The following is a 114,468-nucleotide window of genomic DNA, read 5'->3' as shown; positions in this document are numbered from 1 at the left end:
AAACACGTCCTTGACCTGCATTTGGGCTTCCAGATCTTGCGGTGAATATTGATGGGTCATCAAGTCGCGTTTCTCGATGCCGACTCCGTGCTCACCGGTCAGGCACCCTCCTGCATCAACACATAGCTTCAGTATTTCCGCACCGAATGCCTCGCATTTCTCTAGATCACCGGGTTTGTTGGCATCAAAAAGGATCAACGGGTGCATATTGCCGTCGCCAGCATGAAACACGTTGCCGACGTCCAATCCATATTCCTCGCTCAGTTCCCCAATGCGGCGCAGCACATAAGGAAGGGAAGACACCGGAATTGTCCCATCCAGGCACATGTAATCATTGATCTGCCCCATAGCCCCAAAGGCAGACTTGCGACCGAGCCAAATCCGAGCACTTTCGTCCTCGGATTGGCTTTGGCGCAGCTCCACCGGGTCATGGCGCTTTGCGATTTCCATGATCTTGGAAAGCTGGCTGTCTATCTCGGCCTCTGACCCTTCGACTTCGACAATCAACAGTGACTCGCATTCAGGATAACCAGCCTTTGCGAAGTTCTCACAAGCCTCAATGCAAAGGCGATCCATGAATTCGATCGCGACGGGCAGGATTCCGGACTTAATAATATCCGAAACGCACTGCCCAGCGACCTCGTTGTCGCTAAAGCCCATCAACACAGGTCGGGCGCCTTCGGGTTTGCGCAGTATCCTTAGTGTCGCCTCGGTTACCACACCCAACTGCCCTTCCGAACCGCAAATCAAACCCAACAGGTCCAATCCGCCTGCATCCAGAAATGCGCCCCCGAATTCGACAACACTACCGTCCATCATAACCATGGTTACGCCCAACAGATTATTGGTCGTGACACCGTATTTCAGGCAATGCGCCCCGCCGGAGTTCATCGCAATATTTCCTGCTATAGCGCACGCCAATTGCGATGAGGGATCGGGCGCGTAGAAAAAGTCTTCTGCTTCAACTGCACCCGTTACGCTCAGATTTGTTCGCCCAGTCTGAACCCGGATAAATCGGTTGTCATAGTCGGTTTCAAGAACCTCGTTCATCCGAGCGACCCCAAGGATAACGCAATCAGCCGTCGGCAATGCCCCACCAGCCAAAGAGGTCCCTGCTCCGCGAGGTACAACTGGTACTCCTTCTTGATGGCAAATGCGCAATACATCCGAAACTTCCTGAGTGTTCGACGGCAGTACTGCCAGCATTGGTGGGCACTTGTAGGCCGTTAAGGCATCGCATTCATAAGCGCGGGTTTCAGCCTCGTCGTGAATAATGGCGTCGGACGGTAAAACCTGTCGCAATCGCGCAAGAACCGTGTTCTTTCGCATCAGGATTTCAGGGTTTGGTTGAGGCATTTCCATGGCGATCCCTCCATTTGGTAAAATAATATTACCAATTTGAGTGACTGGCAAGTTACGATTTCCGGACGTACTGTCGCGGGTATGACTTGGATAGACAGGGCAATTTTGTTTTCCCCTTTGGACTATGCCGCCATTCTGTTTTTGCTGGGCGCTTGGTTGTGGATAGGCTGGAGGATCGAGCATCCTGCAGCGCATAAGCCATCCGTTTCGATGATGATGGATGATTTCCGTCGGAAGTGGATGCGGGAAATGGTAACGCGGCAACCCAGAATGTTTGACGCGCAAGTCGTCGGAACGATGCGGCAGGGCAGCACATTTTTCGCATCGACCACCATGATCGCCATCGGCGGCGGAGTTGCTTTGATGGGTAATACCGAACGCCTGGCAGGCGTCGCCAAAGATTTGGCAATCGGTAGTGCGCCGGCAGTGGTATGGGAAGTCAAGATATTGATCGTAATCCTTTTTTTGGCGAACGCATTTCTGAAATATGTGTGGGCACATCGTTTGTTTGGATACTGCGCCGTTCTGATGGCAGCCGTGCCGAACGATCCTGACGATCCCGAGGCCTACCCACGCGCGGCGCAGGCGGCCGAGATCTGCGTCACCGCCGCAAGAAGTTTCAATCGAGGTCTTCGTGTGACTTATTTTGCCCTAGGTGCATTAGCGTGGATACTTGGGCCGGTTGCGTTGATCGTCAGTTCTCTCATTACACTGGGCGTGTTGTATCGGCGTGAGTTCGTGTCGCATTCCCGGACTGTGTTAATGACCCGGCCCCCAAACACAGAGACGTGATTTCAACAGGCCCCGACAGGCCCTAAGGTTCGATCATGCGATATCTGATTCTCAGCCTTCTAATGACCGGTTCAGCTTTGGCCGATCCACCAACAATCGAGAACGTCTCGGCCGATCGCGACGGCGACACCTGGAGTTTCGACGTCGCGATCAGGCATCCTGACACAGGCTGGGACCATTATGCCGATGGCTGGCGAATACTTGACATGCAAGGAAATGAGCTTGGTATTCGCGTGTTGCATCACCCGCATGAGAATGAACAGCCGTTCACCCGTTCGCTCGGCGGTGTCGTCATTCCGGATGGCGTTTCGCAGGTGCAAGTACAGGCACGATGCAATGTTGATGGTTGGGGCGATGAAACCGTATTGGTGGCACTGAATTAAACTCAGAATACCCCCATGCTTAAGCCGGCTGCTAACGCTGCCCCGATTTCGCGGCATTGCTCCAATTCATGCTCTGGAATTACCTTTTCGGCCTGTATGTCCTCGGGCGTTTGGGCATGGGTGCACAGGATCAAGGTTGGTTGGACTTGTTTCAGCCTCCAGCCTGTCGCAATCCTAGCCATTTGGCGGGCCGCGTTTTCACCATCCGAACCCGCGCAAATCATCTGGGCATAAGGCCGCCCCTCGATTCGACCCAAAACAGGGTAATAACAGCGGTCAAAGAATTCTTTCATCAAACCTGAAATCGCCGCCAGATTCTCAGGCGCACAAAAGATATAACCATCGGATTGCAACAGATCGTCTGGCCCTGCTTGATCCGCTGATTTCAAAATGGTCTCGGTCTCTGCACGCGCGGCTTCTGCGGCAGCTTCAGCCATTTGACGGCTGCCACCCGTGCGAGAATGGAAAACGATCAGCAGCTTCGCCATTTCAGATCCGGTGGTAAGGACCACCCGACAATATGTTGGCGGCCCTGTATAGTTGTTCGGATAACATCACACGGACCAACATATGTGGCCAGACCATCGACCCGAAAGATATCGAAAAATCCGCTTCATCCCGCAGATTAGAGTCTATTCCGTCAGCTCCGCCTATGATCAGCGCCAAATCCTGTCGACCAGCATCGCGCCAAGCACCTAGCTTCTTTGCAAATTCGGGTGATGATATCGTTTTGCCCCGTTCATCCAGCGTGCATAAAACCGCGTCCCTGGGAAGCGCCTTACGCAACAGTGCGGCTTCTGCGCCCACACCGGCATTCTTTTTGTCCTCAACTTCGACCACTCGCACCGGGCCCAAACCCAATGCGCGACCGGTTCGTTCAAAACGGGTCAGGTAGTCGTCAAGCAGTGCCTTTTCCGGTCCGGCACGCAAACGACCGACCGCAATAATGCTAATGCGCATCTTTCTCTCGCCGCCAGCCTCTTAATACAGGCCGGGATGGCGCCTCAGTTAGCCGAGGCGCTGCCGCTCTGGGGCAGCCACATCTTTTCCAGCTGATAGAATTCTCGTACCTCCGGGCGAAAGATATGGACAATCACATCGCCAGTATCGATCAGTACCCAATCGCCGGTATCTTTGCCTTCAACTTTGGATGTAAAACCGAATTCCTGCTTGATGCGATCCGTCAACTTTCCCGCAATAGCCGAAACCTGTCGGGTCGACCGCCCTGACGCGACCACCATGTGATCGGCCACAGATGACTTGCCTTGCAGGTTTATCTGCACGACGTCTTCGGCTTTGTCATCGGAAAGTGAGGATAGAATACGTTCAAGCAGCTTGTCGCTGATTGACTGAGAGTGGGCCATTACGCTGGCCCCTTCATCGGCGGGCAAACCCGCCTGAGTATGTAGAGACAGGACATTGTCCTCCTTTGCTACGCGCCTGCAAGCCCCGGCGCTGGGGTAGGTATAAGGTAACAAGCACCTTGTGACATTTCAATGAAGGCCCCTGAAAACTCGCAGAATTGTGCCTCAATAGCATCTTCAAGTGTGTGCTAAGACCTTGATAGACTCAGACAGTATCTATATCTGACCGATTATGAGACCTCATAAGGCCCCCAATATCGACCTGCAAGACCGTGCGCGTCTGCGTGAACGGTTCTTTGGGGCTGCCCGCACAGTTCTGGCCCGCCTATAGTCGCGCAGCCACTCGCCAGCTATTTCTCATTCAATACGGGAGAGGACCAATGTCCCCCAAAACACTCTATGATAAGATCTGGGACGCTCACGTCGCGCACGAGGCCGATGATGGCACCAGCCTTCTTTATATCGACCGCCACCTGGTGCACGAAGTCACCAGCCCACAAGCATTCGAGGGCCTGCGCATGGCCGGGCGAAAGGTACGCGCACCGGAAAAGACCATCGCCGTGCCGGACCACAATGTGCCAACCACGCCGGATCGAGCGAACGGGATCGAAAACCCAGAGTCCCGCATACAAGTCGAAGCGCTTGACAAAAACGCCAAGGATTTCGGCATTCATTACTATCCGGTACATGACGTCCGTCAGGGCATTGTCCACATAGTCGGCCCCGAGCAAGGATGGACTCTGCCGGGCATGACCGTTGTTTGCGGTGATAGCCATACCGCAACCCACGGTGCGTTCGGCGCACTGGCCCACGGCATCGGAACGTCTGAGGTAGAACATGTTCTGGCCACGCAGACTCTGATCCAGAAGAAGTCCAAGAACATGAAGGTAGAAATCACCGGCAAATTGCAGCCGGGCGTGACCGCCAAAGACATAACTCTGGCCGTGATTGGCGAGACTGGCACCGCTGGCGGCACAGGCTATGTCATCGAATACTGCGGCGAAGCAATCCGCGATCTGTCTATGGAAGGCCGAATGACTGTCTGCAACATGGCGATCGAAGGCGGTGCACGGGCCGGTCTGATTGCCCCGGATGAAACAACCTTTGAATACGTAAAAGGCCGCCCACATGCTCCTAAGGGCGCGCAGTGGGAAGCTGCGATGGACTGGTGGAAGACGCTTTATACAGACGAAGGCGCGCATTTCGACAAGGTTGTTATGCTTCGCGGCGAAGACATCGCGCCCGTCGTCACATGGGGAACCAGCCCAGAGGATGTATTGCCGATCACCGCAACTGTACCGCACCCGGAGGACTTTGAAGGCGGTAAGGTTGATGCCGCCCGTCGTTCAATTGAATACATGGGTCTGGAAGCCGGTCAGAAACTGTGCGACGTGGAAATCGACACCGTCTTCATCGGGTCTTGTACCAATGGCAGGATCGAAGACCTTCGCGCCGCTGCTGAGATCCTTAAGGGCAAGAAGATCAAAGACGGGATGCGTGCAATGGTCGTACCGGGTTCGGGTCTTGTTCGCGCTCAGGCCGAAGAAGAAGGTCTGGCAGAAATTTTCAAAGAGGCCGGTTTCGAATGGCGTCTCGCCGGATGTTCAATGTGTCTGGCCATGAACCCGGACCAGTTGCAACCGGGCGAACGTTGCGCGGCAACCTCGAACCGCAACTTTGAGGGACGTCAAGGTCGTGGCGGACGCACACACTTGCTGAGCCCTGCGATGGCTGCCGCCGCAGCAATCACAGGACGGCTGACAGACGTTCGCGAATTGATGTAAGCTACCCTCATATCTAGATTTTTGAGGGAGAGACTGAAATGAGTGATTGGGTCAAATGGCTCTTGCTAGGGCTGCTATCCATAGTGTTCGGCATCTTTGTGCTGGGTGCCCCGTATGTCGCATCCATAACCGTAACTTTGGTTACCGGTATTCTTTTGCTGGTATCCGGCGCACTTCAGGTTGTCGGAGGGTTCACGGTAGAAGGGGCAGGTAATAAAATCCTGTCTTTTGTCATGGGTGCCGTCATGCTGTTTCTCGGGTGGTCGTTTCTGGACAACCCACTAGAAGGTACGCTGACATTAGCCACCGTAGTTCTGATACTTTTCATGGCGGGTGGCATAGCGCGGATCATTCTCTCATTTCAGATGCGAGGAACCCAGTTCTTCTGGCCAACACTGATCTCAGGCATCTTGTCGATCATACTTGCAGGTATCATCTGGTCTTATGCAGCAGCGGAACCGACTGTTCTATTGCGCCTGCTGGGCATTCTGCTGGGCATCGAGATGCTGTTTAACGGTTTCGGCTTGGTCTTCATGGCGCTCTTCGTTAAGGGCGCACCCAACGAAACAACAGAAGCGAAAGAAGCTTAAACGCGGGGCACGGGGTCGGCCCTTTCCCGCAGGAGTGTGAAAATGGAAAAGTTTGACAAAGTCCACGGCGTGGCCGCCCCAATGCCACTGATCAATATCGACACAGATATGATCATTCCGAAAGTGCATCTAAAAACTATCAAACGGTCCGGCTTGGGAGTCGTCCTGTTTGACGAAATGCGGTACCACGACAACGGGCAGGAGAACGAAGATTTCGTTCTAAACAAACCCGCTTACCGTGAATCCGAAATCCTGGTTGCAGGCGATAACTTCGGCTGCGGGTCATCTCGCGAACATGCGCCTTGGGCAATCAAAGACTTTGGCATCAAGGTTGTGATTTCGACCAGCTTTGCCGACATCTTCTTTAACAACTGCTTCAAGAACGGCATTCTTCCAATTGTTGTCGGGGAAGAGCATCATGCGATCCTGATGGAAGACGCGCATAAGGGTGAAAACGCTCGCATGACCGTTCACCTGGAAGATCAACAGATCACCACATCGGACGGTGTGGTCATCGAGTTTGAAGTCGACCCACATCGCAAGCATTGCCTGCTGAACGGACTGGACGATATCGGCCTGACGATGGAAAAAGACCACCACATCGATAAGTTCGAAGATCATGCAAGTCAGGCGCGTCCCTGGGTCTGACGCTGAAGACGATTCTGTGGATACTCAACCTATCGGGGTCGCTTTCGCGACCCCGTTCGCATTCTTGGGGTCGGCTGGCAAGCAACCACAACATGTAGAGAACGAATGTTAATACACGTCGGATTTGCGTCAGAAATGATGCAAAGCCGCACCAGTTTTGCCATCTTTTTGCCCGAATGACAGTGTTTCCTGCCCCTTGGCTTGAGCAGATTGTTCATTGTCGCCACTGTTGACGGAAATGAGGCATCCGTCGGAAAAAAGAGCGGCGGTCACAAGTTGGAATTAAGTCGGCGTAGAATCGACTGATCCGGTTTGGAAGGGGTTCGGATAGTGATTGCACGCACAACGGGGGCGGCGATACGTGGGCTATTGGTGGCACTGCTGGTGCTCACTCCCGCGTTGTACCTCCCTGCATCTACACAAAACGGGACCGAGATCATCGTTTTTCTAGCGATTCTCGCGTTTATCCTGACTTTCTCGGAATATAATTCGGCGTTTCCAAGTCTAATCGAATTCCGCGATGCTCCGCCTATTAACAGGCTACGTTTTGTTGGCTTAATGACGATGGTGTTGTTCCTGACGCTGATCTGCAAGAATGCCTACACTCCGACCACGGTAACCAGTATTTTCTATTCGGTTGGGCTAATGGTCGCCGATGTCGCTGACTTCCCCTACTCGCCGGTACGTCTTGTTGTACTGATGCTTCCATCTGACGCGACCGCACCATTGGTAGAGCTTGTGCGTATTTCGGCAGGTGTCGCCTATGTCGCAGCATTGGTAACAATCGCCAGCTTCGCATATGCTGTGAAACTGCGCGGTTGGCCAACTGGCAATGGCGCATTCAATGTCTGGACAAATCTGCCACTATTCGACCCCACCAAGGGAGGCGACGTTGTTACACGATTGCAGCGGGACGGACGCCTGAACATTTCAATAGGAATTTTGCTTCCTTTCCTGATCCCCGCATTGATCAAATTGATGGCAGAATTCATCAACCCAATTGCCCTTAACAACCCTCAAACATTGATCTGGACGCTCAGCGCCTGGGCATTTTTACCTGCCAGCATGATCATGCGCGGCATGGCAACCCTGCGTATTGCCGGGTTGATCGTTGAAAAGCGCCGCGCCTACACCACCGCCGAGACAACTCAGACTGCATGATCCGTACACTTATTCTGTTGCTGCTTCCAGTTGCTGCACAGGCAGAAACTATACGGGTTGCTACCTATAACACTGAACTAAGTCGGGATGGACCCGGATTATTGTTGCGAGACATTCAGCGGGACAATCCGCAGGTCACGGCCGTTGTAGAGGTATTGTCGCAAACACGACCCGACATCATTGCCCTTCAAGGAATTGATTGGGATCTGGATGAACTCGCCCTTTCGAATCTGGCCGGTGCGCTGGCCAAAGTCGGAATGGACTATCCTTATCAATTCTCTGAACAACCCAATTCCGGGCTTGAAACAGCTTTTGATCTGGATGGTGACGGCTTGACCCACGGGCCCCGCGACGCACAGGGGTGGGGTCGGTTCACCGGTCAGGGTGGGTTAGCCGTGTTGTCAAGGTATCCGATCGATTTAGCCGCAACCAAAACTTATTCAGACCTTTTGTGGCGGGAATTACCGGACGCGATCCTGCCCAATGTCGATGGATCCCCATTTCCCTCACTCCAGGCGCAAACGGTTCAGAGGCTGTCTTCAACTGGGCATTGGGTGGTGCCGATCCTGACGCCTGGTGGTCCTTTGTCCCTAATGACCTTCCATGCAACGCCTCCGGTTTTCGATGGTCCAGAGGATCGCAACGGTTTGCGAAACCGGGATGAAATTCGGTTCTGGTCCCTTTTGTTGGACGGTGAATTTGGATCGGGACCCACAAACCGCTTTGTAATCGCGGGGGATGCCAATTTGGATCCAAACCTCGGCGACGGACACAAAACAGCAATTCAAGAATTGCTGTCTAACCCGCGAATTCAGGACCCTCAACCGGTCGATCAGCAAGGGTCATCGACTACGGTTTTCTGGGAAGGAATTGGTGAAAGACGCGTCGATTACGTCCTGCCATCGGCGGATTGGACTGTAGCGGACTCTGGTGTTTACTGGCCCGGGGCGGGACAAGGCAAGGCAGCGAGAACCGCGAGCCGACATCGGCTCGTCTGGGTTGATCTAAGTATTGACTAAGCTTCTGGTCAGTAGGTTTGGCCAGTTTACCCATGTTACCTTAGATTTTCCTTGGCATTGGCCTGAAGGTCTCATTGACCCATTGCCGTTCAAGCGCTAGGGCCATTGCGACGAAACGCAAGGAGACCCTCGATGTCCAACCCCTCGCTCCTCATCCTGCCCGGAGACGGAATTGGCCCCGAAGTTATGGCTGAAGTGCGCAAGATCATTGATTGGTTCGGCGCCAATCGCGGCCTGCAATTTGACGTCAACGAGGACTTAGTCGGCGGCGCAGCCTACGATGTCCATGGTAAGCCGTTGTCGGATGAAACAATGGCCAAGGCACAAGAAGTAGACGCGGTCTTACTTGGTGCCGTAGGCGGCCCTAAATATGACGACCTGGATTTTTCGGTCAAACCCGAGCGCGGCCTTCTTCGCCTGCGCAAAGAGATGGACTTATATTCCAACCTCCGCCCTGCACAGTGCTTTGACGCGTTGGCGGACTTTTCGTCGCTGAAAAAAGACGTGGTCGCGGGCTTGGATATCATGATCGTGCGCGAGTTGACTTCGGGTGTCTATTTTGGCGAGCCACGCGGTATATTCGAAGAAGGTAACGAGCGCGTAGGCATCAACACTCAGCGTTACACTGAGTCCGAGATCGAGCGGGCCGCGCGATCTGCGTTTGAACTGGCAATGCGCCGGAACAAAAAACTTTGCTCGATGGAAAAAGCCAACGTTATGGAGTCAGGTATTTTGTGGCGCGAGGTCGTGAACCGCGTGGCCAACGACTATCCCGAGGTCGAGCTGACTCATATGTATGCCGATAACGGCGCCATGCAGCTGGTGCGCGCGCCAAAACAGTTCGACGTCATCCTGACGGATAACCTGTTCGGTGACATCCTTTCTGACTGTGCCGCGATGCTGACGGGGTCATTAGGGATGCTACCGTCAGCCAGCCTTGGCGCTCCGATGGCGAACGGTCGGCCCAAAGCGCTTTATGAACCGGTTCACGGGTCAGCGCCGGATATCGCCGGTGAAGGCAAAGCTAACCCCATAGCATGTATCCTGAGCTTTGCCATGGCGCTTCGATACAGCTTTGATCAGGGCGCAGAGGCTGACCGACTGGAAGCTGCGGTTGAAAAAGTCCTTGCTGACGGCGTTCGCACGGGCGATCTGTTGGCCGACGAGGGGGTTCAGCCTGTTTCGACCACCGAAATGGGCGATGCCATCGTCAACTCACTGGACGAAAGCCTCTGAGACGGGCTTCAGGCGACACCTCGCATGTCGCCTGACCCTTTGGCGAAGGTCAGTTCCCACCGAAAATACTGTTCAGCAGGTTGTTGATGTCCTGCGCAAAGCCGCCCTGCTTTTTGCGTCGCGGTTGCTGAGGCTGCGCCGTGCGCACTGGTGCGTCAGGTTCCATCATGGGCAAGGGAGTGGGTGTCATCCCCTCGGTGACTCGCAACATGGTTTCTTTCCAAATCTCTGCAGGAAGACCTCCACCAGTGACGCCCGACAGAGGCGTGTTGTCGTCGTAGCCCATCCAAACACCCGCAACGTAATCTGCTGTGAACCCGATAAACCAGGCATCCCGTGCAGCCTGTGTCGTTCCCGTTTTTCCTGCGACCTGCCAACCCGGTAGTTTGGCGCGTTGCCCGGTACCCTCAGACACAACGCGCTCCATCATCCACGTCAGTTGCTTTGCTGCCTTGTCGTTGATGACCCGCTCGCCAATTCCCGTTGTTGTAACCATGACGGGGGATTCGTCGCCAAGTAGTTTCAATTCGGTCAATCCATAGGGTTCAACCGCCGAACCTCCGTTCAGAATCCCCGCATAGGCTCCAGTCATCTCGATCAGCGTACTTTCTGATGCGCCCAGCGCCAACGCTGGCCCTTGCGCCAGATCGCTGGCAATGCCGAATTCACTGGCGACTGTGCGGACGTTTTCGAGACCCGATATCTCCGCGACTTTCACCGCTGGAATATTCAACGAGTTCTTCAGCGCATCCGCCAAAGTAACCCTGCCGTAAAACTTATTGGTGTAGTTTTTTGGGCACCACTGACCTGATCCGGGAATGTTCACGCAATAAGGTTCGTCCACCACTGTATCCAACGGGGAATACCCCAACTCAAGGGCAGTGGCATATACAAACGGTTTGAACGATGACCCTGTTTGACGCAGCGCCTGAGTAGCACGGTTGAACGCTCCGGAAATCCTTGTCTTTCGGCCACCAACCATTGCACGTACGGCGCCATCCGCGGACATGACGACAATTGCGGCTTGGGCTTCTGACCCGTCGCGCACCTTCTCCTGAAAAATGAACTGCAAAGCTTCTTCGGCTGACTGTTGCAGGCGCTGATCCAACGTAGTTCGGATTACAACATCTTCGGTAGTGTTTCGCGTAAAGAATTCGGGCCCACTAGCCATGACCCAATCAGCAAAATATCCGCCCGCGCGCGCCGCCGCTGCCTCGGACAGTTCCGCAGGTCTGCTGCGGGCCTCGCTGGCCTGAGCGGACGTCAAATAGCCCTGAGCTTCCATCAGGCCGACGACAAGTCGCGCCCGATCCTGCGAACGTTTCAAACTGTTTGTTGGTGCATACCGCGTGGGGGCAACCAAAAGGCCCGCCAACATCGCCGCTTCGGCAGGACTCACTTCGGCGGCCGATTTTCCAAAGTATCGCTGGCCGGCAGCTTCGAAACCGCGGGCGCCAGCGCCCAGAAACGCGCGGTTCAGATAAATGGTCAGAATTTCGTCTTTGGAATATTTTACCTCCATGGCCATAGCGTAAATTGCCTCTTTGGCCTTTCGCCACAGAGATCCCCTCCGGCAATCAGCCTCATACGCAGCTTCGGATTCCCAATCTTCGGGCGTATATGGTACGCCAAGGCACAACAATTTGGCGGTCTGTTGCGTGATGGTTGAACCGCCATGTCCTGACAGTGGCCCTCGACCTTCGCTCAGGTTGATACGTACCGCACTGGCTATACCACGCGGGCTTACGCCCAAATGGCGGTAGAAGCGCTTATCCTCGGTCGCGATCACAGCATTTTTTAGATGCGGAGAGACGGTGTCCGCTGTAATCACCCCACCAAATTGGTCCCCGCGCCATGCAAAGACATTACCGTCGCGATCCAGCAGCGTGACCGACCCTCTGGCACGCCCGTCGAACAATTCATCGACGTCTGGAAGTGTTGAGTAGACCACACCTACTGCGAGAGCCAGCAACAAGGCAGCGATAGCGCCGACTCGCCAAGTCAAACCCCAGATTAGACGTAGCATCCAGCGGAACAGTCGGCGAAAAATACCACCGCCTTTCCCACCCGAACCTTTCCGCTTTGTCTTACGAGCGGTCTTGCGCGTCGCGGTTTTGCGCGCAGTCGATTTTTTCCCCGCCGGCTTTGCAGACCGCTTCGCCGACGCGGGTTTGCGCCCTTTCGATGGGTACCTTCTGTCCGCAACCAATGGTTTCTTTCGGCGCTTGGACTCAGTCATGCTCAAACTCTGCCCGATATTGCTTTTGCGCCACCTTACCTTGGTGACGCAGCTATGTAGAGGTCAGAATTTCGGGATTTTTCTCTTCCTATTTCGCCTAATTTTTAATCAAATATTACAATTTGTGCAAAAATTGTGCGTCTTCTGATGGAATCCCTCAGTCTTAACTCCCCGAAATCGTTCCTATAGGCGCGTTGTCACGCTCTTTTTCTGCAGGTGCAAACAAACCGGTCCTACCGGAAGCAGAGGGGAAAGACGTGAAACTCATCATTGCGACAATCAAGCCGTTCAAGCTCGAGGAGGTGCGAGAAGCACTGACCGAGGCGGGGGTGCGCGGCATGATGGTGACCGAAATTAAGGGCTTCGGCTCGCAATCGGGTCACACCGAAATTTACCGCGGGGCCGAATATGCCGTGAACTTCGTTCCGAAGATCAAACTGGAGCTCGTGGTTCCCGCAACCATGGCTGACCAGATTGTCGAGACAATCACCAACACCGCAAAAACCGGAAAGATCGGAGACGGCAAGATTTTCGTCCTCGATGTCGAGCAGGCACTGCGCGTGCGGACCGGGGAAACCAACGAGGACGCGCTGTAAGCCGCGCCAATCCGTAAAAGGACAGAGAACAGATGAAACTGAACCGAATTCTACCTACAGCTGCCGTGCTGATAGCTTTTCCCGCGGCCGCATTTGCCAATGATCCGCCATCTTCTATGGAGGATGTTGGCTATATCTTTACCACTCTGCTGTTCCTGATGGCCGGCTTTTTGGTATTCTTTATGGCTGCAGGCTTTGCCATGCTCGAAGGCGGGCTGGTACGCTCTAAGAATGTTGCCATGCAGATGATCAAAAACGTGGCGCTGTTTTCTTTCGCAGCGATCATGTACTGGCTCATCGGCTTTAATCTGATGTATCCCGGCGACGGCTGGACAATTTCCGGGTGGCTCGGCCCATTCTTTTCGACGACGACACTTGATCCCGTTGGCGTCGGTCCGGATGCAGCAGCGCTGGATTATGCATCAATCGGATCAGATTTCTTCTTCCAGCTGGTCTTTGTAGCTGCAACCGCATCGATCGTATCTGGTGCCGTCGCTGAAAGAATTAAGCTTTGGCCTTTCCTGGTCTTTGTCATCATTCTAACTGGCGTTCTGTATCCGATTTCGGGATCCTGGCAGTGGGGTGGCGGCTGGTTGTCCGAAGCCGGTTTCTCAGACTTTGCAGGGTCTACAGTCGTGCACTCGGTAGGCGGCTGGGCAGCTTTGGCAGGCGTCATCGTTCTCGGCCCACGGATTGGCAAGTACAAGGACGGCAAGGTTCACCCGATTCCTGGCTCAAACCTCGCGCTGGCCACTTTGGGCACGTTCATTTTGTGGCTGGGTTGGTTCGGCTTTAACGGCGGTTCTCAGCTGGCAATGGGTACTGTAGGCGATGTCTCAGACGTCTCGCGTATTTTTGCCAACACCAATATGGCCGCAGCAGCTGGTGCAGTTGCAGCCCTTATCCTGTCGCAAGTAATGTACAAAAAGCCTGACCTTACCATGGTGCTGAACGGCGCACTGGCCGGTCTGGTTTCAATCACCGCAGAACCATTGGCCCCAACCCTGTTCGGAGCACTTTGGATCGGCGCAGTTGGCGGAATCATCGTTGTACTCACCATTCCAATGCTGGATAAGTTTCAGTTGGACGACGTTGTGGGTGCGATCCCGGTTCACCTGTTTGCCGGTATCTGGGGCACCATCGCCGTAATCTTCTACGGTGACGCAAGCCTCGGAACGCAGCTTATGGGCATCATTGCCTACGGTGTCTTCACCTTCGTCGGAGCGCTGATCCTGTGGAGCATTCTAAAAGCCACAATGGGCATCCGAATCAGTGAAGAAGATGAGATCAACGGTCTCGATATGGCTGAACTTGGTATGGAAGCCTATCCGGAATTCTCCAAAGGCTAAGCCGCAATTCAATAGCCTAACGAAGCCGGGCGTTCGCGCCCGGTTTTCTTTTGGGTCCTGCCTTGCGCCTGATCGGTTGACTCGGAGATAACACTTTTATCAGTCTTCAAAGAAGACTGTGCAGGTTTCAGCGAGTGCACCATGAAGACAATTGGAATTCTCGGAGGTATGTCCGCCGCTTCGACTCAAATCTACTACCAAACCCTCTGCGACCTAACGCGACAACGCCTTGGCGGGTTACACTCGCCTGAGTTGCTGATCCGGTCTCTTGATTTCGCCGTTATCGAAGCTTTGCAAGCAGGTGGCGATTGGGAGGTCGCCGGGCGAGTCCTCAATCGCGAAGCTATAGCACTGGAACAAGGTGGCGCTGACTTTCTTATTCTTGCAACCAATACGATGCATAAGTTGGCCGAGCAAATGATGACAGGTGTCTCAATTCCCCTGTTGCATATCGCCGACGCGACAGCTCGAGCCATACAATCTGAGGGTCTGAAATTTCCTGGTTTGATGGCTACTTCGTTCACCATGCAGCAACACTTCTACACCGATCGCCTGATCGCAGGTGGTTTAGCGCCCATTCTGCCTAATCCCCAGGACCAGGAAACAACCCACCGCATCATCTACGATGAGCTTTGCAAAGGCATCGTGACAGACGATAGCCGAGAGATCTTCATAAGTATTGCTCAACGGCTGCATAATGCGGGAGCTGATTGTCTAATCCTCGGTTGCACCGAAGTGGGCATGTTGTTGGACACCAGCAACGTGCCTTGCCCCTTGTTCGACACGACGCAAATCCATTGCGAATTAGCATTGGAATTGGCGCTGAACTGAGGCTCAGACTCCAACTTCGACGATTGCCTTGGCCAAAATTGGAACTGTCGCAGCGTTAAGGCCAGCAATGTTCAGACGGCTGTCACCAACCATATATATGCCGTGATCTTTCCTGAGCTTCTCAACCAGTTCCGGCGCAGCCCCCAGACGTGAGAACATGCCCCGATGCTGGGCGATGAACCCAAAGCGATCAGACCCGCTAAAGCGCTGCAGTTCGTCAGCAAGTTGCCGACGCAAACCAAGCATGGAAAGGCGAACGTCTTCTAGCTCGGCGAACCAGTCTGCTCGCAAGGTTTCATCATTCAGTATCGTTGTTACCACACGCGCACCGTGATCCGGTGGGAACGAATAATTCTGCCGATTCAAAAACGCCAATGTCGCCTGATTCAAAGCTGTCTGAGCTGGGTCGTCACTGACCGCCATTAACAGACCGGTACGTTCGCGGTAGATACCGAAGTTTTTCGAGCAGGACGCAGCAATCAAGCAACGCTTGACCGAAGAGGCCACCAGGCGTGTCGCTTGCGCGTCCTCTTCCAGACCATCGCCAAACCCTTGATACGCAATATCTATCATCGCAACCAGGCCGAGGTCATTGATGACGTTTACAACCTCCTGCCATTGCACCAAGTTCAGGTTTGCTCCAGTCGGATTGTGACAACAACCGTGTAGCAGAACCACGTCGCCTGCTTTTGCAGTCTTGAGGTCTGTGATCATACCATCAAAGTCGACGCCACGTGTTGCGTCGTCGAAATAGCGGTAAGGTACAACTTCAATTCCCAGATAGCTCAGAATCGAAAGGTGGTTTGGCCAGGTCGGGTCAGATACGAAAACGCGGGCAGAAGGGTTGGCCATACGGATCATTTCGAACGCCTGGCGGCAAGCGCCGGTCCCACCAGGCGTAGCGACCGCAGCGATGTTTCCACGGGGAACGGAGGACCCCAAAATCAAATCGATCATCACATCTGCATAGGCCGGATCACCCGCGAGACCGGTATAGGCCTTTGTCTCTTGTTCTTCCAAAATTCGCCGTTCGGCTGCCTTTACAGCCCTCATGACTGGTGTGATGCCCTCAGCGTTCTTGTACACGCCTACACCCAGGTCGATCTTATGATCGCGTGGGTCCTCGCGGTACATTTGCATCAACGCCAGAATCTTATCGGCAGGCTGTGGTTTGAGGTTCTCGAACATCACTTCTCTCCGGTTGCGACGGGCAGGGTCGGGAATGCGCCCCATTCGGCCCACGAGCCGTCATATAAAGAGTGGTCTTTCTTACCCATGCGCTCCAGCGCAAGGCTAAGGATCGCGGCGGTTACACCCGACCCGCAGGATGTGATTGCCGGTTTAGAAAGATCTACGCCAGCAGCCTCGAATACCGCTCGGCATTCGTCCGGGGATTTCATTGTGCCGTCCTTGTTCAGCAGGTTGCCAAAGGGCACGTTGCGCGAACCGGGTATGTGACCAGAACGCAAGCCTTCGCGCGGCTCTGTCCCTGTTCCGGCAAACCTGTCAGCGGAACGCGCGTCTATGATTTCGTGATCGTCCAACTTCGCCGCAGCAGATACCTGCGTCACGTCGCGCACAAGATGGTTTTGAACCCTCACTGTCATGTGCCGGTCACGAATGACCGGCGGCAAGTCTTCAACCTCACGTCCCTCGGCCAGCCATTTGGGCAGACCTCCATCCAACACTGCGATATTTTCTTGGCCCATCAGACGGAACAACCACCAAACCCGCGCAGCAGACATCAGCCCGAACCCGTCGTAGACCACTACTTGATGTCCATCGCCCACGCCCATTGCACGCAAGCGAGACATGAATTTTTCCACCGGCGGCGCCATGTGAGGCAGATCGGAACGGTGGTCAGAAATTTCGTCAATGTCAAAAAAACGCGCACCGGGAATATGCCCTGCGTCATATTCAGCTTTCGCGTCCCTCTGCTGTTTAGGCAGATACCACGAACCGTCCAGGATTCTAAGATCCGGGTCTTTCATGTGGGTGGCAAGCCATTCCGTAGAAACGAGGGTTTTCGGATCGTCCTGCATCAAAGCCTCCCTTAACGCGCAGAGTTTCCCTATACGCGGCAGGTTAAGGGTTCAAGGCTGGAAGCGTCTATTCTGCCCTTTGACGCAACCTGAAATGCTGGATTATCCCAATCAAACTGATGATGATCCAGAACCCTTCGATAAGCATCGACGCAAGGTTGAAGTTGTACAGCAGCGAATAAACAATCAACCCGGACCCCAAAAGGTTGACTACGGGGAAAATAAGGTCCTCGGAATTCAATAGCCGAACTTGGGTTGCAAAATACGCAGCAACAACGACCAACGCACCGATTGAGCCGATCGCGTCTGCCAGAGTAAGCGCTTCAAGGAGTGCTTCCATTACAATTACCGCCAGTTTTTTTGCTTGAGTTAACTAACCGAAGCCAACACAGCTGGCTGGGCATAGTGGTGCATATTCAGAAATGTGGTGCCGTCTTCGCCCGCTCGATATCCGTGAGGCAGGTCTGCAGGAAACCGCAGGCCCTCACCTGCATGCAGTGGCACCCATTCACCGTCGCGCAAAACTTCAAGCATTCCTTCCAGCACAAACACTTCTTCTGTCACTCCTAGGGCATGAGCCGGTGACTCGTGACACTGGTTGGGCGAAAGCGCGACATGAAAGGTTTCGGCGCCAAGTTCAGGATCAAAAGGAAAAACGATCTTAACTTTGATGCTGCCTGGAAATGTCACTGTGCGAAACACACTGTCATCTGTCGGATCACGAGAAGCTGTTGTTCCGATCAGCGCGCTCAGTGGCAGTTGAAATCCCTTTGCGATCTTCCACAAGGTGGCAATGGTCGGGCTGGATTCACCTCGTTCGATCTGACCAAGCATCGCCTTGCTGACCCCGGTCAGGTCGGCTGCTTTCGAAAGGCTTAGACCTGACGCCGCTCGCACATCCCTAAGTTTAAGGGTGATTTCATCCGATTCCATTTCAGCGCCTTGCGATTTCACTTGTGCGTTATAACGCACATGTGGTACGTGCGCTATAACATACAATCTCAGATACCGCATGCAGGGCAAAAGGGAAACAGTATCATGCCATTGTACCGATCCAGAACTTCTACCCATGGCCGCAATATGGCCGGCGCGCGCGGTCTATGGCGTGCGACTGGTATGGGAGACGACGATTTCGGCAAACCGATCATCGCCATCGTGAATTCGTTCACCCAGTTCGTGCCGGGTCACGTCCATCTGAAGGATCTGGGCCAGATGGTTGCGCGCGAAGTCGAAGCCGCTGGCGGGGTCGCGAAAGAGTTCAACACTATCGCTGTCGATGACGGTATCGCGATGGGTCACGATGGAATGCTGTATTCGCTGCCTTCTCGAGAAGTTATCGCGGACAGCGTCGAATACATGGTCAATGCCCATTGCGCGGACGCGATGGTCTGTATCTCGAACTGTGACAAGATCACTCCGGGCATGCTTATGGCAGCAATGCGACTTAACATTCCAGCGATCTTCGTTTCGGGTGGTCCGATGGAAGCCGGTAAGATCGACATCGCCGATCTGGACGTCAAGAAGATTGACCTCGTCGATGCAATGGTTGCCGCTGCGGATGATAAGTACACCGATGAAGAGGTGAAACATATCGAGGAAAACGCATGCCCTACTTGCGGCTCATGCTCCGGAATGTTTACCGCCAACTCGATGAACTGTCTGGCCGAAGCATTGGGTCTGGCCCTACCGGGCAACGGTTCGACACTTGCCACACATGCTGACCGAAAGAACCTCTTCCTTGAGGCCGGACGTCGGATCGTTGAAATCACCAAGCGGCATTATGAGCTTGACGAGAAAGGGTTTCTGCCCCGCGAGATCGCCACTTTCAAAGCATTCGAAAATGCGATGAGTCTTGATATCGCCATGGGTGGTTCAACGAATACCGTTCTGCACCTATTGGCAATTGCGCACGAGGGCGAAGTCCACTTCACCATGAGCGACATGGACCATCTCAGCCGCAAAGTGCCTTGTCTGTGTAAGGTCGCACCGAACACTGAAAACGTTCACATGGAAGACGTTCACCGTGCGGGCGGAATATTCTCAATCCTAGGAGAACTCAGCCGAGCAGGATTGATTCACGAAGAATGCAGCACGGTCCACTCTGCGACGATGGGCGAAGCGATTGCCAACTGGGACATCAAGATTGCCAACAACCCTAAGGCGCAAGAGTTGTTCAAAGCCGCGCCCGGAGGCGTACGCACGACACAGGCTTTCAGCCAATCAAACCGCTATAAGGAGTTGGATGTTGACCGCGAGAACGGAGTAATCCGATCCAAAGAACACGCGTTCAGCCAAGACGGCGGTCTGGCAGTCCTTTTCGGCAATATCGCCCGCGAAGGGTGTATCGTTAAAACAGCAGGCGTCGACAAACACATTTTGAAATTCACAGGCACGGCCTACGTTTGCGAAAGTCAGGATCAGGCGGTCAATGACATCTTAACAGGCAAGGTCAAGGAGGGTGACGTGGTCGTCATCCGTTACGAAGGACCGCGTGGCGGGCCTGGAATGCAGGAGATGCTCTACCCGACCTCATACCTGAAATCCAAGGGCTTGGGCAAAGCCTGCGCATTGCTCACCGACGGGCGTTTCTCGGGAGGTACCTCGGGGCTTTCCATCGGGCATGTATCGCCCGAAGCTGCAGAAGGCGGTGAAATCGGACTCGTCAACAACGGTGACACGATCGAAATTGATATCCCCAATCGAACTATTCATCTGGCAGTTTCTGACGAAGAGCTAGCAGAACGCCGGGAAGCTCAGGAAGAACTGGGATGGCGGCCTGCGGAGCCACGCAAGCGTAAGGTTTCGACTGCATTGAAAGCGTACGCAAAGCTAACGACCAGCGCAGCGAAAGGTGCTGTGCGCCAGGTTTGATCGCGGCTGAAAGCAAAACCCGTCATCAGCTGTTGGTCACGACAATGGCACACCTGATTAAAGGAATGGTTCGGCGCGATTCAGAGTGCCGGACCAAAAAGTAGCTTGTAGTAAAAGGAATGCGCAGGACGAGCGTAGTGCGTCTTTCAATCGCCCAATTTGGCGTGGACCTCGTCCAAATCAATCTCAGATACCGGCATCTTATTGCTCGGGTTCTCAAAATCATATTTGAATAATTCAAAATCCTGTTTGTAGATTTCATAGACAAGGTGCATCGATAAATCGTCAAAGTAGTCTTCGACCGGATGTGCCCGTTTGGGGCCGTGACCCTCGGATTCGTTAAAACGCGGAATCTCGGACAGCGTCACTTGATGCTTCGTTTCCAGGTGGTTGAGAACATCCTGCATGCCGTCGTTGAATTTCTCGGTCCAAAATATGCGATCATATCGGCCTCCATTTGCTATTAGGGTCGAGACGTGCCCTGACATGGCAGACCAATGAATATCAGGATCCATCGGTCGGCGCCAAAGGATCGTATCTCGAGCAAAGAGTAGAAACCTGCGAAAGCTGGCAATTTGATCGAAATCTCCTTTGCCGTCCTCACCACCAACTTCGATCCCGTAGTTGTAGATCAACGTTGGAACCAGATTACCGCGGTAACGTTTCCCGTTTCGCTGAATGCCGCAAATCTTGTCAAAAAATGAACTCAGGATGCGGGTATATGGGTTTCGAACGCAAGTGAACGTATACGAACCGTGAGACCGTACGTTTCGGGTGATCAAACCCTTGCTTTCGTCAAAGGCCCATTTGTGTAATCCGCTCGTCGCATCGTGTATATCGCCTTCAAAGAATTTGCCGTGATCCGAATAAAACATGATCTGGCCAATCGTCGAGCAGGCGCATTTAGGCACAACTCGGTAGACCATACTTTGGCTCTCGGTCATCCATGTTCCGGGAAAACCCATCGACTGCGCCTCCTCTGCCGGTCGCGTCTTAGAACGACACCCCCGCATTTGAAATCAAAGAACCAAAAATATTCTGTTTATTCAATCGTTCATCATAAGTATCACGGTTGCAAACAGGCAGAAACGGAATTTGCGGAAGTCCAATGGCAAAGATTGCCTTCATCCTTTTGTGCCATAAAAACCCCGATGCGATCATCGCGCAGGCCAATCAACTGACTGCCGCCGGCGATTGCATGGCAATCCACTTCGACGCGCGCTCGGGGCAAGCGGAGTATGAACGCCTGTTTGCTGCCTTGGCCGACAACCCAAACGTCACCTTCGCCGCAAAACGGGTTAAATGCGGTTGGGGGGCGTGGTCGCTGGTTCAGGCGACATTGAATGCTTTGCAGGCGGCGACCGAAGCATTCCCACGTGCCACGCATTTTTACATGCTGTCTGGTGACTGCATGGCGATCAAAACCGCCGAATACGCGCATCGCTTTTTGGATGATAATGATGCGGACTTCATTGAAAGCCACGATTTCTTTGAGAGCAATTGGATCAAGACCGGTATGAAAAAGGACCGGTTGATCTATCGGCATTACTTTAATGAGCGAACTCAGGCGGGACGGTTTTATGCAAGTTACGAGTTCCAGAAAAAGCTGGGCCTAACTCGCGATATCCCCCGAGATATTCAAGTTATGATCGGCAGTCAGTGGTGGTGCCTGCGTCGCCGGACGGTGGAGATGATCCAAAAGTTTCTGAACGACCGTCGCGACGTAGTCCGGTTCTTCTCCACAACGTGGATACCGGATGAAACCTTTTTTCAAACTTTGGTTCGCCACCTTATCCCAAAGGAAGAAATCGAAAACCGTACGCTGACATTTCTGATGTTTTCGGATTATGGGATGCCTGTCACATTTTATAACGACCATTATGACTTGCTGCTTCGTCAGGACTATTTGTTCGCCCGCAAGGTCAGCCCTCATGCCCAAGAACTAAAAGACCGATTGGGACAGCTGTACGCCGGCAAGGACGTAACATTTCAAATTTCGGATGAAGGTCGAAGTTTGCACCGCTTTCTGACCAATCGCGGACGCGTAGGTCGCCGATTTACCCAACGCTTTTGGGAAACGTCAAATACACTTGGGCCGGATCGGGATCTATATTTAGTTACTTGCAAAAAATGGCACGTGGCCAAGCGACTTGTGGATCAGATCAAGACAGAAACCGACCTTCCCTGCCTTCACTACGTATTCAACGAAGAGAACACTCCATTACCGGATCTGGGCGGGATTGAAACCACATTGGCGAAACGGTCCCGACACCGCCGTGCAGTTGTAAACATGCTTTACGACCATTTTCGGCGCGACAGGCTGGTATTGTGCGTCGACCCCGGCAGTATTGAGATCATCCGAGATTTCTGCGCCGACCAAGTCAAGCTGCACGTACTAAACATCGCCTGCGAGTTTTCCAACGACTACCTTGCGGGGCATGCCCTTCGGGTCGGCCTGATTGGCGAAAGCAGCCCAGTTGAGTCCGTGCAGCGGATTTTGCCGACTCTTCGCAACGAACTGTCTCACGAAGTCGAACAGATCCGATCAGCATCTAAGGAAGAGTATTTTCGTATCTCAGAATCACAGAACCGGGCCAACAGCGTCGCTGAGTTGGCCCGATTCTTGACAGTTTCTAATAAGAAAGCCGAAGCTATTTTGAGTTTGGACTACCTGTTCAGCGACTGAATGAAGAAATCAAATGTCGAATTTGACCCCTTGTGCCAAGGGTAACTCAGCAGAGTAGTTAACAGTGTTTGTCTGACGGCGCATATAGGCTTTCCATGCGTCGGAACCACTTTCTCGACCTCCTCCGGTTTCCTTTTCTCCGCCAAACGCTCCACCAATTTCAGCCCCTGACGGGCCGATGTTTACGTTTGCGATACCACAGTCAGATCCTGCCGCAGTCAGAAACTGCTCGGCCTCGCGCATGTTCAGGGTAAACACACAGGAGGACAGCCCCTGCGGGACATCATTTTGGAGATCGATGGCCTCAGAGAACTCATGGTAGCCCATAACGTAAAGGATCGGGGCAAAGGTTTCAGTTTTGACCGTCCGAGTTTGGCCTGGCATCTCGACAATTGCGGGTTCCATATAAACGCCAGCGGGTACACCCTCTGTCACGCGTTTACCCCCGAACACGATGCCGCCTTCGGCCTCGGCGGCGCTTAGAGCGGCTGTCATCGCAGCACCGGAGGCTTCGTCCACCAATGGCCCGACCAGTGTTCCTTCGCTCAGCGGATCGCCGATCGGCAGGCCGGAATATGCTTTCTTCAACCGAGCGACCAACTCATCTTTTATCGAGTTGTGAGCAATTAAACGGCGGAGCGAGGTACAACGTTGCCCAGCTGTGCCAACAGCAGAAAACACGACCGCCCGAACCGCCATTTCAAGATCGGCGGAAGGTCCGACGATCATAGCGTTATTTCCGCCCAACTCCAAAATGCATTTGCCGAACCGTTGAGCCACAACCGGCGCAACAGCGCGACCCATACGGGTGGATCCAGTGGCGGAAATAATCGGAACATCTTCGCTTGCGACCAGAGTTTCCCCTAAATCTGTTCCACCAATTACCGTTTGCAGCAGGCCGTCAGGCGCGTCGCCAAACCGAGCCAGCGCACGCTCGAAAACCCTCTGGCAGGCCATGGCGGTAAGTGGGGTTTTTTCAGACGGCTTCCAAATCACCGGGTTCCCGCAGACAAGGGCAATTGCGGCATTCCATGACCAAACGGCCACCGGAAAATTGAAGGCAGAGATGACACCAACCGGGCCAACCGGATGCCAAGTTTCCATCATTCGATGTCCGGGGCGTTCCGAAGCAATGGTCAGGCCGTACAATTGGCGCGACAAACCAACGGCAAAGTCGCAGATGTCGATCATCTCCTGCACCTCACCCTGCCCTTCAGAAGTAATCTTACCGACCTCCCAACTGACCAAGGCACCCAGATCGTTTTTAGCTGCACGCAGTTCCTCACCCAGCAGCCGTATCAACTCACCCCTTCGTGGAGCAGGTACAACGCGCCAATCACGAAAAGCTGCCTTTGAACGAGCAATGATAGCGCCCATCTCAGCCTTGGAGGTCTCGTTCACCGTGGCCAGCTGCCTTCCATCGATTGGGGAAGTCACACGCAAGGTTCCACCGCTTAAGTCAGCGGCCGTCAGATCCAGATTCGCCAAAACAGTGTCTACAGTCATCATGACATCTTTCATTTCTCAGGCAGCCTTGTCTTGTTGAGTTACGTTGCCAGCGCGGTACAGCCGGCCAAATTCTGTATTCAGAAACTCGGGTAACTTGACTTGTTCCTGTCGAATAAATCCTTGCGACGGCAGCACACCCGTCCGCATCAAATCCACAACGCCCAGCACTCCCGCAGCGGTTGTTACTTGAATTGCACTCCAAACCCGCCGGTCTATGGTGCGCGCGAAGGATTTGTTGATCAGAGATTTCTCGCGCAGCGATCCATCGATCGTGCCACGTGCAGTGCAAAAAACCAAAACCACATCTTGATCCGTGCGTGGCAACGCATTCTCGAAAATGTTTTTAAGAAGGTCCTTGCGCTGTCCCAGCCCTAGGTCATTTAACAGCAAACGCAAAATATCCCGGTGTCCTGGATAGCGAATTGATCGATATGACACAGCCTGCGCTTTGCCTTCCAGGGTTTCGGGCAATGTTCCAAGCCCTCCCGAGGTGTTAAAGCATTCGTATTCGACCCCGTCATGGCCAAAGATTTCATAATCCTCCAACGGGGCAGTTTTGACGCATTGGCCATTTACGATTGCATCGCAGGGATTGCAGTATTCGTTGATCAAACCGTCAGTCGACCACGTCAGATTATATTTCAGAGCATTGGTTGGATACAAAGGCAGGGCGCCCACTCTCATATGCAGGCTGTCGATCTCGTCGAACTCTGCCGCCAGGGCCGCGCCGGCGATTCCGACAAAACCAGGTGCAAGGCCGCATTGCGGCATCATTGCGGTTTGGCTCTTACTTGCCAGCTCGCGCACTGCCTGCGTTGCCGAAACATCCTCGGTAAGATCAAAGTAATGAGCACCGACCGTGCATGCGGCTTTGGCGATTGCCGGAGTCAGAAAAAACGGGGCTGCGGAAATTACTGCATCAAATCCCTGCAACCCATGTATTAGATTGTCATCATCAGACGCATCAATCTGCCGTGTCGAAACACCCATCTTATTTAGTGCTGACAACGCAGCAAGATCATGATCAGCTATTGTTACTGAATAGTTCGCCGATGTTTTCAGCAAGGTGGCGATCATCTGCCCGATCTTACCCGCGCCGACAATGCAAATGCTCCAAGTCACGAAATGCCTCCATTTTTTGTTTCTTTTGATTATGAAAGGCAATTTGTTCGTTTCGCAGGGGTAATCATGACGAAATTCACGCCAGTGTCGGCGTTTTGACGAAAACTTCGGCAATATGCTGGCTGGCGAGACTGGAATCGATGGGTGCCATGACTTTCTCTACCTAAGGTAGCCGGGCTGAGATCAAGCCCCTCAAGCCAAACGTTTGACCCATTAGTACTGAAAAACTGGATACGATGTTGATCGCGAAAACCACCAGATTTGGCCGGATATTATGTGTCCAAGGGGTATTTGAATGCCCGTATTTGGAGACAAAAATTACTTCTTTCTCTTTTCAGGCGGTTTTGTGCTATGGTCTCAAGATAGTTTATACATTTAAAATTCTGGAGAATGTGAGTCCTTTGTCGGAAGCCCAAATTAGGAACTACAGGCTGCGCCCTCTGGAGAAGGTGGACCTGGAAACGGTAGTGCGTTGGTTTCAAGACGTTGAGGATTTGTCGCTTTTTGACCGGACCTCGCGCGTCCCGTTGAACCATTGGCAGACCGAAGACGCATGGAAGGACGTGATCGACGGATCTCATGCCGGATGCAAGTGTTGGTTTGTTGTCGAGACCGCCGAAGGACTGCCCTTGGGTTTGACAGGTTTAGAAGCAATTTCAAACATTAACCGCGATGCCGTTATTCCGCTGTTCGTAGATAAGTCAGCCCGTCGTATGGGTATTGGAATTCGCGCGGCAGCATTGACTCTGGACTTTGCATTTCGACAACTAGGGCTTCATCGGATCACGTCCTATTACCGCGCAGACAACCACAGCACACGGGACCTTGTTAGTCGGTTGGGTTGTCAGGTCGAGGGGAATATGCGGCAAGCGTGGTTCGCAGACGGGCGGTATCATGACATGGTCGTGGTGGGAATACTTCAACAGGAGTGGAGCAAACGGCGAGAGGAGTTGGCCAAAGAGCTGTCCAACAACATAACTATTAGCTTTGGTGACGGCGCATCAGATAGCTGGTGCTGGCCGCCGAGAGGTGCCAAGCTTGACTAGGACATTAAGATTCGCAACGCTCTTTCAAAACAAAATTCTGCTATATCTTATTCGTCAGTATCGCCGAAAAATTTTAGCTGAGTGCCCACTGTGAACAGTACACATTCTCAAACAACGATCAGGCAAAAGCTGGGCGCCGTCGTTTTCGCGGATGTTGTTAGCTATTCGCGGCTAATGAGCGAGAATGAGATGGCTACGTATAACGCGTTGAAGTCTCTGCTATCGCAGTTGGAACAAGTCTGCGAGCAACATCAAGGCCGGGTAATCGAGGTCCGTGGCGACGGAATTCTGGCGCTTTTTGAAACTGCCACCAGCGCAGTCGAATTCAGCGTGGAATTACACCGGATAGCAAGCCAGCACAACCAGGCGCGAGATGACGATCAACAGATCAAGTTTCGAGCAGGGGTTCATTTGGGCGAGGTCCTGATGGACGAGCGGGGCATTCACGGCGACAACGTCAACATAGCCGCACGATTGCAGGAAATTGCCGAACCCGAAAGAGTTTACGTCAGTTCGGCAGTCTACGATCAGATCCGAAACCGGCTGCGATATGGATATGAGTTCCTTGGACCCAAGCAACTTAAGAACATCCTGTCGCCGGTCGCAACCTATTGCGTACGCAGCGAGATTGAAGGCGCAACCATGGCTGCAACTCTGCGACCCGAAATGCAGCTCGAGGTGTTAGAACGTCCAGACATCCCATCTGTGGCAGTGTTGCCTTTTGCAAGCCAGGGCAGCGATGAGGACGATCATTGGGTCGCTGAGGGGCTGACCGACGACATTATCATGAACTTGTCCAAGTTCCGGAACCTATTCATAATCGCGCGGAATTCGTCGTTCTTCTTCAAGACACAGTCGATGCCTCCACAAGAAGCAGCGCGACGGCTGAATGTCCGCTACGTGGCTCGCGGTAGTGTACGCAGGTCGTCCAGCCGAATCCGCATCACAGCCGAGCTAATTGACGCCAATTCTGAACGAACGATTTGGGGAGAACGTTTCGACCGCAAAATCGACGACATATTCGACATTCTGGACGAAGTTACAGAATGTATCGTAGCGGCCACTGCAGTTATGATCGAAAGCCACGAAAAGCAGCGAATGGTCCAGTCTGTACCGTCCGACCTGCAGGCCTATGGATCGGTACTACAGGGGCAGCACCATATCCTGAAGTACACGCGGAACGATAACCGCAGGGCCCAGCACTGTTATGAGTCTGCACTCCAGCGCGACGGCGGTTATGCGCGGGCAGCGGCGGCGTTGTCGCGGACGCTAAATATCGATTGGCGGTATTCATGGACAGAAGACCCAAACAGCGCCTTGGACAAAGCCTTAAAGCTCGCACAACGGGCAGTCGAATTAGACCCGACTGACGCTCGCGGATTTGGCGAACTCGGTTATGTTCAGCTTTATCGTAAAGAACATGACTCAGCTATCGAGTCTTATAAACGTGCATTGCAACTTAATCCCAATGACGCAGATATGCATTCTGATTATGCTGACGCTCTGGCACATTGGGGTGACAACGAAGCTGCAATAAAACATATCCAACAGGCGATGCGACTGAATCCGTATTTTCCTGACCAATACCTCTGGCACTTGGGCGGCGCCTATTACAATCTGAAACGCTATGACGACGTAATTTCAGCGGTCAACAAGATGAATAACCCGACAGAAGGTCAGCGGGTTTTGGCCGCCAGCTACGCTCAATTGGGCAAAATGGATATGGCGAGGCAGATCGCCGACAAGCACCGCGCGGCTCATCCCAACTTTTCCCTTTCTCGCTGGGCGGAAGTTCAACCCGATCGTCTGGCGGACGATACCCAACATTTTGTTGAAGGTTTGGAAAAGGCAGGGTTCTGAACGTGAAAAAGGGCGCACGTCAAATGCGCCCCTTGCCTTATTTTAAGAGTGATTATTCGCCGCGAGCCTTTGCACCGCTGACTTTTGCACCACTCACTTTCGCTCCGCTAACCTTTGCACCGCTGACTTTCGCGCCGCTGACTTTCGCACCGCTCACCTTGGCTCCGCTGACTTTGGCGCCGCTCATCATAGGCGCATCATATTCGAAATAGACGTCCAGAAGGACTTCTTCGATCTGACCAGCGGCAATGTCCATACGGATCGTGTAATCAGCTTGATCATAGTTCCAGACACGGATGTCATTGGCCATCTGGTAATCCGCTGCCGCAACACCAGAAACCGAAGGATCCAGAGGCGCACGTGCCGTTTGCCGGGTTGTATCGGGGCCACCAGTGTTTTCCAGATTGAAGCCGCGCGGAAGGTTGCCCCCAGTGGCGCTTTCTCCATGTCCATGCACCAAGAATATCGTTGGCTCCGGCAGTTCGTAATAAGTTCCATCATATGCAAAGCCATAAATCCGGGCCAGGCGAGCATCGCCTCCGAACTGATCTCCGATGAAATTATTCACTCCACGACCGCGCCTGCGATCATCCTGTTCGATGAACAATTGTCTATTGTGAGTGTTGGAATCCTGTAACCAGAACGTATGTTTAAATTGGCGACCGCGCCGCACATAAACGTAAGATTGATATTGGGCTTTCTTCCGCTTGTCCAGGTTGAACGCACCAGCACCATCATCCACAACTTTGTAGATCCCAGATTCGGTATTGGCAGTGTCACCCTTTTGAACCAGAACCCTGTCGTCCAACCGGACTGTCACCCCATCAATAGTTGTGAACCCTGTGGGCAGAGAACCCGCCGCCGGAATTTCAACCGCTAGGCGAACGGATTTCTGTTTTAGTTTTAGATCGCTTAACTCTCTTCCAAACAATAATACTTCTGAAAAACTGAGTAAGGACTCAGACATATCAATTTCTCCCTATGGTAAGAAAGATGACGTCGTAGACCCCATCCACCCCTCTAACGCATCAATGCGCGCTCAGTCTCAAATATCATCCCTTGCGCACAAGTTGCCACAAAACGCGGCCAAAAACAAAGACTTTCAGGTCGTTCTACTCTGGTTTCAATGTTCGAACTGAAGATGCGTGACTGGTCCCATCCGGTTTGCTCAGACGCGGGCCAGGTCTCGTAAGCCCAATTTCGCGCATTCTAAAGTTGCCTTCAATGATCCTGCGAAAAGCACCTCCGGTGATCTCCTGATCAACGACCAACAGCGCACGCTCAACTCCAAAATAACTGAGCATGTCCGCATCCAGCATCTCCCACGCGTCGGCGAGATATGAACCCAAAAGATCCCTGGCCTCGACCAATGCAATTCTGAAACCCTCTGGATTTTCCGCGTAATGCTCGTCGAACAAATCCTGCATTATCTCGTTATATTCCGGGGTACCCTCAAGTTCATCCGACAAGTCCTCCATCTCGGGATCAATCACGTCGTGCGCCACCAACCTTTCGTGATAGATATCCACCAAGATGTCGAACATCGCGCCGGTCAAAGGTTCCGATAGCGCATGTTCACTGGACCACCCGTGTGAAAACTCGGACAGAACCCGGTCGTTGGCAGCGATCCTAATCTGCGCATTTTGAGAAAGTTCGGCAAACCGACTGAGGCGGTTATAGGTGTATAGGTTTCCCCTCGTGTTTCTAAGCAAGTCTTCGACAACCGACCCGAAATGCAGCGATGCAAGCAAGGCCACCATGTCCGCTGCGGATTCATGGAATCCGTAGTACTCGCCCGTTGCGTCTCCGTCGGACGGCAAACCGATGACGCTGTATATTATTGCATGTCCAATTTCATGCGCCACCACATCAAAATTCAAGCTATATGGCCGGTATTCTTCCCCATGCTCAGTTGTGCCACCGGTTTCCAGAAAGCCCCATCCGATATGCGCGTTGTCGAGGCTTGGCAGTAAAGACAATTCCAGCCGATCAAAGTCCTGTTCGAAATGCCACGGTATAGGCCGCCCGAAATACCCCTCCCAAACATCCATTGTGAAATGCGCGGACCCAAACAAATGCGCGGCTTCAAAAGCCGGATCAGACGGATCTATGTGAATGAAATTGCCGAACTCATCCGGTTCAGGCGGCGGAAGAATGTATCCGTCCCAAGCTGGAAGGTACATCTGCGGCCCGTCAGGTCCCGGGATCATCGCCCCATATGGCGTCGTCTTGCCAATCGGGTTCATTGCGTACATCCGAGGCCCAGAAGGGCCTGGGCCGATAGAGCCTTGCGGCGCAGAGATTTCAACCATCTCGGGTTTCATGCCCGGTTCCAGAAATGGCGATTGCGGATACAAAAGGAACCGGGTGCCCGGCATCTCTTCTTCAGCAGTCACGGACCAGTCCATCTATCTCCCCCTAGGATTTCCCAAGCGGTGCGGCACCGATTAAATCACAATGACCGCCTTAAGCCTGGGACCTGTCAAAATGACAAAACAAGTATTCGGCTTCAATCAATTCAATCAACTCTTCACGCCCTTCCAGACCAAGCGCAGTTGCATAGGATTCAAGATCATCAGGTACGTCGCGGTCAAGACATGTTTCAAAATACCACATCAGGATCCGGGTCCGATTGGTCGGGTCTCTTGTCTTGACTGCATCAGTCTGATCTTGCACTACCAACGATTTTCGGTGTGCTCGGTCCTTCAAATCCGAATAAACTCCATCGCGCCGCAGCTCATCTATTATGGCAACATTCAACGTGTGATTACGCTCGGCGATTGCCGCATCGGTGTGGCACTGATCAGCAAGCAGTGTCTCGTATTGCTGCAAAGTCAGATCATTGTCTTCCAGCCACGACATCAGATCCGAGCGTCGTGGCAGACCCGCTTCAAAGCGGTGGCGCGACATTTGCTGAACCAAATCGTTGCGCTCCAATTGGCGTTCAGCTCGGCGTGCTTCTTCTCTCGACAACAGGGCAAGAGCCGCTCTGTCCCGTAGGCGCGCGTAATGCGTCGGGGTAAGCCTTAATTCGTCTACCAAAGCAGCGTCACCTTCGATTCCCAAGGGGCGTTCGGCGTCAACGCGATCGCAAAGCTCGCGCCAAGCCAGCGTCCGTTCGACCCGAGCAGGTTCACCAGCAAGCTGCGCAGTTCCGCCAAGGTGTTGGGCCATCATTGACAGCATCTCGCGAGCGTCGTCGGCCTTTACGTCAACGCCACCCTGCGGCAGCCAATCAAGGAAAGCTTCTATTCCAGCAAGTCCGGCGGCGGAGCCTGTGATCCTGTCCCAACCTCGGTCGCGATAATTCAGTTCCTTCGTCAATCGCACCAGTTCAACAGCTGTATCAGGAGGCAAAACGCCTTCTTCCCGCGCCTTTGTTACAGTTGCACGGACCGAGACCATAGGCTCGCTCAAAGGTTTGAACCCAAGTTCCGCAGGGCCGTGAATAACAGCAACTTCATCGTCGTCGAGGATTGTGCCACTCAAGTAATCCTGGAACACGCGGCCCACACCGATCATACCAAAGTCTGCCAATTCGGCGGCACGTAATGCACCCATGCTTGCGCTGCCGTAGACCGGAATACCCTGTTCCATCGCCCACAGAATTTCCTTATGCCAAACGGATGGAACCCCATCAAAATACCCATCGATAATTCCGATGGCTTTGGGATTGCTTTTGACTGCACGATAAACGTCACCCTGTTGCACCGGAGGCAGAATAGTCGCATCAAGAATTTCCGAAACACTGTTGGCCGAAAGTGTTGGCCCTACAAACACAATTACATTCATGCGTGCACTTTCGCGGCCTGTCTCGCACGTGGCCCTGCCACGAAATCCGGGTCGTCATGCGGTGCCTCAAGACCCGGGATTACAGCCCGAACAACCGAGATGTCAATTTCAGGTCGCGAAAGGTCTACGATCACAATCTGCGGTATTCCAACAACGGAAAGCTGGGTCTTAATAAGAGCCAAATCTTCATCAAATGAGTCAGTCATATGTGTCGGGCACATCCTGAAATCCTCGCTCGCCGCGGAGTTTTGGATCAGATCCTGAATGTACTGTCCACGCCAGGATCGAGATGAACTTGAGAATTCGTCTGGATCCAGATCGTCTCTTGCACCAGATATGTAAGTCAGTCGGGTTTGCGCAGCTTCGGTTAACGCCCGCAACAGCGCGATGGATCGGTCCGGGTGACATCCATCCCCAATACCGATATGGCCGGATACGGCACCCAATTCGCAGATAACGCAACGGAAACTCGCAATCCCAATATCCGAGGTTGTGTTCCAAATACCAAGGTCCAAGCCCGCTGCAGCGATCCTTTCCATCGCTTGCCGGCACCTTTGATCCTCAATTGTCCCGGGATCGATGCGCGCCTGAGGACCTCGGAAATGCCAAAGCGTTGTTGCGTCCCGCTCGATCAGTTCACAAATTGCATGGCAAGTTGCCTCTGTCAGATCATTCCCTGAAGCCAATCCATTGGTTGTTCTAGGAAAGGCCCGGCGGCCACTGACTGGCGATGAGGTGTAATCTGTGTCGACCATCTCATAGGGAACCCAGCAAGGGCGTCCCTTCGTCAAATCCTGCCCCTTGACCCATAGGATACTGGCATGCGGGACGAAACGACCGCCGGTGACCTCAGGCAGTTTGTCAACCTCAACGACATACTCAGTCTCAACAAGGTCGGAATAGCTGGCGAGGCGTAGACCCAACTCGATCCGTTCGGCATGCCAGGATTCAATCGCTTCCATTACCCCCGAGGCTTGGGCCGCACTCAAAGAGAGCCCCTTGCCCAGTGAGACCGCAACCGAACGCGAATTGGGTCTTGTGACCATGACGGTGGGCAAGCCGATGCGGTCCAATCCGGTAATGTTAGCGATGCGGGTTATGCCCATATCCTTGAGAAATGGCTGTACAACGGCCAGAGTTTGTTCCGGATCCCGCAGTCTGTGGGTGTCGTGCATATACGTCTTCTGAGAATTTCCAGGCATACGCTAACCTTGCCATTCCATTGAAAAAGAACCCGAAACCCCGACAAAACAATACCCGAGGTCCGTAACGGTTCGGGTTAGGATGCTGAATCAGACAGCGTGGGTCAACAGCGCCGGTTTTTCAGGTATGTTTTTATTGAATGATTGATCCCCCTTGCACGGACTGGTCTCTACAGTTAAATCGGCCTTCGCATAGCCTCAATAGCTCAACCGTTAGAGCAGATCCTTCATAACCAGCGGGTTCATTCGCAATTGACGCTCGAGGCCAGTAGGTTAGAGAAGGCGCGCAGTAACGAGTAGGGCCAAAGTAGGGCCGCGGAAAAAGAAGGAGGCCGCTGTAGCTCAGCTGGTAGAGCACGTCATTCGTAATGATGGGGTCGGGGGTTCGAGTCCCTTCAGCGGCACCATTCTTCTTCGGAAACACTCCAAATTTAACACTGGAATCAACACCTTCGACAAGTTCGCAAAGTGACGTTTGCGCTTTCGGTTTTCAGACATCCGGGCTAGGCTGCGCTCAGGAATGGCAGATAGAGCCAGTCTCGGGGCGTATTAACCCCTCCGGTAACGGTCAGTGTCGATCGTAATGACACCTCCTCGAACCCTAAGCGTATCTATTTTCAACAGCGCGTTGCTGTGAAAGGGAACGCTTCGGTTTCGCGGATAGCCGCGCAGCCCTTCGCAACAGTTGGCAAGCAGGCGGCCGCTGCGATGTAATATTGGGCCACGAGATCAAATGCTCTTTGAACATACGGTTCAAACTCATCTCTTGGCGTTTTATAGCTCATCGCACTATTTTTTTTGATAATTTTTCCAAAAACACCGGCGCGCAATGATACCGCCCAATTTCTTCTATAATTGCAAATACTCACTTTAGCACTTCAGACTGTCGCACCTTTCAGACGAATGGCTGTGCCAATACTGCCGGCGCAGACGCCCACTACGATGGCAATCACCAATTCGAGTGTTTCGACATGGGCTAGTTGCCAGCCAGCGAAGATTAGTGTCTCGATCACGCCGACCACACCGCCCATTAACGCACCCAACCAAAGTTTGCGCGTCATCATGCCCAGCGCCAACCCGAGAATACCGGGCAGGCTAAGGACATTGCCACCGATGGTTCCGAGAATATCCAGCATTGTTGCGCTACCTTCAGTCTGTGGAATTTTGCAGGAATGAACGAATATCGTCGCCAGCGGCTGCGTGTTTCTCAAGCGGTTCCGCTGCTTGGGCACTCAGCTCTTCTGTAACCTTTTGATACTCTTCGAGATAATCGGGCGGCAAACTATGAGCGATACCCTGATGGCAATCAATACAGGTCATATTGTTGTCAATGGCGCGTTGATGCTCCGAGGCTGCACGTGCCTCCTGAATGGTGAAGTCCATATAGGCAAAGTTATGACAATTCCGACACTCACGACTGTCGGATTCCTTCATTTTTTTCCAAACAGCCGATGCCATGCTCAACCGATGTGCCTCGTACTTCTCGGACGTGCCAATGGTACCAACCAACTCGTGATAGACATCCTTGACCGCCATGACCTTGGCTTTGATCTTATGGTTCCATTCATGAGGGACATGACAGTCCGAGCAGATCGCGCGGACGCCGGAATGGTTGTTGTAATGGATCGTCTGCCGATACTCACCAAGATTGGTTTCCATCGAGTGGCATGAGGTACAAAACTCTTCTGTATTGGTCAGTTCAAGCGTCCAGTGAAATCCACCCCAGAAAAGGATGCCTGCCAAAAACCCGGCGATCAAAGTAAATCCGACGCTGAGTACGGGTATCGGGCTCCAGAACCAGTCCCATATGCGACGGATACGGCCTCGGTTGTCTTCTGCCATCTTGCGCGCTCCTTATGCGATCCGTTTCGATCAGTTGCCGTAGGACGGCACAAAGACGTTTTCGACCAGCGGTTCAGTGTCGGCCTGTGGCACATGGCATTGATTGCAGAAATACCGTGTGCCCGCGATGTGATCCAGTTCGTTTCCTTCGCGATCAAGGTAATGGGTCATAGATAGGGTAGGTGCATTGCGTTCCCCCGCCTTGGTCCAGTCATGGCAAGACAGGCATTGATTGGTTCTCAGGTCGATCTGATACTGGGTAATCGAATGCGGGATGAGAGGTGGCTGCTGACGGTAGTTCCTGACCATGCGCCCCTCGCGCCCTTCCCACTGAAGGCTCATATTGACAACGCTTGGTGCATCCGGCGGCGTACCGCGCAGGTCCTGAAGCTCCTGAGCCAGAGAAATGCTGCCAACCACAACTAACAGGGCAGCGACTATAGCGACTATCTTTTTCATCTTGCATGTTCCTTATATTTGGCTGGACGGCTGTTTGTTGATTGCCATCGCTGCTTTAGGCACGCTCGACTTTGCAGGCGCATTTTTTGAAATCTGTCTGCTTGGAAAGCGGACAGGTCGCATCAAGTGTCAGTTTGTTTGTAAGTTGCCCTTCATCAAACCAAGGCATGAAAACCAATCCGCGTGGCACCTTGTTTCGACCTTTGGTCATGATCCGGCTAGTCACTTCGCCCCGGCGGGTCTTGATCTTGATTTCCTGACCGTGCCGCAATCCGCGATCCGCGACATCGTCCGGATGCATATAGAGAACCGCCAACGGGAACGACCTGTGCAACTCGGGGACCCGGCGCGTCATCGACCCAGAATGCCAATGTTCCAGAACGCGGCCAGTGCAGAACCACAGATCATATTCCTCATCCGGGACTTCCGGCGGCGCTTCGTAAGGTGCGAATATAATCTTGGCTTTCTTGTCGGGGAACCCATAGAATTGCAGCTCCGAACCCGCCTCAACATACGGATCATGGCCCTCACGATAACGCCAGCGTGTCTCTTTGCCATCGACAACCGGCCAGCGAAGACCGCGTTCTTCGTGATATCGTTCAAAAGGCGCGAGATCGTGGCCATGGCCACGACCAAATTCGGCGTATTCTTCAAACAGGCCCTTTTGTACGTAAAAGCCAAAGTGGTTGGCGTCGTCATTAGGATGGCCGTGTTGGATTTCGCTCAGCGGGAACTTATCGACATTGCCGTTGTTGAAAAGGATTTCATACAAAGTTTTCCCGGCCATTTCGGGCGTAGTAGCAACAAAGTCTGCGCCCCACGCTTCCTCAACGGTAAAACGTTTTGAGAATTCCATAAGTTGCCAGAGATCAGATTTGGCATCGCCCGGGGCGTGCACTTGCTGGCGCCACATTTGGGTCCTTCGTTCCGCGTTTCCGTAGCACCCTTCTTTCTCGACCCACATCGCTGTTGGCAGAATAAGATCTGCCGACATTGCCGTGACCGTTGGATACGGATCTGAAACAGTCACGAAATTGTCCGGGTTGCGATAACCTGGCCAGCCTTCCTCATTCATGTTCGGTGCGGCCTGCATATTGTTGTTACACTGCACCCAATAAGCGTTCAGCACCCCATCGTTCAGCATGCGGTTTTGCAAAACAGCATGGAAGCCCACTTTATCCGGAATTGTACCCTCGGGAAGCTTCCAGATTTTTTCTGCTTTGGCGCGATGTTCAGGGTTAGTAACAACGTAATCGGCAGGCAACCGATGGGCAAAAGTGCCGACTTCCCGGGCTGTACCACATGCCGACGGCTGCCCTGTTAACGAAAATGGAGAGTTGCCGGGTTCAGAGATTTTGCCTGTCAACAAGTGTACATTGTACATCAACGAATTCACCCATGAACCACGGGTGTGTTGGTTAAAGCCCATTGTCCAAAGGCTCATAACCTTACGATCGGGATCGGCATACTGCTGGGCAAGGCGTTCAAGTTTTTCAGCGGGCACACCGGACAATTCAGCTGTGTATTCCAAAGTGTAAGGCTTAACCGACTCAGCATACTCATCAAAACTAATCGCGGTAAGTTCGCCGGAATTCGGGTTGGCGGCGGCCAACTGAAGCGGGTTTTCATCTCGCAAGCCGTAGCCGATGTCCGTGGCGGTTTTAGTGATGTTAACGTGTTTGGACAGGAACTCTTCATCCACCGCCCCGGTCTGGATAATGTGATTGGCAATGTAGTTAAGTATTGCCAGGTCGGTCTGCGGCGTGAAAACCATCCCGTTGTCGGCAAGTTCGAATGAGCGGTGTTCAAAAGTAGAAAGCACATGAACCTGACAGTCTGCCTTTGTCAGGCGCGTGTCAGTAAGACGCGACCACAGGATAGGGTGCATCTCGGCCATGTTCGAACCCCACAAAACAAATGTGTCCGCGGCCTCCAGATCGTCATAGCATCCCATAGGTTCGTCCACGCCGAAGGTGCGCATAAAGCCTACGACGGCTGACGCCATGCAGTGCCGTGCATTAGGGTCAATGTTGTTGGACCGAAACCCTGCCTTCATTAGTTTTGACGCAGCGTACCCTTCCCACACGGTCCATTGGCCAGAACCGAACATGCCGACCCCTTCGGGACCCTTGCTTTTTAGAGTCTCTTTCCACTTCTCGGCCATAATGTCGAAAGCCTGATCCCATGAGACAGGCTCGAACTCTCCGTCCTTGGCGTACTCACCGTCCCTCATGCGCAACAAAGGTTGGGTCAGCCGATCTTTCCCGTACATGATTTTGGACAAGAAATAGCCTTTGACGCAATTGAGGCCCCGATTAACCTCGGCTTGCGGGTCGCCCTGTGTCGCGACAACACGGCCATCCTTCGTTCCCACCAGAACGGTGCATCCGGTCCCGCAAAACCGGCAAGGTGCCTTATCCCATTTGATATCCGGGACACCGACCTGTGCATTGGCTTTGCCTGTGGTCAGCGTCAAACCCGCTGTTGAGGCCGTGGCAGCGGCAGCAGTCGCTTTCAGAAAGGTCCGACGGGATTCAGAGATGGTCATATCGGGGTCTCCGGTGTTAAATTTGATGAGAAGCGATATTCTGCGGATGAGTATCCGCTGGATCTTCGAAATGGTGATAGGTTAGGGACAAAGAAATTACGCCCGGCACATGGTGCAGATCCATAATCGTCTCTGATGCAAGGCGGTTTGGCGTGTCCTCGACGACCACGACAAGGCGGCCGTCCTCGGTAGCTGCGTGAACTTCGGCACCCTCCACGCTTTCAATTCTATCCCGGGCAGCCTTCAGTGAATCAGGCGACACATGAACAAGGCAGCCACATATGTTCATTGGCTTACCTCCAAAATTGGATTGTCGTTGCGCTTCAATGTGACTGCACCAGCGGGACACGCACCGACGCATGCGCCACAACCCGTGCATGTTTCGGCGTCCAATTCAGGCACATACAACCCACCAAGCTGGGGGCGAAAACGCAGAGCGTTTTCCGCGCACGCGTCCTGACAAACTCGGCAGCTGACACCATTCAACGCCAAGCAGGACTCAGCAATTTTTGCAAGCCAAGGCCAATCCTTAATCCTTGTTTTTTCCAACGCACCGGTTGGGCAAGCTTCGGCACAAGCGGTGCAAAAAGTGCAGCTCCCCGAATCGAAACTAAGGGCGGGCCATCCCTGACCATCGATGGAAATAATATTTTCCGGGCAGGCCGGAACACAGTCATTGCATTCCTGGCACAGGTTATAAAACTCGTCACCAATTGCACCTGGCGGCCGGATGGCTTGGCGATCTGGTCGCAGCGCTTTGCCGGTCATAAATGCGCGCCGGCTTGCTTGCTTGTTCATTAGCTTGCCACCTCCGGTTCAACAGGCCACACGCTAAATGTGCCCGTACCAGAGCTAGCCTAGCACGTAGTTTGAAAATTTGACCCACTTGATTTCGGATGTGATAATTTTTTAATCTAATATTTGAATTTATTAAATCTTTTCCCAGATCGGACTGGTTTTAAGTAGAAAGGAACTCGACTCTAATCGGGTCAGATCGATAGTTCAAGCCCGTTTTTCTCCGATTGAAGTCACTCCCAGAACTGAAAGAACCTTTTCTTCAATATGTTCTGCGTTCATCCCTGCAGCCGCATACATATCTGCCGGATTGGCTTGATCTATGAAAGTGTCGGGAAAGACCATGGACCGGTACTTCAACCCTTCATCAAATACACATTCATCGGCAAGCAATTGTGCCACATGGCTGCCAAACCCGCCAATGGCACCTTCTTCTACCGTTATCAAAGCCTCGTGTTCCTTTGCTAGTTCAAGAATCAGGTCGCGATCCAAAGGTTTGGCAAAGCGCGCATCCGCTACGGTGGGTGTGACCCCACGCGCAGTCAGCGCCTCGGCAGCCTTTTGAACCTCGGTCAACCTTGCACCAAAAGACAACAAGGCGACCCGCGCCCCTTTCTGGATCAGACGGCCCTTGCCGATTTCGATGACCTCGCCCCGTTCGGGAAGCTCCACCCCAACACCTTCGCCACGCGGATACCTGAACGCGATGGGCCCCTCGTCATGCGCCGCGGCGGTCGCGACCATGTGTACAAGCTCAGCCTCATCGGCTGCGGCCATGACAACCATGCCGGGCAGGTTGGACAGGTAGGCGATATCAAATGATCCTGCGTGAGTCGCTCCGTCCGCGCCGACCAAACCTGCGCGGTCAATTGCAAATCGAACGGGCAACCTTTGGATAGCAACATCATGCACAACCTGATCATAGCCTCGCTGCAAAAAGGTTGAATACATTGCACAGAACGGCTTCATTCCACCAGCCGCCAAAGCGGCTGAAAATGTGACCCCGTGCTGCTCAGCTATCGCCACGTCGAAACAACGGGAAGGATAGCGCTCGGCAAATAGGTTCAAACCTGTTCCGTCCGGCATCGCTGCTGTTACGGCAACAATTCTGTCGTCCCTTGCTGCTTCATCCACCAGGGATTTTCCAAACACCGACGTATAGGACGGCGCGTTCGAGGGCGTCTTTTTCTGCTCGCCTGTAACAACATCAAACTTGGCAGTAGCATGCCCTTTGTCGCGGGCCCGTTCGGCAGGGGCGTAGCCCTTGCCCTTTTTAGTAAGAATGTGAATCAGCGTAGGCCCGGTCGCACGCGCTTTGACTGCGCGAAGAACAGGAAGCAACTGGTCCATGTCGTGCCCATCGATAGGACCGATATAGGAAAAGCCTAGCTCTTCAAACAGCGTTCCCCCAACGGCCATACCTTTAAGCATTTCTTTCGCGCGTTTCGCCCCCTCGCGAAAAGGTTCGGGCAACAAGGACACTGCGCCTTTGGCCGCCGCCTTGAGATCATGGAACGGTTCTTCGGCATAGATGCGCGACAGGTATGTCGAAAGGGCACCGACTGGCGGAGCGATGCTCATCTCATTGTCGTTCAGGATAACGATCAGACGCTTTTTCAGATGCCCCGCGTTGTTCATCGCCTCAAACGCCATGCCTGCTGACATTGAGCCGTCACCGATGACAGCAATTGCATCACCCAGACCTTCAGGAGTCACGCCAGCCAGATCACGCGCAACTGCAAAGCCCAGTGCAGCGCTGATCGAGGTCGAACTATGGGCCGCTCCAAACGGGTCGTATGGGCTTTCACTCCGTTTAGTGAAGCCGCTAAGGCCGTCTTTTTGACGAAGCGTTCGAATGCGATCACGCCGCTCAGTGAGTATTTTGTGAGGGTAACATTGATGCCCCACATCCCAGACGATTTTATCGCGCGGTGTGTCAAACACGGAGTGCAGGGCTGTTGTAAGTTCAACGACCCCCAGGCCAGCGCCCAAGTGCCCACCCGTTGTGGAAACCGCGGAAATCGTCTCGGCCCGCAGTTCATCCGCCACTTGCTTTAACTGAATATCTGACATCTGCCTGAGATCCGCAGGGCGGTTCACAAGGTCCAGCAGCGGTGTGTGCGGGCGTTCAGACGTCATCGTTGTAGCGTTCCTTGCGGCTTAGCTGTCCCGGGCAATAACGAAGCGGGCGGCTGCGTTCAAGGTTTCAGCGCCAGAACCGTACCCTTCTAGCGCCGCGCAAGCCTGATCAACCAGATCTGCAGCGCGGGATTTGGCACCATCTAGTCCAAGAAGCGAGACGAACGTAGCCTTGCCAGCTTCGACATCCTTTTGCAGACGCTTTCCGGCCTTTTCGGCGTCACCCTCCACATCCAAGATGTCGTCGGCAATTTGAAAGGCAAGGCCAAGGGCGTGGGCATATCGGCGCAGGGGTTCTGGATCAGTCTGAGCCAGCCTGGCACCTGCACATGCCGACCATTCGATCAACGCGCCAGTCTTACCAGTCTGCAATCTCGTGATATCATCCAAGGTCAGCGGATCCTGTGCTGTTTCCGCTGCAATATCCAATGCTTGGCCTAATACCATCCCTTCGGCACCGCTCGCCTTTGCCAGCGTCAGAGCCAGTTCCGCCCGAATTTCAGGATTTCCAACTTCTGGACGCGTGCATAATTCGAACGCCAGCGTCTGCAGGGCATCGCCTGCCAGAACAGCCGCGCCCTCATTCCACTTAACGTGTAGTGTCGGTCGCCCACGTCGCAAATCGTCGTCGTCCATACACGGTAAATCGTCATGAACTAGCGAGTAGGCGTGAAGTGCTTCGATCCCGGTTGCGGGCCAAATTGCCTGCACAGGGTCAACAGCGTGCAGTCGGGCGCTCTCCATAACCAAAAAACCCCGCAGTCGCTTACCACCCTTTGTGGCGTAAGCCATCGCCCGGGTCACATCTAAGTCGTCCAGAGCACCCAACACCAGATCGAAATGCTCTTGAATGCGCGCTGCATCCTGCGCCAGTCTTTCGCGAAACATTCACTGACTTTCGACAGGTGTTGTTCCGGTTGGTTGGCCGTCAGCATCCAGAGTAATCGCAGCTACTTTTTCCTCGGCCCGCTTCAACTCGTCTTCGCAGCGCTTCTTCAGTTGCGCCCCGCGTTCGTAGAGAGCAATGGACTGATCCAAAGCCACGTCACCGCGTTCCAACTGACCCACCACAGTTTCAAGCTCTTTCATCGCCTGTTCGAAAGTCATCTGATCAACTGGGGTATCGGTCATCGTGCTGCCTTCATTAATTCTTCCACGTGGGCGCGTGTTGCCTCGGACAGTGCGTTCAGATCATACCCGCCTTCCAGAGTCGAGACGATACGACCATCACACATTTCATTTGCGATTTTGCACAATTCAGCTGTGATCCACGCGAAATCGCTGGTCGTCCAATTCAAACTTGCTAAAGGATCATCCTGATGAGCGTCGAAACCAGCAGAAATGATGATCAACTCCGGTCTAAAGGCGCGTAGGCGAGGGAATGCCTGGGCCTCGTAAGCTGATCGCATCTCTGTTCCACCCGAACCAGGCGGCAGTGGAATATTCAGCACTGTTTCATAAGCGCCAGTTTCGTCTGGACGCCCAGAGCCGGGCCACAATGGCATCTGCTGACTAGTTATTACCAGTGCGCGCCTTTCATCCCACAGGAGTTCTTGCGTTCCATTTCCGTGATGCACGTCAAAATCACATACTGCCACCCTGGACAACCCATGGTGATCGAGCGCGTGTTTGGCCGCAAGTGCGGCGTTTCCAAACAGACAAAATCCCATGGCGGTCTCTGTTTCGGCATGGTGCCCGGGTGGTCGAACAGCGCAAAACGCATTCGAGACCTCACCGCGCACAACCATATCAACCGCTCGTACCGCCGCGCCAGCCGCGCGGTAGGCAGCATCGACCGATCCCGGAGACATGAACGTATCACCATCGATTTGCTTGAACCCTTTGATTGGCCGACTGTCGCGGATATCGGCGATGTAGTTGGCAGGATGCACCCTTAGAAGGTCGTCGTCGGCAGCCAATGGCGCGGTTACCCGCTTCAGATCTAGCGGTTCCAATGCGTGCAAGATATGTTCCAACCTCGCCACTCGTTCCGGATGCCCATTTGGAGTCACGTGATCAAGACAATCGGCGTGGGTCAGAAGAGCCGTCGCCATCAAATATCCCCCTCTATAAGGCGGAATACGCCATTCGGTAACATCAGTCCAGAGCCAACATGTAACCCGCACCTCTGACGGTTTGCAGATAGCGGGGTTGTTTTGGATCCTGTTCGATCTTACGACGCAAGCGTGTAATCTGTACGTCGACCGCACGCTCCTGCGCCTGCCCTTTGTCACGACCAAGATCTTCGACCAACTTGGCTCGACTAATCGGCTCACCCGGCTGTGCTGAGAAAATTTTCATCAACTGGCTCTCTGTCGCGGTCAGTCGCACCGGGTCTTCGCCCTTCCACATTTCGCCACGCTCAATGTCGTACCGGATCGGCCCCAGATGCAGAATTTTGGCTATGGCATCCTGGGCGGTCGTTTCCGGCATACGCCGCAGAATCGCGTTGATCCGCAAAAGCAGCTCCTTGGGCTCGAACGGCTTTGCCAGATAGTCATCAGCGCCAGCCTCCAACCCGGCAATTCGGTGTTCGGTTTCGCCCTTGGCCGTCAACAGCAAAATCGGTGTCGTGTGAGTCTCGCGTAGAACGCGGGTCAGGCTGACACCGTCTTCTCCGGGCATCATCACGTCCAGAACGATCAAATCGAAATCAAGCCCAGAAAGAACCCTGCGCGCATGAGCTGCGTCACGGGCCGAAGTCACCAGAAACCCGCTGCGCATCAGGAATTTCTTGAGCAGGTCCCGAATACGCTCGTCATCATCGACAATCAGAAGATGGGCGTCCATATCGCTCATGAAGTTGTATCCCGCAGTTTTGTGTACGCGTGACGCATATCAGCATCCATCATTGCCTCAAGCACCTTGCGAAATCCAGCCACGGCTTCGGGGCCAGCATCTTTGTAAGCCGCCCGCATGCGCGACCGCTGCGCATCTGACAATCTGGTTTCAAGCGCTTCACCATTTTCCGTTAAAAAAAGATGCCTCTCTCGTTTGTCAATCGTCCCCACGCGGCTTTCGACCAAACCGTCCTCGATCAAAGTGCGCAACACACGATTCAGAGACTGCTTCGTGACACCTAAAATCGCGAGCAGATTGTTAACGGTCGTTCCAGGTGCGCGGTTGATAAAATGGATCGCCCTGTGATGAGCGCGGCCATATGCCATTTGCGCCAGAATACGATCAGGATCCGCTGTGAAACCGCGATATGCAAAGAACATTGCCTCAATCCCTTGCCGCAGTTGCTCGTCCGTCAAAAACAGCAAGCTTTCGCCCCCAAAGACCGGAGCAGGCCGGATCTCAGACATATCACGCCTCATTCGTTACACGGTTTGACTTTATGTCAGCGTTATTGACATTCCAAGGGTGGGCAGGTATCGAATCGCAATTTTTGAGCAACTTTATGTCCGATCCGGACTTAAATAGCGCAACAATCGCAAAATTGGCGATATTCAGGAGGTTGGCATGGCGGGATATGATGACCGTGACGGTTTCATTTGGATGGATGGAAAAATGGTGCCTTGGCGGGATGCCAATGTCCACATCCTTACGCATGCGATGCACTATGCCTCATCTGTTTTTGAGGGCGAACGCGCTTATAACGGCAAAATTTTCAAAAGCCGGGAACATTCTGAGCGGCTCGTTGCTTCTGCCGAAGCGCTCGATATGCCCATGCCATATTCAGTCGATCAGATTGAGGCTGCGAAGGAAGAAGCCTTGAAGACCAGCGGCCTGCAGGACGCATACGTTCGAGCACTGGTTTGGCGCGGTTCCGGTGAAGACATGGGTGTGGCATCGGCTAAAAACCCGGTGCGAATGGCGATCGCAGTCTGGCCTTGGGGTGCCTATTATGGCGACGCCAAAATGAAGGGTGCCAAGTTAGACATCGCCGAATGGAAACGCCCCAGTCCTGAGACAATACCGGTTCACGCCAAGGCTGCAGGCCTTTACATGATTTGTACAATCTCCAAGCATAAGGCCGAAGCAAAGGGATGCTCGGACGCGTTATTCATGGATTGGCGCGGTTATGTAGCCGAGGCGACAGGGGCAAATGTTTTCTTCGTCAAAGATGGCGAGGTTCACACGCCATTAGCCGATTGTTTTCTTAACGGGATCACCCGTCAAACGGTAATCCAAATGTTGAAAGACAAGGGCATAACTGTACATGAGCGCCGCATCGAACCCGAAGAGATGGCTGACTTTGAGCAATGTTGGTTAACCGGAACTGCGGCTGAAGTCACACCAGTGGGTCAAATCGGTGATTACACTTTCGAAGTTGGAGATCTAACCCGCGAGATCGCCGAGGATTACGAAAAGCTGGTCCGCTCCTGATCCCGACGAACATAGCATCTCACTAAGGCAGAGTTAGCGCTTTGTAAGCGAACCAAAATTCATGGTATTATGCAGGCAGGCGGGAAAAGGTTGGAAAATGATCGATCCGTTTGGCGAAATCCTAGCAAGGCATGACGCTGCTTCTGCCTGCGGATGCACAGGATGCGACGACGACTATTGCGCTTATGTCGAGCATCCAAATTGCATGATCCAAGCAGAAAACCGATGGGGCACAAACCAGACCCTCGGTGTTGCTCGACAACGCAAATCAATTCGTTATTTGTTTGAATCGCAGATGTCAGTGCAAACACCTGACGACCTTTAAAGCAGCGTCGAAGTAGATGCCTAAGCGCTTGGGATTTTAGAAATCAACACCACGTTGCGCTTTGATACCGGCTTGGAACGGGTGCTTTTCTTCGGTCATTTCAGTCACCAAATCGGCGTATTCGCGCAGTGCCTGTGGTGCATCACGGCCAGTCAGGAAAACGGTCGTCTTGTCTGACCTTTGTTCAACCCCTTCAATTACTTGATCTGAAGACAAATACTCGTATCGCAACGCAATATTGATCTCATCGAGAACAACCAGATCGTATTCGCCGCTTGCCATTAATGCACGCGCTTTGTCGAAGGCTGCATTTGCCGCTGCGATATCACGTTCGCGGTCCTGCGTATCCCAAGTAAACCCCTCACCCATAGTGTGCCACGTCACAAGATCACGCTCTTCAAAGAAACGGCGTTCTCCGGTTTTCCATTTACCCTTGATGAATTGTACCACTGCGACCTTCTGGCCCCAGCCCAAGGCGCGGACCACGACACCAAATGCTGCAGAGGATTTACCTTTACCCTTGCCAGTATTTACCAGAACCAAACCGCGCTCAGGATCTACTGCCTTGGATACTTTCTTGCGGTGCTTGGCCTGCACCTTTTGCATCTTTTCCTTGTGATCCTGCGCGTCGCTCATTGGGGTACCTCGCTATTTGTCTGGGCCAACGTAGGGGAAGTTGGCAAAAGGTAAAGTCATGGTTTGTGATCGGACAAAGACCTTGCGTTGCCGCGCTCCAGCCCCAGTTGGTGCTCTCGCCAAATCACTACCACATTGCCAACTATGACAAGTGCAGCGCCGATCAAGATCGCAAAGGTCGGCAATTCATCAAACCAAACGTAGCCGATGAAAATTGCAAACAACATTGTGGTGTAGTCATAGGGTGCCAGCATTGAAGCCTGCCCAAACCGGTAAGAAGAGGTAACTAGGATTTGCGCCACGCCTCCGATCAAGCCCATTGCGATCAGGATGGCGGCCTGTTCCCATGTTGGCATGGTCCAACCCCAAAAAGCAGTCAGACCTGATAGAAGAGTCGCCGTCATCGAGAAATAAAACACGATTGCCGCTGGATGATCGACCTGAACCAGTTGGCGGATGTGAATTTGCACAAAAGCACGGGCAAATGTCGCCCCCAAAACGCACATCGCGCCAATCGTCGCAGCCAGTTCCATCTCGCTGCTACCGAGACGAGGCCATATCATTATCAGCACACCCAATAACCCGATGGCAACCGCCCCGATCCGGATCATTCGAATTCGTTCACCCAGCATCACAGCGGCCAGGATAAGAGTGAATATTGGAGTGGCATACCCGATAGCCGTGACTTCGGGCAGTGGGAGTAGACTGAGGCCTGTAAAAGTGAGACCCATCGCAGCCGTACCCAATACACCGCGCCAAAAATGTCCCATCGGTTTCCTGACCACAAAACCCTGGATGAGTTCGCCGCGCGCTACCAACCAAATGACGATAACGGGAATAGCAAAAAGTGACCGGAAGAAGACCAGCTCGCCAGGTGGAAAGTCTTCGGACAAGGCTTTGACCAACGCCGACATTGACGTGAACAAAAACAGGGCACTTAGTTTTAGCGCCACGGCAAGAATCGGTCGATGCGATGTTAAGGGTTTTGCCATCGGCGCGACCCTGCGCCTTTGCAGCGCAAAGATCAACGGCCGTTGTTTAGCTGTCGAGGTTTGTCCATCCTATTGGCAAGGGCTCACCAATTTCGTCGGCTAAATCCTGCAAATATAGAACCATTTTTCTAACGCGGTCTTCTGCGAGTCTCTGCCCGGACACAGTCAACATGTCTTGCGGAAGTTGAAGCAGCTTTACCTTCCAATGGTCCAGTGAAAACGTCAGATCGTCCAAACGGCGCGTTTCTGCAAACGGGTCAAGCGGATCATACAGGGTCCGCCCCAATGCTCCGGATACTGTAAAGGTTCGCGCAATACCAATTGCTCCCAATGCGTCTAACCGATCTGCGTCTCGCAGAATGCGTGCCTCATTCGTTTCCGGTTGTACTTTGGCCGAGAAGCTATGCGCTGCAATTGCATGCTGAGTCGCACGGATTTGGGCAGCGTCAAACCCAAGTTCGCTCAAGATAGGCTCTGACTCCTCGGCAGATCGACGGGAAGCCTGACCACGATCAGGATCGTCTTTGGGAAGATTTACAAGATCGTGCAGGTAACAGGCCGCCAGTAAAACCTGCATGTCCACCTTATCATCGCAAATGGCCTGAGCATTTTTCCAGACCCGATCCAAATGGGCCAGATCGTGCGCGGGATCGGTCTGCATACGGTGCAAAACGACGCGACGAAGTCTGTCGCGCAGTTCAGCCAATCCTGCCACGGTTCTCACCAATCTGGCCACGATGCAGTAACAGGTGATCAAGGATCACGCAGGCCATCATTGCCTCGCCCACCGGTACCGCGCGAATTCCAACGCAGGGGTCGTGACGACCTTTTGTAATGATCTCGGTTTCCTCGCCAGATTTTGTGATAGTCTTTCGGGTGGTCAAAATCGAAGAGGTTGGTTTGACCGCAAATCGTACTACCAAGTCTTGGCCCGTCGAAATACCGCCCAGAATACCACCAGCATGGTTTGAGCTGAATTGCGGTCCGTTCTGGCCCATGAATATCTCGTCGGCATTGGCAACACCGGTCAGTTCAGCGGCGGCCATGCCTTCACCAATTTCTACGCCTTTGACGGCGTTTATAGACATCATCGCAGCGGCCAAATCAGTATCTAATTTACCGTAGACAGGAGCGCCAATCCCCGCGGGTACGCCGCGGGCCACAACTTCGATCACAGCTCCAACTGAATTTCCAGACTTACGCAGATCATCCAATATGATTGCCCATTCCTTGGCAGCCTGAGCGTCGGGAGTCCAAAACGGGTTCTGTTCGATCTGCGACCAATCAAACCTTTCCCGCTCGATTTTGTGCGGGCCGATCTGGGTCATATACCCGGTAATTTGCACATTCGGGGCGATCTGTTTGATTGCCTCGCGCGCCAAACCCCCAGCCGCCACCCGCGCTGCCGTTTCCCGAGCCGAGCTGCGCCCGCCCCCACGATAGTCGCGGATTCCGTATTTCTGCCAATAGGTGATATCTGCATGACCCGGCCGGAACTTGTCTATGATATCGCCGTAGTCTTTTGAACGCTGATCAGTGTTCTCGATCATCAATTGGACTGGGGTGCCGGTGGTTTGTCCCTCGAAAACACCGGACAGGATTTTCACTTGATCAGGTTCACGTCGCTGAGTCGTGAATTTATTCTGCCCGGGCTTACGTCTGTCCAACCAGTGTTGGATCATTTGTTCGTCGATCGCGACTCCCGGTGGACACCCATCTACAGTTGCACCCAACGCCGGCCCATGGCTTTCACCCCAGGTTGTGACACGAAAGAGATGGCCAAAGCTGTTCATTGACATATGGAGTGCTCCTTTGGGGATCGTGATTAGCGGTCAAGTGCTTTGGCCTCAAGCGGATTTGCAGCTGGGGCGCCGCGGCCCCAACCCAACTCTCTTTACGCAGCGGCAGCCAACCCGGCGCGGGTCTTTGCTATTTTTAGTGCTGCATGGGCCGCTTCGCGACCCTTTTGAACAAAATGATCACGATAGATGGCATTGTGATGGTCTGTTTCCTGATATTGGTGAGGGGTTAGAGAAACCGACAAGACAGGGACCCCGGAATCCATACCTGCACGCATCAAACCGTCAACCACAGCCTGCGCCACGAAATCGTGCCGGTAAATACCACCGTCGACCACAAAGGCCGCGCAAGCAACCGCGGTGTAGCGACCTGTCTGGGCCAAATCTCGGGCAAGCAGCGGCATCTCGAACGCACCAGGTACGTCGTATACATCGACTTGTTCGGCGGGTATCAGCTCTAGAAATCCTTCTAGCGCGCGATCTACGATATCGGAATGCCAGTTGGCCTTAACAAAAGCGTAGCGGGTGTGTGTCATCTTGATCTCCTTTCGCAACAGACACGTCACCCAAGGCGATCACGAGCAGACACACCGCATCACCGGTACGCTGCACGTTCTCTTTCATCCGGACTGTAACCGTCGGCTCTGGCCTCTCACCAGATCTGCTGGACACCTCAAAAATCGAGGCCGCTCGCGGGCTTACGGGACATCGCCCGCATACCGCCGGTGGGGAATTCCGCCCCGCCCTGAGAACAATGCAGACCTTGCCAAGGACTGCGGCGTACTGCAAGAGCTATAAGCAGGAGAATACGCATGCACCCCAACCCATCTTTTCATGCCGATGATCGGAGCCGAGATATTGCTTTTGCAAGGGATCGAGCGTTTGGCACTCTGGCTGTTTCGACCGATGACTCGCCGTTACTAAGCCATATTCCATTTCTGATGGACGAAGACGGAAACACAGCCGAACTTCATCTTTTGCGTTCCAATCCAATCGCGCGGGCACTTAATAAACCGCAGCCAGCGCGAATCGCGGTGCTGGGTCCGGATGGTTACATTTCGCCTGATTGGTATGGAATCGACGATCAAGTGCCTACCTGGAATTACTTGGCGGTTCATTTGATCGGAGTGCTGGAGTTGCTGCCTCAGAGAAAATTATTGGATTTGCTGGACCGGCAGTCAGCGTTTTACGAAAATCGGTTACTACCAAAACCTCCGTGGGCAACAGGAAAAATGACGGATGAGACGTTGCAAAGGATGATGCGCATGATTGTGCCTTGCCGATTGCAAATCGACGACATTCAGGGCACATGGAAGCTAAGCCAGAACAAATCCGACACTGTCCGGTTGTCTGCCGCCGATGGCGTCGCGATGGGCGGAATTGGTTCCGAGCTTGATGCATTGCAGGCGCTTATGCGCGACGCTGCCGAAGGCGCGACCTGAAACCAATTTTGCTCTCAAATTTCACAACCAAGTCCCATTCCGGAGAAAAACATGCAGTTGTATCATAGTTCGACCTCGCCCTACGTCCGTAAAGTAATGGTAGTGCTTCACGAGACCAATCAGTTGGCAGATGTCGAATTAAAGACAGTGGCGACTACTCCTGTATCTCCGGCCGATCCACTTTTTGGCAAAGCACCGCTGACCAAAGTGCCGGCCTTGGAACGCCCTGATGGCCCGACATTGTTCGACAGTAGGGTGATTTGTTCATATCTGGATAGCTGTGCGCAAGCCGGGCTGTATTCCGACGGTTCCCGATATTGGGATATCCGGACTCTGGAGGCACTGGCGGATGGTATGTTGGATGCCGCTCTTCTGATTACGTATGAGGAGCGCCTCCGACCTGAAGAAAAACAATGGAATGAGTGGGCCGACGCACAATGGGGCAAAGTTGAACGCGCCTGTACTGCGCTGAACCAGCATTGGATGGCGCATTTGTCTGAACCGCTCGACATGGGGCAAATCGCAGTTGGTTGCGCGCTGGGCTACCTTGACCTGCGGCATGACGCTCGTGCTTGGCGCCGCGGAAACGATGCACTGGCCAATTGGTTTGCGGAATTCGGCGAACGACCAAGCATGGTTGCAACGCGCCCGCCCAGTTAAACAGTTCGCAATAGGTCTAAATCAGTCCGACATTCCTCGACCAAACTCCGCCGATTGGTCACGAAAAGCATTTGGAGCGCAGCATTCTAAGCGCCATTACGACTCAGCGGGTCCAAGAACAGCCGAATCGCCGCAGGTTGATTCGGCTGTTCAGAAAAACCTGACGCGGAGAATCACTAAAAAAGCCTGCTGCTAAGCAACAAATTTCCCAGATGCGGCGTATTGCGCGTTTATGACCGCTAGACGAACACTATTCTCCCCGATAGACAGCGCGGTTAAGACGCCGCATTCGTGCGGTGCGCGAGCTATTTGCCCGTACGCGGGCGCCAGACAATCGGAGATTACCTCGTGTCCCACGCAGAAGACCACGAAGGCACCCGCAGAGACTTTCTGTATTACGTCGCTGGCGGCGCAGGTGTCGTTGCGACAGGTGCAGCAGTATGGCCCCTGATCAATCAAATGAACCCTTCGGCAGATGTTCAGGCTCTGTCCTCGATCCGGGTAGATGTCAGCGGGGTCGAGCCGGGTACGCAATTGACCGTCAAGTGGTTGGGCAAGCCCGTCTTTATCCGTCACCGGACCGGAGCAGAAATCGCGGAAGCCCAGGAACAAGATGCTGAAGGAACTGGCGCGCTGCCGGATCCGCTGGCCCGAAATGCAAACCTGAACGCGGATGCACCGGCAACGGACGCCAACCGCGTCATGCCGTCGCCGGAAGGTGAAGCACCAGGTGCCTGGATCGTTCAGATGGGCGTTTGCACACATTTAGGTTGTGTGCCTTTGGGCGATGCCGGCGATTTCGGAGGCTGGTTCTGCCCCTGCCACGGATCACACTATGATCTGGCCGGCAGGATCCGCAAAGGACCCGCGCCTGAAAACCTTCCTGTTCCGCCCGCGGAATGGACCGACAACAGCACAATCAGACTCGGCTAAGGGAGAGCCAAGATGTCAGGAATTCCCCACGATCATTATGAGCCGAAGACCGACGGAGAAAAGTGGCTGAACAGCCGACTCCCGATCGTAGGCTTGTTGTACGATACACTCATGATCCCAACGCCTAAAAACCTGAACTGGATGTGGATTTGGGGCATCGTCCTGACTTTCTGTCTGGCGTTGCAGATCATAACCGGAATTGTTCTGGTGATGCATTACACTCCGCATGTCGATCTGGCCTTTGCCAGCGTCGAGCACATCATGCGCAATGTGAATGGTGGCTACTTTATCCGCTACTTGCACATGAACGGCGCATCGTTGTTCTTTGTTGCGGTTTACATTCATATTTTTCGCGGCCTGTACTACGGGTCCTACAAATCTCCGCGCGAGATTACGTGGATCATCGGGATGCTGATCTATCTGATGATGATGGGCACGGCTTTCATGGGATACGTCCTGCCTTGGGGCCAGATGTCTTTCTGGGGCGCGACTGTGATAACCGGCCTGTTTGGTGCGATTCCGTTTGTGGGCGATGCGATCCAAACCTGGCTATTGGGCGGTCCTGCGGTGGACAACGCTACGCTGAATCGCTTTTTCTCACTGCACTATTTGTTGCCATTTATCATCGCGGCTCTGGTTGTCGTGCATATCTGGGCTTTCCACACCACTGGCAACAACAATCCGACCGGTGTAGACGTTCGTCGCACGTCTAAAGCTGACGCCGAAAAAGATACTCTTCCTTTCTGGCCATACTTTGTGATCAAAGACTTGTTCGCGCTTGCGGTCATTTTGGTGGTGTTCTGGGCCATCGTCGGCTTTATGCCGAATTATCTGGGCCACCCGGACAACTACATCGAAGCCAACCCGCTGGTAACTCCTGCGCACATCGTTCCAGAATGGTACTTCCTGCCGTTTTACGCGATCCTGCGCGCATTTACTGGTGAGGTCTGGGTTGTACAAATCGCCAGCTTCATCACAGGCGGCATCATCGATGCGAAGTTCTTTGGCGTTCTGGCCATGTTCGGAGCAATCCTCGCGATGGCACTGGCTCCGTGGCTGGACACATCAAGCGTGCGTTCTGGGAAATACCGACCGATGTTCAAATGGTGGTTCTACCTCTTGGTCATCGATTTCTTTGCGCTGATGTGGCTGGGCGCTATGCCTGCAGAGGAGCCTTACGCAACTTTCTCGCTGATCGCGTCTGCGTATTGGTTTGCTTACTTCTTCGTAATCCTGCCGATCCTTGGGGTAATTGAGAAACCACAGGCTCCGCCAGAAACCATCGAAGAAGACTTCAACGCGCATTATGGCAAGGCTGACGCCGATGCCACGCCGGCAGAGTAAGAAGAGGGACCGGAAACATGTTCAAGAAACTTGCAATCGGTGCCGCGCTTGCTCTGGCCGTTGCTCCTGTAGCTTCAAATGCTGCAGGTGGTGGTGAACAGCACGTCGAGGATTTTCATTTCTCTTTCGAAGGTCCGTTTGGCACTTATGATGAAAGCCAGTTGCAGCGTGGTCTTCAGGTCTACACCGAGGTCTGCGCGGCTTGCCACGGCCTAAGATACGTTCCCCTTCGCGACCTAGAAGCTCTGGGTTATTCAGAAGAACAGGTCATCGCTTACGCGGCGGGCAATTTCGAAGTGTTCGATCCCGAACTGGATGATTTCCGTCCGGCGATCCCAACAGACCACTTCCCTGAAAACAACGGGGTTGGTGCGCCAGACCTCAGCTTGATGGCAAAAGCCCGAGCTGGGTTCCACGGTCCATATGGCCTGGGGATCAATCAGTTGTTCAAAGGTATGGGCGGTGCCGAGTACATCGCTTCGTTACTGGATGGGTATACTGGTAAAGAAAAGGAAGAGGCTGGTTCGGTTCTGTATGAGAATACTGCTTTCCCCGGTGGTTGGATTTCCATGGCGCCTCCGCTGGCGGATGACCAAGTCGAATATGCAGATGGCCATGCCGCGACCGTTGAAGAGATGTCAAAGGATGTCTCGGCATTCCTGATGTGGGCCGCAGAACCCAAGATGATGGATCGCAAGAACGCAGGTTTTGTCGGCGTTTTGTTCCTGACCATTTTGTCGGTGATTTTGTACCTGGTGAACAAACGCCTGTGGGCGCCTGTTAAGGGCAAAAGGCACTAGAGCCATCCTATAGGCTGAATTTGAAAACCCCCGCTCCTGCTGGAAGCGGGGGTTTTTTTCGGAATCGTGGGACTTACCTTGGAACAGGCATCCTCCCGTTTGTCGACGGACTAATTTATCCCCATAAACTCATCAAGCTATTAGCTGTGTCAAAGAATGCCCAGTAATCGTCGCGTTAACAATCTTCCCTTCTTGCTGTGGAGCTTGGAACGTGACTTCGGTGAACTGCTCTGTGCGTCCCATGCAAGGATTTTCCATTAAGATGCGATGAGATTTTCCGATCTGGGCGGCCAAGTGTTTTGCAACCTGACTTTCACCTGCTTTGCGCAGGCGCGCGGCTCTGTCCTTGATCACCTTTCCATTCACTTGTTGCGGAATCCTCGCCGCGGGGGTGCCGACGCGTTTGGAATAGGGGAAGACATGCAACCATGTCAGATCGCACTCAGCAACAAGTCGCAAGGAATTTTCGAAATGTGTTTCTGACTCGGTCGGAAATCCAGCAATTATATCCGCGCCGAAAGTAATGTCAGGGCGAAGCTTTCGAGCCTCTTCCGTAAACCGGATGGCATCATCGCGCAGGTGGCGGCGTTTCATACGCTTGAGGATCAGGTCGTCTCCATGCTGCAATGATAAATGCAGATGCGGCATCAGGCGCGGTTCAGTTGCAATGGCTCGCATAAGGTTTTCGTCAACTTCGATTGAATCGATCGAGCTGATCCGCAGACGCGGAAGGTCAGGGACCAACTTTAGTATACGCATCACCAGATCGCCCAGCTTGGGCTGCGCGGGCAGGTCGGCGCCCCAAGACGTCAAATCCACCCCTGTCAAAACGACCTCGTTGTAACCTTTGTCGACGAGGCGCTTGATTTGATCCACCACGACGCCCGCAGCAACGCTTCGGGAATTTCCACGCCCGTAGGGTATGATGCAAAAAGTGCAGCGGTGATCGCAGCCATTCTGAACCTGCACATATGCGCGTGAGCGGGTGCCGAACCCGTCAATCAGATGCCTTGCCGTTTCTGTGACAGACATGATGTCGTCAACTTGCACCGCCTCGGTCTCACCAATGAAGTCTGCCGCCATGCTCTTCCATGTCTCGGGCCGCATTTTTTCACTGTTCCCAAGTACTGCGTCGACCTCATCCATCTGGACAAATGTCTCTGGCTCGGTCTGCGCGGCACATCCAGTGACAATCAGGCGGGCCTCTGGATTTTCCCGCCGAAGTCTGCGAATTTCCTGACGGGCTTTCCTAACAGCCTCGGCAGTAACGGCGCATGTGTTAACGATTACGGAGCCCCTCAAGCCTGCCTGTTGCGACAGCTCTTTCATAGCCTCAGTCTCGTATGCATTCAGGCGACAACCCAATGTTGTGAATATCGGGGCGCTCATGCCAGAGACCTCAGAAACTCAGGTGTCAGCGTGCCAGAAAACACGTGGCACGTTGGGCCTGTCATCCAGACCCCATCGTCGCGCCAATTGATCCAGATCCTACCGCCATCCAGTTCAATCTGCACTGTGCGCCTGGTCAATCCACGCCGCGCTGCTGCAACAGCAGTCGCGCAAGAGGACGATCCGGATGCCAGCGTTATTCCAACACCTCGTTCCCAAACCCGCATCCGCAATTGATCGGGTCCGGTGACTTGAGCAACCTGAACATTGGTGCGTTCCGGATAAAGAGGATGATGTTCATACCTCGCTCCAAACTCTTCCAATGATACAGCTTCGGCATTTTCGACAAAGAACGTGCAGTGCGGATTGCCCATACCCGTCGCGGTCGGCCCACCTTCGATTGGCAACTCCAATGTGTCCAGTTCTTCGGCCAGTGGAACCTCATTCCAGTTCAGTTGAGGTTGACCCATGTTCACCGAGGTCAGGCCGTCTCCGGCATCGCGGGCCAAGAGGTAACCCCGCGCGGTTTTCAAAGTCAGTTCCGACTTACCGGATTCTTCCATAAGGAAACGGGCAATACATCGTGTGGCGTTTCCGCAAGCCGCTGATGTCGATCCATCGGCATTATAAAATACCAAGTTCGCATCGACGTCCCCTGCCTCAATGACAGCGAGTTGATCAAATCCAACACCGAACTGGCGGTGCCCAATTCCTCTTGCCAACGCGGGCGTGACCGCGACCGCCTGTGCGCGGGCGTCTACAATGACGAAGTCATTTCCCAGCCCATGCATTTTCATGAAGGGCAAACCGATGTCATTTGTATGTCGCATGGAGGCCATATAACGATGGTCAGGAAATGATTCCACCCTCTCGGGAAGATTCATGAAAAAAGGGGTTGACCCCTTCGCCCCACCTGCCTAATTAGGCCGCCTATCGGGGCGCCGGACACAAGTTTTATGTCGGCGGTAATGGGTGCAAATTAAGGTCTTGAACCCGATCAGGAAAATACCTTAGAGAGCACCACGGGTCGATTAGATCCAAGAAAGAGTGGGCCGTTAGCTCAGTTGGTAGAGCAACTGACTTTTAATCAGTGGGTCACAGGTTCGAATCCTGTACGGCTCACCACTTTTTCAAATTGTCTGACGCGGAATTGCCAAGTTCTCTATTGGTTACCCTCCTCGGGTTTAAGATTCGACTAAAAGCAATTTGCCTAAACAGGCATCTTTGTATTCAGTCCCAGACTGAATTTCTAATGCCGCCGATTTAAACCAAGGCAGGTCTAGCCCTGTTGTATACCGGTCAACCCTTGGAAATTAGTCCATCTGGCCACAGCTTGGAAAATCCATCGTTTCCAAGTGGAACTCGGTCAGCTTTCACAGCTGGTTCAATACTGTTTGCAACGACAGCAGAGGATACTATGAACTTTCCCGGCAAGGGATGACAGTTTCAAAAAGTTCTCCACCACGACGCATTCGCACTTTGCAAACCTGGTTTTCCGTGACCGTCAGAAGATTGGAGATTTCTGCATCGCCGACTAGCAGTTGAGCAATCTGTACAGCTTGTTGCGCACGCTCCTGTGAGCTTATTTTTCCTGATAGAACGATCGTTCCTCCGAGATCGTGGACACTGACCAGTTCGTCGGGAAGAAGTTCGCGGATCTGTGCCTCAACTTCAGCTGGATCAACGATTTCGACTGCAGGTTCTGGCTCGACCTTCTCCGGCTTTGGCTCTGGCATTGGAGGTGCCTCTTGGATGCGCACATTCAGTAGGTTCGATATTTTCCCTTGCGCGTAATGTCCCGCCACCTCAAGTGCCCTGCTGACCACCTCTGGGCCTGACACAGATCCGGTAAGAACGAAGCCGTCGTTCGCTGAAAGGACTTTAATCTCTTCATCTGGCAAAACTTCTGACAGACGGCGCTGTAATTCCGTTGTGTCCGGTGAAACACGTATGTCGATCGAAGAAATTATGCTGCTGTCATCCCGAGTCAGCATCAGGGTCGTGCGACCCGGATTCTTACCCAAGATGTAAAGGGAAGTACCTGTTATCGACGAAATATCAGCGATGTCCGCGTTCGCGATGAAAACTTCGCTAAATGGCTCCGCGCTTTCTATGGCAACCGCACCATCAGCGACAACCTCGACAGTTTGCGTCGCCGCGTTCGCCTCAATCTTTATAGTGGCGCCGGCGAATGCAGGCGCGCCAATCAACGTAACGGTAGCGACCGCTATGTAGACTATCCAGCTCAGTCCGTTTTTCATAATCGAAGACCTCAACATTAGCACTTTTTTGGGCAGATTAGTCGTCCTGCCGGAAAAAGTGTGGCTGAAAAAGAAGTCGAAATCGGGAGCAAAATTTAGAAAACTATGTGACCACAAAATGTCATATTTTGCTGTCCGCATTGGGCTCAATCTGGGCAGTTGCTTAGGACCGTGGCCGAAAAGATCATCCGTCCGCGTGTGTCACAGCCCGTTGATAAAGATGCCACGTGGTGTGGCCAAGGATCGGCAGCGTGAAGACAAGACCCAGAAAAGCTGGAACCAAAGACAGTAGCATAGTTACCGAAATGATCGCCGCCCAGGTGAGCATGACCGCTGGGTTTTCTGTGACGACGTGAATGGACGTCAGCATGGCGGAAACGAAATCAGTTTCCTGATCAAGCAACATGGGCATAGACACGACAGTTAATGAGAACAACGCAAGCGACAAAAATGCGCCCACGCAGGTGCCAATTGCAAGGAAAGTCCAACCCTGTGGAGTAAAGAACAAGGTGTTCAAAAATCCGTCAAAATCCGAGAAAGACGCATCCTTCAGGATGATCGCCAGCCATAGCCGAACCTGGTAAATCCACACCCAAAAAATGAACAGGGTGACAAAGGCCATCCAGCCCATTTCTCGTTTGTGTTGATTAGCCATGACAGAAAGTATTTCAGACCAACCGAAATTCTCTCCCTTCTGTAGTCGGCGGGACATCTCATAAAGCCCGGCCGCGGCGAAAGGTGCGACTAGCGGGAAGCCGACCGCGGCGGGAATGATCATCCAAATCTTTCCCAGCCAGACAAGGCACCAAACAAACAGGATTCCGAAAGCTGCATAAAATAGGCCAAAAAAAACGCTCATCAAAGGACGAGCCAGAAAGTCGGAAAATCCAGCTTTAAGCGAGGACGTGATATCACCTGCAGTCACCTTGTTGACCCTTGGCATCGCCCGCTGCTGTGGCGTCACATTGTCCGGTGGTATGGGACCCGTGGTTTTGGATGTCATGACAAACCCCTCCCAAAGCATAAAGACGCGTTGGCCTATTTGCCAACGGACCCCGTGGTGAAACAGGCATCCCTCCGCTGAATATGAATCTGCATCAGCTGACGCATAAGGGCAAGGGGACAGAAAGGCGGTCGGCGCCAACCGATACGTTCCTTGCTCCCCTGCGTCAGTTCCCAGAGCCAATCGGACATTCGACTTTCGCCGCCAGATCGTGTTTCCGCAGAAAGCTCATCTGAAGTGCATTGTTGGTCGAGTTTTTGTTGAAGATCTGAGTTTGTGATATTGTGGAGTTTAATTGTTGATCGGAATTTGTTTTGTTTAGATACGTCTCGACATGGCTGGCTGCGAGTTTTTGCGTATTCATCGCCTCGGATGTTGTCGCCGAGGAAACTCGAGTAGCCCTTGTTATCGGAAACTCGGATTACGATCACGTTGCCAATCTGCCAAACCCTGAAAACGATGCCCAGGACATCGCTGCAGCGCTAAAGAGGCTGGATTTCGAGGTCACAGTTGGAACCAATCTGGATTACCGTGAAATGCGCCTTGCCCTTCGTGATTTTGCCGATGCCTCCCGCACCGCTGACAAGGTCATGATCTATTATGCCGGGCACGGCATCGAAATCGAAAACAATAACTATCTCATCCCGATAAACGCTGAACTGCGCAGCGACATAGATGTCGACTTTGAGGCCATACGCCTGGATACTGTAGTGAACTCAATCGCCCAATCTCCCGGATTGAAAATCGTGCTTGTTGACGCGTGCCGTAACAACCCGTTTGTGACTGACATGATCAGAACAAGTTCTACGCGCAGCATTGGACAAGGATTGGCCCGAATTGATCCGGGCGGTGTTCTTGTCGGATACTCGGCACGGGGCGGGACGCTGGCCCTCGATGGTGACGGTCGTAACAGCCCTTACGCCTCCGCCTTGCTAACGCATCTCGAAGAACCCGGGCTTGAAGTGGGCAAGATGTTCCGCAAAGTGCGAGACAGTGTGTTCCAGGCGACCGAAGGGTATCAAGAGCCTTTCACATACGGATCGCTACCGGGATCTGATCTCTTCCTGAAGGAACCTCTGCCACCCGACCCGAAAAAGCAGATGTCGGAGGCTGAAATCGCCATGGCAGCAGCGCAGATTAATAACGAACTTGCCTCGGATTATACCCAGGCTGAAAGCCGCGGAACAGTTTATTCCTGGAAAAAATTCCTGGAAAAATACGAGGCGCACTCAGAGCACTACCTTGTTGCTTTTGCGAAGGACAAGCTGGAAGTGCTGCAATCCGAAGCCGAAGCGAAACGAAGAAAGCGAAACAGAGAGCCTTGGCTGAAAGCGAGCTTTCCGGACGGCAAGCTCGAAGCTGATCTGACGCTGGAACAACGAAAACTGGTGCAAGAAGCATTGAACATGATGGGGCAGAACGTCGGCAGCGTGGACGGCGCCTTCGGTCCCAGAACCCGCAATGCGATCTCTACGGTTCGGGTTGCCAACGGTCTTTATCCGGGAACCCGAGTCGATATTGCATTCTTGCGCTTGCTGCCGGACGTACCCGCGATCAAGGCGCTTCAGAGCGACACCGCGCGTGCTTATAAGCAGGAAGAGATGCCGGAGGCCATGGAGGAAAGGTTACAGAGGGCACTCAAAATCCTTGGTCGCAGCGAAGTCGTTTTTGGATATTTCGAAGGGCACCTGTACCTGGCAGTGCGGTCGTCCAGAAAGGATTTTTTTACTTCAAGCGAGTTCGCAAATGAGATGGGAGGACACTTGGCAACAATCGGCAACGCCAGAGAAAACCAGTTCATTTACAACCTTATTAAGAATGATAAACGCTATTTTCGCAAAGGTAGCAGTGGAAATATACAGGGCCCAGCTTTCGGGCTTTATCAACTACCTGGCAGCAACGAGCCATCTGGCGGTTGGGTTTGGATAACAGGTGAACCACTGACATATACGCGGTGGTCAAAGGGCGAACCCAACAATTACAAAGGCAACGAAGGATATGCCCACTTTTTCGGCGTTCCCGAGCACACACGCGACCCAAATTATTGGAACGATGGTCGCGGCTCCCACACCGCATTCATTGTCGAGATTGAATAGAATGCGACATCAGGTCCGACTTGGGCTAAACGCGGTCATCTGAGTGATTTTGTCAGATGCCCGCAAAGGATCAGATAGCAGACCCAACGTTGCAATGCGCTAAGGTCTGCTACAGGCTCGCAATGCCTTCGGCATCACAGCATGGTGGGGTTAAGTGCCATGAATTGATAATGGACTTACCGAAAGCCTAGGCGTCCGTCTTTGGTGCGGTGTCCAACAACAATTGGAACCGAGGATGACTGCGAAGAGAGAGGAAATCTGGATCATTTCGCATCCAGTCTCGTTGAACGGGGCCAAGACTCGGATAAACCTTCTCAAGGCAATCTAATGCTTCTTCGGTTTCACCGATCAAAGCATAAACGCAGGCCACGTTGTATCCATCTGTCGAATAGCTGTGGGATTCCATTGAAAGAGCTCGACTCAACCACGCGCGTGCCTCATCAATCCTTCCAAGGCTAGCCAAAACGGACGCTGATAATTCGAGTGGATCAGGGTTGTCGGGATTTCGTTCTACCGCTTCTTCAGCCCGTTTAAGACCCATGTTGAGGTAAAGGTCACGTTCGTCGAACCGTCCGAGTTCGGTGAGGTCGGCAAGAAGTAGAAGTGGTGACCGATAATCGTCAGGCTTGATTTCAAGGGCTCGTGTAAAATGATAGGCGCTCTGCTTATGATCCAGTTGACCGCGATGATAGCGGGCAAAATTATGGTGCGCATCATAACAAAGTGGATCAAGCGACAGCGCCCTGCGATAGGCTGTGACCGCGGCCTCATTCTTTCCGACAATCTGCGAAGCCAGTCCGAGGGAGGCGTGTGCTTCTGCCAAGTTTGGATCTAGCTTAATGGCGCGTTGAGCCATGCTGACAATATCTTCAGAGGGGAAATTCGTGCCGTGCCAATCGTTGAGCCTTGCTTCGCATTCAGCCAACCCCACGTAAGCGCGGGCGTAGTCAGGGTCGTGCTGCACTGCTTCAAGAAAAAGCGTACGTGCCTTTTCAAGATAATTTCTGGCACGCATATGAAAGTAGCGTCGCCCCTTTAAATAAAGATTGTAGGCATCCACACTTTCCGTAGGTGCACTTTCAGCGATATCAGAGTCAAAAAGCCGAACCTGCAATTGATCAATTATTATATTTGTTATCTCGTCCTGTAGGGCAAAAATGTCAGATAGGTCACGGTCATAGCGTTCTGCCCAAAGGTGCCCGCCAGTTACACCGTCGATTAATTGCGCTGTAATGCGGAGGCGGTTACCAGATTTTCGAACACTGCCTTCAAGAATATTGCGTACGCCCAAGTCTCGAGCGACATCCTGCAGTTTCGACGGTCGGCCTTTGTATACAAAAGCTGAGTTTCGACTAACTACAAAGAGACCCGAAAGCTTTGAAAGATCCGTGATCAAATCTTCAGTGATACCGTCAGCAAAATACTCTTGTTCGAGGTCACCACTCATGTTCTCAAAGGGAAGAACCGCGATTGTGGGATGGCTAGAAGCACTTACTATTGCAGGCTGAACATCACCAGTTTGAGGGCGAACGTGAAAAACTGGAACTGCGTTATCGATGTTCTTCAGCAGCTGTTCGCCTGCGGCATCAAAAGTGATACCGATCTTGTTACCTACCTGATCGCGAACGATCCCAGAAACGGCAATGCAGCCGGGTTGAGCCAGCGCTTCGATGCGGGCCGCGATATTGACGCCGTCGCCGAATATATCTCCGCCCTCAAAGAGCACGTCGCCCATGTTGATGCCGATACGGAAATGGATCTGCCGATCTTCTGGAACGCCTATGTTTCTTTTGGCCATTGCCTCTTGAATGACGAGCGCGGATTCCAACGCGCTTACAACGCTTGCGAACTCCGCAAGAATGCCGTCCCCCATAAGCTTTACGATGCGGCCGCCAGCTTTGTCGATTTCTTCATCGAATACTTTGGCGAGAATTTCTTGCATCTCAGCCAAGGTGGCGACTTCGTTTGCGCCCATCAAACGGCTGTAGCCGACTACGTCCGCGGCGAGTATGGCAGCTAGGCGTCTTTCCATTGGTTCTCTTCATCTCCGATTAATTCGAGCTTATCACCGAAATGATCACGGACAGCGCCCAGAAACGCATTCGGAGTGCTATTATTCACTTTGAAACACGTTGTTTCCACCGATACCGGCTATTTATCTTAAGGCCCAACGCCGACATTGGCTTCAGCCGAACGCAACGTTCGCTGAAGGTTACGACAGTTACACCCATATCCAAAGTTTGTTTGAACGTCCGCTTTGGGCTCGATGCAGTCATTCGCTGAAATGCCGCGAGCGACCGCAATGCGGACTAAGCGGTCGTCCCACTTTCGCGCGAAAGACGCCTAAAACTGCGCAGTCAGTGTCTGCCGATTTAGGGAGGAATAGTCCAGTAATCAAAGAGTGATATACGCTGGCGTTATTCGACAACTTCTGCGATTTGCAGTAATTCGATAGGAGGGTACATACCCAGCTTTTTTGCAACGTCCATATTCACCACGTATGCAAAGTCGGTCACGCGTGCGATTGGCAGATCCCCCGGCTCTTTGCCATCCCTCAGGATTTTCAATGCCTGTTGCGCTGCAAGTGCTCCGACATCTGCCGCTCGCGCAGCCACAGAAAGAAGCGCATCCTGCTCCCTGACGACTTCCTCATAGGGGCTGAGGATTGGCAATCCGTTTTGAACGGCGGCGCCTGTGAACACATCTGCATTCAGCCTGAGGAAAGAACTCGACCCAAGATAAATGAAATCCACGCCAGCGTCGGCCAGTTCGGCCACCTTGCCTGGGATCAGAGCCGAGTCAGGGACATTCTGATTTCCCGGATCAATTTCAAGTGCTGTCAATTCGAAACCCATTTCTTTTGACAGCTCCTCCATTTCCTTAACCTTTAATGCAGAGTTCCTCTCGTTCATGTTAAAGAGTATTCCAAGATGGTCAAAGTCGGGTTGAATCGTTCGAATAGTTTTGATGTTTACTGCTTCGGGAACGCGATTAAATGTTCCGGCTACATGAGGTCGACCGCTGCCTTCAAAACTTTCAGCGATGCCGCTCCCAAAAGGGTCTGAAACGTACATGAAAACAAGCGGACGCTTTGATATGAAATTTTCTGGTTCGCTATTGTTGATGTGACCGGCCACACCCAAGGTAACGCTGGTCCCGTATGTAAGGACCAGATCAGCATCTATTTCGCGGGCTTCAATAATGAACTCGGGTAGTTTGTCACGATCTTGCATTGCATCCCTGATCAAAACTTTAGCATCAAATTCACTGTCTTTTATTGTGTCGATAAATCCCTGGCAGCCGTGCTCGCAACCCTCCCAGAAAATTCCGAATATTGTTTTTTCGCCGGCTTGCACCCAACCACAGGCCAACAACGATACAGCAAGGGCGGATGCAAAATAGTGGAGTTTTTTCATTTCAGCCTCATCGCCAGAGTCCATTTGGACTGGTTGCCTCAATCAATTTATTCAGAGACGTGTTCCGGTGTTTTCCTGTGACTAGTTCCGCCACCAAGCATGAATAGCGTACCACATAACATCAGCCCGCCAATGCCGCCGATGATGGTCAAATACCCGAGCCGGGGTATCAAGATTACACTCGCAATCAAACCTGTGATTGCCGCCAAACGTTCAATCAGACGCAAGGCACCTAAGGCTTTTTCACCCCCACCGGCTCCACAGGTCTGTTCGCCAATTTGGATGGCTTGGGCATATTGGGTCGCGTCGCACATCGCATACCCCAAGCCGAACAGCGTCACGACAATAATCATGGGCATAATCCCGGACCAGAAGTATAGGGATGAGATCGCAACACCGGAAATAAAGATGCCAAAGATCAAAAACGGCACCTGCCCAACTTTCCCGTCGGCAAACCTCGCTACGGTTGGGCCCAAAAGAAGTTGGGCAAGATAGTACAACATCACGATCCGGCCAATGTCAGCCACTCCGACACCTTGGCCCTCAAGAACAACCGGTGTTAGATACCAGATGAAGACGGACATACCGATATTGATTGGTACGGACACACCAAGCGTCAACGCAAAAAACCTGCGATTGGTAAGCACTGTCCAAATGCTCTTGTCTGATTGCGTGGTTGTAACTTCCTGATCCAAGGAAACGTGGCCAGAAATAACCCTCGCACCAATTAGTCCTGACAACACCGCCAAACCTGCTCCAAAGAAAAAGGTTCCCGAAGCTCCGATGCGGTCCGCAAGAACACCGCCGAGTGCAGACCCACAGAATGCTCCGCCGATGATTACGAACAAGAATCCACCGATTGCTTGGGTGAGTTCGTCCCTAGGAGCGGTCTTGATCGCGTATTCCTGACACGAAATCGTCGCTAAGGCATAAACGATGGCCATAAAACCGTGCCAAAACGCAATTACCAAAGCGTTCTGCCCCAAACCAACTCCAACCATGGTCAAAGCCGTAACAGGAATAGCTGACAAGAAAAGGCGTTGTGGGCTAAAACGACGCGCAATCGCTCCACCGAAAGGGGCCATCAAAGCCATCGCAACAAGATAGGCAATTAGTGGTGCAGTTGCCGCCATTTCCGAGGTCAGCCAATCCGGTCCACCAGCATCCCGCGCATAGAGCGGAAGAAATGCGCCGCTGATTTCTGTGGCAGTTGAAAAGATAAACACCGGCAATCGGATATCCACGAAATAGGCTTGCGGCAAAGCTGAAAGCTTATCCTGAGCTCCTCTAAGCCTCGCAACGTGCAATGCGCGATCAGATAACCTCCTCGCAACTCTGCGTAACTCACCAGCATCCCGTGCCGGCAAAACATGCCGAAAGCTTGCTGCCGCCTGTTCATCCATCAGTGTAAATATCCGATCCAATGGCTTCCCGAGCATATTTGCCGAAACGAGCAGCACGATTTCAAATGCTAATAGGATTGCAACCAGTCCGACGACGATAATGTCTAGCATTACTTCCTGAAGCCTTGATCTGACAAAACGAGGGTCTGCTTCGATTGTAAGCTCACCGACGATGGTGTTTCGTCGAAGAATAGATAGCGTAACAGTATTCGGTGAAGTGTTAATTTCATTGGGTGCATCTGTACCCGTTGAATCGCCCCTGCTGCTTGAGGCTATCAATCTCCCCGAATTGGACCGCAACATGATTTTTTCCAGCTCTGGAAACTCTTTCAAGAGTTCATCCAGATACTCAGATGCGCCTCCGATGGCTTCCAGCGGAACACCGAAGTCAATCGCTCGTTCAATCTCTTCTCGAACCGTAGCCGCTATCAGTGCAGTCCGCTTGTTCATTTCCGGTTCAAGCGAGGCCTCAAATGTGCGCACAGCCGCAAAGGCCATCAGCGTCAACGACAACAATACAATTGCCGCGACCCATCCCACGACTCTACCTGCAGCCAGTCTTCCGTGTTGTTTTTGCGTGTTCAAGAGTCGCCCCCTTTATCCGAGGGGCAGACACTCTTTCGTTCCGACTCGTACATCCGCTCGGATTTCCACAGCTGATCCCAAAAGTAAGCGCTGGAGATTCCAAGCCCATCTACGTCTTTTGGCTTGTCCGTGTCAGGGTTGGATGCCCGCCAGAATGATCGCTCGAACAGATTGTAGGCTGCTAGTATGCCATCGATAATTCGAACGTGCTCAGCCAATGCAAGACGTAGAACCAACGCTCCAATCAAGATTGTCACTATCATAAGCAACCCGGCCACAAACGATAGTTTTGCTACCATAGCCCGCATCTGATCCATCGCCTGCGCGTTAGAGTACTTAATTGCTAGCCGAGCTGAGGGTGCACTTAGCTCGCCTACGTCTATTCCGGTCACAAAGCTTGCCCGTTCATCAATCTGAAAGACGCCTCCGGCCTCTGGATCGCTTACGGCGGAAACCCATGCAATTGGAACAACCTGAGTGTTTTGATCGGATGTGGAGTGGACGATTTCACCACCCAATGAAAACAGGGTTATGTCGTCAATTGCTGGGTCGCTTTGTTTGGCGGCTTCCAATACAGCAAGCGCGTTTCGAACAGACGAGACAGGCAACCCCAAATCTACGACAGAGTTGAACGGAACAGCTGTGCGCGTTGCCAAAACGACCAAACGTTCCCGCACCATATTGGAAAGTATGGCCTCAAACTGCAGGGTTGCCAGACCGACAAATACGAACAGGACAACCAGGTTCGCGGAAGCGACAACCGTCAGTATTCTACCCACTAGCCCCATGCGATTTGCTCCAAGAACCCTGCGGCCGAACCGATCACAAAAAAATGATGATAGCACAACCAATTAACGACAATTGAAGCGCAGTAATCAAGTCTACCAGAAACTCATTCCTCCCAACCGGCGAAATCCGTCGCAGCAGGCCGTTCGAACCCGGTCAACCGAGTTCACTGCAAACCGGAAAAAATACAAACAGATGAGATACTTGCGGGTTGCAAATCCGAGGGCATCGCGAGGAAACTTGATAACCGGTTTGGGCTCGGAGCGGACGTTAGACCCGTTCCGCAGAACGACCGCTGGGCGGACTAAACCGTCATTCTGAGTGCTTGCGTTACTCAGCTGCCATCTCTCTACGGACCTCGCCAACTTGACGAGTGATCTGACCAATATGTCGACCATCAGTACCGCAACACCCGCCCCAGACGTTTACATGTAGAAAGCGTCGTGCCAGATCAGCCATTTGGCCGCCAAGTTCTTCAGGGTCGCCGTCTTCAAGATGGCCGAGCTTGCATAAGTCAAGTGTTTCCATCGCGACGGCATTAGGCATGAAACCACCCAACCGGCGGGTCCAGTTCCCGTCCGTCAATCCCGGCGTAAACTCGGTCGGGTGCGTGCAATTGATCATGTAGTAAGCTGGCGCGAATTCGGTTGCGGCATCGACGGCGGTGATTGCCTGTTCCAGTGTCTCTCCGCCTTTGAGCTTGCCACCTCTCGCCACAAAGAACGAAATTACTACCGGTATGTCTGCCGATTTCGCGGCTCTGGCAATGCCTGTCGCCTCCTCGATGCTCGAAAACGTTGCTGCGGTTACGACATCGGCTCCCGCTTTCTTGAAAGTTAAGATTTGTTCGGAGTGGTACTCCTCGGCTTCGACCGCATCTGGCGTAAGACCTACATTATAGGCGTCACCGCGCGGGCCAATCACGCCGCCGACAATCATAGGCGTTTCCGGGCTTTCGTACTCTTTCGCAAAATCCTTGTAGAACTCGATTCCACGGATATTGATTTCTTCTAACGCTTCTTTGGAAAAACCGATCAGCTCTCCCCAATCTCGGCTGGCGCGATAGTGTAGGCCTTCGTTGATTACACCAAAGCCGTTCTCTACAGCCGCCTCAACCAACTTACGGTGATAGTCAGTCAGGCACGAAACACCTCGTTTATCATTTAAGAGTTCGAATGCGCAGAAGTGCCTGAGCGTGAAACCATCGACATACTGAAGCCAAGTCTCAAATCCACCGCCACAGGTCATATTTCGACCTTGCAGTTGTGGAAGTATTTCGTTTGCAGCCATCAAAACCCTCCTGACCCAATAACCGCCAATCTAACAAAGAACTTAAAATTTGTCGCGCACGGAGAAATGGGGGTTCAGCTACGAAGCGATCAACCGCACTGGGCTCGAAACCGTATTTCGCTGCGCATAGCATGAACAGCCGCTTGCGGTGAAAACTGCCTCCAGCTGCTCACATCGTCATCGAGCGCTGTGCAGATGGTGTGGATGGCTCCTGCTCCATCGGCGTCGCGATGCGCCATAGTGCAGGTGATGTCATCAGCGAGAGAGGAGCCACCCCATGCAAGTTACCACCATTGGCCTGGATCTGGCCAAGAATGTCTTTCAGGTTCACGGCGTCACTGAGGTGGGCGAGATCGTCTTCAACCGTTCGCTTCGGCGCGCGCAAATGCATCGTTTCTTTGAGAGCCTGCCGCCTTGCCTGGTCGGAATCGAAGCGTGTGGGACGAGCCATTACTGGGCGCGGGAGATTGCAACGCTCGGACACGAGGTGCGCCTGATCCCGCCGGCCTATGTGAAGCCCTATGTGAAGCGTGGCAAGTCGGATGCGATCGATGCCGCAGCGATCTGCGAGGCGGTGACACGGCCGTCTATGCGGTTCGTGGCGATCAAGACGCCGGACCAGCAAGCGGTCCTCGCGCTGCACCGTGTACGGGACCTGATTGTCCGTCAGCGGACGCAGATCGTGAACATGCTCCGCGGTGTGCTGGCCGAATTTGGGATTGTTGTTCGGCAAGGCGCCGGCCACGCCATAGCCTTTGCGAAGCATTGTTTTGAAGGCGTTGAACAGGACTTGCCGGACCCGGCCCGGGATATCGTGACCAATCTCAGCCACCAGCTCGTGGCTCTGCACCGCCGGGTACTCTGGTACGGTCGTCAGTTGAACCGGGCTGCACCCCTTGATGCGCGCGTCGCCCGCCTGCGGACGATCCCCGGCGTCGGACCGATCACCGCCTCCGCCATCGTCGCCTCGATCGGGGACGGGCGTCAGTTCTCAAACGGGCGCAGCCTCGCGGCCTGGCTCGGCCTCACACCGCTCAACCGATCGAGTGGCGGTAAGGAACGTTTGGGACGCATCTCGAAGATGGGAGACCGCTACATCCGCCGATTGTTGGTGCTCGGCATGACGTCCCGGATCAAGCAGATCAGACACCGACCTGATCAATTCGATCCTTGGTTCTCCGAAATCCTTGAACGTAAGCCCGCAAAGCTGGCAGCCGTCGCAATGGCCAACAAAACGGCGCGGATCATCAGGGCGGTGCTGACGCGCGAGCAGGACTACAAGGTCAGAACCGCGTAACGACTGAAAGGATCAACCAAATAACAAGACGCAGGATGTGATGGACATGGTCAGCCCAACGATCAAGACACACCGTGCCTTGTCCCGGACCTCACGTGTCCGCTCTGCAGAATGGGACCCTGTCTGCGGAACCCATCAGGGCCAGCGGTCAGACGCAGCGCGCAAACAGGCCGGACACAAGGCCGCTTCTGACCAAACACCCCTCACGGAAAAAGTCTTGCTTTGCAGGAGCCATCCACACAGGACAGAGCGGGCATCAAAAATGCTCAAACTAGCGATCTCTCATCATCGGGCCGCCTGGTCCAAGGTAGACCGCCGAATTCCATACCTCTTCCGTTACTCTACAGTTGTCGAATGTTCTTTCTTGTTCACCTGCTCGGCTGAGTCCCGTTGTGGCAGGCTTCCTTGCAAAGATCTGCCATTGACTGCCGTTGAATAGCTCCCAAACTGCGTTCATCTTCACTTAAACCTCCTGTGGGTTGGGGACGCTTGCAGAATGCGCGACACTTTTCGTTGGGCGTGAGTGGCAGAGAGGTTAAAAAGGGGGCAAATTCACCAATTCTGGATTTTTTGGCGATGCCAGTGTCAGTTCATATCGTTGCTACTCCAGAAACCAGCGCGTCCAGCGTGTTTGGTTTGTATGACACTTTGGTGGCTGCAGGACGGGACTGGGAACACTTGGTGAGCGGCGATGAGCCCGAGCCAGTGTTCAAAGTCAGCCTCATTGGCCCGGAAATTGAGGGATATCGTTGCGGAAGTGGCGTTTGGATCGCGCCGGACCAAACATTTGATGACGCCGACGATGCCGATATTGTTGTTGTACCGGGATTGACGATTTCACCGCACGACCGCCCTGATCCCGAGCAACACCCTTGTTTGACCTGGCTCGCCAATCGCGATCTGTCCAAGACCCGGATAGTGTCAGCCTGTACGGGTGCGGTCTATTTGGCGGAACTTGGTATTTTGGATGGGGTCGAAGCGACGACGCATTGGGCTTGGGAAGGCCTGTTTCAAAGGTTTTATCCAAAAGTGCGGCTTCGCACCGACCGAGGCCTTTGCTTTGCTGATGCGTCTCGCGGACCTGTTACGTCGGGCGGGACAACTGGGTGGCAGGAACTCGCCACGTTCTTGATTGCGCACTACGGCGGTACGCAAAGGGCGGTGCGGGCGGCAAAAATCTGGCTTATGGCCAACCGCGGAGAACTTCAGTCACCCTTCAGCTCAATGATCACCACGACACCTCATGCTGACGCGGTTATTGCGCAGGCTCAGGTGTGGATTGCCCAAAATTATGCCATCGATAACCCGGTGGCTGATATGACAAAACGTTCCGGGTTGCCGCCAACTACGTTTGCACGACGGTTCCGCAAAGCCACGAGCAAGTCACCGCAAGCCTACATTTTGGCGCTTCGGATTGAAGAGGCCCGGCAATTGCTTGAAACTACCGAGTGCTCGGTTGCGGAGGTCGGAGAAGCTGTTGGCTATGTTGATACCCCGTCGTTCAGGAGATTGTTCAAGCGAAAGACCGGACTGACACCAGTTGAACACCGCAAAATGTTCGGCCAGTCCAGGTTCGCTAAATTTTCCTGATAGACGTTGGCTCGGATCAGCAATCCCACTGACCGTTTCGGGCTCAAGGCAGTCATCTGAGTCTTTTCGTCAGACGACGGCTTAGGAACGGATAGCGGTCATTGTTGGTGGTCATTCCGAGAAATTTCGCCTGAAGGTCTGCATTGAACGGCAGAGTCGCGGACAAAGTTGCCATTAGCTGCACCGCGGCGCCAAAAGACCATTTGAACGTCTGGTCTGCGGGCGGAGCGGTCGTCTGCCTCGGGTGAGTTTATAACCGCAGTTAGTCGGAAGCGGACGTGACCAACGGGAATTTCCGTTTGAGGGAGCGTAGGCAGGTTAGCCGGAGAGCGGTCGCTCGGGGCGCAATTCATAGACAGTCGGTGTGCGGATGAAAACGCAATCAAAGTGACTGACCGCAATTCATTATTCCGGTTCACGGGAAGCTTCTACCTGAAAATGGCAGCATAGCGGGGCGCGAAGAACTTCGCGAAGGCCTTTACTTCGGGGCGACGATAAGCCTCTGGCGCAATCAGCATCAAATGCTCCGAGTTCATCTCCTCGAGCGGCGCAAAGCATTGAATGAGCGTGTCATCGCTTTCGGCAAGTTTCACGTTTATGATGCCAAGGCCATGACCCGACCGGATGGCGGCATGCATCAGATCCAGCTCGGAATAGGTTTGCCTGATCTGATCAGGTTCCGCATAGCGGATCAGCCAATCGTGAAAGGCTGACGGCACGCCTTCACGTAGGAAGCTGACAAACGTATGGTTGAACAAATCTTCGACCGAGGTCGGCAACCCGTGTTTTTCGGCGTATGAATGGGATCCGAAAAGCGCGTAACGCGCGGTGCTGATCTTGCGGCAGATGAGGTCTGGATGGGGAGGGCTTCTTGTCACGCGCATTGCTATATCCGCTTCGCCAGCCGATAGATCCAGGACTTCGACGCTGGGCAGGAATTCGAATCTGACATCGGGGCGGAGCAAAGAGAACTCGTTGAAGATCGTTGCGACCCGGGGTGAGAAGTTGCCGGAATAGGCCGTGATCCGGATCGGCCTGGTGCTGCGCAACGTTTCGACTGTCTCGGCCAGACAGATCGCCGCCGCTTCGATTTCTTCCGCCTTCTGCAGGATCGCTCGTGCTGTTTCGGTCGGCCGGAAGCCGCGCGTGTCCCGCTCGAACAAGGTTACGCCAAGCTCATGCTCAAGCGCCTCAATGCGGCGCGCAACAGTTGGCTGGGCCATGCCGAGCTGGGGCGAGGCAGCCAAGGTGGACCCCGCGCGCACGACGGCAAGAAAGACCCTAATTTCTGACCAGCTCCGGAATGCGCTCTTCATTTTTGTAGAATAGCACATCGCCGCGGCCGATACCCGAAAATCCCGCATCCACTACAGTGGGAGAACCTTCGCAGCAGCAGAAAAGGCCCGAGAGATGAACGCATTCATGACCAGCGCCCGCACAGTCCCGCCGCTTCAAAAGGCTCTTGGCTTCATCCAGCGTGTATTCAACTTCGCACCGCGCCCCCGCTCTGAGGAAACACAGCCCGATGACGCCCGGGCCCGGCGGGAATTCATCTGGGAGGTTCTTTCCCGCAACCCGGACGCCTTCTCCAGCGATGCCGATGTCCAAAGTATGATGAGTATGTATCCCGGCAGGTACTGACTAGTTCGGGCCCGACCTTGAGCGTAAATATCAGACGGTGTCGTGCCAATGGTTGGGGCGTTCCGGATCACACGGTAGCAAGGTCGGCAATACGGACAAAGTGGGTGTTCAAGGAACCTTTTAAAGTGCCTTTTCAATGAACTTTGAAAAAAGCTCACCCTGCGAATTGATCCTAAGTTTCGCGTAAATGTTGCGTCTGTGGATGCGGACTGTGCCTGGAGAGATGCCGAGAATTGTGCCGACAGCTTCTGCCGAATGGCCCTTCAACGTGAACTCAACGACTTCTCTTTCTCGTGGCGTCAGAACGCCATCGCCAAATGCCTGGAAAGCAAGATCGACGCGACGACTAACGCCATTCGCTGCGGCGCCGCGGGTCATCGTTGGAAAGTCACTCCAATGTTTGCAACAGGCTGCCCGAACGAGCGGCCATAGAGCGTGCAAATCACGAATTTCCTTGGCTGAAAAAGGCTTCACTGATCGCATAAGCGAGACCACAACCATCCCAGTGCTTGGGATATCGATAAAGTAGCCAATCTCCTCTGCTAACCCAGTCCTTTTGTAATAGCTGCGATAGTATTCGCCCTGATAGAACCTGTCTGGTGCGATATCGCGCATGCGGTACAGACTCGGTGTTATCGGTTTTGTCGCGGCCAAAAAAAACGGATCAAGTACGTAGGGCCCTGCTTGGTAATCCTCAACAAAAATACGCCGTTTGCTTTTGGGAAAATCGTCGTGAAGGTCTATAGGTGCTTCGGTTCCGACATGGCCAAACACCACTGTAAAATCGAATGGTGCGACCTGCCGCAAGCCATCTGCCAAAGCACATGGAAATTCTTGGGTTCCGATCTTCTCCACGACCCTGCCGGCCTCTTCCATCCAATCGTACACACGCTGCTCCAGATTTTCGAAAAGCAGCTCTATACCCCAATTGTGGTATATACAGCTAATCGGAGCTATTGTTACTTTTTCCCTGTTTGAGTGGTATGCCAGTAAATGCCAAAAAATCAAGCAAAAGGAAAAAGGCAGTATATGAGCTTTGACATGAGCGTCACCATGCAGACGATTGCGGAACTCCGCGGAGTGACTAAGACCTTCGGGAATGTGGTCGCTGCCAAAGACCTGAATCTTTCCATTGGGAAAGGAGAGTTCCTGTCGTTCTTAGGCCCATCTGGTTGCGGCAAAACCACTGCACTTAGGATGCTGGCGGGTTTCGAGAAACCAACCGAAGGTCAGGTGTTGCTCGATGGCGAAGTCGTCAACGACTTGGATGCGCACCATCGCCCAGTCAACATGGTGTTTCAGCACTACGCTCTTTTTCCTCACCTGAGCGTGTTCGACAACATCGCGTACGGCCTGCGCCAACAACGACCACGCGTAGACAAACAAACAATCGTGACAAAGGTTAAGCAGGCGCTGGAAACTGTCCGTCTTGGTGGGTTTGGCCCACGTCGCATCTGGGAGATGTCTGGTGGTCAGCAGCAACGCGTAGCTTTGGCGCGTGCGATCGTAAATGAGCCCAAGCTTTTGCTGCTCGATGAACCAATGGCTGCTCTGGATCGAAAGCTTCGAAAAGAAATGCAGTTTGAACTGCAGAACCTGCAACGACAACTGGGAATAACTTTTGTCCTCGTCACGCACGACCAAGAAGAAGCGCTTTCAATGTCCGACCGAATTTGTGTGATGGAAGGCGGCAGTATTGTGCAGGTAGGCAGCCCACGCGAACTCTATGACATGCCCCGCAGCCGTTACGTAGCTGGATTTGTAGGCACCTCGAATTTCTTTGATGCAACTGTAACTGACGCAGTAGCCGACCAAATCACTGTGCGTTTAGCGAGTGGCCAAAAGGTGCACGGAACTCCGGAGATTCCAATAGATGCAGGGCAGGAAGTGTGCGTCAGTATCCGTCCTGAACAGATCACGCTGACCCGCGCGCTGCCCGCAGCTGAAATTGCTCTGCCAGTTACCATTCAAAATCGGATCTTCCTTGGGGAGCACACAGAATACCTTGCGCGCAACGAAGCACTGGGTGATTTCCACGTACTTGTGCCAAGGCAAGCGGAATTGAACGAGGGGACGTTCAATGCAGGAGAACAGGCCTTTGTTTCATGGGGCGAAGGCGCACTGCTGATCCTGGAAAATTAACAAATCCCGCAGTCCAACAACAGAGAGGTTCACAATGACCAAGGATAATGGGACTATTTCCAAGCAAAAGTTCATGGAAGAGCTTCGCCGGTACCAAAAGGGTTCGGTCACACGGCGACATTTTTTGGGCGTGACAGGTCTTGGGATGGCAACGGCCGTTCTGGGCACGGCTATGCCTGGGTTGCGTCCACGCCCGGCATTTGCTGCCGGAGACATTGGCGACCGAGTGATCCTCGCCACGTGGCCGAACTACCATGACGAGATGAACTTCGAAGCCTTCACGGAAGCCACTGGCGCGTACGTTCAGGTCAATGTTTTTGGCTCGAACGAAGAGATGTTGGCAAAACTGCAAGCCGGAGGGTCTGGCTGGGACGTGTTCGTTCCAACCAATTACACGATCACTACGTATGTGGGCGAAGATCTGATCATCCCGCTCGATACGTCCAAACTGCCAAACTACGACGCAGGTTCATTCGAACAGCGCTTTTCAGATGCCGGCTCTGTCGATGGCCAGCTTTACGCGGTGCCGAAAAACTGGGGCACGACCGGCTTTGCAGTGAATACTAGTAAGCTTGACGGCGCTCCGACTCCAACCACATGGAAAGAGTTCTGGGACCTTACTATGGAAGGTTACTCAGGTCGGACAATGGTGCATGATTACCAACTCACCACCATCGGTAATGCCCTGAAATACTTCGGCTACTCCTTCAACTCGGTCGATGAGAAGGAACTGGCGGATGCCGAGAAATTGTTGCTGGATGCTAAACCGCATCTGTTTGCAATCTCGTCGGATTATCAGCCACCGATGCGTAACGGTGACGCGTGGATGACGATGTGCTGGACAGGTGACGGCAAGCAGATGAATGTCGACATGCCTGAAATCGCCTACGTTCTGGGAGCCGAGGGCGGTGAACTCTGGTCCGACTACTACGCTATTCCTAAGGGCGCACCTCATATGGATGCCGCTTATGCCTTGATCGACTTCCTGCTGAACCCGGAAGTTAATGCGAAAGAAGTTCTCGCTCATGGCTATCCATCGGCTGATGCTCGCACCAATGCGTTGCTGCCGAAGGAATTGCTGGAAGATCCGATCCTTTATCCGGCAGCTGACCTTCTGAATGCGCTCGAGTTTGGCGCGGCGGCTACGCTAACCGATCCAAACCGTGCCGAGTTGCTCGCCCGCTTCAAGTCGGCCTAAGCGGCAAGGCCGCAATATCGGAAAAGACGAGGACAATATGACCGAACGAGGCAGAAAAGCACTGTTGCTGGCACCGGCAGGAATATGGCTTTTGGTAATGCTTGCACTTCCACTACTGGTCGTCTTCGTCTTTTCCTTTGGCGAACGGGGTGCCGCCGGAGGCTATGTTCCAGCGTTCACTTTGGAACAATATGCCAACCTTCCTGCGCGATGGACGGCGTTTAAGAACACCTTGATCCTTGCACCTCTGGGGACTATCGCTGCGTTGGTAATTGCCTACCCGCTCGCCTACTTTCTTGCGGTGCGTTGTTCACCAAAGTGGAAAACTTCGCTGTTGATCCTGGTGATCGTGCCGTTCTGGACATCGATCCTGATCCGGTCATACGCATGGATTTTCATCCTTGGGGGGCGTGGCTTGCCCGCTTTACTGGAGTCGATCGGCATCGATGATGTCCGCCTGATAAATACGCCGTTCGCTGTGCTTGTGGGGATTGTCTATGGGTATCTACCTTTGATGGTTTTCCCAATTTTTGTAAGCTTGGACAAACTGGATAAACGCCTTCTGGAAGCCTCAGCGGATCTCGGCTCTACTCCGTGGCGTACGTTCCGTCAGGTAACACTTCCTCTGTCGGTACCAGGTATCGCAACTGGCTGCATGCTGGTCTTCATCCTACTCATGGGCGAATTTCTGATCCCAGCGATCTTAGGTGGCGGAAAAGTGTTTTTCGTCGGAAATGCGCTGGTGGACCTGTTCTTGCAGTCTCGAAACTGGGCGTACGGATCGGCGGTCGCAATGACGCTGGTTGTCGTAATGCTTGTCACTGTCTCAATTTACATGAAATTCATCTCGCGCCTGGGTGGCCAGCGCGAAGATGTCTCGCTGATGTGAGGGTCCGATGCGCTTATACGCGATTTGCGTCTACCTTTTTCTCTATATTCCAATCGGCATCATCGCGCTTTTCAGCTTCAATGCCGGACGACACGCAAGCCAGTTCATGGGGTTCTCGACCCAATGGTATGGCAAAGCGCTCAACAACCCATTTGTTATGGACGCGCTCGAGACCAGTCTGCTTGCGGCATTCATAACTGCTTGCCTCGCATCCACACTCGGAACCATGGCGGCCATCGCTTTACAAGGGGTTAAGGGATGGCTCCGAACTTTGTTCGATGCGATGATTTATATTGCGATAATGATACCAGGTATCGTCATCGGTATCGCGACACTCATTGCCTTGGTCACCGTATTCGGCTGGCTAAACCCGCTTCTTGCGAGCCTATGGCCCGATGGAGCAAATCCCCCGCAACTTTCCATGGGGATGCCCACGCTCGTCGCCGCACACACCATGTTCACAATGTCGCTGGTCATAATCATCGTACGTGCAAGGCTATCGGGTATGGACCGTGCCCTCATGGAAGCTTCGGCTGACCTCTTTGCGACGCCCTGGGGCACCTTTCGGCAGGTGACCCTGCCGTTGATAGCACCGGCAATTTTGGCGGGCTTCCTGCTCAGCTTCACTTTCTCATTTGATGATTTCATCATAGCGTTCTTCGTAGCTGGCTCAGAAACAACCCTGCCTATCTACATATTCTCATCCATCCGGCGCGGCGTAACGCCCGAGATCAATGCCATCGGCACTATGGTTATGGGCGCGTCGCTCTTGTTGCTCGTTGCAGCGCAACTGCTTTTGCGCCGAGGCGCCTCAAAATCGAATAGTTAAATAAAGGAGCCAAGTGAAATGCGGCTTGCAGGTAAAGTCGCGCTCGTGACGGGCGCGGGATCAGGAATTGGTCGGGCGGGTTCAATGGCAATGGCACAAGAGGGTGCGCATGTTGTGGTAACGGATCGCGATGCAACACTTGCTGAAGCCACTGTGGCCGCGATCGTTGCGCAGGGGGATCAAGCATCTGCCATACAGCTTGATGTGACCGATGACGATGCCCTTACCAAAGCCATAGACGAAGCAGTAAAAAACTTCGGTCGGCTTGACGTGTTGCACTCTCATGCTGGGTTGCAGATCGAAGGAACGCTGGAAGAAGTGGAACCAGATGGAATGGATGCTTCTTGGGCATTGAATGTCCGCGCTCACTTCATTGCCGCGCGCGCAGCCGTCCCCCATATGAAATCACAAGGTGGAGGCAGCGTGATCGTCACGGCCTCCAATTCTGGGGTTCAATACGACCGGGGTATGATCGCCTATGCGACTACAAAGCACGCAGCTGTTGCGATGGTCCGGCAGATGGCAGCCGACTACGCTGTCCATGCAATCCGTTTCAATGCCCTTTGTCCAGGATTTGTAGACACCCCTTTCAATGCAGGCTTCGAAAAGCAGATGGGTGGCCGTGCCAAACTGGAAAGCTACATCGAGCAGGCGATCCCTATGAGTCGGTGGGCGACAGTTGAAGAGATTGGCCATGGGATCGTCTATTTAGCTTCAGATGAATCCGCTTTTATGACGGGGCAAGCCTTGGTTATCGATGGCGGTGAATGCATTTAGTGATGGGTTAGACCGCTCAAGAGAATATCTATCGCCGCACTTCATTTTTGGCGAGCACATTTCAGTCCGCTTTGGGCTCAAAGCGGTCATACGCTGCACTTGTCATGAATGACTGCTATGCGGACAAAGTTGTCATTAGTTTCGAACGGGTGTGCCGGAGTAGGTCCTGCCCACTTAGAAACCTGGGTGATTGGTGTCGAGTTCGAATTGGTAAATATCTCAATCGAAATATAAGTTACGGTATATTCATCAAAACAAGCGGGACTACGGAATGGCCAGGCAATTCGTTGATCTTTCTGTTCAATTAGAAGTAGGCGTTACGTCAGATCCGCCAATGATGCTACCTGACATCGAGTATTTGAATCATCACCAAACTGCAGAGCAAGTTATGCAGTTTTTTCCCGGCCTTACCAAGGAAGACCTCCCGGGTGGCGAGGGTTGGGCGTTAGAGCGGCTTCAAGTGGCGACGCACAACGGCACCCATGTTGATGCGCCGTACCATTACCATTCCACGATGAACAACGGGAAGCGAGCAATAACCATTGATGAAGTTCCTCTTGAGTGGTGTTTTGGTAACGGCGTAAAACTCGACTTCCGAACCTTGTCGGACGGATATGTTGTAAATCCAGACGATATTAAAAAGGAGCTGGCTCGAATTGGGCATACATTAAAGCCTTTGGATATTGTCTTGGTAAATACGTCGGCAGGATCCCGTTACGGCAAAGAAGATTATCTCGAGAAGGGATGCGGAATTGGCCGAGCTGCTACAAACTTTCTGACCGAACAGGGTGTGCGAATGGTTGGTACGGACGCCTGGAGCTGGGACGCGCCGTTTACCTACACAGCGAAGGAGTTTTCAAGAACGGGAGATCCTTCCATTATTTGGGAAGGACATCGGGCGGGAATGGATCAAGGATATTGCCAGATTGAGAAAATGACCAACTTGGAGTTGTTGCCTAGTAATGGTTTCTTGATTTCGGCCTTTCCTTTCAAAATCAAGTCGGCGTCGGCGGGTTTTACGCGCGCAGTGGCTATTTTGGAGACCTAGGCTCTACTGTTTTGACCCATTGCAGCAAACTGAATGCAGAGCGTCAGCGCTGGCGGATCATCACGGGGCTTATCTAGGTGTGCTCGGCCGGGTCGTTCTTACTGTTCGCCAAGACTAAGGTCGGCCACCGCGCACCTAATTCAGATTTCTCGGACATGCTATCAAACAGAGTCCCTCTTCTTCGCGAGGACAAAATCAAACTCAACATCCCAGTAGAATGAACCGGTGAACTCCAACTCGTTTAGTTTTTGGGGATCGTCGATTTTTCTAAAATCTGCAATTAGGCTTTCTTTGACCCCGAAAACCGAGTCACTGTCGATGTAAGGGTCATTGGGATCAAAGATATGGGTCGTTACGTCATCGAACCCGTCTTTCGAAAGAATGTAATGCAGATGAGCTGGTCGGTAAGGGTGTCGGCCAAGGTCTTCTAGCAGCTTACCGACCGGACCGTCCGTGGGGATGGAGTAATGCTTTGGCTTAACCGCCTTAAACCAGTAACTTCCGTCTGAACCAGTGCGGAAAACACCCCTGAGGTTGAAGTCCGGTTGAATACCCTTTTGCTGAACGTCGTAAAACCCTTCGTCGTTGGCTTGCCAAACGTCGATCTTCACACCTTCCAGCGGATTGCCTTCTGTATCAAATACGCGTCCCCGAACAACAAGGTCTTCTCCTTTACCATCGAGGCAAATGTTAGTTCCCATTTCGTATTCAGGCGTTCCGCCAATATGAAATGGCCCGAGTACCGTGTTTTCTGACGCTCCAACAGGCCGTCTTGAATTGATTGCATCAACCAACATTGAAACGCCGAGAATGTCTGACAAAAGTATGTACTCCTGCCGCCAGTCATCGCACATCTGACCAGTCTTTGTCAGGAATTCAATGGCTTGCATCCACTCTTCCTGGGTTGGCTCAATTTCTTTTACAGCTGCATGCAGATGTCGCGTTATTGACCCCATAACCTCTTCAAGACGCTTGTTCTTTGCGTGGATGTTCTGGCCCGTGACAACGTCCGCCGAGTTCGCCTCTGTGAAGTAGGCCTTTGGTTTTTTGAAGCTCATTTTCTTCCTACCTCGCGAGGATTGATTTCAATACCCGGGCAAGCTCTCCCTTGGGGTCGGCGGCCAATTCTTCGATCCGCCACGCCACGTGTTGATCAGGGCGAACCAGAATGCAGCCCGTGTCCGAGATCTCCGATACTCTCGCCCAGTCCCCGACATGGTCGACGTAGTTTTGCCTTGGTCCTATTACGTGGGTTTTGATTTCTATTCCCAGTTCACTTTCAACTTCCCTGGCTGCGTCCCCCCAAGGTTCACCCCCAATACCGGATAGAATGGTGAACCGCCCCTGTCCGCACAAGTCCAGCGTCGAGACCTGCGCGCCGGAATCGTGGTCGAAAACCCAAACGTGGGGAAGACGTGCACCGGGCCAAGTCGTGGGCTGATAGTGAAGTTCAGCGTCCAAGTCGAATGCCGGTTCCATCTGGCCGTCAGTTACGATGGCATCTGATCTGTAGCGCTGGTTCATCTCCACGCCGTGCGCGTCAAACTCATACTTCTTGAATGCAATGGCTTGCCGTAGTGCCTCGCGCTGCTTTTCCCCGGCATCCCCCGGGTCTGTGCGCGCATCCATACTGGCTTTTATTTTCTCGACATCGTCGCCACCAGTCATACCCAGAGCCTCAAAGATCGGACCAAATTCGCCGATTGATTTGTTAGCGCGCGTCACTATTTGCTTGGCAACCGGCGCGCGCTCGACAGAGTAAGTATCCAAAAGCTGTGTGCCTGCTTGTCCCTTTAGAACTGCCGCCAATTTCCAAGCTAGGTTAAAAGAGTCTTGAATCGACGTATTCGAACCTAAGCCGTTTGATGGAGGGTGACGATGAGCCGCGTCTCCCATAATAAAGACGCGCCCCTTCTGCATATGCGTGGCGTAGGCGTCATTGACTGTCCAAATGTTGGCTGAGGTCAGTTCAATTTCAAGTTCCGGATCGCCTACAAGTTGTCGGGCTACATTTGTCGCGAATTCTTCGTCTACCACCGGGGCTGGCTCGTTAATGTCGTAACCCCAGACGATCAGCCACTCGTTCCAGGGGCGTATCATTCGCACTAGCCCCATCCCAATGCCACCCACGTCGGCGCCGGGCTGCATGACCCAATAAAGTACCGAAGGCCGATGAGCGACGTATTTGCTCAAATCTGCTTTGAACAAAATGTTCATCGATCCACCAACGCCCATTTTTCCTTCTATCGGCGCGTCGATGTGTTCAGCCACTAGTGAATTCCCTCCGTCAGCACCAACAAGATACTTCGACCGCACCTGAAACTCGCGCCCAGACAGTCGATCGCGGAGCGTAGTCGTTACGCCGTCGGCATCCTGCAAGTGCGACAAGTATTCTGTCGACATCCGCCCTTGTGTGCCGCGTTTGCACGCTGTGGAATAAAGCAGAGGCTCCATAAATGTCTGAGGAAGATCGTTCATGAGGCTGGGGGAGGACAGCATATGTTCTGCCCGCGAAAGTGGGTGCTTACCCCACGATTTCATTCGCCCAATTTCTTCGCCTGCAAGGCTTTCACAAAACACATTCTCACCCATCAAATCCTGCTCGGTTGCGTGCATGTACGCTTCGGCCTCGACGTCATGACCAAGGTCTCTGAGAACCTCCATCGTACGTTGGTTCGTAATGTGCGCGCGCGGTGTGTTAGCCAACCAGCGGTAACGGTTGACCACCATGTTCTCGATCCCATAGGTCGCCAAAAGTGCCGCCGTCGCAGAGCCGGCCGGCCCAGTGCCAATAATTAGAACATCAGTAGAGATTTCGGCCATGTTTGATCCTTCCTCAGATTGTCGGGGCATTTCCAGCCCACGCGTTCTGCAGGAGCGCACGAATGCCTTCGCGCGTTACCTCGCGAGGATTCCAATAGGGGTTCTGAACTGCAATTTCAGCGGCGTGATCGAGGTCAGCTTCGCGTAGTCCCAAACCCTTTAGTGTCATCGGTGCACCCAAATGTCGCGCAAATTTCCAAATTGCTTGCCCGGCATGGTCACCGCCCAGGGCGTACCGAACCGGCGCCAACTGCTCGGCGACTACAATTTCGTTAAACGTTACTGAGTGGGGCAATACTATTGAATGGGTTTCAGCGTGCGGCAGCCCGAAGGAGCCGCCAAGCGTGTGGCAAAGTTTATGATGAAGGGCCATCCCGACTGACCCTAAAATCGCGCCGCAAGCCCAAGAAGCCTTAAGAGTCGTCTCACGCGCCTCAAGATCGTTTGGATTGGAAACGACCAACGGCAAGGCTTTCGAGAATGCCTCTAAACCCTGCCATGCCAACTGCGTTGTTTGCGGTGTTTTGTCTTTTGCATAGAGCCCTTCAACGGCGTGCGCCATTGCGTTCAAGCCAGACGTGATGGAAACTAGTTCCGGCAACGAGACCGCTAGTTCCGGGTCGTAAAGAACGACTTCCGGAAGAACTTTGGGGTCTGTGAGCGTTTCCTTTCGACCTTCCTTCGTCTGGCCCAATATCGGAGTCGCTTCGCTACCGGAGTAGGTTGTGGGCAAGACGAGTTGTGGGCATTTCGTGCGCAGAGCCAAAGCCTTGCTCAACCCAATCGTCGAGCCTCCACCGATCGCCACAAAGCAATCCGCCTCAATCAATCTAGCATATGATAGAACGTCCTCGGTGACCTCCACAGGCGTATGCATCGTAGCGCTAGAGCAAACGCCAGCAGCGAGTCCCCCTAGTGTTGATGCGACATCTAGCGCAAGTTGAGCCTGCCCCGGTGTAGAGAGAATAAGCGCCCGCGCACACCCCATATTAATGAGTTCGTCGCACAACTCGTGTCGAATGCCACGTCCGACGCGGACTCTCTGATTTGATATCGATGTGTCAAATGCGTTCAATTTGTTTTACCGCCTCGGCCCGAATTTAGCAGAACAAGACAGCAACTTGATCGAATCTCGCGGCTATTGCATAACCTAATGATATGAAGATAGATCCTCGGCATCTTGAGATTATTGCGGCGGTAGTCGATCAAGGAGGGCTCACCGAGGGTGCTACATTGCTTGGAAAGTCCCAGCCTAGTGTATCGCGATCGCTTTCCATGCTGGAGCGGCGTTTGGGTATAAACCTATTCCAGCCAGGCCGGCGTCCACTTCAGCCCACTCAAACCTGCCTGCTTTTAGCCCACGAGGGGCGAAAAATTCTTCAGGCCGGTGAAGCTGCGTCCGGAGTTGTTCTACACTATCAGCGCGGAACGAATGGAGCGGTTCGGCTGGCTGGGCCTCCAATTTTTATGGAAGGAGTGGTCTCGGGTATGCTGGCTTCCTTTCAAAGTAGCTTTCCGGACATCCGAATTGATCAAAGCTACTGCTACGCCGCAGAAGTTTTTGCCCGAATTGAAAGTGATGCACTCGACTTGGGGATTGTTCCTGTTCGTGCTTCAGAGGTGCCGGACAGTTTGATCGCTAAACAAATCCTTAAGGGAAGAAATGTCGTTGCTTGCCGGGTTGGGCATCCAATCGCACGCAAGCAAGCAGTGCGGTTGGCGGAAATTGCGCAGTTTCCTTGGATTGCGCCGCCAGCGGATAGTCCGCTTTTTCACGATCTGCGAACGGCACTGGAAAGTATTGGCGTCAGTGACATCAAGGTTGGCTTCACAGGCGCTTCATTGAGTGCAGTCATCAACATACTTGAGGGATCGGACGCCTTGACGGTATTGCCTTACTCTGTCGTCTTTATGCTTCGGAGAAAAAAGACGGTTGATGCTTTGTCAATTCGAATAGGTGATCCCGATCGCCACTTGTGCATAGTCTCCAGGCGAAACGAGGTCCCGTCGCCCGCGACCCGCCGATTGGCCAGTTTCGTTGAATCCGAGTTCGCTTCCTTCAACCTTTTGATCGACCGCCACGAGCAAAACGTTGTTTGGAGGTCATGATCTTATCCAGCGGCATCAAAACCCACTTTGCTTTTGATGCGCCTCAAGTGTTTTGGTCAGTGCGCCGTGAATGCGCGCAAAACGGGAAGATGGGACCGGTACCGAAACTGCGTAGATTTCGCCAGCGGGATCGGAAATAGCAAAACCCAGTGCGCTGACCCCCTCGGTATGTTCGTTATCGTCCCTTGCTAGAGCACCGCCTTGGATACCCTCAAGTTCAACCAACAGGTCGGGAAGAGGGCGTGCGAAGTCTGGCCAGTCTTCGAACTCGTTGATAATCAATTTTGTCGCTTCGGTAACGGGCAAAGATGCCAGAGCCGCCTTGCCGTTGGCTGTATTGGTCAATGGGAACGTATCGCCAATGCGTGAAACCGTACGGAGGCGCTGACCGCCTACAATTTGATCAATGAATCTCATCCGATTGCCTTCCAAGATTGCAAGATCTACCGTCTCTCCGGTTTCTTTGGAAATTGACTTCATCATCGGACGAATCCGGTCTTTAAAACCCGCTGTCACAGCTTGCGCAAGAGACTGAATTTCCGGTCCCAACATGATTCCTCCACTACTTCCGTTAGTGGAAATAAACCCTTCGGTTATTAGAGCGGCAACAATTCTCTGTACCGTAGAGCGGGGCAGTTTTACCTGTTTGGAAATCTGCCCCAGACTCTGTCCGTCTGAGTTCTCGGCCAGAGCGCGCATGATTTCTGCTGCGCGTGAAATAACTTGAATGCTATGATTTTGAGGCATTTTTTTGATCCTCTGCACTTCGTTTTCAGTGTCGTGTAGCACGTGGGCGATTTGTATCTAATCTAAATAGACGCACAAATTCAATCAAGTTCTTGACCGAAATACAGTACAATCGCACCATAATACGGAACATATGATTCCATAGGGAGGAATAAATGAGCGTCACGATCCGCGGCATCGAATTTCAAGCGAACGACAACAACGCAATGGGTCTTGAGTTCGTGAATCTCAGTCACCGCTACGGGTTTCAATGCCCGAACTGGCCGTACTTCAAGGATGTTCAGATCGACCGCAAGCATTACATGGCCAAGTCCGGCGTGCTAAGCCAGACCATCACGACGACGATGCACGTGACCACGCATATCGACGCGCCGGCACACGTGGTACAGGGCACTCCATTTATCGATGAGGTTCCTCTGCCGCACTTCTTTGGGTCAGGCATCTGCGTCTCAATACCCAAGGAAAAGTGGGAACAGATTACTGCGGACGATCTGGAAAAGGCTTGCGGTCATGCGATCCGTCCACATGATGTGTTGATCATAAATACAGGTTGGCACAAGAAGTATGAGGACGGCGATTACTTTGCGTATTGCCCGGGCTTGGTGCCTTCCGCAGCAGAATGGATGGTCGACAAGCAAGTGAAGGTCGTTGGGCACGATACCCAAGCAAACGATCACCCTCTTGCCACCGCAATCGGCCCACAGCGTAACGGACCGATTCTACCGCACCTCGAAAAGGAGTATCTGGAATGGTCGGGAGGGACACCTTGGGAAGTGGATTTCCCTGAGTGGGAGCCGGTGCACAACACACTTTTCTCTAACGGTATCCTTGGAATAGAAAACGTCGGTGGCGATTTGGACCGGATCACGGGTAAACGGGTGACGTTCGCCTTCTTCCCATGGAACTGGGATCGCGGAGATGGATGCATCATTCGCCTGGTCGCAATGATGGATCAGTCTCAGAACTATCGCATCGAGGCCGGTGAGAACTTCTGATGCTGATCAAGCGTTTTAATGAAGCAGAAGTTTACGAGGCGCCCAATCATTGGGGAGTCACCGGTCTCCGGCTACAAGGATTCGAAGAAGGTGGGCCAGAAAACCAATGGGTTGGTTTCTCTCAATTCCTTCCCGGAGGCGGGGCGGGACCGGATTCCACACCATTTGAGAAGGTGTACGTAGTTCTTGAGGGTGAAATGACTATAGAATGGGATGGTCAAACCGCAGTCATTGGCCCAATGGACAGTTGCACTGTTCCCCCGGACCAAGTGCGGCGCATCGAGAATAAATCGAACCACGTTTGCAAAATGCTCGTTGTCATTCCTTACCCGGAAGGAGGTCGTCCCAAATGAGCCTGTCGGACCCAATTTCGTTGTTTGATGTGAAGGGGAAAGTCGCATTAATCACCGGCGCTTCAGGTGCGTTTGGCACTGTCGCGGCCGAAAGCCTTGCAGCTGCAGGCTGCAAGGTTGCCCTTGCTGGGGGCAATTCCAAGGCCGTCAGTGAAGTGGCCGGTCGATGCAATACGGAGACAATTCAGATTACGGGTCGCCCGGACAGCGAACAGGCCTGTAACGATTTGGTCGCCAAAACGGTCGATGCATTTGGAAGGCTGGACATTCTTGTTGTTGCATCAGGAATGAACAAAGTCGCCAAGATCGACGATATGGAACCCGCTACGTTCGAAGCCGTAATGAATGCGAATGTCACCCAAAGCTGGATGATGTCTCGCGCGGCGATTCGTCAAATGAAGTCGCAAGGTGACGGCGGAAAAGTCGTCCTGATGTCCTCGGCTAGAGGTCTGCTTGGCCACCCAGCGGGTTACACGGCATACTGTGCATCAAAAGCAGCTGTTGACGGCATTACCAAAGCTCTGGGATGTGAGCTTGGCCCAACCGGTATCACTGTCAACGCAATCGCGCCGACTGTATTCCGTTCTCCACTAACGGCCTGGATGTTCGAAGATACCGCGGAGGCCGAGACTGTCCGAACCGGATTTCTAACTCGCGTGCCGAAGGGCCGATTGGGTGAACCGGAAGATCTCGCCGGACCTTTGCTTTTCTTGGCGTCGCGCGCGTCGGATTTCTATACTGGACATATCCTTTACGCCGACGGCGGATACACTGCGGGCTAACGGATGGTCGAAAGTTTGAACATATCGGTTATCGGTGCGGGCCTTATGGGGCATGGGATTGCTCTGACGTTCGTGCGCGTCGGGCACAGGGTGTCGATATACGACCCGGACGGCCCCACCCTTGCAGACACGCCAAACCGCGTCGCAAACAGTATGAGGCTGCTCGGCGCGCACGACGCTGAAGTTGATTCCGCCCTTGCCAACCTGAAACTGCATGACGATGTCAAGAATACCGTAACTAGCGCGGATTTTGTTATTGAAGCGGCACCCGAGAAGCTTGATCTCAAGAGAAGTATATTCTCAGAGGTGGAGAGCCACGCGCCTGCAGACGCGATATTGGCATCAAATACGTCCGTTATTCCGATCACGAAAATCACATCTCACTTGAAGCGCAGAGAGCGAGCGTTGGGCACGCACTGGTGGAACCCACCGCACATGATCCCCCTTGTCGAAGTCGTGAAAACAGAGCGAACCAATTCCGACGTGGCTGAGAAGATGTTCGCTTTGTTGGAGGCTTCGGGAAAAGACCCGGTGATGGTCGAAAAAGATGTGCCCGGGTTCATTGGTAACCGACTCCAGCATGCATTGTGGCGCGAGGCGATATCGCTGGTCGCCAACGGGATATGCTCAGCCGAAGGCGTCGATAACGTCGTGAAGGCAAGTTTTGGTCGTAGACTTGCTGTCTTGGGGCCACTTGAAAACGCGGACTTGGTCGGAATTGAACTGACGCAGGATATACATCGGCAAGTGCTGTTTGACCTCGAGGCGTCTCCGGAGCCGTCACCTTATCTGCAGGAACTGCAAGACAAGGGTCGCACAGGAATGGCGGCAGGCAGAGGATTTCGCGAATGGGCGAAAGAAGATCTGGAGTCAACAAAGGCGCGAGTATCTGAGCATCTCGCAAAGTTGGAGCGCATTCTGCCACGATGAAGACAAACGCAAATCAGCTTTGGAAAGTTAATCCAATGTATAACCCAATGTTATGTGAGTGGAGCATTTTGAGATATTAGCAAAACTCACAACGACTACACTGGCTTCAACGCTAGAAGCTAATCTATTTCGAAGGGAGGAGATCTATGAAACTCAGAACGAACCGCCGCCAAGTGCTGGGTGGGCTGGCAGCTTCCGTCGCCGCTCCGGGAATTCTGACAGCAACCCGAGCATATGCGCAAAACCCGACGATCAAAGTCGGCTTCGTGACGCCTTCAACAGGTCCATTGGCCGGATTTGCCGAACCCGACGACTATGTCATTGAAGGCTTGCAGGCTGCGCTCGCAGGTGTTGAAAACAATGGCAAAACATACGCGATTGAGATCATCAAAAAGGATAGTCAGTCAAATCCGAACCGAGCGGCAGAAGTTGCCGCTCAGTTGATCCTCGATGATGAAGTCGATTTCATAACGGCAGCCGGGACGCCGGATACAACAAATCCTGTGGCTGACCAAGCTGAAATCAACGAAATACCTTGCGTCACGTCAGATGCGCCTTGGCAACCTTATTTCTTTGGCCGCAACGGCAATCCCGCCGAGGGTTTCCAGTATACCTATCACTTCTTCTGGGGTCTCGAAGACGTCATTGCGAACTTCACTAACATCTGGAACGATAGCGGTGTGCCGAAGAAAGTTGGAGGACTCTTCCCCAACGACTCCGATGGAAACGCTTGGGGCCACCCCGAACTAGGCTTGCCGACTCCGCTTGCCGCGCAAGGCTTTGAGCTGACTGATCCCGGCAGATATCAACCTCTGAACGACGATTTTTCTAACTATATTGCCGCGTTCAAAGAAGCTGGTTGCGAGATTTTGACTGGAGTGATGATCCCGCCAGATTTTGGGACATTCTGGTCGCAAGCTGCACAGCAGGGCTTCCAGCCAAAGATTGCGACCGTGGGCAAAGCGCTGCTGTTCCCGTCCGTGGTTGAGTCATTGGGTCCCCGCGGGGTTGGATTGACGACAGAGGTTTGGTGGTCAGCCAGTCATCCATTTTCATCGTCGCTTACTGGTCAATCCGCTGGTGATCTGGCCAACGGTTACACAACGGCAACAGGGCGCCCGTGGACACAACCCATCGGGTTCAAGCACGCTTTGTCAGAGGTCATCGCAGACGTCGTTCGTCGGTCGGAAGACATCGAAGATGCCGAAGCCAATGTTGCTGCAATCCGAGCGACCAATTTGTCGACGATTGTTGGTGATGTGAATTGGTCAAATGGCCCTGTTCCTAACGTCTCAAAGACGCCGCTCGTCGGTGGCCAATGGCAAGACAACGGCAATGGTCTCGAGCTTGTCATAACCAACAACAAACACGCGCCGCAAATTCCGACCGGCGGTGAAACCTTCCTCCTCGGATAGGGCAAGACTGTTGTCTGCATTGCTAAAGGTTGACGGTCTCAGCAAATCGTTCGGCGCAATTGTCGTTGCCGATAAGACTAGCTTTGAGGTTAACGAGGGTGCCGCGATCGGCATCCTCGGACCCAACGGGGCAGGCAAGACTTCACTTTTCAATTTGATCACTGGAGTGCTTCGTTCAGATGCTGGAAGTATTCATTTCGACGGGCAGGAGATCACGAGCGTAGGAGCAGCAGGACGATGCAAACTCGGCATTGCGCGCAGCTATCAAGTTCCTCATCCGTTTGTTGGTATGACCGTTTTCGAGAATGCGCTTGTAGCAGCCACAGAAGGTGCCAGTTTGCGCGGTCACGATGCCGAAAACCACGTTATTGGCGTACTTGAGCAGACGGGGCTTCTACCAAAAGCTAACGTCAGAGCAGGTGCATTGACGCTATTGGAGCGAAAAAGGTTAGAGATGGCTCGGGCACTGGCGGCAAAGCCAAAACTGCTTTTGTTGGACGAGATTGCCGGTGGGCTTACAGAGGCCGAATGCGGCGAACTGATCCAGACAATTCAGGCAGTAAATGAAAGCGGTACAACGATTGTTTGGATTGAGCACGTTGTTCACGCTCTGTTAGCGGTGGTCGACCATCTCATCGTTATCGACTTCGGTAAGAAAATATCTGAAGGCGAACCCAAGAAGATCATGGAGAGCGCTGAAGTAAAAGAAATCTATCTCGGGGTCGATCCAGATGTCTGACGCTCTTTTGTCCATTAATTCGCTGGACGCGTTTTACGACGACTTTCAAGCCCTCTACGATATCGACATGTCACTAGAGCTGGGCGAAGTCATTGCTATTATTGGCGCGAATGGAGCCGGCAAATCGACATTAATGCGCTCGATCTCCGGACTGTTGAGAAACGAATCCGGACAGATTGCTTTTAAAGGTGCCTCGATCGGTTCAAAAAGGGCTGATCAAGTCGCTTATATGGGCATCGCTTTAGTCCCTGAAGGCAGGCAGTTATTCCCATCACTGTCTGTAGAGGAGAACCTCCTCCTCGGCGGTACTGTTGGGCGAAGCGGACCATGGAGCTTGAAAAGGATTTACGAGTTATTTCCAGTTCTGTCGGATAGGCGCAACCAGCCGTCAACTTCGCTTTCCGGCGGTCAACAGCAAATGGCGGCCATTGGACGTGCCCTGATGTCGAACCCGGAACTAATCCTGTTCGACGAGATCAGCTTGGGACTGGCACCAATTGTAATCAAGGGCATCTACGAGGCGCTGCCGAACATCGTTGGCGAAGGGATGACCGCAATGATTGTTGAGCAGGACATATCCAAAGCGCTGGAGGTTTCTTCCAGGGTCTATTGTCTGCAAGAGGGGCGGGTTTCTTTGACCGGCAAAGTTGGCGAGGTCAGCCGGGAAGACATAACCGCTGCCTACTTCGGAGTTGCTGCATGATCGAATGGGTTAATTCAATTGTACAAGGGATATTGCTTGGCGGTCTTTATGCGCTGTTTGCAGCAGGGCTTAGTTTGATCTTTGGCGTTATGAGGCTGGTAAATATTGCGCACGGTGATCTGATCATACTAGCGGCTTATATGGGTCTTACAACGATTGTGATGCTGGGCGTGCATCCATTTGTGGCGCTTCTTATCGTGATCCCGCTGATGGCAGGTTTTGGCTACGTGCTTCAACGTGGGCTTCTCAACCAAACGCTCGGCGACGACATTCTACCGCCACTTTTGGTGACCTTCGGTCTGTCGGTAATTATCCAAAATGCGCTGCTGGAGATATATACAGCCGACCCACAAAAGTTAAACGGCGGGTTGATCGAGACGGCTTCGATCCCAGTCGGCGGCCTAGCTATTGGCATTCTTCCTTTGGTAACCTTTGCAATAGCGATTGTCGTGATAGCGGGGTTGCAATGGGTTTTTTACGCAACCGCGATTGGACGCGGGTTTCGCGCAGTGTCCGACAATCAGGACATCGCGCAATTAATGGGGCTGAACAAGGCGCATGTTTATGGGCTCGCTATGGCCTTGGCGCTTGGCGTCGTTGCAATTGCTGGAATCCTTCTCGGTATGCGGACGAGTTTTGATCCGTCAATCGGTGCTGGCCGTCTCATATTTGGATTTGAAGCCGTGATAATTGGCGGATTGGGAAATCTTTGGGGGACGTTGGCCGGCGGCGTTATTTTAGGAGTGGCACAAACGATCGGCGCAAAGATAGACCCCGGTTGGCAGCTTCTCGCGGGGCACATCGCGTTTCTTGTTGTTTTGGCGCTGCGCCCCAACGGGCTTTTCCCGAGGGTAGAACATTGAGCATGCCTTCAGTAACTCGAGCGACCCCGGCTTCCCGAGCGGCACTTTTCATCGGTTTGGTCGTCCTCGTCGTCCTTGCGCTTGGTCCTTATTGGGCAGGCCGCGCGGACATGCGGCTCATGTCCGAAATTTTCCTCTACCTTGCGTTGGCGTGTATTTGGAACTTGATGGCTGGTTACGCGGGCCTTGTTAGCGTTGGCCAACAGGCTTTCGTCGGTTTTGGCGGTTATATGCTGTTTGCGCTAACGATATTCGGCGGACTTCATCCGGTGCCGGCCATTATTGTCGGTGGCTTCTTGGCCGCTGCTTTGTCCATCCCGATCGCAACCCTGATATTCCGTCTGAAAGGCGCCTATTTCGCCATCGGCACCTGGGTCGTGGCCGAAGTTTTCCGGCTTTCATTCGCGCAAATTCAGTCTCTCGGGGGCGGTTCAGGATCGTCGCTGCCAGTAGCGATTGTCAAAGAAATTGGGGCCAAGAAAGCAACTCGCGAAGCAAACTCTTACTGGCTCGCACTTGGTGCGGCGGTCATTGTCTTGTTGGCCGTGTATTTTTTCCTTCGATCTCGCCGCGGTCTTGCGTTAACGGCAATTCGGGACAGTGAAGTTGCTGCATCAGGCCTCGGCATTGATATATGGCGCACCAAGCTGGAAGTTTATGTTATCGCCTCAGCATTCACAGCAATAATTGGCGGACTCATCTTCTTACAAAAGCTTCGCATTTCTCCAGACGCCGCGTTCAGCGTCAACGATTGGACCGCCTTCGTAATATTCATCGTCGTGATTGGCGGAATTGGGACTCTGGAAGGCCCAATCATTGGTACGCTGGTATTTTTCGCGCTGCGTGAGACTCTGGCGGACTTCGGAACATTTTACCTGATGGTGCTGGGTTTGGTGGCCATTGTAGTCATGTTGAAGGCGCCCAAGGGTTTGTGGGGATTAGTCCGAGACCGTTTCGACCTTGAGCTTTTTCCACTCAGCTATCGGGTCAGGTTCCCAAAAGACGAAGAAGGATCTTAGCGATGTCGCGCCAGCAAAAGACCATAATCACGTGCGCCATCACCGGCGCGATCCATACACCGACAATGTCCGACGCGCTGCCTTACACCTACGACGACATCGCGCGAGAAGCGATAGAGGCGTCACAGGCAGGGGCTTCGATATTGCACTTGCACGCCAGGAATCCGAAAGATGGTTCTCCATCGGTCGACCCGGACGACTTCTCTCCATTCTTATCTCGGATCAAGCAGGCTACTGATGCGGTCGTGAACATCTCTACGGGTGGTTCATTAACGCTTTCAATCCAGGATAGAATTAAGCCAGCGGCTACTTTCAGCGCCGAGATGTGTTCGATGAATATGGGTTCGATGAACTTTTCATTTCACCCACTCGCCAAGCGCTACGCCGATTGGAAATACGACTGGGAGAAGGATTACGTTTCGAACTCGGACGGCAATATCTTTCGCAATACATTTCGCGATATTGAAGAAGCAGCAAAGTCGCTTGCACCACATGACATCAAATTCGAGCATGAATGTTACGACGTGGGTCACCTGTATAACTTGAAGTTCTGCATGGATATTGGGTTGTTCAAAACGCCTGTGTTTATCCAATTCGTAATGGGCATTCTAGGCGGAATAGGCGCGGATATTGATAACCTTGTCTTTATGAAAAAGACGGCGGACAAGCTCTTTGGGGACAGTTACCGCTGGTCGATTTTGGCGGCTGGCGCCGCACAGATTCCAATGGCGACAACCGCCAGCCAAATGGGTGGCAATGTTCGTGTTGGTTTGGAGGACAGTCTTTTTATTAAACGGGGTGAATTGGCCGTGTCGAACGCGCAGCAAGTGGGAAAAATCCGGCGAATAGTCGAGGAGTTGGGGTCCCAGGTTGCCAGCCCGGACGAAGCACGAGAAATCTTGGATTTGAAGGGTGGAGATCGCGTCGCATTTTGACAATATGCGCCCTGCATTTCCGGCAATACTGCTTACCACATGCGTCATCGCTTTCAAAAATGATCCCTAATGCGGAATTGGCAGTTATTACTCCAAAATTTGATGATGTAGACCTATATCGAGAGGATTTTCGAAAAAACCTCTCACGCTTTTTGGGCGGCCTAAACAAAGATAATTCATAGTTATCGCGGTTGGAGCTCTATTTGGTAGTAGGGATTTTTAAATGTCTGTTTTGGGCTCAGAGCGGTCGTTCGCTGTGAACGACTGATTTGCGGACAATGCCGCCCTTGGGCCCAGACGACCTATCCGCGTCCGCTCACACTCGCCTGGTAGGTCTCCAGCGAGCCCGTGAGGGCAAGGCCGCAAGGGGCGTCGTGCCTTTCGCAGAATTCCTGCCAGACCATTCCATAGGGCAGGTCCTTGAGCGGTGCTGTCAGACGAATTCGAACTCGTCTCTGTTAGGCCAGTGACGCTGTCCTTTATCCCGCGCCAAGTTCGCGCCACTCGGCAAGAGCAGCGGTGCGTGTCAGCTTGAAGGTATCTCTGCTTGCGAGCGATCTTTCCTGATTGAAGTGGTTGTATACGGAAGAATGGACGGAGGCGAATTTCTGTAAACTTCGTATTCGCCTGAACCGCAGCATGGCGCGTTCTCGTCGTCGGAATGGCAGGTGCGAGTTCTCTACGCGATTGTTGAGCCACCTGCCGGTCCTTTGTTTTTCGAGCGATCCCATTTCTCTAAGTGCAGCCTTGTAGGAAGCGAAGCGATCCGTCACGATCTCTTCCGCACAGCCACGGCGCTTCATCAATTTCCTGAGGAATTTCAATGCTGCAGCTTTGTTTCGGCGCTTTTTGACAACGGCTTCGAGTACTTCGCACTCATGATCTACGTCCCGCCACAGATAGTGTCGCTGGCCATTCACCCTCACAAAGACCTCGTCCACATGCCATTTCCATTTTGAGAAGGCTCGAAGTTGCTGGACCCGTTTGCGTCTAATCTCAGAAGCAAACATTGGGCCGAACCTGTTCTACCAATAGCGAACAGTTTCATGGCTGACATCGATCCCGCGTTCGTGCAACAGATCTTCGACATTCTGCAGCGACAGCGGAAATCGGATGTACAGCATCACCGACAGGCGGATGATCTATGGGCTAGTTTTGAAGTACTTGAAGGAGGAAGGTTTGGTCATTCCTAAACGCTATGCAATCGACCTGCTCTGCTCAAGCAAAGTTCTACTGACAAGACTCTTTGAACCGCCGTAGGTTATGCGACACGTTTTCCCCAAAGCTGTCGTGCAATGCAGCCAAAACCAATACCCCAATTAATCGTATGTGCAGCCGGTTACAGTTGTCGTTGCTTCAGACGAAGCGGCGAAATATCCCTCGGTATGGCCTAATAATCACCTCTGAGCCCAACAAAGAGTGAGAGGTTTGTCCAACGTTTCCGACAATAGAAGTTCCCCTTCCCCAATCTCATCGCACCTTGAAGCGAACTCGTTCTAAGAGTTTTTTGTCTGCTCGGCGTTGGTCGTCAAAATGTTCTTGTGTTCAGTTCAAATTGGCGATGTACCTAGAACGGAACGGGCCCTTGGAGAGACCCTGGAGATTTCAAAATGGAATTGATTGCAGAACAACTTCGCACCTTCCCGATCATGGCTCTGTTTCTTTGTCTTGGCCTGGGGTACGGTGTCGGAAAATTCCGGATCGGAAAGTTCGAATTGGGGGGCATCGCCGGCACCTTGTTGGTCGCGGTTTTTGTCGGCCAAATCGGAGGTATCAACCTCAGCACCGACGTTCAGAATGTTTTCTTTTCCCTCTTCATATTCATGGTTGGATACAATGGCGGCCCGCAATTTTTTGCTGCCTTAAATCGAACTGCCCTGACGAAGTTGCTAGCCGCATTTATGATGACCCTCTGGGGTCTGTTCTTTGTCATTGTGGTCGCTCGGTTGGCTGGGTTGGATAAAGGTTTGGCAGCTGGACTGGCAGCTGGAGGGCTGACACAATCCGCTATAATTGGGACCGCAGGAAACGCCATTGATCTGCTGGGCCTGGCCGCAGATGAGGCGGAAAAGTTGAAAACCAACATCGCCGTAGGATACTCGGTGACTTACATTTTCGGCTCGATTGGCCCAATATTGGCGGTTAGCGTTATTCCAATCATTCTGCGCGTCGACTTGCGGCAAGAGGCAATCAAGCTTGCTCAAAAACTCAGCGGTGGCGGTCGCAATCTGGAAGAAGGCGAGTTTCTTCCAATGAACCGTTTTGACGCCCGCGCTTACCAGGTAAATGCTGATGCCTCGATTGCAGGCAAATCGGTTAAAGCCATAGAAGACGGCTATAATGGTGATCTGATCGTGGAAAAACTGCTGCACGGAGGTGTTCCAGTGAATCCGATACCTGATACGATTGTCAATTCGGGGGACGTAATTGTCGTATCCGGCATAGTCACGACCCTTACCCAGTTTGAGGGCACTGCTAGCGGAGAGATTGGCGAATACCCACCCGAACTGACCGTTGTTGAAGAACGCCGCAATGTCGTTATCACCAACCGTAAACTGACAGGCAAAACCCTTGCCGAGCTGCGTGACGCGTTGACGGCAGATCAGCGACGCGGTGTTCACATCTCAAAGATAACCCGTATGGGTCACGACGTGCCTGTGCTGCACAATACCGAGATCCACGCAGGTGACGAGGTAAGTATTGTTGGCCATAAAAACGACCTAAACCGGGTCGCGAAGGTGGCGGGATATGTCCCGCCCTCGGCTTCCATCACGAATTTCATTGCGCTGGGTATAGGTGTGGCAATTGGTTATCTGATAGGCGAAATCAGTTTTGTGATTGCTGGGACAAAAGTGGCGCTTGGCTCCGGCTTGGGTTGCCTGGTTACCGGGTTGATCATCGGGTATCTGCGTATTCGACGGCCCAAAATTGGCGGTATCAACCGTGGTGCGGCGAACTTTCTGCAAAGCTTTGGTCTGGCAGTTTTCGTCGGGGTAGTCGGCCTGAATGCTGGAAAGCCTGCGCTCGAGGCAATTCAACAGTATGGTGTTACTCTGCTACTGCTGGGCGTCGTGGTCACACTGATGCCGATGATCGTACAATTCCCGATCAATTATTACGCCTTAAGGATCAAAAACCCGATAGAGGCTTGCGCGGTTGTGACCGGTTCTCGCTCAGGCAACCCCGGTTTTGCGACGCTGCTGGAAAAGGCCGGAAACTCGACCCCTACACCAGCGTTCACCATGACTTACGCAGTTGCGAACATCTTCCTTACGCTCTGGGGGCCGTTGGTTGTAGCGTTCGTGCCTTAGGCCAAAACAGAAAGATCCCGATGACTGAGCCTAACAGAACCAGCGACAAGTTTTCTACGGCATAGTCTGCAGCATCGATAATCAGCAAGACTAAGGCAGGATTGGAGACGAAGTTCACCCCTATCAACTCTATGGTGAGCGCCGCTCAACGAGCCCAAATTTAACCGTGCAGCGGTAAACCTTTAGAGGCGCGATAGGCCTGAACATAACCCACCGCAACCGCCCTCACAGCGCGGCCGATCTGGCGATAGGCGCCGTCATCCAAATTGGCGAAAGATACCCGAGCCGACCAATTGGGCGCATCAAAGCCAGACCCGTTAAGTAGCACGATGCCATGATCCTGTGCCAGTTTGAAGGATATATCCAGCGGGTGAACATTTTCCTTGATCCAATCGACAACTTCTTCGCCTACGTACTTACGCAGCCAGAACTCAAAATCTATGATACCGTAATATTTGTCGAACAGAGGGTTGTCTGCCACTTCGATCCCCAACCCTTCGACCAGTTCGTCGAAACGATGTTTAAGGATGCCCCAGCAGAACTTCTGATAGCCTTTTGTTTCGTCCATCAACTCAACTAACGAGAAAAGCGTCATCATCACCTGCTGCGGCACAGACAGACCGGCAGTATGGTTAAGCGCAACATCGCGGCTATCGGCGACGATCCGGTCGATGAACTTGAACGAGGACGGATCAGGGGTCAACGACTCATAACGCGCGTTGACCACGGCTTTGGTCTCTTCCGGCGCATTAGCAATCATCTTATCGAAGATATTGTTTTCGGCCACCAGTATTGCACCCAGGCGCCAGCCGGTGCAGCCAAAGTATTTTGAATAAGAATAGACCCCGATCGTGTTCTCAGGCAGGTGTCCCATAACCGACTGAAAGTTTGGAACGAAGGTACCATAGACATCATCTGTCAGGATGATCAGGTCAGGGCGGCGTGTCTTTACGAATTCGACTAGCCGGGTCATTACTTGGGGACTAATGGCGACAGAGGACGGATTTCCCGGGTTGACCAAGAATAGCGCTTTGACTTTTGGATCGGCGAGTTTTTCGAAATCTTCGTCGTTTAGTTGAAAATGGTCTTCCTCTTCCGAGGAAACGTCCACAGTGCTCAACCCATAGTCTTCCAGCACTGGCATTTCCAGATAGGGCGTAAAAATCGGTGTACCCAGAGCGATTGTGTCTCCTGCATTAAGCAACCGCTGGTTTTTGAGCGCTTTGAATATGTAACACATCGCGGCAGTACCACCTTCAACCGCGTAAATTTCGAACTTTGCATCAGGCCGATGCCCAGCGCACATGGCCCACATTACGTATTCATGGACGATGACTTCATTGTGCTTCAGACACCTATCCGGCATCGGATAATGATCGCCAATAATGCCGTCAGTCAATTCGAGTACGAATTCGTCAGGCGTGAACCCAAATCTCTCAATCGCGTAGTCCACCACTGTAATCAAAGTATCGGCCCCCTGAGGGCCGGTTTTCTCAACTGAGTTCGCACAATAAGCCTTGAGCCGGTCATAGCAGCCCGGTCCTTGTGGCATCCCGGCTAACCCAACTTTCGGTTCATAACGATGGCGCTGCGCTTCGGTCATCGCGAACTGACCCAAAAGAAAGAACGCCTCGCGAGCTTTGGTGGCGATCCAGTTTGGGTTACCGCGCCCCGCATTCAGATAGGGCAGCGCCATCTGGCGGGACTCTCTCTGCGCCAGCTTGATAAGTTCGTCTTTGATCTGGAAAGGACTGAGGTTTTCGAATTTATGCAGGTTCAGTGTTTCTGACATGGCATCAAACCCTTGCGTTAAAGTGATTGGAAGAATTCAACCGGATCGTATGCAAGGATTTGCGTCAATGTAAACAAGGCTAATAAAAGGGGACGACCGACAAACGAGTATCATCAAGTAGCGGATCATACTTTTGATCTAACACTTGAGGTGGGCCGGTTATTATAAATCTTACGTCCGGTTTGGGCTCCGAGCAGTCCTTCGCTGCGGTGTCCATCAATGTCCGCTTACAAGAAAATCAGGTGCAAAAATCGTCAGCTGTCACCCAAATTGTCACCCAGAACAGGGAAACATCGCTACTAGTGATGCCAGAATGCATCCAGTGTTCTGATATTGTTAAGGGAATTTGGTAGCGGAGGAGGGACTTGAACCCCCGACACGCGGATTATGATTCCGCTGCTCTAACCACCTGAGCTACTCCGCCACGAGTGAATGGCGATTTAAGCGAGGGGCAAGGGAGGGTCAAGAGGAAAAAACCGCTCCGTCTGGGTTTGTTGTTGTCGGGTATCCTTGACTGATGTCATTTGGAGGCGGCCTCAGCGACGGAGCGAATGAAGCCGGCACATTCTTTAGGTGCTGTGATTAAGATCATGTGACCACGTCTGTCCATTTCTTGATAATTCAGACCAAAAGCCGTCATGGGTGCTCCATGAACATGTGCAGAAAGAACCGGGTCTTCTGCGCCGAATAGCACGCCTCCCGCAACAGTGAGATCAGCATATCTTTGGCTGAGCAAACCTATGCTGGATTCTGCGCCCACTACGTCTTGCGAGGCGGTAATAAAGGCCGACGGGCGCAGCCCCAATGCGCCCCCGGCGCGATCTAGAAAGTCTGTTGGAGCGGGCTCGGGCGCAAACACATCATTCAGCACAAATGGGGCCGCTTTGCGTGCCAGTGGAACAGCGAAAGTGTGCCCGATCAGGTTGCGCAACCACGCGGTTCGAATTTCTAAAGGTTTGAATACCGGAGGTGTGTCGGGCATTTCGTGGGTAAACGGCGAAAGCAGGGCCAGTGCTTTTGTAGCCTGAGGAAATTCAAGCGCCATTGACAGGGAAACGGCACCACCCAGCGAATGTCCGACCAAAACGGCGTTTTCTATGTTTTGGCTTTGCAGGAATTCTTGGATCATACGTCCCTGCTGGGGCAGAGATGCGAGCCGTGGGTCGTCACGAGTGGAATAGCCGCAACCTGGCCGGTCCACGGCCAAGACGTGAAAGTCGTTCGATAGCTCATCTACTAATGCGTACGTAAAGTGCTGAAGTTGACCCGAAAGTCCATGTATCATGACGATGGTCTGATTGTTGGGATCTCCGCGCTCAACAAAATGGATGCTTCCTCCAGAAACAGTTATAATTTTACCAAGTTGTGGAACAGTTTTTAACCCTTCCTTAGTTAGGCGACGTGTCCAGAGGTTCATCATCACGAGTAAAAGGATGAGAAGAAGGACAACTGTAAGCAAAGCCGTCATCTCAAATCTCTCCCGTTTGGCCAGACTCGGCAAAGCCTGTAAGCTAAATTCCAGTTTCCATATTGACCAAAGATGGCGTTCATGCGTCAAAAACCTTGGGTCGGTAGGCCAGTTAAGTTAGTTTTTCAAGCAATGTAGTAGTTCAATTGGGTGCATTTTTTCTTTTAGACCTCGGGCAGGGTGGCAAGCTTTCGATCGAGCATTCCTTGTAACCGGATAAGATATTCTATCAGGGTTCTTCGGTTTCGTTTAGGGTGTCCAAAGTGGGGCGAGGCAGCCCTTCGAGCAATTGAAACACTGCCCTCCTGCACTCAGCGCCTGCCCAGTCGGGTGGGAAAAACTCTGGTGGTAGATCTGGTTGGCGTAATACCACCCGCCGCCACCGATGTACCAAAAGTAATCTCAAAGTGGCGCTTTCTGTTGGTGTGGGTCGCCACGCCGCTGGCCTGGCGCGCGCCGTACGCTGCGCGGAGACCATTAATTCGCGGCAGGAACTGCGAAGATCTGTTGAGCAAAGACTCTGCTGAACCCATTCGGGCACTGAGCGGGCGGTAACCTCAAAGGCCAGCAATCCATCCGTTCGTTCCGGTACTGGACCGGGACCCAGAGCAACAGTGCGACTGATCGGAGTGTATTCATGGCTGAGCATCATATCTTCCAGCAAAGGAGTTCCGGAACCTTCCTCGGCTATCAGCAAATGCCAATGACTGATGGGCTTTGGGTTTTGGGCGTAGATTCTGGGCGACACTGCAATTGACTGCGTACGCCCAAAGTCGGTCAGGAAATGCCGCGAAACCCGCCCGATGCGGTCACTTTTGATCCAGCCGTCCTTTCGCAAACGGTGCAGCGCTACCCTAATTGCTTCGGGTTTGACGCCAATTGGCTCGATAATACGCGTTAAGGCACCGCCAGAAATCTGAGAGCCGGGTTCTTGGGCAAGATCACCAAACAGGGATACGATTATAGACCAAACCCGCTGATTTTGCGGGTCTGTCAATTCGGCGACTGCGGATTGGAACCACGTGTCTTTACTGACCATGAAAACAGTTTAACTTATTCGGAGAAATAAGAAAAACACATTCCCCATAATGCAGGATCAATCGGCGCACATGGTCAACAACTCGTATTCCGCGACCGCTTCGTCGTCTTGATTTGCGACCGTTACATGCCAGCGAACTTCGCCATAATCTTCGTTGCGGGGTGTTTTCTGTTTGACAGTTAGGCGAACCTTGATCGCATCCCCAGGTGATACCGGCTTCATAAAACGCAAGCCGTCCAGTCCGTAATTCGCAAGAACAGGGCCTTCACTCGGCTCTACGAAAAGGCCCGCAGCAAAACTTAGCACTAAATAGCCGTGGGCGACCCGCCCCGGGAAGAAAGGATTTCGCTCTGCCGCGGCTTCGTCCATGTGGGCATAGAACGTATCGCCAGTGAAATTGGCGAAATGCTCGATGTCTTCGAGAGTTATCGTTCGGGCTTCTGTGTGCAATGTCTGACCTATGCACAACTCGCTGAATTTGTAGGTAAACGGGTGATGAGGCTTTTGGATTTCAGTTGCGCCTGGAACCCATTTCTGCCCAATTTGGGTCAGCATATCTGGCGAGCCTTGAATGGCGGTTCGTTGCATATAGTGTTTGACCGCGCGGACACCGCCCAGTTCCTCGCCCCCGCCCGCGCGTCCGGGCCCACCGTGCACCATATGCGGCAACGGAGACCCGTGCCCAGTCGATTCACCCATCGAAGTGCGGTCATTAATGTAGATGCGTCCGTTGAAGGCCGCTGCGCCGATCACAACCTCACGCGCGACGTTGGTGTCGTGTGTGATCAGCGATGTCACAAGTGAACCGCCGCCCCGATTAGCAAGTGCAATAGCGTGGTCCACGTCTCTATAGCCCATTATCGTTGATACAGGCCCAAAGGCTTCGGTTTCGTGAACATGTGTTGCTGTGTCCGGAACACCGCAATAAAACAGCATTGGAGGAACAAAGGCTCCGTTTGAAACACCCTCGCCTTGAAGCTCGAATGCATCGGGTTCGCCGAAAACCTTTTCACTCTCCGTAGCGATTAAGTCAGCTTTGGCCATGACGTCGGCCTTTTGCGCGCCAGAGATCAAGGGGCCCATCTGAGTGTCGTCAATTCGGGGATCACCTATTGTCACGCGCGCCAGACGTTTCGTCAGGGCCTCGATCAATGCCGAGACCTGTACTTCGGGTGCGATAATGCGGCGAATGGCAGTACATTTCTGCCCTGCCTTTACAGTCATCTCGCGGCTGACCTCTTTAACAAAAAGATCAAATTCCGGCGTTCCGGCGACGGCATCTGGACCAAGGATCGAGGCATTCAAACTGTCCTGTTCAGCGACGAAACGGACAGAATTCCGGATGAGCGCATGAGTTTGGCGTAATTCCAGTGCCGTTTTAGCTGACCCCGTGAAACTTACTACGTCCTGACAATCAAGCCGATTCAGCATGTCGCCAAGGCCGCCCGACACCAGCTGCAACGCGCCTGCCGGTAAGAGGCCGCTTTCTAGCATTATGCGAACTGCCAACTCGGCAACATAACAGCTATTCGTCGCTGGCTTTACGATAGCGGGAACTCCCGCCAGCAAGGTGGGCGCCAGTTTTTCCAGCATGCCCCAAACTGGAAAATTGAATGCGTTGATATGGATCGCCGCCCCCAGTAAAGGAGAGCAGATGTGCTGACCCAGAAATGTTCCCTCCCGAGAAAGCCGCTCAACCTCGCCATCAAGATAGACTTGTGTATCGGGCATTTCGCGTCGGCCCTTCGATGCGAAGACGAACATCGTACCGATGCCGCCGTCGATGTCGATGAGATGATCCTTCTGCGTCGCGCCGGTCTGAAAACTCAGGTCATACAAAGCTTGTTTGTGTTTAGACAGCTCTTGCGCCAAGGCCTTGAGCATCCGTGCTCGTTGATGAAAGGTCATTTTCCGAAGGGCCGGACCGCCAGTTTCCCGCGCATAATCCAGCATGGCCTGCATATCCAGATCGCTACTTCCAGCTGTTGCGAAAGGTTCACCTGTAATGGCTGATGCTACCACTCGTGCTCCGCTTCCGGGTTTTATCCAAGAACCCGCAGCGAAACTGGAGATTTGATGCAGGGACATATATATTCTCCTGTTTTTTGAGTTTCAGCCGGATGTTGTTGAACGCACGAGTGCGAACCTTAAGGTCGCAGGCTTGCAGGGCTCCATAATTTATTGACCAACCGTTCGGTTTATGCAAGAATTTTGTTGGGTCACTTGTAAGGCGAACAGGAAATGTCCTATACAGTTCTTTCGCGAAACCATGGTCAATGGGTTGAAATCACACTGAATCGGCCTGATCGTCTGAACAGTTTCACCGACGAAATGCATCTCGCCCTGCGTACGGCACTTGAGGTTGCCCGCGACGGTGGGGCAAGGGCAATTTTGCTCACTGGCGCAGGGCGTGGATTTTGTGCCGGGCAGGATTTAGCGGATCGAAACCCTGCTAAGATGGATGGGCCACCGGATCTGGGAAGCACGGTTCGAACTTACTATGCGCCATTGGTTCGCCTGATCCGGTCTTTGAATTTTCCCGTTGTTTGCGCAGTAAACGGTGTCGCGGCGGGTGCAGGAGCTAACGTCGCTCTAGCTTGTGACGTTGTGCTGGCCGCGGAGACAGCGAAATTCATTCAGTCTTTCTCGAAGGTCGGCTTAATCCCCGATACCGGTGGCAGTTGGCACCTAACGCGATTGTTGGGTGAGGCTCGTGCAAAGGGTCTGGCTCTTACTGGGCAACCCTTGATGGCGTCTCAGGCGGAAGACTGGGGATTGATTTGGAAAGCTGTGCCGGACGACGTACTGATGTCAGAAGCCCGCGCGTTGACTGCAGATCTGGCTTCTGGGCCGACCCTCGGCCTTGCTATGACAAAACAAGTAATTCAGACGGCAGCGACAAACAATCTATCCCAACATCTAGAAGTTGAGGCCGACGCAATGCGCGTTTGCGGTCGAAGCGCCGATTACGCAGAGGGTGTCACGGCATTCCTTGAAAAGCGTGCCCCGGTTTTCCGAGGTGAATGAGATGACGCCAAAAATACGTGCTGAAAAATCGGCAGCTGCTATGTGGAGCCGGGACCAAGCCTCGCAATGGGTTGGAATGGAACTCGTCGAAATCGACGAGGGGACCGCAACGCTCGCTTTGCTGGTCGAGGGCCATCACTGTAACGGGCACGGGATTTGCCATGGTGGTGTCACGTTCATGCTGGCCGACAGTGCTTTCGCCTTTGCCTGCAACAGTCGCAACAGCTCGACCGTCGCGCAACATAACGTTATCAGTTATGTCGCGCCAGCAAGAGCTGGCGATCGTTTGACAGCCCATGCTGTGGAGCTGAACCTTACAGGGCGAAGCGGCATTTACGATGTGACGGTCATCAATCAAGACAACCTAAAAATTGCCGAGTTTCGTGGATTTTCCCGCGCACTCGGTAACCCGGTATTCGAGGAGACCTGAGATGAGGTGGATTGGATGAAAGATTTGACACCGAACAAGGCGGACCTTGAACCAATCGAAATCGCATCAATTGATGAAATCCGCGGGTTGCAGTTGGATCGCCTGAAATGGTCACTTAGACACGCGTATGAAAATGTTCCCATGTATCGCAAAAGGTTTGAAGATGCAGGGGTTCATCCGGGCGATCTGAAGACGCTCGGAGATCTTGGCCGATTCCCGTTTACGTACAAAAGTGACTTGCGCGACAATTACCCTTTCGGTCTTTTTGCCGTGCCGCGCGAACAAATCATACGCATCCACGCGTCGTCGGGAACGACCGGCAAGCCGACTGTCGTTGGTTACACGCAAGGCGATATCGATACTTGGGCCGATTTGGTCGCCCGGTCCTTGCGTGCCAGCGGGTTGCGACAGGGGAACATCATCCACTGCGCCTATGGTTATGGTCTGTTTACCGGCGGGTTGGGCGCGCATTATGGAATTGAACGCCTGGGCGCCACAGTCATCCCAATGAGCGGGGGCCAAACCGCCAAACAAGTCGACCTGATAAACGACTTTAAGCCAGACGGGATAATGGTGACGCCGTCTTATATGCTCAACATTCTTGAGCAATTCCATAAGGTCGGTTTGGATCCTCGGCAAAGCTCGCTGGCCGTGGGAGTATTTGGGGCAGAGCCGTGGACGGATTCGATGCGAGCCGAAGTCGAGCAAGCCTTCGATATGCATGCGGTCGACATATATGGACTGTCCGAGATCATGGGGCCGGGCGTTGCCAATGAGTGCGTTGAAACTAAGGACGGGCCGGTGATTTGGGAGGATCACTTCTACCCAGAGATCATCGATCCAGAGACTGGAGAGGTATTGCCGGATGGTGAAATGGGAGAGCTTGTCTTTACGACGCTTACGAAAGAAGGGCTGCCCATGGTCCGCTATCGTACGCGCGATCTGACACGGCTGCTTCCGGGGACGGCACGCTCAATGAGACGTATGGAAAAAATCACAGGGCGTTCGGATGATATGATCATCCTGCGTGGCGTAAATGTGTTCCCCAGTCAGATCGAAGAGCAGGTGTTGGCAACAGTCGGTCTTGCGCCTTATTACCAAATCGAACTTTTTCGCGCCGGGCACATGGACGCGATGCGCGTTCACGTCGAAGCCATGCTTTCTGTTTCTGATGAGGCTAGCCGGAAAGAGGCATCCCAAAAGCTGGAACGCCGAATAAAAGACGTCGTTGGACTTTCGACTGAAATCCATGTCGGGGAACCAGGCACTGTTGAGCGAAGCCAGGGCAAGGCCCGACGTGTCATCGACAACCGGAACAACTGACCTTTTTCTGGAGATAACAGATTGGCCCGCACGATCGCCAAAGACCACGACCACAAACGCACCCGTATTCTTAAATCTGCGGCGCATGTTTTCGCGCGCGAAGGGTTCGATCGGGCCTCGATGACGCAACTTGCCGCCGAATGCGGAATATCAAAAGCCAATATCTACCATTATTACGAAAGCAAAGACGCAATCTTGTTCGATATGCTGGACACCTATCTGCGGCAGTTGCGCGATGGAATTTTAGGATTGGATATGCGGGGCCTGTCCGCGTCCGACACGCTGCGCAAGGCAGTGCGGGAAATCCTACTGGCGTATCAAGGTGTGGATGACGAACACCGGGTTCAAACCAGCGGCATGTCTGCGTTGCCTCCAGATCAACAAAAGCTTCTAAAAAGTTACCAGCGGGAGTTGGTGCAGTTTCTGAGCGACATCATTGGCGACATTGCTCCTGATGTTTTCCGGGGCAACCCGGCCAAATTGCGGGCTACTACGATGTCGATATTTGGGATGCTGAACTGGTTTTATATGTGGAATACCAACGCGGACGCCGAAGCGCGGACGGAATATGCCCAGTTGGTTTGCGATCTGGCGCTAGAGGGTGTGCGCGGACTCTAAATCTTGGCTCGCAAGCGTTTGATTGGGCCCCCAAGCAATTAAGTGCTAATTGAACTCAGGAGGACCGCAATGAATGACCCCGAACGATTTGAAAAGTTCTACTTTGCCAAAGTCGGACTGGGCGAGGCATGTGGCTGCGCTGAAAAAATAATCGATGTTTTTGAATTCAATCGCCAAGGCGGTTCTTCGGCCAAGTTGGGTTTGAAATCGTTAAAATCCCGGCGAAAATCGCTAAGGTCGTTTGCCTTGAAATACGGCCTAATTAGCCGAAAGCGCCTCAGTTAACTCTTTACGGTTTCGTCAGGCCCAGTTGATCCAGAAGGTCTGACGCCTTTTTTGTCCAACTACGTTTAAGTTCGGGGCCAGATTTATGGCGAAGGCCCATTTTTCTCAGGTTTTCGGTTTTTTCTACGTTCCCCGAACCAAAGCTGGCCGCCACGTGCGGCCACCAATAGTCTACCGAGTTTTGCATTGTCTCGGTTTCCCCTTGTGCAACCAACTTGATGGCACCTTCCAAAGCAAGTTCACCGTGGTGCTCTTCAATAGGTGCAATCTCGCGGAATGCCTCGGCCAACGGTTGATAAGAGATTGATGAGAACTCGGCCAGTTGTTCGACCACCGCGTTACTCATCAATAGGTTCATTACGACAGCGTCAGTCCAACCTTGAATCGGGTAGTTGAATACAGCCAAGCGCATATCGTGTTCGCTGCGCACGGCGCCAATATCAGCACCGCGGGCCAAACGTGCCGTCCAAGGGTGATGCGTGGCGTATCTGTCGGTATCTACTCCGAATTCCCCCATTATCCTCAGGACGCGCTCGGCGCTGTCCGTTTTTTCCAGAACGATACGCGCGGCGGCGATCCGTTCCTTGATCCCCGGGCCAAGATTGATTGCGTCCGCAAAACCCGCCGCACCGGCCAGTTCACTGTCAACAAATGTGGCCATCAGTTTCATCAACTCAGCGCGATATCTGGGTGGGACATTGGTGGGGTTCGTCAAAACGCCACCTGCGGCGAGATAGCTGTCGATGGACATGGCGTCTGACATTGGCTTTTTCCCTCTATTGGTCGTAGTCGACGACGACACGGTCAGTCAGGGGATAGGCCTGACAGCTCAGAACATAGCCTTTCTCGACCTCGTAATCCTCAAGCGCGTGGTTCGACATCATCTCGACCTCGCCTTCGATCACCTTGCATCGACATGTGGAACAGACACCTGCCTTGCAAGCAAAAGGTGCATCCATGGCGTTTTCTAAGGCTCCATCCAGAATGGATTGATCCTTGAGCAACGATATTGTTTGAGTCGATCCATCCAGAGTGATTGACGCCTGTGTCTGATTGGCCTGAGTTCGATTATTCGCTGCGTCTAACTTGCGCTTGACGCGTCCCGGTTGGGCGCTGGCAAAAAGCTCGAACTTGATTTGGCTTTCATCCAATCCATGATCGCGCAAGGCGGCCGCGATACCCAGCATCATTGGCTCGGGCCCGCAGATAAAGGCTGTGTCGACGTTGTCGACGTCTATCCAGTGCTCAAACAACTGAGCACATTTTTCCCGCGTCACCAAACCAGTAAAAAGGTCAATTTCCTGCGTATCGGTTTCCAGAACATGGATTACGTTCATTCGACCGATGTAGAGGTTCTTGAGATCCTCTAGCTCCTCGCGGAACATGATCGTATTCACGCCTTTGTTTGCGTAGATGAGTGTGAAACGTGATTTTGGCTCACGGGCTAGAGTTGTGCGTAAGATCGATAGAACCGGGGTTATGCCAGACCCACCCGCAAAGCCTAGGTAATGCCGTTCAGAGGCCGGATCCAAGGGCGTGTGAAAGCTGCCCATGGGCGCCATTGCCTGCACAATGTCACCAACTTTCAAGCCTGAGTTTGCCCAACTTGAAAAAGCGCCGCCGTCCACACGCTTGATCCCTACCTGCAACACGCCATCATCTTTGCCCGCACAAATTGAATAGGACCGCCGCAGCTCTTCTCCGTCAAATTCCTGTCGGAAAGTCAGATACTGTCCGGCAGCAAAGTCGAACATTTCTGCATCTTCGTTCACAGGTTCCAAAGTCACGACAACCGCATCGCGGATGGTATTGTAGATGTCAGTGACTTTCAGATCGTGAAAGCGAGCCATGCCGTGCTCCTCCTCAGATGCACTTGAAATAATCAAAAGGTTCCATGCACTCAGTACAACGCCAATGGGCCTTGCAGGGTGTTGACCCAAACTGACTTACCTTTTGAACGGCCTTGCTGCCGCAATGTGGGCACCGCTGTGGCCCGCCCGCAGGTTGCGGCGGGGCGATGCCATACTTTTCCAGCTTTGCCCGGCCTTGTTCGCTCAACCACTCTGTCGTCCATGGCGGCGAAATGCTGGTCTCTATTTTCAGATGCTCAACGCCGTGGTCTCGCAGCGCGGTTTCAATATCCATATTGATAACCGAGGTCGCGGGACATCCGGAATAGGTCGGTGTCACGATGACTTTTAACGTTTCTGCATCCCACCGCACGTCCCGTACAATGCCCAAATCCACAACTGAGATCACTGGGATTTCGGGATCTGGAACAGCTTCCAACCATTCCCAAACCTGATCGGTTGAGACGCGCATTGGTCTTACCAGCTTGCGCCGGGATAGGCGCGTTGCAACCATTGCATCTGTGTCAGCAAGTGACCCAGATGCTCTGTATGCATCCGTCCGTCGCGACCACCCTTGTGCGCAAATCTGTTTTCTGGGATGGTGAGCGTCGCTTTGGTCATAACCTTTTCGATCAACGCGTCATATTGCGCGCGCAAATCAAATGGGTTCGGAGCGACGCCTGCATCAGTCATTATCGCATCAACTTCGTCGACAGCAAACATCTCTCCTACGTATGGCCAAAGATAATCCAGCGCCCCTTGCATACGGCTATGGCTTTCCTCTGTTCCGTCGCCAAGACCCACCACAGTGTCTCGTGAACGTTCGAGATGATATGCAACCTCCTTGCGTGCTTTGGCAGCGATGGCTGCAACGCGGTCATCCGCAGACGATTGCAGCTGTTCCAAAACGATTGAATGCCAAGCGTCGAAAAGGAATTGTCGCATTATGGTCCGGCCAAAATCACCGTTAGGAACTTCGACCAGCAGGACATTGCGAAAATCCCACGCGTCACGCAGAAAAGCCAAGTCATCCGCGCTTTGTCCGCCCTGAATCTGGCCCGCAAGCCCAAGCCACATCTGTGTCTGACCAATCAAATCCAGCGCAATATTAGCAAGCGCAATGTCCTCCTCAAGCACGGGTGCATGGCCGCACCATTCACTAACACGGTGCCCAAGGATCAAGGTGTTGTCGCCCATCCGCAGCAGAAACTGTGCCAATGCTTCGTCGTGGGTCATTACATTGCGCCTACGTCGTCTGGAATGTCGTAGAAAGTTGGGTGGCGGTAGACCTTGCTTTCGCTGGGTTCGAACATCGGCCCTTTGTCACCAGGTGATGACGCCGAAATGTTATTCGCCTCCACTACCCAAATCGAAACGCCCTCGTTTCGCCGTGTATAAACATCCCTCGCATTCTTGATCGCCGTTTCAGAATCGGGGGCGTGCAGCGAACCGACGTGGCGGTGGCTCATCCCATGTTGACCGCGAATGAAGATTTCCCATAGTGGCCATTCGTTTTTCATGCTGCTGTCTCCTTTTCTCGAAGATAAAGAAGGGTGAGTACTGCGGCCAAAGCCGCAAAACTAACTGTTTGCAACCAATAGAGAAGAGTGCCTTGGTTTTCTAAAACAGTACTTAGCGCTGAAGACAGGTTTACGGCGGAAAGTCCCAAAACAGTTCCCCAAATCGAAATCAGCGCGTAGGGCACTACGATCAGATGGCGCGATGCCGCAAAGAACAAGGATGCGTAGGTGATCAAAGTGAATGAGATGATCTTGTCCTGATAGGCGTAGTAAGGCGTATCAAAGTAAACAAACAGAACCGGCCATTTGAGGCCGCTGAAATGCGCCAGCCCCATGCAAAGAAAAAAAGCGACACTAATCAGCAGCAAAATGCGAAGTAGCGATGAAGGAGGCTTCATATGGTCACTCCGCAGCCAGATTTCTTGCACGTTTCTTTCCGGCATGTGCCAATAGCCCCTCGCGCACCCATTTGCCGTCGTCCCACGCCTTGTTACGTGCTGCAAGCCGATCGACATTGCATGGGCCGTTGCCCTTGATGACGTCAAAGAACTCGGACCAGTCAGGTTCCGAGAAATCGTAATGTCCGCGCTCATCGTTCCATTTCAAATTTGGGTCAGGAATTGTCAGTCCGAGGTAATCGGCTTGTGGCACTGTTTGATCCACGAATTTCTGACGCAGTTCGTCATTGGTATTGATCTTGATTTTCCAAGCCATCGATTGCGCCGAGTGCACCGACTCTTTGTCGGAAGGTCCAAACATCATCAAAGACGGGAACCAGAAGCGGTTTAATGCATCCTGCGCCATTTTACGCTGTTGGGGCGTACCTTCTGCCATCTTGCGGATCGCGTCATATCCCTGTCGCTGGTGAAAGCTTTCTTCCTTACAAATTCGGATCATGGCGCGCGAATAGGGTCCATAGGACGTGCGTTGAAGCGGTACCTGGTTCATGATCGCTGCGCCATCTACTAACCACCCGACTGCTCCGATATCTGCCCAATTGAGTGTCGGATAGTTGAAGATCGACGAATATTTCATTCGACCGTCCAGCAGCATTTCGGTTAACTCATCGCGGCTGACGCCTAGTGTCTCAGCCGCGCAATACAGGTAGAGACCGTGCCCAGCCTCGTCCTGTACCTTGGCCAGCAGAATTGCTTTTCGCTCAAGCGTAGGGGCGCGGGTTATCCAGTTACCCTCAGGCAGTTGTCCAACGATTTCGGAATGAGCATGCTGACTAATTTGCCGGATCAGGGTCGCACGGTAATCATCGGGCATCCAGTCCTTGGGTTCGATCTTGATATCTGCGTCGATCTTTTCCTGAAACTTACGTTCCTGTTCCGTCATTTCTTCACGGGACTTTACGCCGGTTCCAGCCGTCTTGATCATCTGAGCGTACATGCGGGCTCTCCTCCCTTAGACGCGTTCGAGAATTATTGCTGCGCCTTGGCCGACTCCGACGCACATAGCGCAAAGCGCATATTGGCCTCCGGCGCGACGCAATTGAAATGCTGCGGTCATCACTAACCTGGCACCAGACATGCCCAGCGGGTGGCCGATGGAAATTGCTCCGCCATTTGGGTTCACATGTGCCGCGTCGTCAGGAATGCCCAGCTCTCTCAGGGTGGCCAGACCTTGTGCAGCAAAAGCCTCGTTCAATTCTATCACATCCATCTGGTTGATGCTCAATCCGGCGCGGGCCAGCACTTTTCGAGTGGCGGGAACAGGGCCAATCCCCATAACACGAGGCTCTACCCCGGCGACCGACATGCCGACGACGCGTGCTATCGGGGTTAGCCCATTGCGCGTTGCAGTCTGTTCATTGGCCAGCAATATTGCAGCGGCACCGTCGTTGACACCCGAGGAATTCCCGGCTGTCACGGTTTTTTCAGGTCCGTTGATCCCCTTTAACGTAGAAAGTTTTTGCGCGTTCGTACCTGGACGAGGATGTTCGTCGGTATCGAATACAATCGGTTCACCCTTGCGCTGAGGGATTGTGACCGGGGTGATCTCCTCCTCAAACACCCCGGTCTGGTGCGCCGCGGCCCAACGGGCCTGGCTGCGTTCAGCAAAGGCATCCTGATCTTCGCGGCTGATGCCATATGTTTCCGCAACGTTATCCGCTGTTTGAGGCATCGAGTCGATACCAAACTTCTGCTGCATCTTCGGGTTCACAAACCGCCAACCGATAGTCGTGTCATAAACTGCATTGTCGCGGGTGAAGGGTGAAGTTGCTTTTGGCATAACGAAAGGAGCGCGAGTCATGCTTTCAACGCCCCCGGCGATGACCAGGTCATAGTCACCAGAGCGTAGTGCCCGCGCCGCCATACCCACCGCGTCCATGCCGCTGGCGCACAATCTGTTGACAGTCGTACCGGGGACATCGACAGGCAGTCCTGCTAAAAGGGCTGCCATCCGAGCGACATTGCGATTGCTTTCCCCGGCCTGGTTTGCATCGCCGTAGATCACATCATCCACGCTGGCCCAATCGGTTTCTGGGTTTCGCGCAATCAATGCGGAAAGTGGAATGGCGGCCAGATCGTCGGTGCGCACCTGGCTTAAACTTCCGCCATACCGCCCGATGGGGGTACGTTGTGCATCACAGATAAATGCTTCCATTTAAAGGGCTTCTCCGAAACCGTGGTAATTTGATTAGGTGACCGTTGGGTCGGTTAATATTCGCCCAGTCGATTCGTGACAAGAAAAATGTAACACGAAAATCCAAATTGACAAAAATCGGTAACATAAAAAGTGAAATCAACTCGTCAGACTGCAAGCTTCAGGTTGGGGGATTTCGACACCTTCTTCTGGTGGGCGGAACATTCGAGATCAGATCACACTGGGTATTACCATTCGAAGGATGGCTTGACGCTGAAGACCCTGCGCAGCAATTTCCGCTTCAGACATGTCCCAATAAGCCTGAACTTTCTGGGCTTTGGTGTGTACCTTCTCGAACTTAGTCAGCGCTTTGGCGGCGCTCTTTTAAAGATCGTAGCCACCTGCGGACAAGGCATTGAACTTGGTACCGACCTTCATTGAAGGTTGCATATTCGATGTCTCTTTTTGATTAGGATTTTTTCGCCTTGAAACGTAATCGATAACTACCCGTTCAGGCGGGTTAGGCTGTACATAAACGATATGCGCGGACAGAATTTCTGAAGTTTCGGAACTACAAACCAGATGCATCCGGTTTTTTGGGTTCAGCGTAGTAGAACACCCCCAGCTATA

General features: G+C 53.0%; 113 protein-coding genes, 3 tRNA genes, 1 pseudogene and 1 riboswitch (1 of these 118 only partly in view). Of the genes and pseudogenes, 53 read left to right on the top strand and 64 right to left on the bottom strand.

The window, feature by feature from the left end; genetic code table 11:
- Positions 1 to 1,362: the 5' portion of an FAD-linked oxidase C-terminal domain-containing protein gene (locus GOV45_RS03580; protein WP_170474305.1), read on the bottom strand. The gene continues 87 nt to the left of window position 1, outside the view; 1,362 of the gene's 1,449 nt are visible here — the first part of the coding sequence; its start codon is at positions 1,360 to 1,362; its stop codon lies off the left edge, out of view.
- Between the two features lie 81 nt (positions 1,363 to 1,443).
- Between GOV45_RS03580 and GOV45_RS03575 the strand changes: the two genes are divergently transcribed.
- Together GOV45_RS03575 and GOV45_RS03570 are read left to right on the top strand one after the other, a co-directional pair.
- Positions 1,444 to 2,154, top strand: a complete 711-nt coding sequence (locus tag GOV45_RS03575; protein ID WP_170474302.1) for a DUF599 domain-containing protein — start codon at positions 1,444 to 1,446, stop codon at positions 2,152 to 2,154.
- A gap of 35 nt (positions 2,155 to 2,189) precedes the next feature.
- Entirely contained in the window at positions 2,190 to 2,537 is a 348-nt protein-coding gene (locus GOV45_RS03570) for a hypothetical protein (protein WP_170474299.1), read from the top strand.
- Positions 2,538 to 2,539: 2 nt separating this feature from the next.
- On the opposite strand, the gene GOV45_RS03565 is transcribed toward GOV45_RS03570, so the two are convergent.
- Genes GOV45_RS03565 through rsfS form a run of 3 tightly spaced genes read right to left on the bottom strand, consistent with a single transcriptional unit; the run spans position 2,540 to position 3,901 of the window.
- Positions 2,540 to 3,025: a flavodoxin family protein gene (locus GOV45_RS03565; protein WP_170474296.1), complete on the bottom strand. Its 486-nt coding sequence runs from the start codon at positions 3,023 to 3,025 to the stop codon at positions 2,540 to 2,542.
- A 1-nt stretch (position 3,026) separates the two neighbouring features.
- Positions 3,027 to 3,497 (bottom strand): 23S rRNA (pseudouridine(1915)-N(3))-methyltransferase RlmH, encoded by a 471-nt coding sequence (gene rlmH / locus GOV45_RS03560; protein ID WP_170474293.1) that lies wholly within the window; start codon positions 3,495 to 3,497, stop codon positions 3,027 to 3,029.
- 44 nt (positions 3,498 to 3,541) lie between these two features.
- A complete protein-coding gene (rsfS, locus tag GOV45_RS03555) occupies positions 3,542 to 3,901 on the bottom strand; it encodes a ribosome silencing factor (protein WP_170474290.1) in 360 nt (119 codons plus the stop codon).
- A 232-nt stretch (positions 3,902 to 4,133) separates the two neighbouring features.
- Here rsfS and GOV45_RS03550 point away from each other — a divergent pair, with 232 nt between their 5' ends.
- The 7 genes from GOV45_RS03550 to leuB all read left to right on the top strand — a co-directional run bounded on the left by GOV45_RS03550 (position 4,134) and on the right by leuB (position 10,339).
- A complete protein-coding gene (locus GOV45_RS03550) occupies positions 4,134 to 4,232 on the top strand; it encodes an isopropylmalate isomerase (protein WP_170474287.1) in 99 nt (32 codons plus the stop codon).
- A gap of 49 nt (positions 4,233 to 4,281) precedes the next feature.
- The gene (leuC, locus tag GOV45_RS03545) at positions 4,282 to 5,685 is read left to right on the top strand and encodes a 3-isopropylmalate dehydratase large subunit (protein ID WP_170474284.1); all 1,404 of its coding nucleotides are present in this window, start codon (positions 4,282 to 4,284) and stop codon (positions 5,683 to 5,685) included.
- Between the two features lie 38 nt (positions 5,686 to 5,723).
- Positions 5,724 to 6,275, top strand: a complete 552-nt coding sequence (locus GOV45_RS03540) for an HdeD family acid-resistance protein (RefSeq protein WP_170474282.1) — start codon at positions 5,724 to 5,726, stop codon at positions 6,273 to 6,275.
- A gap of 42 nt (positions 6,276 to 6,317) precedes the next feature.
- Positions 6,318 to 6,923, top strand: coding sequence for a 3-isopropylmalate dehydratase small subunit (gene leuD / locus GOV45_RS03535; RefSeq protein ID WP_170474279.1), 606 nt, complete (start codon positions 6,318 to 6,320; stop codon positions 6,921 to 6,923).
- Between the two features lie 330 nt (positions 6,924 to 7,253).
- Positions 7,254 to 8,084, top strand: coding sequence for a hypothetical protein (locus GOV45_RS03530; protein ID WP_170474277.1), 831 nt, complete (start codon positions 7,254 to 7,256; stop codon positions 8,082 to 8,084).
- A complete protein-coding gene (locus GOV45_RS03525; protein WP_170474274.1) occupies positions 8,081 to 9,103 on the top strand; it encodes an endonuclease/exonuclease/phosphatase family protein in 1,023 nt (340 codons plus the stop codon). The genes GOV45_RS03530 and GOV45_RS03525 overlap by 4 nt, the downstream gene beginning before the upstream one ends.
- A 132-nt stretch (positions 9,104 to 9,235) precedes the next feature.
- Entirely contained in the window at positions 9,236 to 10,339 is a 1,104-nt protein-coding gene (gene leuB, locus GOV45_RS03520; RefSeq protein ID WP_170474271.1) for a 3-isopropylmalate dehydrogenase, read from the top strand.
- Positions 10,340 to 10,388: 49 nt separating this feature from the next.
- On the opposite strand, the gene GOV45_RS03515 is transcribed toward leuB, so the two are convergent.
- Positions 10,389 to 12,578, bottom strand: coding sequence for a transglycosylase domain-containing protein (locus GOV45_RS03515; protein WP_170474268.1), 2,190 nt, complete (start codon positions 12,576 to 12,578; stop codon positions 10,389 to 10,391).
- 257 nt (positions 12,579 to 12,835) lie between these two features.
- Here GOV45_RS03515 and GOV45_RS03510 point away from each other — a divergent pair, with 257 nt between their 5' ends.
- The 3 genes from GOV45_RS03510 (at position 12,836) to GOV45_RS03500 (ending at position 15,354) form a co-directional block, all read left to right on the top strand.
- Positions 12,836 to 13,174: a P-II family nitrogen regulator gene (locus GOV45_RS03510; RefSeq protein WP_170474266.1), complete on the top strand. Its 339-nt coding sequence runs from the start codon at positions 12,836 to 12,838 to the stop codon at positions 13,172 to 13,174.
- A 32-nt stretch (positions 13,175 to 13,206) separates the two neighbouring features.
- On the top strand, positions 13,207 to 14,523 hold the full coding sequence (locus GOV45_RS03505) for an ammonium transporter (protein ID WP_170474263.1): 1,317 nt from the start codon (positions 13,207 to 13,209) through the stop codon (positions 14,521 to 14,523).
- Between the two features lie 141 nt (positions 14,524 to 14,664).
- A complete protein-coding gene (locus tag GOV45_RS03500; RefSeq protein ID WP_170474262.1) occupies positions 14,665 to 15,354 on the top strand; it encodes an aspartate/glutamate racemase family protein in 690 nt (229 codons plus the stop codon).
- A gap of 3 nt (positions 15,355 to 15,357) precedes the next feature.
- On the opposite strand, the gene GOV45_RS03495 is transcribed toward GOV45_RS03500, so the two are convergent.
- The 4 genes from GOV45_RS03495 to GOV45_RS03480 all read right to left on the bottom strand — a co-directional run bounded on the left by GOV45_RS03495 (position 15,358) and on the right by GOV45_RS03480 (position 18,329).
- Entirely contained in the window at positions 15,358 to 16,542 is a 1,185-nt protein-coding gene (locus GOV45_RS03495; RefSeq protein WP_170474259.1) for an aromatic amino acid transaminase, read from the bottom strand.
- Entirely contained in the window at positions 16,542 to 17,396 is an 855-nt protein-coding gene (gene sseA / locus GOV45_RS03490) for a 3-mercaptopyruvate sulfurtransferase (protein ID WP_170474257.1), read from the bottom strand. The genes GOV45_RS03495 and sseA overlap by 1 nt, the downstream gene beginning before the upstream one ends.
- A gap of 67 nt (positions 17,397 to 17,463) precedes the next feature.
- Positions 17,464 to 17,736 (bottom strand): CBU_0592 family membrane protein, encoded by a 273-nt coding sequence (locus GOV45_RS03485; protein WP_170474254.1) that lies wholly within the window; start codon positions 17,734 to 17,736, stop codon positions 17,464 to 17,466.
- Between the two features lie 29 nt (positions 17,737 to 17,765).
- Entirely contained in the window at positions 17,766 to 18,329 is a 564-nt protein-coding gene (locus GOV45_RS03480) for a helix-turn-helix domain-containing protein (protein ID WP_170475368.1), read from the bottom strand.
- A gap of 105 nt (positions 18,330 to 18,434) precedes the next feature.
- On the opposite strand from GOV45_RS03480, the gene ilvD reads away from it, so the two are divergent.
- Positions 18,435 to 20,267, top strand: coding sequence for a dihydroxy-acid dehydratase (gene ilvD / locus GOV45_RS03475; protein WP_170474251.1), 1,833 nt, complete (start codon positions 18,435 to 18,437; stop codon positions 20,265 to 20,267).
- Between the two features lie 146 nt (positions 20,268 to 20,413).
- Here the strand turns inward: ilvD and GOV45_RS03470 are convergent, their stop codons facing one another.
- Positions 20,414 to 21,232: a sulfotransferase family protein gene (locus GOV45_RS03470; RefSeq protein WP_170474248.1), complete on the bottom strand. Its 819-nt coding sequence runs from the start codon at positions 21,230 to 21,232 to the stop codon at positions 20,414 to 20,416.
- A gap of 143 nt (positions 21,233 to 21,375) precedes the next feature.
- Between GOV45_RS03470 and GOV45_RS03465 the strand changes: the two genes are divergently transcribed.
- Positions 21,376 to 22,953, top strand: coding sequence for a DUF5928 domain-containing protein (locus GOV45_RS03465; protein WP_170474245.1), 1,578 nt, complete (start codon positions 21,376 to 21,378; stop codon positions 22,951 to 22,953).
- A gap of 9 nt (positions 22,954 to 22,962) precedes the next feature.
- Here the strand turns inward: GOV45_RS03465 and amaB are convergent, their stop codons facing one another.
- Both amaB and GOV45_RS03455 read right to left on the bottom strand, forming a co-directional pair.
- Positions 22,963 to 24,459, bottom strand: coding sequence for an L-piperidine-6-carboxylate dehydrogenase (gene amaB / locus GOV45_RS03460; protein WP_437436509.1), 1,497 nt, complete (start codon positions 24,457 to 24,459; stop codon positions 22,963 to 22,965).
- 18 nt (positions 24,460 to 24,477) lie between these two features.
- Positions 24,478 to 25,584, bottom strand: a complete 1,107-nt coding sequence (locus GOV45_RS03455; RefSeq protein WP_170474240.1) for a saccharopine dehydrogenase family protein — start codon at positions 25,582 to 25,584, stop codon at positions 24,478 to 24,480.
- Between the two features lie 392 nt (positions 25,585 to 25,976).
- Between GOV45_RS03455 and GOV45_RS03450 the strand changes: the two genes are divergently transcribed.
- Positions 25,977 to 26,630 carry a GNAT family N-acetyltransferase gene (locus tag GOV45_RS03450; protein ID WP_367648202.1) on the top strand — a complete coding sequence of 218 codons (654 nt, stop codon included), beginning with the start codon at positions 25,977 to 25,979 and terminating at the stop codon, positions 26,628 to 26,630.
- A gap of 90 nt (positions 26,631 to 26,720) precedes the next feature.
- Positions 26,721 to 28,490 (top strand): adenylate/guanylate cyclase domain-containing protein, encoded by a 1,770-nt coding sequence (locus tag GOV45_RS03445; RefSeq protein WP_170474235.1) that lies wholly within the window; start codon positions 26,721 to 26,723, stop codon positions 28,488 to 28,490.
- Between the two features lie 52 nt (positions 28,491 to 28,542).
- On the opposite strand, the gene GOV45_RS03440 is transcribed toward GOV45_RS03445, so the two are convergent.
- The 4 genes from GOV45_RS03440 to GOV45_RS03425 all read right to left on the bottom strand — a co-directional run bounded on the left by GOV45_RS03440 (position 28,543) and on the right by GOV45_RS03425 (position 33,457).
- Positions 28,543 to 29,457, bottom strand: coding sequence for a pentapeptide repeat-containing protein (locus tag GOV45_RS03440; RefSeq protein ID WP_170474232.1), 915 nt, complete (start codon positions 29,455 to 29,457; stop codon positions 28,543 to 28,545).
- 145 nt (positions 29,458 to 29,602) lie between these two features.
- Positions 29,603 to 30,898 (bottom strand): hypothetical protein, encoded by a 1,296-nt coding sequence (locus GOV45_RS03435; protein WP_170474229.1) that lies wholly within the window; start codon positions 30,896 to 30,898, stop codon positions 29,603 to 29,605.
- Between the two features lie 58 nt (positions 30,899 to 30,956).
- The gene (locus tag GOV45_RS03430) at positions 30,957 to 32,282 is read right to left on the bottom strand and encodes a TfuA-like protein (protein ID WP_170474225.1); all 1,326 of its coding nucleotides are present in this window, start codon (positions 32,280 to 32,282) and stop codon (positions 30,957 to 30,959) included.
- On the bottom strand, positions 32,279 to 33,457 hold the full coding sequence (locus GOV45_RS03425) for a YcaO-like family protein (RefSeq protein ID WP_254447887.1): 1,179 nt from the start codon (positions 33,455 to 33,457) through the stop codon (positions 32,279 to 32,281). The genes GOV45_RS03430 and GOV45_RS03425 overlap by 4 nt, the downstream gene beginning before the upstream one ends.
- A 358-nt stretch (positions 33,458 to 33,815) precedes the next feature.
- Between GOV45_RS03425 and GOV45_RS03420 the strand changes: the two genes are divergently transcribed.
- A tRNA-Thr gene (locus GOV45_RS03420) sits at positions 33,816 to 33,891 on the top strand.
- Between the two features lie 210 nt (positions 33,892 to 34,101).
- Here the strand turns inward: GOV45_RS03420 and GOV45_RS03415 are convergent.
- From GOV45_RS03415 to GOV45_RS03355, 13 genes are all read right to left on the bottom strand, one after another.
- Complete coding sequence (locus GOV45_RS03415) at positions 34,102 to 34,269, bottom strand: hypothetical protein (protein WP_170474219.1); 168 nt, start codon at positions 34,267 to 34,269, stop codon at positions 34,102 to 34,104.
- A 93-nt stretch (positions 34,270 to 34,362) separates the two neighbouring features.
- Complete coding sequence (locus GOV45_RS03410; RefSeq protein WP_170474216.1) at positions 34,363 to 34,620, bottom strand: hypothetical protein; 258 nt, start codon at positions 34,618 to 34,620, stop codon at positions 34,363 to 34,365.
- Positions 34,621 to 34,633: 13 nt separating this feature from the next.
- Positions 34,634 to 35,326, bottom strand: a complete 693-nt coding sequence (locus GOV45_RS03405) for a NapC/NirT family cytochrome c (RefSeq protein WP_170474213.1) — start codon at positions 35,324 to 35,326, stop codon at positions 34,634 to 34,636.
- Between the two features lie 30 nt (positions 35,327 to 35,356).
- Entirely contained in the window at positions 35,357 to 35,785 is a 429-nt protein-coding gene (locus GOV45_RS03400) for a nitrate reductase cytochrome c-type subunit (RefSeq protein WP_170474210.1), read from the bottom strand.
- Between the two features lie 55 nt (positions 35,786 to 35,840).
- Positions 35,841 to 38,333 carry a nitrate reductase catalytic subunit NapA gene (gene napA / locus GOV45_RS03395; protein WP_170474207.1) on the bottom strand — a complete coding sequence of 831 codons (2,493 nt, stop codon included), beginning with the start codon at positions 38,331 to 38,333 and terminating at the stop codon, positions 35,841 to 35,843.
- Positions 38,334 to 38,349: 16 nt separating this feature from the next.
- Positions 38,350 to 38,622, bottom strand: coding sequence for a chaperone NapD (locus GOV45_RS03390; protein ID WP_170474204.1), 273 nt, complete (start codon positions 38,620 to 38,622; stop codon positions 38,350 to 38,352).
- Positions 38,619 to 39,131, bottom strand: a complete 513-nt coding sequence (gene napF, locus GOV45_RS03385) for a ferredoxin-type protein NapF (protein ID WP_170474201.1) — start codon at positions 39,129 to 39,131, stop codon at positions 38,619 to 38,621. Before napF ends, GOV45_RS03390 begins: the two co-directional genes overlap by 4 nt.
- Positions 39,132 to 39,335: 204 nt before the next feature.
- Positions 39,336 to 41,267, bottom strand: coding sequence for a 1-deoxy-D-xylulose-5-phosphate synthase (gene dxs, locus GOV45_RS03380; protein ID WP_170474199.1), 1,932 nt, complete (start codon positions 41,265 to 41,267; stop codon positions 39,336 to 39,338).
- A gap of 21 nt (positions 41,268 to 41,288) precedes the next feature.
- Complete coding sequence (locus tag GOV45_RS03375) at positions 41,289 to 42,155, bottom strand: polyprenyl synthetase family protein (protein WP_170474196.1); 867 nt, start codon at positions 42,153 to 42,155, stop codon at positions 41,289 to 41,291.
- On the bottom strand, positions 42,156 to 42,398 hold the full coding sequence (locus GOV45_RS03370) for an exodeoxyribonuclease VII small subunit (protein ID WP_170474193.1): 243 nt from the start codon (positions 42,396 to 42,398) through the stop codon (positions 42,156 to 42,158).
- The gene (locus GOV45_RS03365; RefSeq protein WP_170474190.1) at positions 42,395 to 43,321 is read right to left on the bottom strand and encodes a histone deacetylase family protein; all 927 of its coding nucleotides are present in this window, start codon (positions 43,319 to 43,321) and stop codon (positions 42,395 to 42,397) included. Before GOV45_RS03365 ends, GOV45_RS03370 begins: the two co-directional genes overlap by 4 nt.
- 43 nt (positions 43,322 to 43,364) lie before the next feature.
- On the bottom strand, positions 43,365 to 44,066 hold the full coding sequence (locus tag GOV45_RS03360) for a response regulator (protein ID WP_170474187.1): 702 nt from the start codon (positions 44,064 to 44,066) through the stop codon (positions 43,365 to 43,367).
- Entirely contained in the window at positions 44,063 to 44,575 is a 513-nt protein-coding gene (locus GOV45_RS03355) for a MarR family winged helix-turn-helix transcriptional regulator (RefSeq protein ID WP_170474184.1), read from the bottom strand. The genes GOV45_RS03360 and GOV45_RS03355 overlap by 4 nt, the downstream gene beginning before the upstream one ends.
- Positions 44,576 to 44,732: 157 nt before the next feature.
- Between GOV45_RS03355 and GOV45_RS03350 the strand changes: the two genes are divergently transcribed.
- Both GOV45_RS03350 and GOV45_RS03345 read left to right on the top strand, forming a co-directional pair.
- Complete coding sequence (locus GOV45_RS03350) at positions 44,733 to 45,599, top strand: branched-chain amino acid aminotransferase (RefSeq protein WP_170474181.1); 867 nt, start codon at positions 44,733 to 44,735, stop codon at positions 45,597 to 45,599.
- A 97-nt stretch (positions 45,600 to 45,696) separates the two neighbouring features.
- Positions 45,697 to 45,924, top strand: a complete 228-nt coding sequence (locus GOV45_RS03345; protein ID WP_170474178.1) for a hypothetical protein — start codon at positions 45,697 to 45,699, stop codon at positions 45,922 to 45,924.
- 36 nt (positions 45,925 to 45,960) lie between these two features.
- Here GOV45_RS03345 and cobO read toward each other — a convergent pair whose 3' ends face one another.
- The 5 genes from cobO to GOV45_RS03320 form a co-directional block, all read right to left on the bottom strand.
- Positions 45,961 to 46,560: a cob(I)yrinic acid a,c-diamide adenosyltransferase gene (gene cobO, locus GOV45_RS03340; protein WP_170474175.1), complete on the bottom strand. Its 600-nt coding sequence runs from the start codon at positions 46,558 to 46,560 to the stop codon at positions 45,961 to 45,963.
- 56 nt (positions 46,561 to 46,616) lie between these two features.
- Positions 46,617 to 47,552: a DMT family transporter gene (locus tag GOV45_RS03335; protein WP_170474172.1), complete on the bottom strand. Its 936-nt coding sequence runs from the start codon at positions 47,550 to 47,552 to the stop codon at positions 46,617 to 46,619.
- Between the two features lie 46 nt (positions 47,553 to 47,598).
- Complete coding sequence (locus tag GOV45_RS03330; RefSeq protein ID WP_367648647.1) at positions 47,599 to 48,288, bottom strand: HD domain-containing protein; 690 nt, start codon at positions 48,286 to 48,288, stop codon at positions 47,599 to 47,601.
- Positions 48,251 to 49,351, bottom strand: coding sequence for a chorismate synthase (gene aroC / locus GOV45_RS03325; RefSeq protein ID WP_170474169.1), 1,101 nt, complete (start codon positions 49,349 to 49,351; stop codon positions 48,251 to 48,253). The genes GOV45_RS03330 and aroC overlap by 38 nt, the downstream gene beginning before the upstream one ends.
- 95 nt (positions 49,352 to 49,446) lie before the next feature.
- Positions 49,447 to 49,887 (bottom strand): 6,7-dimethyl-8-ribityllumazine synthase, encoded by a 441-nt coding sequence (locus GOV45_RS03320; protein WP_170474167.1) that lies wholly within the window; start codon positions 49,885 to 49,887, stop codon positions 49,447 to 49,449.
- A gap of 72 nt (positions 49,888 to 49,959) precedes the next feature.
- Positions 49,960 to 50,108: riboswitch (FMN riboswitch) on the bottom strand.
- Positions 50,109 to 50,163: 55 nt separating this feature from the next.
- Here GOV45_RS03320 and GOV45_RS03315 point away from each other — a divergent pair.
- The 5 genes from GOV45_RS03315 (at position 50,164) to GOV45_RS03295 (ending at position 54,530) form a co-directional block, all read left to right on the top strand.
- Positions 50,164 to 50,793, top strand: a complete 630-nt coding sequence (locus GOV45_RS03315; RefSeq protein ID WP_170474164.1) for an FMN-binding negative transcriptional regulator — start codon at positions 50,164 to 50,166, stop codon at positions 50,791 to 50,793.
- A gap of 51 nt (positions 50,794 to 50,844) precedes the next feature.
- Complete coding sequence (locus tag GOV45_RS03310; protein WP_170474161.1) at positions 50,845 to 51,453, top strand: glutathione S-transferase; 609 nt, start codon at positions 50,845 to 50,847, stop codon at positions 51,451 to 51,453.
- 348 nt (positions 51,454 to 51,801) lie between these two features.
- Positions 51,802 to 52,386 carry a ubiquinol-cytochrome c reductase iron-sulfur subunit gene (gene petA / locus GOV45_RS03305; RefSeq protein WP_170474158.1) on the top strand — a complete coding sequence of 195 codons (585 nt, stop codon included), beginning with the start codon at positions 51,802 to 51,804 and terminating at the stop codon, positions 52,384 to 52,386.
- Between the two features lie 12 nt (positions 52,387 to 52,398).
- Positions 52,399 to 53,730 (top strand): cytochrome b, encoded by a 1,332-nt coding sequence (petB, locus tag GOV45_RS03300; RefSeq protein WP_170474155.1) that lies wholly within the window; start codon positions 52,399 to 52,401, stop codon positions 53,728 to 53,730.
- 17 nt (positions 53,731 to 53,747) lie between these two features.
- A complete protein-coding gene (locus tag GOV45_RS03295; protein WP_170474152.1) occupies positions 53,748 to 54,530 on the top strand; it encodes a cytochrome c1 in 783 nt (260 codons plus the stop codon).
- 132 nt (positions 54,531 to 54,662) lie between these two features.
- Here the strand turns inward: GOV45_RS03295 and mtaB are convergent, their stop codons facing one another.
- Together mtaB and dapF are read right to left on the bottom strand one after the other, a co-directional pair.
- Entirely contained in the window at positions 54,663 to 55,919 is a 1,257-nt protein-coding gene (gene mtaB, locus GOV45_RS03290) for a tRNA (N(6)-L-threonylcarbamoyladenosine(37)-C(2))-methylthiotransferase MtaB (protein ID WP_170474149.1), read from the bottom strand.
- Positions 55,916 to 56,758, bottom strand: a complete 843-nt coding sequence (gene dapF / locus GOV45_RS03285) for a diaminopimelate epimerase (protein WP_170475364.1) — start codon at positions 56,756 to 56,758, stop codon at positions 55,916 to 55,918. Before dapF ends, mtaB begins: the two co-directional genes overlap by 4 nt.
- A gap of 210 nt (positions 56,759 to 56,968) precedes the next feature.
- Between dapF and GOV45_RS03280 the strand changes: the two genes are divergently transcribed.
- Positions 56,969 to 57,044, top strand: a tRNA-Lys gene (locus GOV45_RS03280).
- A gap of 290 nt (positions 57,045 to 57,334) precedes the next feature.
- Here GOV45_RS03280 and GOV45_RS03275 read toward each other — a convergent pair.
- Both GOV45_RS03275 and GOV45_RS03270 read right to left on the bottom strand, forming a co-directional pair.
- Positions 57,335 to 58,180 (bottom strand): pilus assembly protein N-terminal domain-containing protein, encoded by an 846-nt coding sequence (locus GOV45_RS03275; protein ID WP_170474147.1) that lies wholly within the window; start codon positions 58,178 to 58,180, stop codon positions 57,335 to 57,337.
- Between the two features lie 184 nt (positions 58,181 to 58,364).
- Positions 58,365 to 59,183, bottom strand: coding sequence for a DUF2189 domain-containing protein (locus GOV45_RS03270; protein ID WP_170474144.1), 819 nt, complete (start codon positions 59,181 to 59,183; stop codon positions 58,365 to 58,367).
- 314 nt (positions 59,184 to 59,497) lie between these two features.
- Between GOV45_RS03270 and GOV45_RS03265 the strand changes: the two genes are divergently transcribed.
- Positions 59,498 to 61,279 carry a caspase family protein gene (locus GOV45_RS03265; protein ID WP_170474141.1) on the top strand — a complete coding sequence of 594 codons (1,782 nt, stop codon included), beginning with the start codon at positions 59,498 to 59,500 and terminating at the stop codon, positions 61,277 to 61,279.
- Positions 61,280 to 61,466: 187 nt separating this feature from the next.
- Here the strand turns inward: GOV45_RS03265 and GOV45_RS03260 are convergent, their stop codons facing one another.
- The 5 genes from GOV45_RS03260 to GOV45_RS03240 form a co-directional block, all read right to left on the bottom strand.
- Entirely contained in the window at positions 61,467 to 63,311 is a 1,845-nt protein-coding gene (locus GOV45_RS03260) for an adenylate/guanylate cyclase domain-containing protein (RefSeq protein WP_170474138.1), read from the bottom strand.
- A 385-nt stretch (positions 63,312 to 63,696) separates the two neighbouring features.
- Entirely contained in the window at positions 63,697 to 64,695 is a 999-nt protein-coding gene (locus GOV45_RS03255) for an ABC transporter substrate-binding protein (protein ID WP_170474135.1), read from the bottom strand.
- 47 nt (positions 64,696 to 64,742) lie between these two features.
- Positions 64,743 to 66,683, bottom strand: a complete 1,941-nt coding sequence (locus GOV45_RS03250; RefSeq protein WP_170474132.1) for an MFS transporter — start codon at positions 66,681 to 66,683, stop codon at positions 64,743 to 64,745.
- Positions 66,680 to 67,462 carry a hypothetical protein gene (locus tag GOV45_RS03245; RefSeq protein WP_170474130.1) on the bottom strand — a complete coding sequence of 261 codons (783 nt, stop codon included), beginning with the start codon at positions 67,460 to 67,462 and terminating at the stop codon, positions 66,680 to 66,682. The genes GOV45_RS03250 and GOV45_RS03245 overlap by 4 nt, the downstream gene beginning before the upstream one ends.
- 337 nt (positions 67,463 to 67,799) lie before the next feature.
- Positions 67,800 to 68,759: a homocysteine S-methyltransferase family protein gene (locus GOV45_RS03240; protein WP_170474128.1), complete on the bottom strand. Its 960-nt coding sequence runs from the start codon at positions 68,757 to 68,759 to the stop codon at positions 67,800 to 67,802.
- Positions 68,760 to 69,036: 277 nt separating this feature from the next.
- Between GOV45_RS03240 and GOV45_RS03235 the strand changes: the two genes are divergently transcribed.
- Both GOV45_RS03235 and GOV45_RS03230 read left to right on the top strand, forming a co-directional pair.
- Positions 69,037 to 70,056 (top strand): IS110 family transposase, encoded by a 1,020-nt coding sequence (locus GOV45_RS03235; RefSeq protein WP_170474126.1) that lies wholly within the window; start codon positions 69,037 to 69,039, stop codon positions 70,054 to 70,056.
- 519 nt (positions 70,057 to 70,575) lie between these two features.
- The gene (locus GOV45_RS03230; protein ID WP_170474124.1) at positions 70,576 to 71,646 is read left to right on the top strand and encodes a GlxA family transcriptional regulator; all 1,071 of its coding nucleotides are present in this window, start codon (positions 70,576 to 70,578) and stop codon (positions 71,644 to 71,646) included.
- Positions 71,647 to 72,074: 428 nt separating this feature from the next.
- On the opposite strand, the gene GOV45_RS03225 is transcribed toward GOV45_RS03230, so the two are convergent.
- Positions 72,075 to 72,962 carry a LysR family transcriptional regulator gene (locus GOV45_RS03225; protein WP_170474121.1) on the bottom strand — a complete coding sequence of 296 codons (888 nt, stop codon included), beginning with the start codon at positions 72,960 to 72,962 and terminating at the stop codon, positions 72,075 to 72,077.
- 106 nt (positions 72,963 to 73,068) lie between these two features.
- Here GOV45_RS03225 and GOV45_RS03220 point away from each other — a divergent pair, with 106 nt between their 5' ends.
- Positions 73,069 to 73,287, top strand: a complete 219-nt coding sequence (locus tag GOV45_RS03220) for a hypothetical protein (protein ID WP_170474118.1) — start codon at positions 73,069 to 73,071, stop codon at positions 73,285 to 73,287.
- A 120-nt stretch (positions 73,288 to 73,407) separates the two neighbouring features.
- Here the strand turns inward: GOV45_RS03220 and GOV45_RS03215 are convergent, their stop codons facing one another.
- Complete coding sequence (locus GOV45_RS03215) at positions 73,408 to 74,175, bottom strand: helix-turn-helix transcriptional regulator (RefSeq protein ID WP_367648646.1); 768 nt, start codon at positions 74,173 to 74,175, stop codon at positions 73,408 to 73,410.
- A 153-nt stretch (positions 74,176 to 74,328) separates the two neighbouring features.
- On the opposite strand from GOV45_RS03215, the gene GOV45_RS03210 reads away from it, so the two are divergent.
- From GOV45_RS03210 to GOV45_RS03185, 6 genes are all read left to right on the top strand, one after another.
- Positions 74,329 to 75,429, top strand: a complete 1,101-nt coding sequence (locus GOV45_RS03210; protein ID WP_254447886.1) for an ABC transporter ATP-binding protein — start codon at positions 74,329 to 74,331, stop codon at positions 75,427 to 75,429.
- A gap of 34 nt (positions 75,430 to 75,463) precedes the next feature.
- Positions 75,464 to 76,627, top strand: coding sequence for an ABC transporter substrate-binding protein (locus GOV45_RS03205; protein WP_170474114.1), 1,164 nt, complete (start codon positions 75,464 to 75,466; stop codon positions 76,625 to 76,627).
- 37 nt (positions 76,628 to 76,664) lie between these two features.
- Positions 76,665 to 77,516, top strand: a complete 852-nt coding sequence (locus GOV45_RS03200) for an ABC transporter permease (protein WP_170474111.1) — start codon at positions 76,665 to 76,667, stop codon at positions 77,514 to 77,516.
- A 7-nt stretch (positions 77,517 to 77,523) separates the two neighbouring features.
- Entirely contained in the window at positions 77,524 to 78,345 is an 822-nt protein-coding gene (locus tag GOV45_RS03195) for an ABC transporter permease (protein WP_170474108.1), read from the top strand.
- An 18-nt stretch (positions 78,346 to 78,363) separates the two neighbouring features.
- Complete coding sequence (locus tag GOV45_RS03190; protein ID WP_170474106.1) at positions 78,364 to 79,122, top strand: SDR family NAD(P)-dependent oxidoreductase; 759 nt, start codon at positions 78,364 to 78,366, stop codon at positions 79,120 to 79,122.
- Positions 79,123 to 79,393: 271 nt separating this feature from the next.
- On the top strand, positions 79,394 to 80,170 hold the full coding sequence (locus GOV45_RS03185; protein WP_170474103.1) for a cyclase family protein: 777 nt from the start codon (positions 79,394 to 79,396) through the stop codon (positions 80,168 to 80,170).
- A 161-nt stretch (positions 80,171 to 80,331) separates the two neighbouring features.
- Here GOV45_RS03185 and GOV45_RS03180 read toward each other — a convergent pair whose 3' ends face one another.
- The 3 genes from GOV45_RS03180 to GOV45_RS03170 are packed head-to-tail and all read right to left on the bottom strand — an operon-like array spanning position 80,332 to position 84,068.
- On the bottom strand, positions 80,332 to 81,228 hold the full coding sequence (locus GOV45_RS03180; protein WP_170474100.1) for an intradiol ring-cleavage dioxygenase: 897 nt from the start codon (positions 81,226 to 81,228) through the stop codon (positions 80,332 to 80,334).
- 7 nt (positions 81,229 to 81,235) lie between these two features.
- Positions 81,236 to 82,993: an FAD-dependent oxidoreductase gene (locus GOV45_RS03175; RefSeq protein ID WP_170474097.1), complete on the bottom strand. Its 1,758-nt coding sequence runs from the start codon at positions 82,991 to 82,993 to the stop codon at positions 81,236 to 81,238.
- Positions 82,994 to 83,006: 13 nt separating this feature from the next.
- Entirely contained in the window at positions 83,007 to 84,068 is a 1,062-nt protein-coding gene (locus tag GOV45_RS03170; protein WP_170474095.1) for a maleylacetate reductase, read from the bottom strand.
- Between the two features lie 83 nt (positions 84,069 to 84,151).
- Between GOV45_RS03170 and GOV45_RS03165 the strand changes: the two genes are divergently transcribed.
- Positions 84,152 to 85,102 (top strand): LysR family transcriptional regulator, encoded by a 951-nt coding sequence (locus GOV45_RS03165; protein WP_170474093.1) that lies wholly within the window; start codon positions 84,152 to 84,154, stop codon positions 85,100 to 85,102.
- A 15-nt stretch (positions 85,103 to 85,117) separates the two neighbouring features.
- Here the strand turns inward: GOV45_RS03165 and GOV45_RS03160 are convergent, their stop codons facing one another.
- The gene (locus GOV45_RS03160; RefSeq protein WP_170474091.1) at positions 85,118 to 85,849 is read right to left on the bottom strand and encodes an IclR family transcriptional regulator; all 732 of its coding nucleotides are present in this window, start codon (positions 85,847 to 85,849) and stop codon (positions 85,118 to 85,120) included.
- A 155-nt stretch (positions 85,850 to 86,004) separates the two neighbouring features.
- Here GOV45_RS03160 and GOV45_RS03155 point away from each other — a divergent pair, with 155 nt between their 5' ends.
- The 10 genes from GOV45_RS03155 (at position 86,005) to GOV45_RS03110 (ending at position 94,583) form a co-directional block, all read left to right on the top strand.
- The gene (locus tag GOV45_RS03155) at positions 86,005 to 86,844 is read left to right on the top strand and encodes a cyclase family protein (RefSeq protein WP_170474090.1); all 840 of its coding nucleotides are present in this window, start codon (positions 86,005 to 86,007) and stop codon (positions 86,842 to 86,844) included.
- A complete protein-coding gene (locus tag GOV45_RS03150) occupies positions 86,844 to 87,197 on the top strand; it encodes a cupin domain-containing protein (RefSeq protein WP_170474088.1) in 354 nt (117 codons plus the stop codon). The genes GOV45_RS03155 and GOV45_RS03150 overlap by 1 nt, the downstream gene beginning before the upstream one ends.
- Entirely contained in the window at positions 87,194 to 87,979 is a 786-nt protein-coding gene (locus GOV45_RS03145; RefSeq protein WP_170474087.1) for an SDR family NAD(P)-dependent oxidoreductase, read from the top strand. The genes GOV45_RS03150 and GOV45_RS03145 overlap by 4 nt, the downstream gene beginning before the upstream one ends.
- Positions 87,980 to 87,982: 3 nt before the next feature.
- Positions 87,983 to 88,909, top strand: a complete 927-nt coding sequence (locus tag GOV45_RS03140; protein WP_170474085.1) for a 3-hydroxyacyl-CoA dehydrogenase family protein — start codon at positions 87,983 to 87,985, stop codon at positions 88,907 to 88,909.
- Between the two features lie 146 nt (positions 88,910 to 89,055).
- Positions 89,056 to 90,324 carry an ABC transporter substrate-binding protein gene (locus tag GOV45_RS03135; protein WP_170474083.1) on the top strand — a complete coding sequence of 423 codons (1,269 nt, stop codon included), beginning with the start codon at positions 89,056 to 89,058 and terminating at the stop codon, positions 90,322 to 90,324.
- A gap of 10 nt (positions 90,325 to 90,334) precedes the next feature.
- Entirely contained in the window at positions 90,335 to 91,063 is a 729-nt protein-coding gene (locus GOV45_RS03130) for an ABC transporter ATP-binding protein (protein WP_217362435.1), read from the top strand.
- Positions 91,056 to 91,766, top strand: a complete 711-nt coding sequence (locus GOV45_RS03125) for an ABC transporter ATP-binding protein (protein WP_170474080.1) — start codon at positions 91,056 to 91,058, stop codon at positions 91,764 to 91,766. Before GOV45_RS03130 ends, GOV45_RS03125 begins: the two co-directional genes overlap by 8 nt.
- Complete coding sequence (locus GOV45_RS03120; protein ID WP_174823568.1) at positions 91,763 to 92,629, top strand: branched-chain amino acid ABC transporter permease; 867 nt, start codon at positions 91,763 to 91,765, stop codon at positions 92,627 to 92,629. Before GOV45_RS03125 ends, GOV45_RS03120 begins: the two co-directional genes overlap by 4 nt.
- 2 nt (positions 92,630 to 92,631) lie before the next feature.
- Entirely contained in the window at positions 92,632 to 93,648 is a 1,017-nt protein-coding gene (locus GOV45_RS03115) for a branched-chain amino acid ABC transporter permease (RefSeq protein WP_170474077.1), read from the top strand.
- Positions 93,649 to 93,650: 2 nt separating this feature from the next.
- A complete protein-coding gene (locus tag GOV45_RS03110; RefSeq protein ID WP_170474073.1) occupies positions 93,651 to 94,583 on the top strand; it encodes a 3-keto-5-aminohexanoate cleavage protein in 933 nt (310 codons plus the stop codon).
- Between the two features lie 302 nt (positions 94,584 to 94,885).
- On the opposite strand, the gene GOV45_RS03105 is transcribed toward GOV45_RS03110, so the two are convergent.
- Positions 94,886 to 94,987 carry a hypothetical protein gene (locus GOV45_RS03105; RefSeq protein ID WP_170474070.1) on the bottom strand — a complete coding sequence of 34 codons (102 nt, stop codon included), beginning with the start codon at positions 94,985 to 94,987 and terminating at the stop codon, positions 94,886 to 94,888.
- Between the two features lie 75 nt (positions 94,988 to 95,062).
- Positions 95,063 to 95,725, bottom strand: a pseudogene (locus GOV45_RS03100) (IS6 family transposase).
- Between the two features lie 468 nt (positions 95,726 to 96,193).
- On the opposite strand from GOV45_RS03100, the gene aspT reads away from it, so the two are divergent.
- Positions 96,194 to 97,894 carry an aspartate-alanine antiporter gene (aspT, locus tag GOV45_RS03095; protein WP_170474068.1) on the top strand — a complete coding sequence of 567 codons (1,701 nt, stop codon included), beginning with the start codon at positions 96,194 to 96,196 and terminating at the stop codon, positions 97,892 to 97,894.
- A 160-nt stretch (positions 97,895 to 98,054) separates the two neighbouring features.
- Here aspT and GOV45_RS03090 read toward each other — a convergent pair whose 3' ends face one another.
- The 5 genes from GOV45_RS03090 to paaZ form a co-directional block, all read right to left on the bottom strand.
- On the bottom strand, positions 98,055 to 99,686 hold the full coding sequence (locus GOV45_RS03090; RefSeq protein ID WP_170474065.1) for a bifunctional aspartate transaminase/aspartate 4-decarboxylase: 1,632 nt from the start codon (positions 99,684 to 99,686) through the stop codon (positions 98,055 to 98,057).
- Between the two features lie 347 nt (positions 99,687 to 100,033).
- Positions 100,034 to 100,110 (bottom strand) — tRNA-Met (locus tag GOV45_RS03085).
- A gap of 96 nt (positions 100,111 to 100,206) precedes the next feature.
- On the bottom strand, positions 100,207 to 101,154 hold the full coding sequence (locus GOV45_RS03080) for an alpha/beta fold hydrolase (RefSeq protein WP_170474062.1): 948 nt from the start codon (positions 101,152 to 101,154) through the stop codon (positions 100,207 to 100,209).
- 229 nt (positions 101,155 to 101,383) lie between these two features.
- Positions 101,384 to 102,193 (bottom strand): PaaX family transcriptional regulator C-terminal domain-containing protein, encoded by an 810-nt coding sequence (locus GOV45_RS03075; protein ID WP_170474059.1) that lies wholly within the window; start codon positions 102,191 to 102,193, stop codon positions 101,384 to 101,386.
- Between the two features lie 57 nt (positions 102,194 to 102,250).
- Positions 102,251 to 104,281, bottom strand: coding sequence for a phenylacetic acid degradation bifunctional protein PaaZ (gene paaZ, locus GOV45_RS03070; protein WP_170474057.1), 2,031 nt, complete (start codon positions 104,279 to 104,281; stop codon positions 102,251 to 102,253).
- Between the two features lie 153 nt (positions 104,282 to 104,434).
- Here paaZ and paaG point away from each other — a divergent pair, with 153 nt between their 5' ends.
- The 5 genes from paaG (at position 104,435) to GOV45_RS03045 (ending at position 107,876) form a co-directional block, all read left to right on the top strand.
- Positions 104,435 to 105,220 (top strand): 2-(1,2-epoxy-1,2-dihydrophenyl)acetyl-CoA isomerase PaaG, encoded by a 786-nt coding sequence (gene paaG / locus GOV45_RS03065; protein WP_170474054.1) that lies wholly within the window; start codon positions 104,435 to 104,437, stop codon positions 105,218 to 105,220.
- Position 105,221: 1 nt separating this feature from the next.
- Positions 105,222 to 105,650, top strand: a complete 429-nt coding sequence (gene paaI, locus GOV45_RS03060; protein WP_170474052.1) for a hydroxyphenylacetyl-CoA thioesterase PaaI — start codon at positions 105,222 to 105,224, stop codon at positions 105,648 to 105,650.
- 15 nt (positions 105,651 to 105,665) lie between these two features.
- A complete protein-coding gene (gene paaK / locus GOV45_RS03055; RefSeq protein ID WP_170474048.1) occupies positions 105,666 to 106,973 on the top strand; it encodes a phenylacetate--CoA ligase PaaK in 1,308 nt (435 codons plus the stop codon).
- Positions 106,974 to 106,994: 21 nt separating this feature from the next.
- Entirely contained in the window at positions 106,995 to 107,591 is a 597-nt protein-coding gene (locus GOV45_RS03050) for a TetR/AcrR family transcriptional regulator (RefSeq protein WP_170474045.1), read from the top strand.
- Positions 107,592 to 107,660: 69 nt separating this feature from the next.
- Positions 107,661 to 107,876, top strand: coding sequence for a hypothetical protein (locus GOV45_RS03045; RefSeq protein WP_170474041.1), 216 nt, complete (start codon positions 107,661 to 107,663; stop codon positions 107,874 to 107,876).
- 4 nt (positions 107,877 to 107,880) lie between these two features.
- On the opposite strand, the gene GOV45_RS03040 is transcribed toward GOV45_RS03045, so the two are convergent.
- Genes GOV45_RS03040 through pcaF form a run of 8 tightly spaced genes read right to left on the bottom strand, consistent with a single transcriptional unit; the run spans position 107,881 to position 113,859 of the window.
- Complete coding sequence (locus tag GOV45_RS03040) at positions 107,881 to 108,639, bottom strand: Phenylacetic acid catabolic protein (RefSeq protein ID WP_170474038.1); 759 nt, start codon at positions 108,637 to 108,639, stop codon at positions 107,881 to 107,883.
- A gap of 13 nt (positions 108,640 to 108,652) precedes the next feature.
- On the bottom strand, positions 108,653 to 109,726 hold the full coding sequence (gene paaE, locus GOV45_RS03035; RefSeq protein WP_170474035.1) for a 1,2-phenylacetyl-CoA epoxidase subunit PaaE: 1,074 nt from the start codon (positions 109,724 to 109,726) through the stop codon (positions 108,653 to 108,655).
- A gap of 13 nt (positions 109,727 to 109,739) precedes the next feature.
- On the bottom strand, positions 109,740 to 110,198 hold the full coding sequence (gene paaD, locus GOV45_RS03030; RefSeq protein WP_170474032.1) for a 1,2-phenylacetyl-CoA epoxidase subunit PaaD: 459 nt from the start codon (positions 110,196 to 110,198) through the stop codon (positions 109,740 to 109,742).
- Between the two features lie 5 nt (positions 110,199 to 110,203).
- Complete coding sequence (gene paaC / locus GOV45_RS03025; RefSeq protein ID WP_170474028.1) at positions 110,204 to 110,962, bottom strand: 1,2-phenylacetyl-CoA epoxidase subunit PaaC; 759 nt, start codon at positions 110,960 to 110,962, stop codon at positions 110,204 to 110,206.
- Positions 110,962 to 111,246: a 1,2-phenylacetyl-CoA epoxidase subunit PaaB gene (gene paaB, locus GOV45_RS03020; RefSeq protein WP_170474026.1), complete on the bottom strand. Its 285-nt coding sequence runs from the start codon at positions 111,244 to 111,246 to the stop codon at positions 110,962 to 110,964. The genes paaC and paaB overlap by 1 nt, the downstream gene beginning before the upstream one ends.
- On the bottom strand, positions 111,243 to 111,644 hold the full coding sequence (locus GOV45_RS03015) for a hypothetical protein (RefSeq protein WP_170474023.1): 402 nt from the start codon (positions 111,642 to 111,644) through the stop codon (positions 111,243 to 111,245). The genes paaB and GOV45_RS03015 overlap by 4 nt, the downstream gene beginning before the upstream one ends.
- A gap of 4 nt (positions 111,645 to 111,648) precedes the next feature.
- Complete coding sequence (paaA, locus tag GOV45_RS03010) at positions 111,649 to 112,641, bottom strand: 1,2-phenylacetyl-CoA epoxidase subunit PaaA (RefSeq protein ID WP_170474020.1); 993 nt, start codon at positions 112,639 to 112,641, stop codon at positions 111,649 to 111,651.
- A gap of 15 nt (positions 112,642 to 112,656) precedes the next feature.
- Positions 112,657 to 113,859 (bottom strand): 3-oxoadipyl-CoA thiolase, encoded by a 1,203-nt coding sequence (gene pcaF, locus GOV45_RS03005; protein WP_170474017.1) that lies wholly within the window; start codon positions 113,857 to 113,859, stop codon positions 112,657 to 112,659.
- Positions 113,860 to 113,991: 132 nt separating this feature from the next.
- Between pcaF and GOV45_RS03000 the strand changes: the two genes are divergently transcribed.
- Positions 113,992 to 114,279, top strand: a complete 288-nt coding sequence (locus GOV45_RS03000) for a hypothetical protein (protein ID WP_170474014.1) — start codon at positions 113,992 to 113,994, stop codon at positions 114,277 to 114,279.
- Positions 114,280 to 114,468: the final 189 nt, after the last annotated feature.

Source organism: Ruegeria arenilitoris (genome assembly GCF_013035425.1).
GTDB classification, from domain to species: domain Bacteria; phylum Pseudomonadota; class Alphaproteobacteria; order Rhodobacterales; family Rhodobacteraceae; genus Ruegeria; species Ruegeria arenilitoris_A.
Note: the sequence above shows the minus strand (reverse complement) of the source record. Positions and strands in the feature narration are given on the sequence as shown.

Coding starts and splice junctions, on each gene's coding strand:
- GOV45_RS03575 (WP_170474302.1), top strand. CDS start 1,444: ATGACTTGGATAGACAGGGCAATTTTGTTTTCCCCTTTGGACTATGCC.
- sseA (WP_170474257.1), bottom strand. CDS start 17,396: ATGCAGGACGATCCGAAAACCCTCGTTTCTACGGAATGGCTTGCCACC.
- GOV45_RS03210 (WP_254447886.1), top strand. CDS start 74,329: ATGAGCGTCACCATGCAGACGATTGCGGAACTCCGCGGAGTGACTAAG.
- GOV45_RS03335 (WP_170474172.1), bottom strand. CDS start 47,552: ATGGCAAAACCCTTAACATCGCATCGACCGATTCTTGCCGTGGCGCTA.
- GOV45_RS03345 (WP_170474178.1), top strand. CDS start 45,697: ATGATCGATCCGTTTGGCGAAATCCTAGCAAGGCATGACGCTGCTTCT.
- GOV45_RS03295 (WP_170474152.1), top strand. CDS start 53,748: ATGTTCAAGAAACTTGCAATCGGTGCCGCGCTTGCTCTGGCCGTTGCT.
- dxs (WP_170474199.1), bottom strand. CDS start 41,267: ATGACGTCTGAACGCCCGCACACACCGCTGCTGGACCTTGTGAACCGC.
- GOV45_RS03105 (WP_170474070.1), bottom strand. CDS start 94,987: ATGGTCTGGCAGGAATTCTGCGAAAGGCACGACGCCCCTTGCGGCCTT.
- GOV45_RS03180 (WP_170474100.1), bottom strand. CDS start 81,228: ATGAGCTTCAAAAAACCAAAGGCCTACTTCACAGAGGCGAACTCGGCG.
- cobO (WP_170474175.1), bottom strand. CDS start 46,560: ATGAGCGACGCGCAGGATCACAAGGAAAAGATGCAAAAGGTGCAGGCC.
- rlmH (WP_170474293.1), bottom strand. CDS start 3,497: ATGCGCATTAGCATTATTGCGGTCGGTCGTTTGCGTGCCGGACCGGAA.
- GOV45_RS03090 (WP_170474065.1), bottom strand. CDS start 99,686: ATGTCAGAAACACTGAACCTGCATAAATTCGAAAACCTCAGTCCTTTC.
- GOV45_RS03140 (WP_170474085.1), top strand. CDS start 87,983: ATGGTCGAAAGTTTGAACATATCGGTTATCGGTGCGGGCCTTATGGGG.
- GOV45_RS03410 (WP_170474216.1), bottom strand. CDS start 34,620: ATGCTGGATATTCTCGGAACCATCGGTGGCAATGTCCTTAGCCTGCCC.
- GOV45_RS03080 (WP_170474062.1), bottom strand. CDS start 101,154: ATGACGGCTTTGCTTACAGTTGTCCTTCTTCTCATCCTTTTACTCGTG.
- GOV45_RS03145 (WP_170474087.1), top strand. CDS start 87,194: ATGAGCCTGTCGGACCCAATTTCGTTGTTTGATGTGAAGGGGAAAGTC.
- napA (WP_170474207.1), bottom strand. CDS start 38,333: ATGACCATCTCTGAATCCCGTCGGACCTTTCTGAAAGCGACTGCTGCC.
- GOV45_RS03375 (WP_170474196.1), bottom strand. CDS start 42,155: ATGTTTCGCGAAAGACTGGCGCAGGATGCAGCGCGCATTCAAGAGCAT.
- leuC (WP_170474284.1), top strand. CDS start 4,282: ATGTCCCCCAAAACACTCTATGATAAGATCTGGGACGCTCACGTCGCG.
- GOV45_RS03120 (WP_174823568.1), top strand. CDS start 91,763: ATGATCGAATGGGTTAATTCAATTGTACAAGGGATATTGCTTGGCGGT.
- GOV45_RS03115 (WP_170474077.1), top strand. CDS start 92,632: ATGCCTTCAGTAACTCGAGCGACCCCGGCTTCCCGAGCGGCACTTTTC.
- dapF (WP_170475364.1), bottom strand. CDS start 56,758: ATGGCCTCCATGCGACATACAAATGACATCGGTTTGCCCTTCATGAAA.
- GOV45_RS03465 (WP_170474245.1), top strand. CDS start 21,376: ATGGCAAAGATTGCCTTCATCCTTTTGTGCCATAAAAACCCCGATGCG.
- GOV45_RS03570 (WP_170474299.1), top strand. CDS start 2,190: ATGCGATATCTGATTCTCAGCCTTCTAATGACCGGTTCAGCTTTGGCC.
- GOV45_RS03425 (WP_254447887.1), bottom strand. CDS start 33,457: ATGCACGACACCCACAGACTGCGGGATCCGGAACAAACTCTGGCCGTT.
- GOV45_RS03195 (WP_170474108.1), top strand. CDS start 77,524: ATGCGCTTATACGCGATTTGCGTCTACCTTTTTCTCTATATTCCAATC.
- GOV45_RS03470 (WP_170474248.1), bottom strand. CDS start 21,232: ATGGGTTTTCCCGGAACATGGATGACCGAGAGCCAAAGTATGGTCTAC.
- leuD (WP_170474279.1), top strand. CDS start 6,318: ATGGAAAAGTTTGACAAAGTCCACGGCGTGGCCGCCCCAATGCCACTG.
- GOV45_RS03235 (WP_170474126.1), top strand. CDS start 69,037: ATGCAAGTTACCACCATTGGCCTGGATCTGGCCAAGAATGTCTTTCAG.
- paaI (WP_170474052.1), top strand. CDS start 105,222: ATGACGCCAAAAATACGTGCTGAAAAATCGGCAGCTGCTATGTGGAGC.
- GOV45_RS03135 (WP_170474083.1), top strand. CDS start 89,056: ATGAAACTCAGAACGAACCGCCGCCAAGTGCTGGGTGGGCTGGCAGCT.
- GOV45_RS03565 (WP_170474296.1), bottom strand. CDS start 3,025: ATGGCGAAGCTGCTGATCGTTTTCCATTCTCGCACGGGTGGCAGCCGT.
- GOV45_RS03550 (WP_170474287.1), top strand. CDS start 4,134: ATGAGACCTCATAAGGCCCCCAATATCGACCTGCAAGACCGTGCGCGT.
- paaE (WP_170474035.1), bottom strand. CDS start 109,726: ATGGCTCGCTTTCACGATCTGAAAGTCACTGACATCTACAATACCATC.
- paaD (WP_170474032.1), bottom strand. CDS start 110,198: ATGCGCGTCTCAACCGATCAGGTTTGGGAATGGTTGGAAGCTGTTCCA.
- GOV45_RS03225 (WP_170474121.1), bottom strand. CDS start 72,962: ATGAAGAGCGCATTCCGGAGCTGGTCAGAAATTAGGGTCTTTCTTGCC.
- GOV45_RS03190 (WP_170474106.1), top strand. CDS start 78,364: ATGCGGCTTGCAGGTAAAGTCGCGCTCGTGACGGGCGCGGGATCAGGA.
- amaB (WP_437436509.1), bottom strand. CDS start 24,459: ATGACTGTAGACACTGTTTTGGCGAATCTGGATCTGACGGCCGCTGAC.
- paaB (WP_170474026.1), bottom strand. CDS start 111,246: ATGAAAAACGAATGGCCACTATGGGAAATCTTCATTCGCGGTCAACAT.
- GOV45_RS03500 (WP_170474262.1), top strand. CDS start 14,665: ATGAAGACAATTGGAATTCTCGGAGGTATGTCCGCCGCTTCGACTCAA.
- GOV45_RS03435 (WP_170474229.1), bottom strand. CDS start 30,898: ATGGACTGGTCCGTGACTGCTGAAGAAGAGATGCCGGGCACCCGGTTC.
- paaC (WP_170474028.1), bottom strand. CDS start 110,962: ATGACCCACGACGAAGCATTGGCACAGTTTCTGCTGCGGATGGGCGAC.
- GOV45_RS03370 (WP_170474193.1), bottom strand. CDS start 42,398: ATGACCGATACCCCAGTTGATCAGATGACTTTCGAACAGGCGATGAAA.
- GOV45_RS03350 (WP_170474181.1), top strand. CDS start 44,733: ATGGCGGGATATGATGACCGTGACGGTTTCATTTGGATGGATGGAAAA.
- GOV45_RS03185 (WP_170474103.1), top strand. CDS start 79,394: ATGGCCAGGCAATTCGTTGATCTTTCTGTTCAATTAGAAGTAGGCGTT.
- GOV45_RS03240 (WP_170474128.1), bottom strand. CDS start 68,759: ATGGCTGCAAACGAAATACTTCCACAACTGCAAGGTCGAAATATGACC.
- paaK (WP_170474048.1), top strand. CDS start 105,666: ATGAAAGATTTGACACCGAACAAGGCGGACCTTGAACCAATCGAAATC.
- GOV45_RS03175 (WP_170474097.1), bottom strand. CDS start 82,993: ATGGCCGAAATCTCTACTGATGTTCTAATTATTGGCACTGGGCCGGCC.
- GOV45_RS03310 (WP_170474161.1), top strand. CDS start 50,845: ATGCAGTTGTATCATAGTTCGACCTCGCCCTACGTCCGTAAAGTAATG.
- GOV45_RS03525 (WP_170474274.1), top strand. CDS start 8,081: ATGATCCGTACACTTATTCTGTTGCTGCTTCCAGTTGCTGCACAGGCA.
- leuB (WP_170474271.1), top strand. CDS start 9,236: ATGTCCAACCCCTCGCTCCTCATCCTGCCCGGAGACGGAATTGGCCCC.
- GOV45_RS03440 (WP_170474232.1), bottom strand. CDS start 29,457: ATGTCTGAGTCCTTACTCAGTTTTTCAGAAGTATTATTGTTTGGAAGA.
- rsfS (WP_170474290.1), bottom strand. CDS start 3,901: ATGGCCCACTCTCAGTCAATCAGCGACAAGCTGCTTGAACGTATTCTA.
- GOV45_RS03495 (WP_170474259.1), bottom strand. CDS start 16,542: ATGTTCGAGAACCTCAAACCACAGCCTGCCGATAAGATTCTGGCGTTG.
- napF (WP_170474201.1), bottom strand. CDS start 39,131: ATGAACAAGCAAGCAAGCCGGCGCGCATTTATGACCGGCAAAGCGCTG.
- GOV45_RS03255 (WP_170474135.1), bottom strand. CDS start 64,695: ATGAAAAAACTCCACTATTTTGCATCCGCCCTTGCTGTATCGTTGTTG.
- GOV45_RS03485 (WP_170474254.1), bottom strand. CDS start 17,736: ATGGAAGCACTCCTTGAAGCGCTTACTCTGGCAGACGCGATCGGCTCA.
- GOV45_RS03260 (WP_170474138.1), bottom strand. CDS start 63,311: ATGGAAAGACGCCTAGCTGCCATACTCGCCGCGGACGTAGTCGGCTAC.
- GOV45_RS03075 (WP_170474059.1), bottom strand. CDS start 102,193: ATGGTCAGTAAAGACACGTGGTTCCAATCCGCAGTCGCCGAATTGACA.
- GOV45_RS03220 (WP_170474118.1), top strand. CDS start 73,069: ATGACCAGCGCCCGCACAGTCCCGCCGCTTCAAAAGGCTCTTGGCTTC.
- GOV45_RS03200 (WP_170474111.1), top strand. CDS start 76,665: ATGACCGAACGAGGCAGAAAAGCACTGTTGCTGGCACCGGCAGGAATA.
- ilvD (WP_170474251.1), top strand. CDS start 18,435: ATGCCATTGTACCGATCCAGAACTTCTACCCATGGCCGCAATATGGCC.
- GOV45_RS03480 (WP_170475368.1), bottom strand. CDS start 18,329: ATGGAATCGGATGAAATCACCCTTAAACTTAGGGATGTGCGAGCGGCG.
- GOV45_RS03165 (WP_170474093.1), top strand. CDS start 84,152: ATGAAGATAGATCCTCGGCATCTTGAGATTATTGCGGCGGTAGTCGAT.
- GOV45_RS03040 (WP_170474038.1), bottom strand. CDS start 108,639: ATGTCAGACGCCATGTCCATCGACAGCTATCTCGCCGCAGGTGGCGTT.
- GOV45_RS03155 (WP_170474090.1), top strand. CDS start 86,005: ATGAGCGTCACGATCCGCGGCATCGAATTTCAAGCGAACGACAACAAC.
- GOV45_RS03125 (WP_170474080.1), top strand. CDS start 91,056: ATGTCTGACGCTCTTTTGTCCATTAATTCGCTGGACGCGTTTTACGAC.
- paaZ (WP_170474057.1), bottom strand. CDS start 104,281: ATGTCCCTGCATCAAATCTCCAGTTTCGCTGCGGGTTCTTGGATAAAA.
- aspT (WP_170474068.1), top strand. CDS start 96,194: ATGGAATTGATTGCAGAACAACTTCGCACCTTCCCGATCATGGCTCTG.
- GOV45_RS03150 (WP_170474088.1), top strand. CDS start 86,844: ATGCTGATCAAGCGTTTTAATGAAGCAGAAGTTTACGAGGCGCCCAAT.
- GOV45_RS03045 (WP_170474041.1), top strand. CDS start 107,661: ATGAATGACCCCGAACGATTTGAAAAGTTCTACTTTGCCAAAGTCGGA.
- GOV45_RS03355 (WP_170474184.1), bottom strand. CDS start 44,575: ATGTCTGAGATCCGGCCTGCTCCGGTCTTTGGGGGCGAAAGCTTGCTG.
- GOV45_RS03205 (WP_170474114.1), top strand. CDS start 75,464: ATGACCAAGGATAATGGGACTATTTCCAAGCAAAAGTTCATGGAAGAG.
- GOV45_RS03515 (WP_170474268.1), bottom strand. CDS start 12,578: ATGACTGAGTCCAAGCGCCGAAAGAAACCATTGGTTGCGGACAGAAGG.
- GOV45_RS03360 (WP_170474187.1), bottom strand. CDS start 44,066: ATGAGCGATATGGACGCCCATCTTCTGATTGTCGATGATGACGAGCGT.
- paaA (WP_170474020.1), bottom strand. CDS start 112,641: ATGTACGCTCAGATGATCAAGACGGCTGGAACCGGCGTAAAGTCCCGT.
- GOV45_RS03430 (WP_170474225.1), bottom strand. CDS start 32,282: ATGAATGTAATTGTGTTTGTAGGGCCAACACTTTCGGCCAACAGTGTT.
- GOV45_RS03390 (WP_170474204.1), bottom strand. CDS start 38,622: ATGAACATATGTGGCTGCCTTGTTCATGTGTCGCCTGATTCACTGAAG.
- pcaF (WP_170474017.1), bottom strand. CDS start 113,859: ATGGAAGCATTTATCTGTGATGCACAACGTACCCCCATCGGGCGGTAT.
- mtaB (WP_170474149.1), bottom strand. CDS start 55,919: ATGAGCGCCCCGATATTCACAACATTGGGTTGTCGCCTGAATGCATAC.
- paaG (WP_170474054.1), top strand. CDS start 104,435: ATGTCCTATACAGTTCTTTCGCGAAACCATGGTCAATGGGTTGAAATC.
- GOV45_RS03275 (WP_170474147.1), bottom strand. CDS start 58,180: ATGAAAAACGGACTGAGCTGGATAGTCTACATAGCGGTCGCTACCGTT.
- GOV45_RS03365 (WP_170474190.1), bottom strand. CDS start 43,321: ATGGCGACGGCTCTTCTGACCCACGCCGATTGTCTTGATCACGTGACT.
- GOV45_RS03320 (WP_170474167.1), bottom strand. CDS start 49,887: ATGACACACACCCGCTACGCTTTTGTTAAGGCCAACTGGCATTCCGAT.
- GOV45_RS03015 (WP_170474023.1), bottom strand. CDS start 111,644: ATGAAGCCTCCTTCATCGCTACTTCGCATTTTGCTGCTGATTAGTGTC.
- petB (WP_170474155.1), top strand. CDS start 52,399: ATGTCAGGAATTCCCCACGATCATTATGAGCCGAAGACCGACGGAGAA.
- GOV45_RS03110 (WP_170474073.1), top strand. CDS start 93,651: ATGTCGCGCCAGCAAAAGACCATAATCACGTGCGCCATCACCGGCGCG.
- GOV45_RS03405 (WP_170474213.1), bottom strand. CDS start 35,326: ATGGCAGAAGACAACCGAGGCCGTATCCGTCGCATATGGGACTGGTTC.
- GOV45_RS03540 (WP_170474282.1), top strand. CDS start 5,724: ATGAGTGATTGGGTCAAATGGCTCTTGCTAGGGCTGCTATCCATAGTG.
- GOV45_RS03160 (WP_170474091.1), bottom strand. CDS start 85,849: ATGCCTCAAAATCATAGCATTCAAGTTATTTCACGCGCAGCAGAAATC.
- GOV45_RS03505 (WP_170474263.1), top strand. CDS start 13,207: ATGAAACTGAACCGAATTCTACCTACAGCTGCCGTGCTGATAGCTTTT.
- aroC (WP_170474169.1), bottom strand. CDS start 49,351: ATGTCAATGAACAGCTTTGGCCATCTCTTTCGTGTCACAACCTGGGGT.
- GOV45_RS03400 (WP_170474210.1), bottom strand. CDS start 35,785: ATGAAAAAGATAGTCGCTATAGTCGCTGCCCTGTTAGTTGTGGTTGGC.
- GOV45_RS03415 (WP_170474219.1), bottom strand. CDS start 34,269: ATGAGCTATAAAACGCCAAGAGATGAGTTTGAACCGTATGTTCAAAGA.
- GOV45_RS03315 (WP_170474164.1), top strand. CDS start 50,164: ATGCACCCCAACCCATCTTTTCATGCCGATGATCGGAGCCGAGATATT.
- GOV45_RS03270 (WP_170474144.1), bottom strand. CDS start 59,183: ATGACATCCAAAACCACGGGTCCCATACCACCGGACAATGTGACGCCA.